The sequence below is a fragment of the Streptomyces sp. NPDC111628 genome (genome assembly GCF_055635195.1).
This window is the reverse complement of sequence record NZ_JBVKBZ010000001.1, coordinates 369164-481794: the sequence shown is the minus strand read 5'-3', so window position 1 is coordinate 481794 and position 112631 is coordinate 369164. Positions and strand designations below refer to the sequence as shown.

107 protein-coding genes, 1 pseudogene and 1 riboswitch (1 of these 109 cut by a window edge) are annotated in these 112631 nt (G+C 70.4%); of the genes and pseudogenes, 44 read left to right on the top strand and 64 right to left on the bottom strand.

The annotated features are described in order from the left end of the window. The 7 genes in view from nuoK (ACZ7MF_RS02345) to ACZ7MF_RS02315 are tightly spaced (each overlapping or abutting the next) and all read right to left on the bottom strand, a layout consistent with a single transcriptional unit that may run on beyond the window. Positions 1-30: the 5' end (the start) of an NADH-quinone oxidoreductase subunit NuoK gene (nuoK, locus tag ACZ7MF_RS02345; protein WP_011029757.1), read on the bottom strand. The gene continues 363 nt to the left of window position 1, outside the view; 30 of the gene's 393 nt are visible here — the first part of the coding sequence; the start codon lies at positions 28-30; its stop codon lies beyond the left edge, outside the window. Beyond that, positions 30-623 carry an NADH-quinone oxidoreductase subunit J family protein gene (locus tag ACZ7MF_RS02340; RefSeq protein ID WP_471474042.1) on the bottom strand — a complete coding sequence of 198 codons (594 nt, stop codon included), beginning with the start codon at positions 621-623 and terminating at the stop codon, positions 30-32. Before ACZ7MF_RS02340 ends, nuoK (ACZ7MF_RS02345) begins: the two co-directional genes overlap by 1 nt. Then, positions 620-1216, bottom strand: coding sequence for a NuoI/complex I 23 kDa subunit family protein (locus ACZ7MF_RS02335; protein ID WP_471474041.1), 597 nt, complete (start codon positions 1214-1216; stop codon positions 620-622). The genes ACZ7MF_RS02340 and ACZ7MF_RS02335 overlap by 4 nt, the downstream gene beginning before the upstream one ends. Beyond that, the gene (locus ACZ7MF_RS02330; protein WP_471474040.1) at positions 1216-2184 is read right to left on the bottom strand and encodes a complex I subunit 1/NuoH family protein; all 969 of its coding nucleotides are present in this window, start codon (positions 2182-2184) and stop codon (positions 1216-1218) included. Before ACZ7MF_RS02330 ends, ACZ7MF_RS02335 begins: the two co-directional genes overlap by 1 nt. After that, positions 2181-3491: an NADH-quinone oxidoreductase subunit C gene (locus ACZ7MF_RS02325; protein WP_471474038.1), complete on the bottom strand. Its 1311-nt coding sequence runs from the start codon at positions 3489-3491 to the stop codon at positions 2181-2183. The genes ACZ7MF_RS02330 and ACZ7MF_RS02325 overlap by 4 nt, the downstream gene beginning before the upstream one ends. After that, entirely contained in the window at positions 3488-4174 is a 687-nt protein-coding gene (locus ACZ7MF_RS02320) for an NADH-quinone oxidoreductase subunit B (protein WP_471474037.1), read from the bottom strand. Before ACZ7MF_RS02320 ends, ACZ7MF_RS02325 begins: the two co-directional genes overlap by 4 nt. Then, positions 4165-4605 carry an NADH-quinone oxidoreductase subunit A gene (locus tag ACZ7MF_RS02315; RefSeq protein ID WP_471474036.1) on the bottom strand — a complete coding sequence of 147 codons (441 nt, stop codon included), beginning with the start codon at positions 4603-4605 and terminating at the stop codon, positions 4165-4167. Before ACZ7MF_RS02315 ends, ACZ7MF_RS02320 begins: the two co-directional genes overlap by 10 nt. A 195-nt stretch (positions 4606-4800) precedes the next feature. Here ACZ7MF_RS02315 and ACZ7MF_RS02310 point away from each other — a divergent pair, with 195 nt between their 5' ends. From ACZ7MF_RS02310 to rarD, 7 genes are all read left to right on the top strand, one after another. Next, a complete protein-coding gene (locus tag ACZ7MF_RS02310; protein WP_471474034.1) occupies positions 4801-6027 on the top strand; it encodes a sensor histidine kinase in 1227 nt (408 codons plus the stop codon). A 113-nt stretch (positions 6028-6140) separates the two neighbouring features. Continuing rightward, positions 6141-7508, top strand: a complete 1368-nt coding sequence (locus tag ACZ7MF_RS02305; RefSeq protein WP_471474033.1) for a sensor histidine kinase — start codon at positions 6141-6143, stop codon at positions 7506-7508. Positions 7509-7783: 275 nt separating this feature from the next. Further along, positions 7784-8443: a response regulator transcription factor gene (locus ACZ7MF_RS02300; RefSeq protein WP_275898184.1), complete on the top strand. Its 660-nt coding sequence runs from the start codon at positions 7784-7786 to the stop codon at positions 8441-8443. Between the two features lie 389 nt (positions 8444-8832). After that, complete coding sequence (locus tag ACZ7MF_RS02295) at positions 8833-10770, top strand: 2-oxoacid:acceptor oxidoreductase subunit alpha (protein WP_471474031.1); 1938 nt, start codon at positions 8833-8835, stop codon at positions 10768-10770. Beyond that, entirely contained in the window at positions 10763-11821 is a 1059-nt protein-coding gene (locus tag ACZ7MF_RS02290; RefSeq protein ID WP_471474030.1) for a 2-oxoacid:ferredoxin oxidoreductase subunit beta, read from the top strand. Before ACZ7MF_RS02295 ends, ACZ7MF_RS02290 begins: the two co-directional genes overlap by 8 nt. Positions 11822-12013: 192 nt before the next feature. Then, entirely contained in the window at positions 12014-12868 is an 855-nt protein-coding gene (locus ACZ7MF_RS02285; protein ID WP_471474029.1) for an SDR family oxidoreductase, read from the top strand. 164 nt (positions 12869-13032) lie between these two features. After that, complete coding sequence (rarD, locus tag ACZ7MF_RS02280) at positions 13033-14085, top strand: EamA family transporter RarD (protein WP_471474027.1); 1053 nt, start codon at positions 13033-13035, stop codon at positions 14083-14085. A 21-nt stretch (positions 14086-14106) separates the two neighbouring features. Here rarD and ACZ7MF_RS02275 read toward each other — a convergent pair whose 3' ends face one another. Continuing rightward, entirely contained in the window at positions 14107-14760 is a 654-nt protein-coding gene (locus ACZ7MF_RS02275) for a CGNR zinc finger domain-containing protein (protein WP_471474026.1), read from the bottom strand. A 21-nt stretch (positions 14761-14781) separates the two neighbouring features. Here ACZ7MF_RS02275 and ACZ7MF_RS02270 point away from each other — a divergent pair, with 21 nt between their 5' ends. Beyond that, positions 14782-15252 carry a VOC family protein gene (locus tag ACZ7MF_RS02270; RefSeq protein WP_471474025.1) on the top strand — a complete coding sequence of 157 codons (471 nt, stop codon included), beginning with the start codon at positions 14782-14784 and terminating at the stop codon, positions 15250-15252. 174 nt (positions 15253-15426) lie between these two features. After that, positions 15427-16398, top strand: a complete 972-nt coding sequence (locus tag ACZ7MF_RS02265; protein ID WP_471474023.1) for a M28 family metallopeptidase — start codon at positions 15427-15429, stop codon at positions 16396-16398. A gap of 36 nt (positions 16399-16434) precedes the next feature. Here ACZ7MF_RS02265 and ACZ7MF_RS02260 read toward each other — a convergent pair whose 3' ends face one another. After that, positions 16435-17802 carry a tetratricopeptide repeat protein gene (locus ACZ7MF_RS02260; RefSeq protein WP_471474022.1) on the bottom strand — a complete coding sequence of 456 codons (1368 nt, stop codon included), beginning with the start codon at positions 17800-17802 and terminating at the stop codon, positions 16435-16437. A gap of 249 nt (positions 17803-18051) precedes the next feature. Here ACZ7MF_RS02260 and ACZ7MF_RS02255 point away from each other — a divergent pair, with 249 nt between their 5' ends. Next, positions 18052-18654, top strand: a complete 603-nt coding sequence (locus ACZ7MF_RS02255) for a flavodoxin family protein (RefSeq protein WP_471474021.1) — start codon at positions 18052-18054, stop codon at positions 18652-18654. Between the two features lie 11 nt (positions 18655-18665). Here ACZ7MF_RS02255 and ACZ7MF_RS02250 read toward each other — a convergent pair whose 3' ends face one another. From ACZ7MF_RS02250 to ACZ7MF_RS02235, 4 genes are all read right to left on the bottom strand, one after another. Further along, the gene (locus tag ACZ7MF_RS02250) at positions 18666-19571 is read right to left on the bottom strand and encodes an ABC transporter permease (protein WP_471474019.1); all 906 of its coding nucleotides are present in this window, start codon (positions 19569-19571) and stop codon (positions 18666-18668) included. Then, complete coding sequence (locus ACZ7MF_RS02245; RefSeq protein ID WP_471474018.1) at positions 19558-20541, bottom strand: ABC transporter ATP-binding protein; 984 nt, start codon at positions 20539-20541, stop codon at positions 19558-19560. The genes ACZ7MF_RS02250 and ACZ7MF_RS02245 overlap by 14 nt, the downstream gene beginning before the upstream one ends. Positions 20542-20594: 53 nt before the next feature. Further along, positions 20595-21827, bottom strand: a complete 1233-nt coding sequence (locus ACZ7MF_RS02240; RefSeq protein ID WP_471474016.1) for a LolA family protein — start codon at positions 21825-21827, stop codon at positions 20595-20597. Positions 21828-22085: 258 nt separating this feature from the next. After that, positions 22086-23096, bottom strand: a complete 1011-nt coding sequence (locus ACZ7MF_RS02235; protein ID WP_471474015.1) for a polyprenyl synthetase family protein — start codon at positions 23094-23096, stop codon at positions 22086-22088. A 707-nt stretch (positions 23097-23803) separates the two neighbouring features. Beyond that, positions 23804-23972: riboswitch (cyclic di-AMP (ydaO/yuaA leader) on the top strand. A gap of 4 nt (positions 23973-23976) precedes the next feature. Here ACZ7MF_RS02235 and ACZ7MF_RS02230 point away from each other — a divergent pair. Next, entirely contained in the window at positions 23977-24468 is a 492-nt protein-coding gene (locus ACZ7MF_RS02230) for a transglycosylase SLT domain-containing protein (RefSeq protein WP_127895025.1), read from the top strand. Between the two features lie 52 nt (positions 24469-24520). Here ACZ7MF_RS02230 and ACZ7MF_RS02225 read toward each other — a convergent pair whose 3' ends face one another. After that, a complete protein-coding gene (locus ACZ7MF_RS02225; RefSeq protein WP_471474013.1) occupies positions 24521-25330 on the bottom strand; it encodes an HAD family hydrolase in 810 nt (269 codons plus the stop codon). A 365-nt stretch (positions 25331-25695) separates the two neighbouring features. On the opposite strand from ACZ7MF_RS02225, the gene fahA reads away from it, so the two are divergent. The 8 genes from fahA (at position 25696) to ACZ7MF_RS02185 (ending at position 35226) form a co-directional block, all read left to right on the top strand. Next, entirely contained in the window at positions 25696-26955 is a 1260-nt protein-coding gene (gene fahA / locus ACZ7MF_RS02220) for a fumarylacetoacetase (RefSeq protein WP_471474012.1), read from the top strand. Positions 26956-27183: 228 nt separating this feature from the next. Further along, positions 27184-28122: a M56 family metallopeptidase gene (locus ACZ7MF_RS02215; protein ID WP_109035760.1), complete on the top strand. Its 939-nt coding sequence runs from the start codon at positions 27184-27186 to the stop codon at positions 28120-28122. Positions 28123-28325: 203 nt separating this feature from the next. Continuing rightward, positions 28326-29114 (top strand): GntR family transcriptional regulator, encoded by a 789-nt coding sequence (locus ACZ7MF_RS02210; RefSeq protein WP_471474010.1) that lies wholly within the window; start codon positions 28326-28328, stop codon positions 29112-29114. A gap of 42 nt (positions 29115-29156) precedes the next feature. Then, positions 29157-29384, top strand: a complete 228-nt coding sequence (locus ACZ7MF_RS02205; protein WP_030145386.1) for a 4Fe-4S dicluster domain-containing protein — start codon at positions 29157-29159, stop codon at positions 29382-29384. A gap of 14 nt (positions 29385-29398) precedes the next feature. Then, complete coding sequence (locus ACZ7MF_RS02200) at positions 29399-30784, top strand: ABC transporter substrate-binding protein (RefSeq protein ID WP_471474009.1); 1386 nt, start codon at positions 29399-29401, stop codon at positions 30782-30784. Further along, positions 30781-31680, top strand: coding sequence for an ABC transporter permease (locus ACZ7MF_RS02195; RefSeq protein ID WP_471474007.1), 900 nt, complete (start codon positions 30781-30783; stop codon positions 31678-31680). Before ACZ7MF_RS02200 ends, ACZ7MF_RS02195 begins: the two co-directional genes overlap by 4 nt. Beyond that, a complete protein-coding gene (locus tag ACZ7MF_RS02190) occupies positions 31658-32476 on the top strand; it encodes an ABC transporter ATP-binding protein (RefSeq protein ID WP_471474005.1) in 819 nt (272 codons plus the stop codon). The genes ACZ7MF_RS02195 and ACZ7MF_RS02190 overlap by 23 nt, the downstream gene beginning before the upstream one ends. Positions 32477-32487: 11 nt before the next feature. Then, entirely contained in the window at positions 32488-35226 is a 2739-nt protein-coding gene (locus ACZ7MF_RS02185; RefSeq protein WP_471474003.1) for a fumarate reductase/succinate dehydrogenase flavoprotein subunit, read from the top strand. 39 nt (positions 35227-35265) lie between these two features. Here the strand turns inward: ACZ7MF_RS02185 and recQ are convergent, their stop codons facing one another. After that, the gene (gene recQ, locus ACZ7MF_RS02180; RefSeq protein WP_471474002.1) at positions 35266-37287 is read right to left on the bottom strand and encodes a DNA helicase RecQ; all 2022 of its coding nucleotides are present in this window, start codon (positions 37285-37287) and stop codon (positions 35266-35268) included. 250 nt (positions 37288-37537) lie between these two features. On the opposite strand from recQ, the gene ACZ7MF_RS02175 reads away from it, so the two are divergent. After that, positions 37538-38137: a Uma2 family endonuclease gene (locus tag ACZ7MF_RS02175; protein WP_471474001.1), complete on the top strand. Its 600-nt coding sequence runs from the start codon at positions 37538-37540 to the stop codon at positions 38135-38137. 78 nt (positions 38138-38215) lie between these two features. Here ACZ7MF_RS02175 and nuoN read toward each other — a convergent pair whose 3' ends face one another. Genes nuoN through ACZ7MF_RS02105 form a run of 14 tightly spaced genes read right to left on the bottom strand, consistent with a single transcriptional unit; the run spans position 38216 to position 54366 of the window. Beyond that, positions 38216-39874 (bottom strand): NADH-quinone oxidoreductase subunit NuoN, encoded by a 1659-nt coding sequence (gene nuoN, locus ACZ7MF_RS02170; RefSeq protein WP_471474000.1) that lies wholly within the window; start codon positions 39872-39874, stop codon positions 38216-38218. Further along, on the bottom strand, positions 39871-41442 hold the full coding sequence (locus ACZ7MF_RS02165; protein WP_471473998.1) for an NADH-quinone oxidoreductase subunit M: 1572 nt from the start codon (positions 41440-41442) through the stop codon (positions 39871-39873). Before ACZ7MF_RS02165 ends, nuoN begins: the two co-directional genes overlap by 4 nt. Positions 41443-41447: 5 nt before the next feature. Further along, positions 41448-43412: an NADH-quinone oxidoreductase subunit L gene (gene nuoL / locus ACZ7MF_RS02160; RefSeq protein ID WP_471473997.1), complete on the bottom strand. Its 1965-nt coding sequence runs from the start codon at positions 43410-43412 to the stop codon at positions 41448-41450. Positions 43413-43426: 14 nt separating this feature from the next. Continuing rightward, positions 43427-43726 carry an NADH-quinone oxidoreductase subunit NuoK gene (gene nuoK / locus ACZ7MF_RS02155; RefSeq protein WP_003974374.1) on the bottom strand — a complete coding sequence of 100 codons (300 nt, stop codon included), beginning with the start codon at positions 43724-43726 and terminating at the stop codon, positions 43427-43429. After that, on the bottom strand, positions 43723-44580 hold the full coding sequence (locus ACZ7MF_RS02150) for an NADH-quinone oxidoreductase subunit J (protein ID WP_471473996.1): 858 nt from the start codon (positions 44578-44580) through the stop codon (positions 43723-43725). Before ACZ7MF_RS02150 ends, nuoK (ACZ7MF_RS02155) begins: the two co-directional genes overlap by 4 nt. Then, positions 44577-45254 (bottom strand): NADH-quinone oxidoreductase subunit NuoI, encoded by a 678-nt coding sequence (gene nuoI / locus ACZ7MF_RS02145; RefSeq protein ID WP_162833256.1) that lies wholly within the window; start codon positions 45252-45254, stop codon positions 44577-44579. Before nuoI ends, ACZ7MF_RS02150 begins: the two co-directional genes overlap by 4 nt. Next, a complete protein-coding gene (gene nuoH / locus ACZ7MF_RS02140) occupies positions 45247-46656 on the bottom strand; it encodes an NADH-quinone oxidoreductase subunit NuoH (RefSeq protein ID WP_471473994.1) in 1410 nt (469 codons plus the stop codon). The genes nuoI and nuoH overlap by 8 nt, the downstream gene beginning before the upstream one ends. Then, entirely contained in the window at positions 46653-49157 is a 2505-nt protein-coding gene (locus ACZ7MF_RS02135; RefSeq protein WP_471473993.1) for an NADH-quinone oxidoreductase subunit G, read from the bottom strand. The genes nuoH and ACZ7MF_RS02135 overlap by 4 nt, the downstream gene beginning before the upstream one ends. Beyond that, positions 49154-50503 (bottom strand): NADH-quinone oxidoreductase subunit NuoF, encoded by a 1350-nt coding sequence (gene nuoF / locus ACZ7MF_RS02130; protein WP_171987339.1) that lies wholly within the window; start codon positions 50501-50503, stop codon positions 49154-49156. Before nuoF ends, ACZ7MF_RS02135 begins: the two co-directional genes overlap by 4 nt. Continuing rightward, positions 50500-51372, bottom strand: a complete 873-nt coding sequence (gene nuoE, locus ACZ7MF_RS02125; RefSeq protein ID WP_471473992.1) for an NADH-quinone oxidoreductase subunit NuoE — start codon at positions 51370-51372, stop codon at positions 50500-50502. Before nuoE ends, nuoF begins: the two co-directional genes overlap by 4 nt. Then, positions 51369-52691: an NADH-quinone oxidoreductase subunit D gene (locus ACZ7MF_RS02120; protein WP_030145370.1), complete on the bottom strand. Its 1323-nt coding sequence runs from the start codon at positions 52689-52691 to the stop codon at positions 51369-51371. The genes nuoE and ACZ7MF_RS02120 overlap by 4 nt, the downstream gene beginning before the upstream one ends. Further along, positions 52688-53443: an NADH-quinone oxidoreductase subunit C gene (locus tag ACZ7MF_RS02115; RefSeq protein ID WP_471473990.1), complete on the bottom strand. Its 756-nt coding sequence runs from the start codon at positions 53441-53443 to the stop codon at positions 52688-52690. Before ACZ7MF_RS02115 ends, ACZ7MF_RS02120 begins: the two co-directional genes overlap by 4 nt. Continuing rightward, positions 53440-53994: a NuoB/complex I 20 kDa subunit family protein gene (locus ACZ7MF_RS02110; protein ID WP_006133126.1), complete on the bottom strand. Its 555-nt coding sequence runs from the start codon at positions 53992-53994 to the stop codon at positions 53440-53442. The genes ACZ7MF_RS02115 and ACZ7MF_RS02110 overlap by 4 nt, the downstream gene beginning before the upstream one ends. A 12-nt stretch (positions 53995-54006) precedes the next feature. Beyond that, on the bottom strand, positions 54007-54366 hold the full coding sequence (locus tag ACZ7MF_RS02105; protein ID WP_003974383.1) for an NADH-quinone oxidoreductase subunit A: 360 nt from the start codon (positions 54364-54366) through the stop codon (positions 54007-54009). Between the two features lie 824 nt (positions 54367-55190). Between ACZ7MF_RS02105 and ACZ7MF_RS02100 the strand changes: the two genes are divergently transcribed. Both ACZ7MF_RS02100 and def read left to right on the top strand, forming a co-directional pair. Next, a complete protein-coding gene (locus ACZ7MF_RS02100) occupies positions 55191-56021 on the top strand; it encodes a C40 family peptidase (RefSeq protein ID WP_471473989.1) in 831 nt (276 codons plus the stop codon). A gap of 129 nt (positions 56022-56150) precedes the next feature. Continuing rightward, positions 56151-56777, top strand: coding sequence for a peptide deformylase (gene def / locus ACZ7MF_RS02095; RefSeq protein ID WP_471473987.1), 627 nt, complete (start codon positions 56151-56153; stop codon positions 56775-56777). A 63-nt stretch (positions 56778-56840) separates the two neighbouring features. Here the strand turns inward: def and ACZ7MF_RS02090 are convergent, their stop codons facing one another. Continuing rightward, on the bottom strand, positions 56841-58133 hold the full coding sequence (locus ACZ7MF_RS02090; protein WP_471473986.1) for a geranylgeranyl reductase family protein: 1293 nt from the start codon (positions 58131-58133) through the stop codon (positions 56841-56843). Positions 58134-58230: 97 nt separating this feature from the next. On the opposite strand from ACZ7MF_RS02090, the gene ACZ7MF_RS02085 reads away from it, so the two are divergent. Both ACZ7MF_RS02085 and ACZ7MF_RS02080 read left to right on the top strand, forming a co-directional pair. Further along, positions 58231-58794, top strand: a complete 564-nt coding sequence (locus ACZ7MF_RS02085) for a GNAT family N-acetyltransferase (protein WP_471473985.1) — start codon at positions 58231-58233, stop codon at positions 58792-58794. Positions 58795-58887: 93 nt separating this feature from the next. Next, on the top strand, positions 58888-59235 hold the full coding sequence (locus ACZ7MF_RS02080) for a PASTA domain-containing protein (RefSeq protein WP_471473983.1): 348 nt from the start codon (positions 58888-58890) through the stop codon (positions 59233-59235). On the opposite strand, the gene ACZ7MF_RS02075 is transcribed toward ACZ7MF_RS02080, so the two are convergent. The 4 genes from ACZ7MF_RS02075 to ACZ7MF_RS02060 all read right to left on the bottom strand — a co-directional run bounded on the left by ACZ7MF_RS02075 (position 59222) and on the right by ACZ7MF_RS02060 (position 63839). Beyond that, on the bottom strand, positions 59222-59917 hold the full coding sequence (locus tag ACZ7MF_RS02075) for a demethylmenaquinone methyltransferase (protein WP_471473982.1): 696 nt from the start codon (positions 59915-59917) through the stop codon (positions 59222-59224). The two genes, ACZ7MF_RS02080 and ACZ7MF_RS02075, sit on opposite strands and share 14 nt — an antisense overlap. Positions 59918-60016: 99 nt before the next feature. Then, positions 60017-61117, bottom strand: coding sequence for an acyltransferase family protein (locus tag ACZ7MF_RS02070; RefSeq protein WP_471473981.1), 1101 nt, complete (start codon positions 61115-61117; stop codon positions 60017-60019). Continuing rightward, on the bottom strand, positions 61117-63393 hold the full coding sequence (locus tag ACZ7MF_RS02065; protein ID WP_471473979.1) for a bifunctional polysaccharide deacetylase/glycosyltransferase family 2 protein: 2277 nt from the start codon (positions 63391-63393) through the stop codon (positions 61117-61119). Before ACZ7MF_RS02065 ends, ACZ7MF_RS02070 begins: the two co-directional genes overlap by 1 nt. Before the next feature lie 17 nt (positions 63394-63410). Beyond that, positions 63411-63839 (bottom strand): hypothetical protein, encoded by a 429-nt coding sequence (locus tag ACZ7MF_RS02060; protein ID WP_471473977.1) that lies wholly within the window; start codon positions 63837-63839, stop codon positions 63411-63413. A 184-nt stretch (positions 63840-64023) separates the two neighbouring features. Between ACZ7MF_RS02060 and ACZ7MF_RS02055 the strand changes: the two genes are divergently transcribed. Continuing rightward, positions 64024-65037, top strand: a complete 1014-nt coding sequence (locus ACZ7MF_RS02055) for a chitinase (RefSeq protein ID WP_471473976.1) — start codon at positions 64024-64026, stop codon at positions 65035-65037. Between the two features lie 36 nt (positions 65038-65073). Here the strand turns inward: ACZ7MF_RS02055 and ACZ7MF_RS02050 are convergent, their stop codons facing one another. From ACZ7MF_RS02050 to ACZ7MF_RS02035, 4 genes are all read right to left on the bottom strand, one after another. After that, positions 65074-65673 carry an imidazolonepropionase-like domain-containing protein gene (locus ACZ7MF_RS02050; RefSeq protein WP_471473975.1) on the bottom strand — a complete coding sequence of 200 codons (600 nt, stop codon included), beginning with the start codon at positions 65671-65673 and terminating at the stop codon, positions 65074-65076. 7 nt (positions 65674-65680) lie between these two features. Beyond that, a complete protein-coding gene (mqnC, locus tag ACZ7MF_RS02045; protein WP_471473973.1) occupies positions 65681-66880 on the bottom strand; it encodes a cyclic dehypoxanthinyl futalosine synthase in 1200 nt (399 codons plus the stop codon). A 78-nt stretch (positions 66881-66958) separates the two neighbouring features. Then, on the bottom strand, positions 66959-67762 hold the full coding sequence (locus ACZ7MF_RS02040) for a prepilin peptidase (protein ID WP_471473972.1): 804 nt from the start codon (positions 67760-67762) through the stop codon (positions 66959-66961). Next, positions 67759-70782 (bottom strand): BTAD domain-containing putative transcriptional regulator, encoded by a 3024-nt coding sequence (locus ACZ7MF_RS02035; RefSeq protein ID WP_471473971.1) that lies wholly within the window; start codon positions 70780-70782, stop codon positions 67759-67761. Before ACZ7MF_RS02035 ends, ACZ7MF_RS02040 begins: the two co-directional genes overlap by 4 nt. Before the next feature lie 283 nt (positions 70783-71065). Here ACZ7MF_RS02035 and ACZ7MF_RS02030 point away from each other — a divergent pair, with 283 nt between their 5' ends. Together ACZ7MF_RS02030 and ACZ7MF_RS02025 are read left to right on the top strand one after the other, a co-directional pair. Continuing rightward, positions 71066-71719 (top strand): hypothetical protein, encoded by a 654-nt coding sequence (locus ACZ7MF_RS02030; protein WP_471473969.1) that lies wholly within the window; start codon positions 71066-71068, stop codon positions 71717-71719. Further along, positions 71716-72801: a hypothetical protein gene (locus ACZ7MF_RS02025; RefSeq protein ID WP_471473968.1), complete on the top strand. Its 1086-nt coding sequence runs from the start codon at positions 71716-71718 to the stop codon at positions 72799-72801. Before ACZ7MF_RS02030 ends, ACZ7MF_RS02025 begins: the two co-directional genes overlap by 4 nt. Here the strand turns inward: ACZ7MF_RS02025 and ACZ7MF_RS02020 are convergent. Then, positions 72791-73327, bottom strand: a pseudogene (locus tag ACZ7MF_RS02020) (hypothetical protein); the annotation flags it as partial. The gene ACZ7MF_RS02025 and the pseudogene ACZ7MF_RS02020 sit on opposite strands and share 11 nt — an antisense overlap. 169 nt (positions 73328-73496) lie before the next feature. Here ACZ7MF_RS02020 and ACZ7MF_RS02015 point away from each other — a divergent pair. Both ACZ7MF_RS02015 and ACZ7MF_RS02010 read left to right on the top strand, forming a co-directional pair. Further along, positions 73497-73838 (top strand): hypothetical protein, encoded by a 342-nt coding sequence (locus ACZ7MF_RS02015; protein ID WP_471473967.1) that lies wholly within the window; start codon positions 73497-73499, stop codon positions 73836-73838. A gap of 24 nt (positions 73839-73862) precedes the next feature. Beyond that, a complete protein-coding gene (locus ACZ7MF_RS02010) occupies positions 73863-74036 on the top strand; it encodes a hypothetical protein (RefSeq protein WP_471473966.1) in 174 nt (57 codons plus the stop codon). A gap of 50 nt (positions 74037-74086) precedes the next feature. Here the strand turns inward: ACZ7MF_RS02010 and ACZ7MF_RS02005 are convergent, their stop codons facing one another. The 9 genes from ACZ7MF_RS02005 to ACZ7MF_RS01965 form a co-directional block, all read right to left on the bottom strand. Beyond that, complete coding sequence (locus tag ACZ7MF_RS02005) at positions 74087-74548, bottom strand: TadE/TadG family type IV pilus assembly protein (RefSeq protein ID WP_471473964.1); 462 nt, start codon at positions 74546-74548, stop codon at positions 74087-74089. Beyond that, positions 74545-75027 carry a TadE/TadG family type IV pilus assembly protein gene (locus ACZ7MF_RS02000; protein WP_471473963.1) on the bottom strand — a complete coding sequence of 161 codons (483 nt, stop codon included), beginning with the start codon at positions 75025-75027 and terminating at the stop codon, positions 74545-74547. The genes ACZ7MF_RS02005 and ACZ7MF_RS02000 overlap by 4 nt, the downstream gene beginning before the upstream one ends. Next, entirely contained in the window at positions 75028-75513 is a 486-nt protein-coding gene (locus ACZ7MF_RS01995) for a TadE family protein (protein WP_471473962.1), read from the bottom strand. Positions 75514-75590: 77 nt separating this feature from the next. Beyond that, a complete protein-coding gene (locus ACZ7MF_RS01990; RefSeq protein ID WP_016326983.1) occupies positions 75591-75851 on the bottom strand; it encodes a hypothetical protein in 261 nt (86 codons plus the stop codon). A gap of 89 nt (positions 75852-75940) precedes the next feature. Further along, positions 75941-76861 (bottom strand): type II secretion system F family protein, encoded by a 921-nt coding sequence (locus ACZ7MF_RS01985; RefSeq protein WP_356855414.1) that lies wholly within the window; start codon positions 76859-76861, stop codon positions 75941-75943. Next, complete coding sequence (locus tag ACZ7MF_RS01980; RefSeq protein ID WP_471475170.1) at positions 76858-77850, bottom strand: type II secretion system F family protein; 993 nt, start codon at positions 77848-77850, stop codon at positions 76858-76860. Before ACZ7MF_RS01980 ends, ACZ7MF_RS01985 begins: the two co-directional genes overlap by 4 nt. 50 nt (positions 77851-77900) lie before the next feature. Beyond that, entirely contained in the window at positions 77901-79208 is a 1308-nt protein-coding gene (locus ACZ7MF_RS01975) for a CpaF family protein (protein WP_471473960.1), read from the bottom strand. Further along, entirely contained in the window at positions 79205-80110 is a 906-nt protein-coding gene (locus ACZ7MF_RS01970; protein WP_471473959.1) for a hypothetical protein, read from the bottom strand. The genes ACZ7MF_RS01975 and ACZ7MF_RS01970 overlap by 4 nt, the downstream gene beginning before the upstream one ends. Before the next feature lie 18 nt (positions 80111-80128). Continuing rightward, the gene (locus ACZ7MF_RS01965) at positions 80129-80848 is read right to left on the bottom strand and encodes a hypothetical protein (RefSeq protein WP_356855420.1); all 720 of its coding nucleotides are present in this window, start codon (positions 80846-80848) and stop codon (positions 80129-80131) included. Positions 80849-81375: 527 nt separating this feature from the next. On the opposite strand from ACZ7MF_RS01965, the gene ACZ7MF_RS01960 reads away from it, so the two are divergent. The 3 genes from ACZ7MF_RS01960 to ACZ7MF_RS01950 all read left to right on the top strand — a co-directional run bounded on the left by ACZ7MF_RS01960 (position 81376) and on the right by ACZ7MF_RS01950 (position 83652). Continuing rightward, positions 81376-82326 carry a hypothetical protein gene (locus tag ACZ7MF_RS01960; protein ID WP_471473957.1) on the top strand — a complete coding sequence of 317 codons (951 nt, stop codon included), beginning with the start codon at positions 81376-81378 and terminating at the stop codon, positions 82324-82326. Between the two features lie 39 nt (positions 82327-82365). After that, positions 82366-83115, top strand: coding sequence for a hypothetical protein (locus tag ACZ7MF_RS01955; RefSeq protein WP_471473956.1), 750 nt, complete (start codon positions 82366-82368; stop codon positions 83113-83115). A gap of 231 nt (positions 83116-83346) precedes the next feature. Then, positions 83347-83652, top strand: coding sequence for a hypothetical protein (locus tag ACZ7MF_RS01950; protein WP_385347903.1), 306 nt, complete (start codon positions 83347-83349; stop codon positions 83650-83652). A gap of 27 nt (positions 83653-83679) precedes the next feature. Here ACZ7MF_RS01950 and ACZ7MF_RS01945 read toward each other — a convergent pair whose 3' ends face one another. Both ACZ7MF_RS01945 and ACZ7MF_RS01940 read right to left on the bottom strand, forming a co-directional pair. Beyond that, positions 83680-84426 (bottom strand): hypothetical protein, encoded by a 747-nt coding sequence (locus ACZ7MF_RS01945; protein WP_471473955.1) that lies wholly within the window; start codon positions 84424-84426, stop codon positions 83680-83682. Beyond that, positions 84423-85787 carry a putative T7SS-secreted protein gene (locus ACZ7MF_RS01940; RefSeq protein ID WP_471473953.1) on the bottom strand — a complete coding sequence of 455 codons (1365 nt, stop codon included), beginning with the start codon at positions 85785-85787 and terminating at the stop codon, positions 84423-84425. Before ACZ7MF_RS01940 ends, ACZ7MF_RS01945 begins: the two co-directional genes overlap by 4 nt. A gap of 169 nt (positions 85788-85956) precedes the next feature. Between ACZ7MF_RS01940 and ACZ7MF_RS01935 the strand changes: the two genes are divergently transcribed. The 9 genes from ACZ7MF_RS01935 (at position 85957) to ACZ7MF_RS01895 (ending at position 92558) form a co-directional block, all read left to right on the top strand. After that, positions 85957-86562: a hypothetical protein gene (locus ACZ7MF_RS01935; RefSeq protein WP_471473952.1), complete on the top strand. Its 606-nt coding sequence runs from the start codon at positions 85957-85959 to the stop codon at positions 86560-86562. Positions 86563-86872: 310 nt separating this feature from the next. Beyond that, positions 86873-87544 carry a hypothetical protein gene (locus ACZ7MF_RS01930; RefSeq protein WP_471473951.1) on the top strand — a complete coding sequence of 224 codons (672 nt, stop codon included), beginning with the start codon at positions 86873-86875 and terminating at the stop codon, positions 87542-87544. A gap of 59 nt (positions 87545-87603) precedes the next feature. Further along, positions 87604-88626: a hypothetical protein gene (locus ACZ7MF_RS01925; protein ID WP_471475169.1), complete on the top strand. Its 1023-nt coding sequence runs from the start codon at positions 87604-87606 to the stop codon at positions 88624-88626. A gap of 126 nt (positions 88627-88752) precedes the next feature. Beyond that, positions 88753-89052 (top strand): WXG100 family type VII secretion target, encoded by a 300-nt coding sequence (locus ACZ7MF_RS01920; protein ID WP_471473949.1) that lies wholly within the window; start codon positions 88753-88755, stop codon positions 89050-89052. A 4-nt stretch (positions 89053-89056) separates the two neighbouring features. Then, positions 89057-90412, top strand: a complete 1356-nt coding sequence (locus tag ACZ7MF_RS01915; RefSeq protein WP_469918082.1) for a hypothetical protein — start codon at positions 89057-89059, stop codon at positions 90410-90412. 9 nt (positions 90413-90421) lie between these two features. Next, on the top strand, positions 90422-90835 hold the full coding sequence (locus tag ACZ7MF_RS01910; protein ID WP_469918081.1) for a hypothetical protein: 414 nt from the start codon (positions 90422-90424) through the stop codon (positions 90833-90835). Then, positions 90822-91454, top strand: a complete 633-nt coding sequence (locus tag ACZ7MF_RS01905; RefSeq protein ID WP_471473948.1) for a hypothetical protein — start codon at positions 90822-90824, stop codon at positions 91452-91454. The genes ACZ7MF_RS01910 and ACZ7MF_RS01905 overlap by 14 nt, the downstream gene beginning before the upstream one ends. A 37-nt stretch (positions 91455-91491) precedes the next feature. Continuing rightward, positions 91492-92130, top strand: coding sequence for a hypothetical protein (locus tag ACZ7MF_RS01900; RefSeq protein ID WP_471473946.1), 639 nt, complete (start codon positions 91492-91494; stop codon positions 92128-92130). Between the two features lie 227 nt (positions 92131-92357). Continuing rightward, positions 92358-92558 carry a hypothetical protein gene (locus ACZ7MF_RS01895; protein ID WP_471475210.1) on the top strand — a complete coding sequence of 67 codons (201 nt, stop codon included), beginning with the start codon at positions 92358-92360 and terminating at the stop codon, positions 92556-92558. Between the two features lie 41 nt (positions 92559-92599). Here ACZ7MF_RS01895 and ACZ7MF_RS01890 read toward each other — a convergent pair whose 3' ends face one another. From ACZ7MF_RS01890 to ACZ7MF_RS01845, 10 genes are all read right to left on the bottom strand, one after another. Beyond that, positions 92600-93184, bottom strand: a complete 585-nt coding sequence (locus ACZ7MF_RS01890) for a hypothetical protein (RefSeq protein ID WP_471473945.1) — start codon at positions 93182-93184, stop codon at positions 92600-92602. Beyond that, positions 93181-93879: a hypothetical protein gene (locus ACZ7MF_RS01885; RefSeq protein WP_471473944.1), complete on the bottom strand. Its 699-nt coding sequence runs from the start codon at positions 93877-93879 to the stop codon at positions 93181-93183. The genes ACZ7MF_RS01890 and ACZ7MF_RS01885 overlap by 4 nt, the downstream gene beginning before the upstream one ends. Further along, positions 93876-94448: a hypothetical protein gene (locus ACZ7MF_RS01880; protein ID WP_471473942.1), complete on the bottom strand. Its 573-nt coding sequence runs from the start codon at positions 94446-94448 to the stop codon at positions 93876-93878. Before ACZ7MF_RS01880 ends, ACZ7MF_RS01885 begins: the two co-directional genes overlap by 4 nt. 12 nt (positions 94449-94460) lie before the next feature. Beyond that, positions 94461-95714, bottom strand: a complete 1254-nt coding sequence (locus tag ACZ7MF_RS01875) for a putative T7SS-secreted protein (protein WP_471473941.1) — start codon at positions 95712-95714, stop codon at positions 94461-94463. A 2-nt stretch (positions 95715-95716) separates the two neighbouring features. Continuing rightward, positions 95717-96028: a hypothetical protein gene (locus tag ACZ7MF_RS01870; protein WP_159329373.1), complete on the bottom strand. Its 312-nt coding sequence runs from the start codon at positions 96026-96028 to the stop codon at positions 95717-95719. A 95-nt stretch (positions 96029-96123) separates the two neighbouring features. Then, the gene (locus ACZ7MF_RS01865; protein WP_087807860.1) at positions 96124-96423 is read right to left on the bottom strand and encodes a WXG100 family type VII secretion target; all 300 of its coding nucleotides are present in this window, start codon (positions 96421-96423) and stop codon (positions 96124-96126) included. 305 nt (positions 96424-96728) lie between these two features. Next, complete coding sequence (locus ACZ7MF_RS01860) at positions 96729-97355, bottom strand: hypothetical protein (protein ID WP_471473940.1); 627 nt, start codon at positions 97353-97355, stop codon at positions 96729-96731. Between the two features lie 188 nt (positions 97356-97543). Further along, positions 97544-98458, bottom strand: a complete 915-nt coding sequence (locus tag ACZ7MF_RS01855; RefSeq protein WP_471473939.1) for a hypothetical protein — start codon at positions 98456-98458, stop codon at positions 97544-97546. Continuing rightward, positions 98455-98673: a hypothetical protein gene (locus ACZ7MF_RS01850; RefSeq protein ID WP_471473938.1), complete on the bottom strand. Its 219-nt coding sequence runs from the start codon at positions 98671-98673 to the stop codon at positions 98455-98457. The genes ACZ7MF_RS01855 and ACZ7MF_RS01850 overlap by 4 nt, the downstream gene beginning before the upstream one ends. 35 nt (positions 98674-98708) lie before the next feature. Further along, complete coding sequence (locus tag ACZ7MF_RS01845) at positions 98709-99008, bottom strand: WXG100 family type VII secretion target (RefSeq protein WP_240330467.1); 300 nt, start codon at positions 99006-99008, stop codon at positions 98709-98711. A 273-nt stretch (positions 99009-99281) separates the two neighbouring features. Between ACZ7MF_RS01845 and ACZ7MF_RS01840 the strand changes: the two genes are divergently transcribed. Then, positions 99282-103880, top strand: coding sequence for an FtsK/SpoIIIE domain-containing protein (locus tag ACZ7MF_RS01840; protein ID WP_471473937.1), 4599 nt, complete (start codon positions 99282-99284; stop codon positions 103878-103880). A 69-nt stretch (positions 103881-103949) separates the two neighbouring features. On the opposite strand, the gene ACZ7MF_RS01835 is transcribed toward ACZ7MF_RS01840, so the two are convergent. The 3 genes from ACZ7MF_RS01835 to ACZ7MF_RS01825 form a co-directional block, all read right to left on the bottom strand. Beyond that, complete coding sequence (locus ACZ7MF_RS01835; RefSeq protein ID WP_471473935.1) at positions 103950-106256, bottom strand: serine/threonine-protein kinase; 2307 nt, start codon at positions 106254-106256, stop codon at positions 103950-103952. 159 nt (positions 106257-106415) lie between these two features. Further along, positions 106416-108251, bottom strand: coding sequence for a serine/threonine-protein kinase (locus tag ACZ7MF_RS01830; RefSeq protein WP_471473934.1), 1836 nt, complete (start codon positions 108249-108251; stop codon positions 106416-106418). 74 nt (positions 108252-108325) lie between these two features. Next, on the bottom strand, positions 108326-109174 hold the full coding sequence (locus tag ACZ7MF_RS01825; protein WP_356855457.1) for a menaquinone biosynthetic enzyme MqnA/MqnD family protein: 849 nt from the start codon (positions 109172-109174) through the stop codon (positions 108326-108328). A 293-nt stretch (positions 109175-109467) separates the two neighbouring features. Between ACZ7MF_RS01825 and ACZ7MF_RS01820 the strand changes: the two genes are divergently transcribed. Both ACZ7MF_RS01820 and ACZ7MF_RS01815 read left to right on the top strand, forming a co-directional pair. Continuing rightward, positions 109468-109671 carry a cold-shock protein gene (locus ACZ7MF_RS01820; protein WP_003992177.1) on the top strand — a complete coding sequence of 68 codons (204 nt, stop codon included), beginning with the start codon at positions 109468-109470 and terminating at the stop codon, positions 109669-109671. Positions 109672-109817: 146 nt separating this feature from the next. After that, positions 109818-110462, top strand: a complete 645-nt coding sequence (locus ACZ7MF_RS01815) for a class I SAM-dependent DNA methyltransferase (RefSeq protein ID WP_471473933.1) — start codon at positions 109818-109820, stop codon at positions 110460-110462. A 32-nt stretch (positions 110463-110494) separates the two neighbouring features. Here ACZ7MF_RS01815 and ACZ7MF_RS01810 read toward each other — a convergent pair whose 3' ends face one another. Further along, positions 110495-112423, bottom strand: a complete 1929-nt coding sequence (locus ACZ7MF_RS01810) for an AMP-dependent synthetase/ligase (protein ID WP_471473931.1) — start codon at positions 112421-112423, stop codon at positions 110495-110497. Positions 112424-112631 lie beyond the last annotated feature (208 nt).

Genomic DNA, 112631 nt, shown 5'->3' with positions numbered 1-112631 from the left:
GGAGAGGACGGCGGGATAGGCGAGGTGCATCAGCGGACACCGCCCGTCCGGGAGGTTCCGGGCCGGGACGCTTCGTCGGCGCGGGCCGCCTTGGCCTTGCGGGACAGGACGATGGCGCCGACCAGGGCGGCGAGGAGGAGGACGGAGAGGGCCTCGAAGGGGAGGACCCAGTTCTGGAACAGGCTGGCACCGGTGACGGCGGTGGAGCCCGCGGCCGGGCCGTCCAGGTCGATCCAGGTGGTGCGGAAGGCGTCGACGACGACCCACACCAGGGCCGCCGCGGAGGCCACCGCCACGGTGAGGGCGGCCCAGCGGTTGCCGGAGTCGGCGTCGGGCGACCGGCCGATGGGCGCCCTGGTGAGCATCAGCCCGAACAGGATGAGGACCACGACGGCACCGACGTAGATGAGGACCTGGACCCAGGCGATGAACTCCGCGGTGAGCAGGAGGTATTCGACGGCGAGGCCACCGAGGGCCACCACCAGCCACAGGGCCGCGTGGACGAGCTGACGGGTGGTCACGGTTGCGACGGCGGCTCCGAAGGTGACCACGCCAACGAGGAGGAAGGCGATCTCGACGCCGGTCGGGGAGAGGAAGCCGTGGGATGCGGCGGCGAGGGTCATGTCCGGTCCTCCTGCCCGGGCTGGCCCGGCTGCCCGGGCTGGTCCGGCTGCCCCGGGTGGTCCGGCTGCTGCTGCGCGGCCAGCTTGTCGGCGGCCTTGCGGGCGGCGGCGAGTTCCTTGGGCTCCTCCGCGCCGGGATCCAGGGCGGGCGGAGCCGGCACGGTCCACATCCACTCGCGGAGCTTGTCGCGCTCGTGGGTGAGGTCGCGGATGTCGGTCTCGGCGTACTCGAACTCCGGGGACCAGAACAGGGCGTCGAAAGGACAGACCTCGATGCAGATGCCGCAGTACATGCACAGGGCGAAGTCGATGGCGAAGCGGTCGAGGACGTTGCGGCTGCGGTCGCGCCCGCCGGGGGTGGCCGCCGGGACCGTCTCCTTGTGGGAGTCGATGTAGATGCACCAGTCGGGGCACTCACGGGCGCACAGCATGCAGACCGTGCAATTCTCCTCGAACAGGCCGATCACGCCGCGGGTACGGGGCGGCAGCTCCGGCTGGGCGTCCGGGTACTGCTCGGTGACGGTCTTCCGCGTCATCGTGCGCAGCGTGACGGCCAGGCCCTTGGCCAGGCCGCTGCCGGGGACGGGGGCCATTACGCGATCACCACCTTGACGATGCCGGTGAGGGCGATCTGGGCGAGGGAGAGGGGGACGAGGAGCGTCCAGGACAGTTTCTGGAGCTGGTCCTCGCGCAGGCGCGGGTAGGTCACGCGCAGCCAGATCACGACGAAGGCGAGGACGGCCGCCTTGAGCAGGGTCCACACCCAGCCGAGGCCGTCCTCGCCCCAGGGGCCGTGCCAGCCGCCCAGGAAGAGGACGGTGGTCAGACCGCACAGAACGACGATTCCGGCGTACTCGGCGAGGAGGAACAGGGCGAAGCGCAGGCCGGTGTACTCGGTGTAGGCACCGAAGATGATCTCCGAGTCGGCGACCGGCATGTCGAACGGGGGCCGCTGCAGTTCGGCGAGCCCGGCGACGAAGAAGACGATCGCGCCGACGATCTGCCAGGGCAGCCACCACCACTCGAAGGCGTCGAGGATGCCGACGAGAGAAACCGTGCCGGCCGCCATGGCGACGGAGGCCGCGGTCAGCAGCATCGGGAGTTCGTACGCGAGGAGCTGGGCGGCGGTGCGCAGGCCGCCGAGGAGGGAGAACTTGTTGGCCGAGGACCAGCCGGCCATCAGCGAGCCGAGGACGCCCACGCCCATGACGGCGAGGACGAAGAAGACGCCCGCGTCGACGACCTGACCGACCGCGCCCTCTCCGGGCCCGACCGGGATGGCCAGGAGAACCAGGAGGTACGGCAGCAGGGCCACCGCCGGAGCGAGCTGAAAGATACGGCGGTCCGCGTCCGCGGGGACCACGTCCTCCTTCTGCGCGAACTTCACGCCGTCCGCGACGAGCTGGGCCCAGCCGTGGAAACCACCCGCGTACATCGGGCCCAGGCGGCCCTGCATGTGGGCCATCACCTTGTGCTCGGTCTGGCCGACTATCAGGGGGAACGCGAGGAAGACGACGAAGACGACCAGAAGGCGCAGGGTGACGTCGAGCGCGTCGTTCACTGCCGGCCTCCTGGAGGGTTGGGTGGGTTCGGGGGGTTACGGGGAGCGTCGGTGTCGCCCGGGGCGTCCGACTCCGTTTTCGGTGACTCGGTGGACGCCTCCGGCTCCTCCGCCGCCTCTGCCGCCTCCGGCTCCCCTGCCGCGTCGGGGTCGTCGGGTTCGTCGGGCTCGTCGAACGCCGGGCGGGCGTGGTGCCAGGGGGCATCCGCGCTGCGCGGTGTCGAGGGCTCCGGCTTCGGGGCCGGTTCCTCCGCGGGCGGGGAGGTGGTGCCGTCGCCGCCCCGTGGGGCGCTGCCGGAACCCGCGTCGTCCGGCTCCCCGGCGGCGGAGACCCCCCGCCGGCTTGCCGAGCCCTGCGACGCACTCCGGCTGCGCCGGGCCCGGGTGTCGGTGACCTCCTCCTGCCCGGCAGTCGTGTCGGCGGTGGGCCCGTCCGTCGGACCGGCCGCCCGCTGGGAGGCCGACCCCTGGCTCGCACTGCGCGACCGCCGCGGCGCCGGTCCGGTCGTGGGTGCGGTCGACGGCTCGTCGGCCGGGGAGGTCTGGCCGACCGAGCCTTCGGCCGCAGTGCGGGAGCGGCGCGGCGCGGCCGTGGCCTCGGGGCCGGGAGCCGTCTGGCCGACGGAGCCCTCGGCCGCCGTACGGGTCCGGCGAGCCGGGCGTTCGCCTGCGCCGCGGACCGGGCGCTCCCCCGCCGCCCGCCCCGCACCGCGTGCCGGGCGGGCCGGAGCGGGCGGCAGCTGGCCCTTCAGCGGGCCCCACTCGTTGGGGTCGGGGACGCCCGGCGGCAGCATCTGGCGGCGACGGGGACCGCCGTGCTCGGACTCGCCGGGCTCCTTGGCCCCGGGCCAGGCCTTGGCGACGCGTGCGGCGAGGACGAAGTCCTTCCGCAGCGGGTGGCCCTCGAAGCCCTCCGGAAGGAGCAGGTGGTCCAGCGCGGGGTGGTCCTCGAAGGCGACACCGAACATCTCGTGGGTCTCGCGCTCGTGCCAGGCCGCGCCCGCGTACACCCCGACGGCGCTGGGCAGGGCCGGGGCGTCGTGCGGGACGGTCGTGCGCAGCAGCAGCCTGCGTACCGGTCCCAGCGCCGCGACATGTGCGGCGACTCGAAAGCCGGTGCCGGGTTCGTCGACCGCGCTCAGCCAGTCGAAGTACGTGCAGCCCAGCCGGTCACGCGCCGTCTCCAGGGCGGTGATCCAGGAGGCGGGCGGCACGTCGACGGTCAGGAGGTCGTACGACTCCTCCGCCGTGGCGTCCGTGCCGAAGAGCTCCTCGGCGCCGACGGGCAGCCAGCCGACCGCCGTCATCGGCCTCGCCCCGCATCCGAGTCCGAGCCCGAGGCCGAGTCCGAGCCCGAGCCCGAGGCCGAGTCCGAGCCCGCGGCCGGAGCCGAGTCCGAGCCCGGCGGTCGTACCAGGCCGCTCTGCAGCGCGGCCGTCGACGGCCGGGGCGAGACGCCGTACCGCTCCCCCAGGGACTCCCGCGCGATCTTCTCCTGGAGCTTGAGGATCCCCTGGAGCAGCGCCTCGGGACGCGGCGGGCAGCCGGGCACGTAGACGTCGACGGGGATGATCTGGTCGACGCCCTTCGTCACGGAGTAGGAGTCCCAGTAAGGGCCGCCGCAGTTGGAGCAGGCGCCGAAGGAGATGACGTACTTCGGCTCGGGCATCTGCTCGTACAGGCGCTTGACGGCCGGTGCCATCTTGTCGGTCACCGTGCCCGAGACGACCATCAGGTCGGCCTGGCGGGGGCCGGGCGCGAACGGGATGACACCGAGGCGGATGAAGTCGTGGCGGGCCATCGACGCGGCGATGAACTCGATCGCGCAGCAGGCGAGGCCGAAGTTGAACACCCAGAGCGAGTACCGGCGGCCCCAGTTCAGGACGACCTTCATCGGCTCCGGGGCGAGGCGGGCGAGCGTGCCCAGCCTCTTGGGCTCGGGGAGCGGCACGGGTGCGGGGTCGGCGGGTTCGCCGGGGTTCACGTCCACGACAGGACGCCCTTCTTGTATGCGTACAACAGACCCACGGCCAGGAAGCCGAGGAAGATGAACATCTCCACCAGGGTCGTGGCCCCGTAACCAGGGTCGGCGAAGACCGTGGCCCAGGGGAAGAGGAAGATCGAGTCGACCGCGAAGATGACGTAGAGGAACGCGTAGACGTAGTAGCGGACCTGGGTGTGCGCCCAGCCCTCCCCCACGGGGTCGACGCCGCATTCGTAGGTGAGCAGCTTCTCGGGCGTCGGGACCACCGGTCGCAGCAGTCGCCCGGCACCGAAGGCCACGGCGACGAAGAGCACCCCCACGACGGCGAGCAGGCCAACAACCGAGTAGGACTGGAAGTAGTCCGCGGCGAGCCCGACGGTCGCATCGGCGGTGGTCACGGCGTCGGCGGTCGCTTCACCGGCGGTCGGTTCCGGCACGTGCGCCCCTCGCTCCCTGTCGTGAACCTCGTGAACGCTGCTGTTCGACGATCCGTACGCACGGGAGTCTAGAGCCTGATAAAGGGACGGTAAGCAGCCCGTCGCACCTTGAGACGCGGGGGTGGGGTTTTCCTCAGTGCATCCCGGCGGTCCACCTCATGGCGCGGCGCCGCGCCGCACGGCACGCTGACGTGTATGACCGAACGCCTCTCGACATCCAGCCTCGCCGGGACCACCGGCGCAGCGGCCGGCGACCGCCTGCCGCCGGCCCGTTTCGCCTATGACCGGCACACCTGGAAGGAGATCGCCCACCTGCTGGCGAATTTCCCGGCGGCGCTGCTCGGCTTCATCTACGTGGTGACGATGCTGTCCGTCGGCATTGGATTGACGGTCACGGTGATCGGGCTCCCGCTGCTGGCGGCCGGCCTGCTGGGCGCACGGCAGCTGGGCAAGCTGGAGCGGGCGCGGACCAGGGCGCTGCTCGGGGTGCGGGTGGACGAGCCGAGCCCGCTGCCGTTGCGGAGCGGGCGCGGCTTCTTCGCGCAGTTGTGGATGTCGTTGAAGGACCCGGTGGGCTGGCGCACGGTCCTGTACGCGTTCATCCGGTTCCCCTGGGGCGTCGCCACGTTCCTCGTCACCCTGACGTCGTTGTTCGTGCTGTGGCCCGTGCTGCCGTTCATCGCGCGGGGCCTGGCCAACGCCGACCGGGCGATGGTGCGGGGGCTGCTGTCCCCGTCCGACGAGCTGGAGCGGCGGATCGCCGAGCTGGAGTCGGACCGGGGCGTCGTGGTCGACACGGCCGCCGCCGACCTGCGGCGCATCGAGCGCGACCTGCACGACGGCGCACAGGCCCGCCTGGTCAACCTCGCCATGGGTCTCGGCCTGGCGAAGGAGAAGCTCCTGGAGGACCCCGACGCGGCGGCGGCCATGGTCGACGAGGCGCACGGCGAGGTGAAGCTGGCCCTCCAGGAGCTGCGGGACCTGGCTCGCGGCATCCATCCGGCCGTCCTGACCGACCGCGGCCTGGACGCGGCGCTCTCCTCGGTCGCCTCTCGCTGCACCGTGCCGGTCAAGGTGACCGCCGACCTCGCGGAACGCCCCGCGGCCGCCATCGAGGGCATCGCCTACTTCACCGTCTCGGAGCTGCTCCAGAACGTGAGCAAGCACAGTGGGGCGAGTTCGGCCTCCGTGGAGGTGTGGCGGTCGTCCGACCGACTGCTCATACAGGTGGGGGACAACGGCCACGGCGGCGCGAGCCTCGACGGTGGTACGGGGATGAAGGGCCTCGCCGACCGGCTGTCCGCCGTCGACGGTCTCTTCGTCGTCGACTCGCCGGAGGGTGGCCCGACCACGATCACGGCCGAGCTGCCGTGGCGGGACCGCACGGAAGCCGGCTCGGCCGGCTCGCGCCCCAGGGGGTAGGGAAAACCCCACTCCGCAGACGCCGACGGGCTCCATGGGCCGCGGCGCCGCGGTCGAGGAGGGTGGAGTTACGACAGCACAGCCGTAGCGCGACGAGGAGAGGGACGGCACCGATGGCCACGGAATACGGACAGGGTTACGGACTCGGGAGCGGGTCCGGCTTCCCCGGGCACACCGGTGACCGGCGCCACCGGCTGCCTGCGGGGCTGCGGGCACCGTTCGAGGCGCGCAGCTGGCGGGAGTTCGGCTATGTCCTGGTGGGCCTGCCGGTCGGCATCCTGCTCTTCACGTACGCCGTGACGATGGTGTCGCTGGGGGCGGGCCTGCTGGTGACGTTCCTGGGGGTGCCGGTGCTGGCGGCCGCCCTCGCCGGGTGCAGGGGCTTCGGGGCGATGGAGCGGGCGCGGGCCCGTGCCCTGCTGGGACTGCGGGTCCCCGAGCCGGAGCCGCTGCGGCTGAAGAAGCAGGGCGCGATGGGCTGGATGGGGGCCGTGCTCAAGAGCGGCGCTTCCTGGCGGAGCCTGCTGTACGCGGTGCTGCAGTTCCCGTGGTCGGTGTTCTCGTTCGTCGTCGCCGTGAACGTCTGGGCGTTCGGGTGGGCGATGCTGACGTACCCGCTGTGGTTCTGGGTGTTCCCGATGTACGCGGGCCAGGACGGGCTCCAGCTGTACGGCGACGAGACGCACCGGGTCTACCTGGACAACCCCTTCGAGATCGCCGTGACCGCGCTGGTCGGTCTGTTGTTCACGCTGGCGACGCCGTGGCTGGTGCGGGCGCTGACGACGGTGGACCGGGTCATGGTGCACGGGCTGCTCGGACCGTCGCGGCTGGCGACGCGGGTCGTGGAGCTGGAGTCCGACCGGGGGGTCGTGGTCGACACGGCCGCGGCCGACCTGCGGCGCATCGAGCGTGACCTGCACGACGGGGCGCAGGCGCGCCTGGTCACCCTCGCCATGGACCTCGGTCTGGCCAAGGAGAAGCTGAAGGAGGACCCCCGGGCCGCGGCCGTCATGGTGGACGAGGCGCACGGTGAAGTGAAGACGGCGCTCCAGGAGCTGCGGGACCTGGCCCGGGGCATCCACCCCGCGGTCCTGACCGACCGCGGTCTGGACGCGGCGCTCTCCTCGGTCGCCTCGCGCTGCACCGTGCCGGTGCGGGTGGAGGTCGACCTGGCGGAGCGGCCGGCCTCGGCGATCGAGGGCATCGCCTACTTCACCGTCTCGGAGCTGCTCCAGAACGTCAGCAAGCACGCGCGGGCCACGTCGGCCGCCGTGGAGGTGTGGCGGGTGGAGAACCGGCTGATGCTCCAGATCGTGGACAACGGCGTGGGCGGCGCCGACGCGTCGGCCGGGTCCGGGCTGGCCGGTCTGGCGGAGCGGCTGGACGCGGTGGACGGGATCCTCGTGGTGGACTCGCCGGCCGGAGGTCCGACACGGATCACGGCGGAGCTGCCCTGGCGGAACGAGCCGCTCACCGGATGATCGGCACAGCGGCGGCGGGCCGGCGCCCCCAGGCGAAGCGGCCGTCGAGAACCGGCCATCGAGTGGCCGAACCCGGACCGATCCCGGGACCGGTACCGGCGCCGGTACCGGGATCGGTAGCCGGGACTTCCCGTTCTCTTCCCGTTGCCCCGGGCATCCGGCCTCCGATGCTGGGATGCTGGACCTGTCGCACGGACGGTTCGTGAACGCGGCGCGTGCCGCGCGGGCCGTGAGGTGCACGGGGCTGTGGGGGGCCGAGGATCGTGGAGGACAGGGTGCGGGTGGTCATCGCCGAGGATTCAGTGCTGCTCCGAGAGGGGCTGACCCGGTTGCTGACCGACCGCGGGCACGAGGTCGTGGCCGGTGTCGGCGACGGTGAGGCACTGGTCAAGACCATCACCGAGCTGGACGCGCAGGGCGAACTGCCGGACGTCGTGGTGGCGGACGTACGGATGCCGCCCACGCACACCGACGAGGGGGTGCGGGCCTCGGTGCGGCTGCGCAAGGCGCATCCCGGTCTCGGCGTGCTGGTGCTGTCCCAGTATGTGGAGGAGCGCTACGCGACGGAGTTGCTGGCCGGTTCCAGTCGGGGCGTGGGCTATCTGCTCAAGGACCGGGTGGCCGAGGTGCGGGAGTTCGTGGACGCGGTGGTGCGCGTGGCGCAGGGCGGCACGGCGCTGGACCCGGAGGTGGTCGCGCAGCTGCTCGGGCGCAGCCGCAAGCAGGACGTCCTCGCCGGGCTCACCCCGCGTGAGCGGGAGGTGCTGGGGCTCATGGCCGAGGGACGGACGAACTCGGCGATCGCCCGGCAGCTCGTGGTGAGCGACGGGGCCGTCGAGAAGCACGTCAGCAACATCTTCATGAAGCTGGGGCTGTCCCCGAGCGACGGTGATCACCGCAGGGTGCTCGCGGTGCTGACCTATCTCAATTCCTGACATCGGCGGCCCACGCCTCGGAAGCACCGGCCCGCTCCGGCTAGGGCCTGTCCGGCGGATCAGGTCGCAGGAAGGACGCGGAGCGTCGGCAACCGACGACAACGCCGCAGATGCGCGTGCCAGACCCCGCGTCTGCGGCATGATCCGCCGGACAGGCCCTAGGCGAACGCTCATCCGGACGAATGAGAAACCGGAGGACGGGCGGTGTGCGTCCTCACCGGTGCCGGGGGCGGGAAAACCTTGGGATTCCAGGGCTGTGGGCCATCTCGAAGTCGTGTCCATCATGCGAATGTCCACCGGAAGTCACGGCGTGCGGACGTAGGGTTGATCCTGGGACGGTCGGTGGGAGACCAGTCCCCGGACAGCCGTCCCGAGGGAGGTCCAGTTAAGTGACCAGCCAGGTCAGCAGCCCAGCGGAGCAGGCCGACGGAACCGACGAGACCGTCGTGGGAGCACAGCGCAAACCGGTGGGGACGAAGGACGTCCGCCGGCTGGACCGGGTGATCATCAGGTTCGCGGGGGACTCCGGCGACGGGATGCAGCTCACCGGCGACCGGTTCACCTCGGAAACGGCGTCGTTCGGCAATGATCTGTCGACGCTGCCGAACTTCCCGGCCGAGATCCGGGCCCCTGCCGGCACCCTGCCGGGCGTCTCGTCCTTCCAGCTGCACTTCGCCGACCACGACATCCTCACGCCGGGCGACGCCCCGAACGTGCTGGTGGCGATGAACCCGGCCGCGTTGAAGGCGAACGTGGGCGACCTGCCGCGCGGCGCGGAGATCATCGTCAACACGGACGAGTTCACCAGGCGCGCGATGCAGAAGGTCGGCTACGAGACGTCTCCGTTGGAGGACGGTTCGCTGGACGGCTACCACCTGCATCCGGTGCCGTTGACCACGCTGACCGTCGAGGCGCTCACGGAGTTCGACCTCAGCCGCAAGGAGGCCGAGCGCAGCAAGAACATGTTCGCGCTCGGGCTGCTGAGCTGGATGTACCACCGGCCCACCGAGGGCACGGAGAAGTTCCTGACGTCGAAGTTCGCGAAGAAGCCGGAGATCGCCGCCGCGAACATCGCGGCCTACCGCGCGGGCTGGAACTTCGGCGAGACCACGGAGGACTTCGCGGTCTCCTACGAGGTGGCACCGGCGGCGACGGCGTTCCCGCCCGGCACCTACCGCAACATCTCCGGGAACCTGGCGCTGGCCTACGGCCTGATCGCCGCGTCCCGCCAGGCGGACCTGCCGCTCTTCCTGGGCTCGTACCCGATCACCCCGGCATCGGACATCCTGCACGAACTCTCGAAGCACAAGAACTTCGGTGTGCGCACCTTCCAGGCGGAGGACGAGATCGCCGGGATCGGCGCGGCGCTGGGTGCGGCCTTCGGCGGGTCGCTGGCGGTGACGACGACGTCCGGTCCGGGCGTGGCGCTCAAGTCGGAGACGATCGGGCTCGCGGTGAGTCTGGAGCTGCCGCTGCTGGTGGTGGACATCCAGCGCGGCGGTCCTTCCACCGGTCTGCCGACCAAGACGGAGCAGGCCGATCTGTTGCAGGCGATGTACGGGCGCAACGGCGAGGCACCGGTCCCGGTCGTCGCCCCGCGCACGCCGGCCGACTGTTTCGACGCCGCTCTGGAGGCGGCGCGGATCGCGCTGACGTACCGGACGCCGGTCATCCTGCTCTCCGACGGCTACCTGGCCAACGGCTCGGAGCCGTGGCGGATCCCCGAGCCGGACGAGCTGCCGGACCTGACGGTGCAGTTCGCGCAGGGCCCCAACCACACCCTGGACGACGGCAGTGAGGTGTTCTGGCCGTACAAGCGCGACCCGCAGACCCTGGCCCGCCCCTGGGCGGTGCCGGGCACACCGGGCCTGGAGCACCGGATCGGCGGCATCGAGAAGCAGGACGGCACCGGGAACATCTCCTACGACCCGGCCAACCACGACTTCATGGTCCGCACCCGGCAGGCCAAGGTCGACGGCGTCGACGTCCCCGACCTGGAGGTCGACGACCCGGACGGCGCACGGACACTCGTGCTGGGCTGGGGCTCGACGTACGGGCCCATCACCGCCGCCGTGCGGCGGCTGCGCACCGCCGGCGAGGAGATCGCCCAGGCCCACCTGCGCCACCTCAACCCCTTCCCGCCCAACCTCGGCGCCGTCCTCGCCCGGTACGACAAGGTGGTGGTCCCCGAGATGAACCTCGGTCAGCTCGCCACCCTGATCCGGGCGACGTACCTGGTCGACGCCCAGTCCTACAACCAGGTCAACGGCATGCCGTTCAAGGCGGAACAGCTCGCCACGGTCCTGAAGGAGGCCATCGATGACTGACGCGGGCGCACTGCTCCAGCTCGTCCCCAAGGCCGAGGGCAAGCAGTCCATGAAGGACTTCAAGTCCGACCAGGAAGTGCGCTGGTGTCCCGGCTGCGGCGACTACGCGATCCTCGCCGCCGTGCAGGGCTTCATGCCCCAGCTCGGACTGGCGAAGGAGAACATCGTCTTCGTCTCCGGCATCGGCTGCTCCTCCCGCTTCCCGTACTACATGAACACCTACGGGATGCACTCCATCCACGGCCGCGCCCCCGCCATCGCCACCGGGCTCGCCTCCTCCCGGCGCGACCTGTCGGTCTGGGTCGTCACCGGGGACGGCGACGCGCTCTCCATCGGCGGCAACCACCTCATCCACGCCCTGCGCCGCAACGTCAACCTCAAGATCCTGCTGTTCAACAACCGGATCTACGGCCTGACCAAGGGCCAGTACTCCCCCACCTCCGAGGTCGGCAAGATCACCAAGTCGACCCCGATGGGTTCGCTGGACGCGCCCTTCAACCCGGTCTCCCTCGCCCTCGGCGCGGAGGCGTCCTTCGTCGCCCGGACCGTCGACTCGGACCGCAAGCACCTCACCGAGGTGCTGCGCCAGGCCGCCGAGCACCCGGGCACGGCCCTGATCGAGATCTACCAGAACTGCAACATCTTCAACGACGGCGCCTTCGACGCCCTCAAAGACAAGCAGCAGGCCGAGGAGGCCGTGATCCGCCTGGAGCACGGTCAGCCCATCCGCTTCGGCACCGACGGCGCCAAGGGCGTCGTACGGGATCCGCGGACCGGTGACCTGGAGGTGGTCGCCGTCACCGCGGACAACGAGGCGGACATCCTGGTCCACGACGCCCACGCCACGTCCCCGACCACCGCCTTCGCGCTCTCCCGCCTCGCCGACCCGGACACCCTGCACCACACCCCGATCGGCGTCCTGCGCTCGGTCCAGCGGCCTGTCTACGACACCCTCATGACCGAGCAGCTCGACACCGCCGTCGAGAGAGACGGCAAGGGCGACCTCGCCGCGCTGCTGGCCGGCAACGACACCTGGACGGTCGTCGGCTGACGAGGCGCCGTTCACCGCACACGTGGTCCCGCACACGTGGTCCCCGCACACGAGAGGGGCCCGGACGATTCCCGTCCGGGCCCCTCTCGCTTACCTACAAGTAAGTACCTTACTTCAAAGTTGGCACTTTCCTCTGGTTAGCGCAGCTCTTAAGGTTAGTAGCAACGAACCCCCACAAGGAGCACTGAAACCATGAGCATCGTCGTCACCGGAGCCACCGGACACCTCGGCCGCCACGTCGTGCGGCAGCTGCTGGAGAAGGTGTCGGCCGACCAGGTCACCGCGGTCGTCCGGGACCGCGACAAGGCCGCCGACCTCGCCGCCCAGGGCGTGCGGCTCGCGATCGCGGACTACAACTCCCCCGAGACCTTCGACGACCTGTTCGCGGCCGGCGACCGGGTCCTGTTGATCTCCGGCAACGAGTTCGACAAGGGCCGCGTGCGGCAGCACACGATCGTGATCGAAGCGGCGAAGAAGGCCGGCGTCGCCCTGCTCGCCTACACCAGCGCCCCCGAGAGCCTCAAGGCCGCGCTCGCCGACGACCACCGCGCCACCGAGGAGGTGCTGGTCGGCTCGGGCGTGCCGTACACGCTGCTGCGCAACGGCTGGTACCACGAGAACTACACCGAGCAGCTCGCCCCCGTCCTGGAGCACGACGCCGTCGTCCAGGCGGCCGGCGAGGGCCGGATCTCCTCCGCCTCCCGCGCGGACTACGCGGCCGCCGCCGTCGCCGTACTGACCGGCGAGGGCCACGAGAACACCGCGTACGAGCTGGGCGGCGACGAGGCCTGGAGCTTCGCCGAGTACGCCGCCGAGCTGAGCCGGCAGACGGGAAGGGAGATCGCCTACACCCCCGTCTCCATCGAGGCCTACACCGGCATCCTGACCGGCGCCGGGGTGCCCGGACCGCTCGCGGACGTCTTCGCGGGCGTGGACGCCGCCATCGCCAAGGGCGAGCTGGTCGTCTCCACCGGCGATCTGTCCCGGCTGGCCGGCCGCCCGACGACACCGCTCGCCGAGGCCGTCGCCGTCGCACTCAAGGACTGACCTCCACCCTCCGCGGACCCCGCCCCACCCCGGCCCACCCCGTCTCACCCCGCCTGTCATGACCGTATTCCGATACGGGCATGACAGGCGGCCGGGTGCGGCGCTACCTTCGTCCTGGCATGCCTCCCCGTCCCCGGCATGCCGTGTGCGAGAAGGAGGTGCCCGTGGCCGGGTCGTCCAGGAGTGATCAGCGAGTAGGCCTGCTGAACGGCTTCGCGGCGTACGGGATGTGGGGGCTCGTCCCGCTGTTCTGGCCGCTGCTCAAGCCCGCCGGGGCCGGGGAGATCCTCGCCCACCGGATGGTGTGGTCCCTCGCCTTCGTCGCCGTCGCCCTGCTCTTCGTACGGCGCTGGGCCTGGGCCGGCGAGCTGCTGCGGCAGCCGCGCAGGCTCGCCCTGGTCGCGGTGGCCGCCGCGGTCATCACGGTCAACTGGGGCGTCTACATCTGGTCCGTGAACAGCGGCCATGTCGTCGAGGCCTCGCTCGGCTACTTCATCAACCCGCTGGTCACCATCGCGATGGGCGTGCTGCTGCTCAAGGAGCGGCTGCGGCCCGCGCAGTGGGCGGCGGTCGGCACCGGCTTCGCGGCCGTGCTCGTGCTCGCCGTCGGCTACGGCCAGCCGCCGTGGATCTCGCTCTGCCTCGCCTTCTCCTTCGCCACGTACGGCCTGGTGAAGAAGAAGGTCAACCTCGGTGGCGTCGAGTCGCTGACCGCCGAGACGGCGATCCAGTTCCTGCCGGCGCTCGGCTACCTGCTGTGGCTGGGCGCGCAGGGCGAGTCGACCTTCACCACGGAGGGCGCCGGACACTCGGCCCTGCTCGCCGCGACCGGCGTCGTCACGGCGATCCCGCTGGTCTGCTTCGGCGCGGCGGCGATCCGCGTGCCGCTGTCCACACTGGGGCTGTTGCAGTACCTGGCACCGGTCTTCCAGTTCCTGCTCGGCGTCCTCTACTTCGGCGAGGCCATGCCGCCCGAGCGCTGGGCCGGCTTCGGGCTGGTCTGGCTGGCGCTGACGCTGCTCACCTGGGACGCGTTGCGCACGGCCCGCCGGACCGCACGGGCGCTGCGGGAGCAACTGGACCGGACGGGCGCGGGCGTGCCGCCGGTCAAGGGGGAAGCCGCTCCGCGAGAGCCGGGCGTCGTGGCCTCCGGCACTCCGGCGCCGGGTTCCGCCGACGCGCCCCAGCAGCACGGCGCCAGGGCGGGGAAGCCGTAACGGCACCTCGCGGGCGCCGGGTCAGGGCTCGTCCGGCGCCTGCCGGGCACGGTGGGCACGGACCTTCTCCCGGTTGCCGCAGTGTTCCATCGCGCACCAGCGGCGGCGCCCGGGGCGTGAGGTGTCGACGAACAGCAGGAAGCAGTTGTGCGCACCGCACTCGCGGATGCGGTCCGCGTACGGACCGGTGAACAGCTCGATCGCGTCGCGCGCCACCGTCGACAGCAGCCGGGGCCCGGTGGCGCCCGGGGCCCAGCCGCGCGTGCCGTCCGGTTCGAGGCGGGTGGCGAGCGGGGGCACGGCCGCGGCGGCGTTGACGACGTCCAGGTGGTCGGGGCGGAGCGGCCGTCCGTGGGCGCGGTCCGCGGCGAGGAGGAAGAGGGCGTCGCGCAGATCCCTGGCCCGTTCCACGTCCGTCCGGTCCGCCGACAGGTCCAGCCCGTCCGGCAGCCGGCTGCGCTCGGCCCAGGTCACCAGATCGGCGGGCTCGTGCAGCACCTCCCAGCGCGCGAAGTCGCCCGGCCCGCCCGTCGTCAGCAGTTCGAGGCAGAGCGCGCCCGGGTCGAAGCGGTACGACTTCCCCTGGGACGACACCAGTGTCAGTCCGGGAGGGCGGCCCGGGACCGACTTCGGCGTTTCCCGCGATTCCGGCGATTCCGCTGTCCGCTCGGTCATGCAACCAGTATAAGTGGTTACATGACAGCGACCTCAAGACCCGCACCCCTGCATTTCAAGATCGTCATCGACGCGGCCGCCCCGCACGCGCAGGCGGACTTCTGGGCCGCGGCCCTCCACTACGAGGTGGAGGACAACAGCGCGCTCATCGAGAAACTGCTGGGCTTCGGGGCGGTACCGGCGGAGTTGACCGTCGAGTCCCACGGCCGCCGCGCCTGGCGGGACCTGGCCGCCGTACGCCACCCCGACGACCCCTTCCAGGAGGAGAGCGGCACCGGGCTGGGGCGACGGCTGCTGTTCCAGCGCGTACCGGAGGCCAAGGCCGTCAAGAACCGGGTCCACCTGGACGTGCACGCCGCGGACGGCCGGAGGGAGGAGGAGGTCGCCCGGCTCGAGGCGCTGGGGGCGAGTGTGCAGCGGCGGGTGAAGGAGGCGGGCGGGGAGTGGGTGCTGATGACGGACCCCGAGGGGAACGAGTTCTGCGTCCACTAGGGCGGCACTATGGCCGGGTCCGCCCGGGGTGCGAGCAGAGGGCTTCCGCTATGTGTGACGCCGTGGCCGGATAGCGGTCTTGACGGGCGGTCAGTCCCACCCGCACCATCCAGGCACCCCATTGACTGCGGGGTCCCCTCCCCAGGGACCTCCTAGGAATTCGGAGCCCCCCACATGCAGCTCCTCCCTTCCGGGCGCGCACTGACGGCCGGAGCCGTCGCCGTCGCCACGCTGATGGCCGGCGGTTCCGCCGCCGGCGCGGCGACCGCGCCCGCACCCGCGCACCCCGCCACCGGCGCCACTGCCGCCACCGCGCCCGACATACCGATAGCCAACGTCAAGACCCATCTCTCGCAGCTCCAGTCGATCGCCACGGCGAACGGCGGCAACCGTGCCCACGGGCGCGCCGGCTACCAGGCCTCCCTCGACTACGTGAAGGCCAAGCTGGACGCCGCCGGGTTCACCACCCGCGTGCAGCAGTTCAGCGCCTCGGGCCGCACCGGGTACAACCTGATAGCGGACTGGCCCGGCGGCGACGCACATCAGGTTGTCATGGCCGGATCACACCTGGACAGCGTCGTCTCCGGGCCCGGTATCAACGACAACGGCTCCGGTTCCTCGGCCGTCCTGGAGACCGCGCTCGCCGTCGCCCGGTCCGGCTACCAGCCGACAAAGCACCTGCGCTTCGCCTGGTGGGGCGCGGAGGAACTGGGACTCGTCGGCTCCCGCCACTACGTCGACAGCCTCGGCTCCGCGGAACGCGCGGAGATCAGCGGCTACCTGAATTTCGACATGATCGGCTCGCCCAACCCCGGCTACTTCGTCTACGACGACGATCCCACGATCGAGAAGACGTTCAAGGACTACTTCGCCGGTATCGGCATCTCCACGGAGATCGAGACCGAGGGCGACGGACGCTCCGACCACGCGCCCTTCAAGAACGCGGGCGTCCCCGTGGGCGGTCTCTTCAGCGGCGCGGACTACCGCAAGACGTCCGCGCAGGCGGCCAAGTGGGGCGGCACCGTGGGCCAGCCCTTCGACCGCTGCTACCACTCGTCCTGCGACACCACCGCCAACATCGACGACACGGCCCTGGACCGCAACAGCGACGCCATCGCCTACGCGGTCTGGGAACTGTCGCAGTAGGGCGAGCGGCCCCGCGCACGCACCGACGGGTCGGCGTCAGCCGGCCTGGGCGCGGGCGCGTTCGGTGAGGCGGCCCATGCGGGTGCGGACGGAGTCCAGTTGCTCGGCGTCCTCGGCGGCCGGGCCGTCCTCGGCGGCGAGTTCGGACCAGAGGCCGACCAGGTCGTTCCCCAGTTCCAGGCCCCGTGCGGCATCGCGTACGGCACGCCAGGCGGTCGCGGCGCTCTGGACGTTGCCGTACGCGGCCTCGGCGTCGCCCGAGCGCCGGTGTATCCGGGCCAGGTCCAGGGAGAGCTGGAAGGCACGGTCCGGGTCGCCGGACAAGTAGGCGATGTACGCGGTGAGTTCACGGAGCCGGAGCACCTCGGCGTGCTCCGGCCCGAGCGTGCGCGAGGCCTCCGCCACCGTCTGCTCCGCCAGCCGCGCCGCGGCCTCCGTACGTCCCTCCTTGACGGCCTCGTTGATACGGGCCGTCGGCTCCGCGAGCAGGGCCGGGGCGGTGGCGTCACCAGGCGCGGTGAGCGGCGCGTCCCCGAGCACGGCCTCGGCCACGGCGTCGAAGCCGCGGGCCGGAGTGGGCTTGGGGTCGGGGTCGAAGTACGGGTCGGGGACCGACTTGGACGCGGGAGCGGGAGCGGGCGTGGGAGCGGGCGTGGGCGTGGCAGCAGGCGCGGCTTCCGGCTCAGGGATCGGCTCGGGGATCGGCTCAGGGATCGGCTCGGGCGCCGGGGTCGGCCCCGGTGCGGCGAAGGGGCCGAACGTCGGTCGCGGCGCCGTGTCCCGCGCGGCGCCGGTCGTGGACGCACCGTCCATGCGCGGGGGCGGCCCGAACGCACCCGTCGGCGGCGCCACCGTGCCGGGCGGCGTCCCCTGGGCCGGTTCCGGCAGGGCGCGCAGCGTGAAGGTCGGCGCGGCGGCGCTGCCGGACCGCTCCCGCTCCGTCCCGGACACCGCCGGCAGCGGGAACGTCGGCGTGCCGTCCCGGGCCGGTACCACCGAGCGCAGGAAGTGCGTGGGCCGGTCGTGCCGTACGGGTGCCTCGACGGGGGCGTCCACGGCAGCCTCCTCGTGCGCGTCCTCCGATGCCGTCGGCACCGGGTCCGCGGCGAGGTGGCTCGAGCCGTCCGGGTCGACCCGGAGCGGGACGGAGTAGCCGAGGCGCCGGTCGTGGATCGTGGCGAGGACGGGACGACCGGCGGCGAGGGCGAGGCGGTGGAGGCGGTTCAGGACGGCGTTCTGGATCTCCTCGCCCGGGGCCGCGACGACCGGTGAACCGTCGACCGAGGCACCGCGTGCGCCGGAGTCGCCGGCCGGCACGTGGACGTCGATCGGCGTCGCGGCGGGACCTGGCGAGCCCTCGGCGCGCTCGTGTTCCCGCTGCCTGTCGCGGCCGAGTCGAGACATCGTTCCCCCACTCATCTGCGGCTTCCGTCGGCGGTTTCCGTTCCCTGCCGTCCAGAGCCTGTCATGCCTGTCGTGCACCTGCTTCGAGTCTCTCCGCTCGCTCCCGATTCTCACGTCACCGGGGTGTCACAGGCTCGTTCCAGGAGGTCACGCCGCGCGATGGGCCGTGCCGATACAGGCATCTCAATGCGTGTGCATATAATGCATACGCAGGTTATCGTCTCTCGCCGATCAATCCTGGGGGTTCTCATGACGCGCCGCTTCCTCTTCCTGCCGGGCAGCACCCGCCCCGACGGCAACACCGAGTCGCTCGCCCGCCGTGCCGCCGAACAGTTGCCCGCGGACGTCGAGCAGCGCTGGATCGACCTGGCCCGGCACCCCCTGCCCGAGTTCGAGGACCTGCGGCACGACAGCGACCACACGCGCCCCACGGAGGGCAACGCGCGCCTGCTGCTCGACGCCACCCTCGCCGCCACGGACATCGTGATCGCCTCGCCGCTGTACTGGTACACGCTGTCCACACCGGTCAAGCGCTACCTCGACCACTGGTCCGGCTGGCTGCGCACCCCCGGCCTCGACTTCAAGGCGACCCTGGCCGGCCGCACCCTGTGGGGCGTCACCGCGCTCGCCCACGAGGAGCAGGAGGTCGCCGACCCGCTGATCGGCGCTCTGCGCAACTCGGCTGCGTACATGGGCATGCGGTTCGGCGGGGTGCTGCTGGGCAACGGCAGCAAGCCCGGTGACGTCCTGCGGGACACGGAGGCGCTGGCCCGCGCCAAGACCTTCTTCGCGCGGGAGGCGCCGTTCGCGCGGTTCCCGTACGAGCAGGCGGACGCCGTGACCGCGCCATGAGCAAGCCCTGACTACGCGGTGATGTCCTTCGTCGTGAACCGGGCCCAGGCCGCCGAGCCGAAGACCGCCGCGTAGAGGGCCTGGAGGCCGAGGTTCTTCACCAGGTCGTCCCAGTAGACCGGTTCGCGCATCACGTCGGCGAAGGAGAGCCAGTAGTGCGAGAAGAAGTACGGCTGGAGGGCGTCGAGCTGGGGGATCTGGTCGAGGATCTGGACGGTGATCAGCAGTCCGACCGTGGTGGCCATCGCCGCGATGCCGCTGCCGGTCAGGGTGGAGACGAACAGGCCCAGGGCCGCGATACCGACGAGTGAGGCGGCCACGACCAGGGCGATCAGCAGCGCCCGTCCCAGCCCTTCGGCGTAGCTGATCCGGGTGCCGGAGATGGTGATCAGGTCGCCGACCGGGAACAGCAGGGCGCCTACCGCCAGCGCCGAGACCGCGACCACCAGGGTGGCGGCGAGGCAGAACGCGATCACCGTCGCGTACTTGGTGAGCAGCAGCCGGGAGCGGCCCGCCGGGGCGACCAGGAGGTAGCGGAGCGTGCCCGCGCTCGACTCGCCCGCGATCGCGTCGCCCGCGACGACGCCGATGGCCATCGGCAGGAAGAACGGGAGGGTCGCGGCGAGCGCGGTGAAGACCAGGAACAGCCCGTTGTTGCTGACCTGCGAGATGAACGCCGGTCCCGCGCCGCCACCGCCACCACCACCGCCGCCGGGCGAGGACCCGTCACTCGTCTCGATCTTCACGGCGATGCCCACCAGGATCGGCACGGCGGCGAGCACGGCCAGCAGGGCGAGGGTGCGCCAGCGCCGGAAGGTGGTCAGCAGCTCGTTGCGGAACAGCCCGAGGGACCACAGCGGACTCGGGGTCCGCGGCGATTCCCTCACCGGCTCGCCCAGCACATCAGCCCGCGACATCGAAGCCCTCCCCGGTCAGCGCCACGAACGCGTCCTCCAGCGAGGCCCGTTCCACAACGAAGCCCCGGACCCGGACGCGGGCCACGACCAGCGCCGCGTTCACCTCGGCGAGGTCGCGCTCCGGTGGCTCCGCCGTCACCCGGTCGCCGTCGACGACCACGTCCGCGGCCCCCTGCTCCTTCAGCACCCGGGCGGCGTCGCCCGCGTCCGGTGTGGTCACCACCAGCAGGCCGCGTGCCCCGGCCGCCAGGTCGGCCACCGCGCCCTGGGTGATCAGCCGCCCCTGCGCCATCACGGCGGCGTGGGTGCACACCTGCTCGATCTCGTCCAGCAGGTGGGAGGAGAGGAAGACGGTGGTGCCGTCGGAGGCCAGTTCGCGCACGAGGGTGCGGATCTCGCGCATGCCCTGCGGGTCGAGTCCGTTGGTCGGCTCGTCCAGGACGAGCAGGCGGCGCGGCTGGAGCAGCGCCGCGGCGAGGCCCAGCCGCTGCTTCATACCGAGCGAGTACGCCTTCGCCTTCTTGCCGCCGGCGGCCGCGAGGCCCACCCGGTCCAGCGCCGCCGCGACGCGCTCGCGCCGGGTGCGCGGGTCGGCGGTCGGGTCGGCGGCGTCGTAGCGCAGCAGGTTGTCCCGGCCGGAGAGGAAGCCGTACAGGGCCGGGCCCTCGATGAGGGCGCCGACCCGGGGCAGTACGGAGCGGGACGCGCGCGGCATGGGCCGGCCGAGGACCCGGGCGCTGCCCGAGGTGGGTTCGATCAGCCCCATCAGCATGCGGATGGTGGTGGTCTTGCCGGAGCCGTTGGGCCCGAGGAAGCCGAAGACACTGCCCGCCGGGACGGTCAGGTCCAGACCGTCGACGGCGAGTTGTCCGCCGCGGTAGCGCTTGGTGAGCGCGCGGGTGGCGATGACGGCGTCATCCGCGCTCCCCTGGTCGGGGCGCTCCGGCTCCGTGGCGGACGCTTCGGCCATCGGCTCCCTCTTCTCGTCCTCTTCGCCGTACGGGTGGGGATGCTGCGCAGGTCCTACTTGGCGGCGTCGGCCGCCTTCACCAGCGCGTCCTTGGTGACCGCACCGGCGTAGACCTTGCCGTCGTCCGTGATCAGGGCGTTGACCAGGCGGGTCTTGAAGACCGTGCCCGAGCCGAAGTCACCCTTGACCTGGTCGCCGAAGGAGCCGAGGAAGCCGCCGAGGCCGCCGAGGTCGCCGCCCGCGGAGGCCGTGGGCAGGCCGCCCTGGGCGCCGGTGTCGAAGGTGGCGATCGAGTTCCAGCCCTCGCCGATGACCTCGAGGCCGTCCATCCCCTCGGCGAGGTCGCCCTCGGCCCCGCGCCCGTGCTCCGGGGCCTTGGCCCGCTCACCGGCCTCGTCGGCCTCGGTGACCTTGGCCCCCTCGGGCGGCGTGAAGTCGAACGTGGACGCGTCCGGCTTGGCGAAGCTGACCTTGGTGAAGCCCACGTCCACGACGGCGGCGCCGCCGCTCGCCGGGGTCAGGGTGAACTTCAGCGGCGTGCCGGTCTCGGCATCCACCGCCACGGTGATCGCACCGACCGTGGATCCTTCCTGCTTGGGCTCGACGACCAAGCGGTAGGCGTCCCGGCCGGCCACCTGCGCGGTGCCGCCGACGGTGACGGACGTGGTGTCGTCGACCGACTTGAGCGCCTCATCGGCGAAGTCCTTCGGAGTGGCCGGCACGTCCTTCTCCGGCCGCTCGGCGCCGTCGGGGGCGGTGGAGTGGTAGACCTCGTTGGACTCGCTGTCGTAGCCCCAGACGTCCTTGCCGTTGTGGATCAGGCTGTACTCGGCGGCGTTCTCCAGCAGGGACAGCTTCTGCCGGTCGGGGCCGTCGGCCGCGACGCGCAGCGTGTGGCTGCCGGACACCAGCTCGGTGAGCTTGGCCGAGGGGTCGGCGGCGGAGCCCTCGTCATCGCCGCCGGAACCCGGACCTCCGGACATCCCGGACATCAGGCCGCTCTCCAGCCCGCCGAGGTCCGGCAGACCCAGGTCGGTGTTGATGCGCACCGTGCCGGACAGCTGCTGGACGTCCGACTTGGCGATCTTCTCTATGAGCTGCTCCGCCGTGACCTTCGGCAGGTCGGGGTCGCCGGAGTCGGCGAGCGCGGGGACGAGCCCGATCGTCGCGGCCGCCACTCCCATCACCGCGACCGGGACGACGTACCGCGCGGCCTTGCGCCGTCCGGCCCGCAGCTCCTCGCCCTCCCCGGCGGTCGTGTTGTCGTCGGAATCGATCGGTGCCATGTGTGCCCTACCTCCGTCGTCGGCGGCGGCTGTCTCGCGACCTCGCACTCGTTCACCCGTGAGCCGCCATTCTCACCCGAATCGGTGAGGATTGGTGTTTTTCCGTGGTGTCCATCTGACCAAATCGCCGGAGCACAAGCGTCAGACCGCGGGCTCAACTCCGCCTACTCCTGCGGGATGACACGCAGGGGTGCCGACTCCCCCGGCCCGTAGGGGACCGCGACGGACCGCGGGGCGGCGACGGACCGCGGGGTGCGGTCAGCCGGCCCGGTGGACCACCGCGTCGCACAGCTCCACCAGCGCGGCCTTCGCGTCGCACTCCCGCAGCGGGGCCAGCGCGGCCCGGGCCTCCTCGGCGTACCGGACGGTGTCCCGGCGGGCCTGCTCCAGCGCGGGGTGGGCGCGCAGCAGGCGCAGCGCCTCGGCGTGCCGCGCGTCGTCGCTCAGGTCGGAGTCGAGCAGCTCGCACAGCGCGATGTCCTCGGCGAGCCCCAGCCGGGCCGCCCGCTCGCGCAGCCGCAGTACGGGCAGAGTGGGGATGCCCTCACGCAGGTCCGTGCCGGGCGTCTTGCCGGACTCGTCGGAGTCGGAGGCGATGTCCAGGACGTCGTCCGCGAGCTGGAAGGCGACGCCGAGCCGCTCGCCGTACTGGGTGAGGACGTCCACCACCGTCTCGTCGGCGCCGGACATCATCGCGCCGAACCGGCAGGAGACCGCCACCAGGGAGCCCGTCTTGCCGCCCAGCACGTCCAGGTAGTGGTCGACCGGATCGCGGCCGTCCTGCGGGCCGGCCGTCTCCAGGATCTGACCGGTGACCAGCCGCTCGAAGGCGAGGGCCTGGACGCGGACCGCCTCGGGGCCGAGGTCGGCGAGGATCTGGGAGGCGCGGGCGAACAGGAAGTCGCCGGTGAGGACCGCGACCGAGTTGTCCCAGCGGGTGTTCGCACTGGCTACGCCGCGCCGCACGGCGGCCTCGTCCATCACGTCGTCGTGGTACAGCGTGGCGAGGTGGGTCAGCTCCACGACCACGGCCGAGGGCACGATCCCGGGGGCGTAGCGGTCTCCGAACTGGGCCGAGAGCATCACCAGCAGCGGCCGGAACCGTTTCCCGCCGGCCCGCACCAGGTGCTGGGCGGCCTCCGTGATGAACGGCACCTCGCTTTTGGTTGCCTCAAGCAACCCTTCCTCGACAGCAACCAATCCGGCCTGGACATCGACTTCCAGAGCCTGGTCCCGCACGCTCAGCCCGAACGGCCCGACGACGGTCACGAGGGGTCTCCTGTCTGCTGGTGTCTACTGGCGATTACCTGGTTTGTCGATAGGTCGCTGCCACCACTCAAGTCAGCGTATCCGGTCACGTTTCGATCACCGCTAGCGCCCACCGTTACAGGCTGGTCGGTATCGGATCATGAACGGTATGTTTTTGATCAGGTGATATGAGCAGATTTTGATTGATATCGCCAGAGGGGACGAGCCGGAGCCGGAGGGCGAACGGGCCGGAGCCGCCACCGAAGATCCCACCACTCCTCCCAACGGCCCGCACTTCGAGAACGTCACCCGATCGACAAGCCCGCCTCCTCCCCGCTCCCCCCTCCGCACCCTCCCCCTCTGCACCCTCTCCCTTCGCACCCTCTCCCCTTCCCCGCTTCCCGCCCCTCCCGGCTCGACACCCGAAGCCGTCCCCACCCGCGGCCGGTTGACCCCTAGTTGGGGTTAATGCCCTATTTGCCGTACTTGTTGAAGCCAGTGAGTTGGCTCACTCCGGACGCCCCGCAGGCAACCCCGTCGGAACCTGTGCCCTCCCTTTGCCCCGCAAGCCAGTTGGGGATTGACAGCAGCAAAGGATCAAGAGCCTCAAAGGCCTCAGACCAAGGTCAACAGGCATGTTGGGTGATTCCTGCACTTGTTCCGGACATGTGCTCTCGCATACGTTCCCGGCCTGTCGGGTGGACGCCGAATCCTGCCACCGCCCGTCGCACAGTCATCCACCCAACAAACTCGCAGGCAGGAGCGGGGGACCCAGGTAAGTCGCCGCACCGGTCACCACCGGAGCGGCTCGGGGTGAAGCCGTACCCGTCAGGGCACGGCCGGGCACCTCCCCGCCCGAACCCGACAGCTCACCTCGTAGGCGTAAGGAGAGGGACATCGCATGTCTGCCAACGGTCAGAACCGTCACGCCCGCACCAGCCGCCTCGCCCGCAAGCTCGCCGTGGCCGGCACCGGTGCCGCGGTGCTCGCGCTGCCGCTCATCGGCGCCACCACCGCTTCCGCGGCCACCCCGGCCGCCGCCACGACCGCCACCACGGCGGCCACGACTTACCCGGACAACCTCGACGGCTGGATCCGCGAGTCGCTCGACATCATGGCCCAGCACGGCATCCCCGGGACCTACGAGGGCATTCACCGCAACATCATGCGTGAGTCCTCCGGCAACCCGCTCGCCATCAACAACTGGGACATCAACGCCATCAACGGCACCCCGTCCAAGGGTCTGCTCCAGGTGATCGACCCGACCTTCCAGGCGTACCACGTCGAGGGCACCTCCTGGGACCCGTACGACCCGGTCGCCAACATCACCGCCGCCTGCAACTACGCGGCCGACCGCTACGGCTCGATGGACAACGTCTTCAGCGCGTACTGAGCCGCCCCGCCGCGGTAGCGCGTCACGCGGCAGCGCACCGAGCGGCAGCGCATCAAGAAGTACCGAAGATCCGATCGAGGACGACGGCCACGCCGTCGTCCTCGTTCGTCGTGGTGACCTCGTCGGCCACCGCCTTGAGTTCGGGGTGGGCACCGGCCATGGCGACACCGTGGGCCGCCCACTGGAACATGGGGATGTCGTTGGGCATGTCCCCGAAGGCGATCGTCCGCCGCCGCTCCAGACCCAGGTGCTCGGCGGCCAGCGCCAGACCGGTGGCCTTGGTGATGCCGCAGGGCTGGAGCTCCACCGTGCCGGGCCCCGACATGGTGACCGTCGCGAGGGAACCGACCACCGCGCGAGCCGTCGCCGCCAGTTCGTCGTCGGTCAGCTCGGGGTGGCGCAGCAGCACCTTGCTGATCGGCGTGGACCACAGCTGCGCACGCCGCTCGACGCGCACCGCGGGCAGCGTCGGGTGGGGCATCAGGTAGCCCGGCTCGATGAGGGTCAGCCCGTCGACGCCGTCCTGGTCCACGGCGGCGTGCACCTGGCCCACCTCGGCCTCGATCTTGCCGAGCGCGGTCTCGGCCAGCTCCCGGTCCAGGGTGACCGACCACAGCATCCGGTGCGCGCCGGCGTCGTACACCTGCGCGCCCTGTCCGCACACCGCAAGCCCCGTGCAGCCGAGCCGGTCGAGCAGGGAGCGCACCCGGGGTGCCGGGCGCCCCGTCACCACCAGGTGCCGCGCACCGGCCCCGGCGACCCGCGCCAGCGCGGCCAGCGACCGGTCGGAGACGGTGTCGTCGCCTCGGAGCAGCGTGCCGTCCAGGTCGGTGGCGACGAGTGAATATGCGGTGCGGTCCATGATCAGAGAATACGGACACCGCACCCGTCCGACTCACCCGTGACCGCTTCCGAACGAGGGCGTAGCGAGTGCGCTCGAACCCGCACGGGGTTGCACGAAGAGGCCCGATGATGTCCGAATCCTGACACATCATCGGCTAAAGCCGGTTCAGGGCCTGTGTCCCGGTTGGCAGCGACATGGCACGCCGACCATCCGCAGGCGCCAAGATCGCGTCCCGGGCCCCGCCGCCTTCGGTCGCACTGCCCAACAGCGGCACGTCACCCGTAACGTGTGGCCCGACCACGTGTCACGCGACGCACACCGATCGCGTGGCGCACACGGCGCGCACGGCGCACATGGCGAGCACGAAAGCGAGGCAGCACCCGATGCCCCCCTTCGATGTCCCCGAGGGCGACCCCTTCGGCCCGCACAACCTTCCGTACGGCGTGTTCTCGATCCCCGGCTCGCTCGACCGCACGGACCGGACGGTCGGCGTCCGGCTGGGCGACCACGTCCTCGACGCGGGTGCGGCGGCCCACGCGCTCGGCTCGCCGTACGCGGCCCTCCTCGCGCAGCCCACCCTCAACCCGCTGCTGGCGGCCGGGCGCACGGCGTGGTCGGACGTGCGGCGCGCGCTGACGGCGTGGGTGACGGTCCCCTCCCACCGCGAGGCCCTGGAGCCGTTCTTCCACCCGCTGTCGTCGGTGACCCTGCACCTGCCCTTCGAGGTCGCCGACTACGTCGACTTCTACGCCTCCGAGAACCACGCCCGCAACGTCGGCCAGATCTTCCGCCCCGACGCCGCCGACTCCCTCACCCCGAACTGGAAGCACCTCCCGATCGGCTACCACGGCCGCTCCGGCACGGTCGTCGTCTCGGGCACGGACGTCGTACGCCCGTCGGGGCAGCGCAAGGCCCCGGCCGACGCCGCACCCGTCTTCGGCCCGTCCGTCCGGCTCGACATCGAGGCGGAGGTCGGCTTCGTGGTCGGTGTGCCGTCCGAACTGGGCAGTCCGGTCGCGCTCGGCGACTTCCGCGAGCACGTCTTCGGGCTCTGCCTGCTCAACGACTGGTCCGCGCGGGACGTCCAGGCCTGGGAGTACGTCCCCCTCGGTCCGTTCCTCGGCAAGTCCTTCACCACATCGGTGTCGGCGTGGATCACGCCGCTGGACGCGCTGGAGGAGGCCCGGGTGGCGCCGCCCGAGCGCACGCACGAGCTGCTGCCCTATCTGGACGACACGGACACCGACCAGGACGACCCCGGCGGCTACGACCTGCGGATCTCCGTCGCCGTCAACGGCCACGTCGTCTCCGAGCCGCCGTTCTCCACCATGTACTGGACGGCCGCCCAGCAGTTGGCCCACATGACGGTCAACGGAGCCTCGCTGCGCACCGGCGACCTCTACGGCTCGGGCACGGTGAGCGGGCCCACCGAGCGGGAGCGGGGGTCGCTGCTCGAACTGACCTGGAACGGCCGCGACCCGCTGGAACTCCCCGACGGCAAGCGGACGTTCCTGGAGGACGGCGACGTGGTGACCCTGTCGGCCTGGGCCCCGGGACCGGACGGTGTCCGGGTGGGACTGGGAGAGGTGACCGGGCGAGTGGTCGGCCGGGGGGTCGGGCAGGGCGTCGGGCAGGGCGCCTGACGGTACGCCCGACGCTGCGTCCGACGGAATGCGGGGCCTGTACGCCCAAGGTCCGTACGTCCAAGGTCCGTACGCCCAGGTTCCGGAAACGGTGTCCGCCGACACCTGACTCACACCGCCCGGCCCCGTCATACTGGCGTCGGGCGGTGTGCGCGCACGGCCCGGCCCAGCACCACCCCTGTACAGCCAGAGCCGCCCATCCTTCGACCAGGATCCGGAGCCAGTGGCATGACCGTCTGCCTGCTCCTGCTGTTCGTCGTCGCCGTGACCGCCGCGGTGCCGGTGCCCCGCGCGCTGACCCGTTCCGCGTGGCCCGAGCGGGATCCCGTGGTCGGGCTGTGGGTGTGGCAGTGCCTGGTCGCGACGGTGCTGCTGTGCTGCCTGACGGCACTCGCCCTCGGCGCCACCGCCGTCTTCGGGACCGTCCGCGCCCAGCTCTTCGCGCCGGCGCCGCCCGCGGTGACCGCGGCGTACAACCTCTCCGCCGGCCCGGTCTGGGCGGCCGCTCTCACCCTGCTGCTGGCGGCGGGTGCCGCCTGGACGACCGCGATGCTCGCGCGTGAACTCGTCGAGGCCCGCCGCCGGCGCGCCCGGTCCCGCGCCCACCTGCGCGAGCGCGCCCCCGACCTGCCCGCCGGGCTCCCGGCCGCCCGCGGTCCCCTGCTGGTTCTGGAGGACGAGTACCCGGACGCCTGGTGGATGCCCGGCAGCCCGCCCCAGCTGATCGTCACCACCGGCGCCCTGCACCGCCTCACCGACCATCAGCTGGACGCCGTCCTCACCCACGAGCGCGGCCACGCCCGGGCCCGCCACGACTGGCTGCTGCACCTGTCGACCGCCCTGGCCACCGGTTTTCCGAGCGTCCCGCTCTTCGCCCACTTCTGCGACCAGACCCACCGCCTGGTCGAGCTCTCGGCCGACGACACCGCCTCCCGCCGCTGCGGCCACCTGACCACCGCGCTGGCCCTGATCGAGCTGAACCAACACCGCGGCGTCCTCTCCTGCGCCTCCAGTCACCGCCTCCTCGGCGAACGCGTCGACCGCCTCCTGGAACCCCGCCCTCGCCTGCCCCGCCGTCACCGGGCCCTGACCACGGCGACAGCAGCCCTGGTCCCGCTCATCCCCCTCCTCATCACCTTCGCCCCGGGCCTGACGGCCCTGGCCTGACGGCGCCCGCCCCGGTACGGGCACCTCGCTACCCCCGGCAGGGAGCGACCCGCGCAGGAAGACCCCCGGCTGGAAGACCCCCGGTGGCAGAACTCCCCCACCCTCAAGAGAAACCGCAGCTCACCCGTGCGACCGGCGGAGCCCCCGGTGGCGCAACATTCCAGCAACACCACTAATCCGACCGGATAGGTATGGTTCCAGCCATGCCGCCCACCGACCGCATCCGAGACCACGCCGGCCAGGGCGCGACCACCGTCGCCGCCCACCGCACGCGGCGCCGGCTGCGCGCCGACCGGGCCCGTCAACTCGCCGATCTGCTGCGCCGCCAGCTCCTCGACGACGCCTTCCCCGACGGCACCCTCCCCCACGAGGACACCCTCGCCGCCGACTACGACACCACCCGCAACACTGTCCGCCAGGCGCTCGACCTGCTGCGCGCCGAAGGCCTCGTGGCCCGGCAGCCCGGCATCGGCACGGTGGTCGTGGGCCGCAAGTACGCCCACGGGCTGGACCGTCTGATGGGCCTCGCGGAGACCCTGCACGAACACGGCCGCGTCACCAACGAGGTCCGCACCACGGTCCCCGTCCCGGCCCCCGCCCCGGTCGCCGAGCGCCTCCGCGTCCCACCCGGCGCCGACGTCCTCTACATCGAGCGCCTGCGCCGCCTGAACGGCGTCCCCCTCTCCCTGGACCTCACCTACCTCCCCCTCGACATCGGCACCGACCTGCTCGGCGCCGACCTGGAGAACACCGACGTCTTCCGGCTCCTGGAATCCGTCACCGGCCGGCCACTCGGCCACGCCGAGATCACCCTGGAGGCCGTCACCGCCGACGCGCACTCCGCCGCCGTACTGGAGGCCCCGCGCGGCACGGCGGTCCTCATGCTGGAACGGCTCACCCATCTCGCCGACGGCCGCCCCGTCGACCTGGAGTTCGTCCGCTTCCGCGGTGACCGCATCGCGATGAGCGGCCTGCTGCACCGGTCCCTGTAGTCCCCCTCACCACCCTTTCGCGCACCCTCCCTGGAGACAGCCATGCCTTTGGCGCCCCAGCGGGCCGACGTGCCCGTGACCATCGACGAGTCGAAGTGCATCGAAGGCTGCACGCTCTGCGTGGACATGTGCCCGCTGGACTCCCTCGCCATCGACGAGCGCAACGGCAAGGCGTACATGCACGTCGACGAGTGCTGGTACTGCGGCCCGTGCGCCGCCCGCTGCCCCACCGGGGCGGTCACGGTCAACATGCCCTACCTGCTCCGGTGAGAGGCCGACTCCCCATGAAACCGAAACGCACCACGCTCCCCCTGCCCGCCTTGCCCGCCCTGCCCGCCACCGCTGCCTCCGTGGCCCTGCTCCTCTCCGTCACCGCCTGCGGCGGTGACGCCTCCGCCGACGGGGACGGCTCCACGGTCACCGTGACCGTCGGCTACCAGTCCAGGACGATCAACACGGTCACCGCCGGCACCCTGCTGCGCTCCCTCGGCCACTTCGAGAAGCAGCTCAACTCCCTCGGCGACGGCGTCACCTACAAGGTCGACTGGCAGGACTACGCGACCGGCGCGCCCATCACCGCCCAGATGACCGCCGGGAAGATCGACATCGGCTCGATGGGCGACTTCCCCCTGCTCATCAACGCGGCCCGCGGCAAGCAGCTCGGCAAGCCGACCCGACTGGTCTCCGTCACCGGCTACAACCTCCGCGGCGGCCTGAACACCATCGTCATCGCACCCGGTTCCTCCCTCACCTCCCTGAAGGACCTCAAGGGCAAGAAGGTCTCGACGAGCGTCGGCTCGGCCGCCGACGGCACCCTCGTCCGCGCCCTCCAACGCGCCGGCCTCGACCCCGCCGAGGACATCGAGAAGCTCAACCAGCAGCCCGCGGTGGGCGCCTCGGCCCTGGACTCGGGGAGCGCGGACGCCCTGTCGCAGTTCGTCGCCTGGCCCGGCCTGCTCGCCCAGCAGGGCAAGGCGAAAGCGCTGTACGACGGGGCACGGCTGAACCTGCCCACGTTCCACGGCGTCACCGCCGCCGAGGACTTCGCGAAGAAGCGCCCCGCCGTGCTGGAAGCCTTCCTGAAGGCTCAGACTCAGGCGACCGACTACCTGGCCGCGCACCCCGTGGCGGCCGCCGAGAAGGTCGCGAAGGCCACCGGTCTGCCCGCGGAGACCGTCTACCTCTACAACGGCGCCCAGGGCATCGCCACCTTCGACCCGGCGATCAAGCCGCAGCTCGTCGCGGCCCTCAAGAAGGACGTCTCGATCCTCAAGGACGCGAAGCTCACCGGCGACGTGGACGTGGACGCCTTCGTCGACGACCAGTACGTGAAGAAGGCGCTCGGCCCGGCCCAGTACGCCGAGCGGCTCGCCTCCGCGCCCCCGAAACCGGCCGGCGAGGTCTGGCCCAAGGGCGCGCAGAAGACCCTGGCCTTCTCCTCCCCCACGGCGCTGCTGCGGCACGTGGCCGGACATCGCGAGGAGGTCCGCGCCGCGTACGTCCCCGACACCACCACCGGCACCCTGTGGTTCGCCGACCGGGCGGTGTGGGTGGCCGACGGCGGCGGCCTGCTGCCCTTCGTCACACCGGAGACCGCGCAGGCGTACGTCGCCGGGCACGGCGGAGCGCGCGTCGTCCCGTATGCCGAGGCACTGGAGCGGGCGTCGTGAACCGCTCCGCCCGGTACGGGCTGCGGATCGCCTCGCTCGCGCTGGCCCTGGGCCTGTGGCAGCTGCTGACCAGCCAGGACATCGACCTGTGGCTGCGCTTCTCGCAGTTCCCGACCGTCACCGACGTGGCCCGCACCTTCGCCGACCGGCTGACGGGGCCCGACTACTGGACCGACCTCACCGACAGCCTGACCCGCATCCTCACCGGCTTCCTGCTCGCCGCCGTCCTGGGCGTGGCCACCGGTGTGCTCGTGGCCCGCTCGCGGCTGGCCGAGGACCTGCTCGGCCCGGTCCTGGAGGTGGTCCGGCCCATTCCCGCCATCGCCCTCGTCCCGGTGGCGATCCTCCTGTTCCCCTCCAACGAGCAGGGCATCGTCTTCATCACCTGCACCGCCGCCTTCTTTCCCGTGCTGGTCTCCACCCGGCACGCGGTACGCGCGCTGACGCCCGTGTGGGAGGAGGCGGTCCGCACCATGGGCGGCGGCCGGTGGCGGGTCCTCGGCTCGGTGGTCCTGCCGGGCGCGCTGCCCGGTGTCTTCGGCGGTCTGTCGGTCGGCATCGGCGTCTCGTGGATCTGTGTGATCTCCGCCGAGATGATCTCCGGTCAGTACGGCGTGGGGTACCGCACCTGGCAGGACTACACGGTCGTCGACTACCCGGGCGTCTTCGTCGGCATGGTCACCATCGGCGTACTCGGCTGGCTGACCTCCACGGCCGTGGAACTGCTGGGCCGCCGCCTGACCCGCTGGCTGCCCCGCACGGCACAGGGCCCCGCCGCCCGCCCGAAGACCTCGCGGTCCGGGGCGGCGCCCCCGCTGGTCGGCACCTCCGCCGTACGCAAGGACACCCGCGCCCGTCCCGAGGAGGCACGTGATGAGCACCTCGTCCGAGACTGAGACTGAGACCGAGACCTCGATCGCGACCGCGACCGCGACCGCGAGGGAAACCGGGGCGTCTCCCCGCGGCACCCGGCTCACCCTGCGCGACGCCACCCTCGGCCGCCCGGACGCCGCCGCGGTGCGCGGTGTGGACGTCGACGTCTCCCCCGGCGAGATCCTCACCGTGGTCGGGCCCTCGGGCTGCGGCAAGTCGACGCTGCTGCGCACGCTGGCCGGTCTGCTGCCGCCGCTGGCCGGGACGGCGGAACAGGACGGCCGCCCGATCGACGGCCCGGGGACGGACCGCGCGCTGGTCTTCCAGGAGGACGCCCTCCTGCCCTGGCGCACCCTGCGCGCCAACGTGGAACTCCCGCTCGCCGTCCAAGGCGTGCCCCGCACCGAACGCCGGGACCAGGCGACGGCCTGGCTGGAACGGGTCGGACTCGCCTCCCAGGCCCGGCAGTTGCCGCACCGCGTCTCCGGCGGACAGCGCCAGCGCGCACAGTTGGCCCGCGCGCTGGCCGGGCGTCCCCGTGCCGTCCTGATGGACGAGCCCTTCGGCGCCCTGGACGCCCAGACCCGTGCCGGCATGCAGGACCTGCTGGTGGAGGTGCTGCACGGCGCCGGAGCCACCGTCGTCTTCGTCACCCACGACGTGGACGAGGCCCTGTACCTCGGCGACCGGGTCGCCCTGCTCGGCACCGGCCGCCTGACCGACGTGCGCGACGTGCCCCGCCCCCGGGACCGCATCGCGCACGACGACCCGGCCCGCGTGGCGCTGCGGCGCGACGTCCTGACATCCCTCGGCACCTGAAAGGCCACCTGGTGGAGATCCCCGCCCTCACCGACGCCGAAGAACTCTCCTGCGACGTCCTCGTCGTCGGCGGCGGCACCGCCGGCACCATGGCCGCGCTGACCGCCGCCGAGCACGGTGCGAACGTACTGCTGCTGGAGAAGGCCCACGTCCGCCACTCCGGCGCCCTCGCCATGGGCATGGACGGCGTCAACAACGCCGTCGTCCCCGGCCGCGCCGAACCCGACGACTACGTCGCCGAGATCACCCGCGCCAACGACGGCATCGTCGACCAGTCCACCGTCCGCCAGACCGCCACCCGCGGCTTCGCCATGGTCCAGCGGCTGGAGTCGTACGGGGTGAAGTTCGAGAAGGACGAGCACGGCGACTACGCCGTCCGCCAGGTGCACCGGTCCGGCTCCTACGTACTGCCGATGCCGGAGGGCAAGGACGTCAAGAAGGTCCTGTACCGGCAGCTGCGGCGGCGCGAGATGCGCGAGCGCATCCGCATCGAGAACCGTGTGATGCCGGTGCGGGTCCTGACGACGGAGGGACGGGCGGTGGGCGCGGCGGGTTTCAACACCCGCACGGGGCGCTTCGTGACCGTCCGCGCCGGTGCCGTGATCCTCGCGACCGGTGCCGCCGGCCGGCTCGGTCTGCCCGCCTCCGGCTACCTCTACGGCACCTACGAGAACCCCACCAACGCCGGTGACGGCTACTCCATGGCCTACCACGCCGGTGCCGAACTGACCGGCATCGAGTGCTTCCAGATCAACCCGCTGATCAAGGACTACAACGGCCCGGCGTGCGCCTACGTCGCCAACCCCTTCGGCGGCTACCAGGTCAACCGGCACGGCGAACGCTTCGTCGACTCCGACTACTGGTCGGGCCAGATGATGGCCGAGTTCGCGGCGGAGGTCGCCAGCGACCGGGGGCCGGTCTACCTGAAGCTCAGTCATCTCCCGGAGGAGTCGGTCTCCGCCCTGGAGTCCATCCTGCACTCCACCGAGCGGCCGACCCGCGGCACCTTCCACGCGGGCCGCGGGCACGACTACCGCACCCACGACGTCGAGATGCACATCTCCGAGATCGGGCTGTGCGGCGGCCACTCCGCCTCGGGCGTCCGCGTCGACGACCACGCCCGCACCACCGTCCCCCGCCTCTACGCGGCCGGTGACCTGGCCTGCGTGCCGCACAACTACATGATCGGCGCGTTCGTCTTCGGCGACCTGGCGGGCGCGGACGCCGCCCGGTACTCGGCCTACGCGGGTGACCTTCCGTCGGAACAACTGCGCGAGGCGCACGAGCTGATCTACCGCCCGCTGCGCAACCCCGACGGCCCGCCGCAGCCCCAGGTCGAGTACAAGCTGAGGCGCTTCGTCAACGACTACGTGGCGCCGCCGAAGTCCGGTGCCAGGCTGTCGCTTGCCCTGGAGTCCTTCGAGCGGATGCGCACGGACATCTCGGCGATGGGCGCCCGCACCCCGCACGAGCTGATGCGCTGCGCCGAGGTCACCTTCATCCGCGACTGCGCGGAGATGGCTGCCCGGTCCTCCCTGGCCCGCACGGAGTCCCGCTGGGGTCTGTACCACGAGCGCGTCGACCTCCCCGAGCGCGACGACGCGTCCTGGTTCCACCACCTCGATCTGCACAAGTCCCCCTCCGGTGCGATGGAGTTCACGGCACGTCCCGTGGCTCCGTATCTGGTTCCCATCGACGACTTCACGCCGGTCGGCGGCCCCTCCCGACACCTCGGCGAGGTGCACCCGGAGCCGGTGGCGACGGCCGGGGACCGCGATGCCGCGCCCCTCGCCACCGGCGCCCGCCCCACGGCCACCACGGTCACCGCGGCCGCCACGGCCGCCACGGCCGCCGAGCCCGGGACAGCCGGATCCCCCAGGCTGCTGGAACTGCTCGCCCTGGCCGAGAACGAGCCCGACCTCTCCGCCCTCCGCCCGTACCTGTCCGATCCCGCACCGGGCGTCCGGCGCACGGCGGTCACCGTGCTCACCGAGACCGTCCCGGCGGGTACCGGCCCGGCGCTCGCCGCCGCCCTGTCCGATCCCGACGGCGAGGTACGCGCCGCCGCGGCCGCCTCCCTGCGTGAACTGGCCGAGACACTGACGCCCGAGCCCGCCCTGGGCGAGTCCCTCGCCGAAGCCCTGGCCCGGACCGACCCCGTCGTCCGCGCCACCGCGCTCGACCTGCTGCGCAACCTGCGGCTGGGTCACGCCGACACGTTCGCCGCCGCGCTGAGCGACCCCGACGCCCCGGTGCGCATCGAGGCGGTGCGCGGGCTGGTCTCGCTGGACGCCGCGGAGTCGCTCTCCCCGGCCGCCGAGGATCCGTCCCGCGAGGTGCGGGTCGCCGTCGCCAAGGCGCTGGGGACGCTGCGGGCGGTGCCTCGCACCGGCAGCCCCCTCGACCGCCTCACCGAGGACCCCGACGTCCTCGTCCGCGGCGCCGCCCTGGCCGCCCTGGCGGACACGGGCTGCCCCGCCCCCCTGGCGGCCCGTGCGGTCACCGCGCTGTCCGACCCCGCCTGGCAGGTACGGGCAGGCGCGGCCACCGCGCTGTCCGCGGCCGGTTCCGACCGCGCGATCCCCGTCCTCGCCAAGGCCCTCGCCGACCGGAACGCCGACGTCCGCAAGGCGGCCGTCCTCGCCCTGACCCGGCACACGGCCGCCACCGAGGACGCCCGGACGGCACTCGCGACGGTCACGGGCGACACGGACGCCGACGTCAGGGCGTACGCGGCCCGGGCGCTGTGACGCCGTCGACGGACGCGGAGGATTCCCCCCGGCGCGTTCCTATATCCAGTCGTCGGGCTCGGGTTCCGGCTCGTGGTCCGGCCAGTCGCCCGCGCCGGAGTGGGAGGCGGCACCGGTGCCCGGGGCTGCCGAGGGGGCCGGCCCGGGCTCCGGGGCTTCGGCGGCCGGTCCCTCCAGCCCCGCCAGCACCTCGACCACACCCTCCCCGTACGTCGCCAGCTTCTTCTCGCCGACCCCGGTGATGCCCCCGAGCTGCCCGACCGAGGTGGGCCACACGGTGACGATCTCCCTCAGGGTGGCGTCGTGGAAGATGACGTACGCCGGGACGCCCTGCTCGCGGGCCTGTTCCGCGCGCCAGGCGCGCAGTGCCTCGAAGGCGGGGGCCAGCTCCTGGGGCAGCTCGGCGGCGGCCGTCTTCGCCTTGCGCTCGCCGCGTCCGCCGCCCGCCGACTTGGCCGCGGCGGGCTTCTTGGGCTCCTTGCGCAGCGGCACCTCACGCTCCCGCCGCAGGACCTCACCGCTGGTCTCGGTCAGCACCAGCGTGCCGTACTCCCCCTCGACCGCGAGCAGGCCCTGGGCCAGCAACTGCCGGGCGACGCCCCGCCACTCGCCCTCCGTCAGCTCCTCGCCGATGCCGAACACGGAGAGCTGATCGTGATCGAACTGGATCACCTTGGCGGTGCGCTTGCCCAGCAGGATGTCGATGATCTGCCCGGCGCCGAACTTCTGCCCCCGCTCGCGCTTCAGCCGCACCACCGTCGACAGCACCTTCTGCGCCGCCACCGTGCCGTCCCAGGTCTCGGGCGGGGTCAGGCAGGTGTCGCAGTTGCCGCAGCCGGCCCGGTCCGGGTCCTGCCCGAAGTAGGCGAGGAGCTGGCCACGGCGGCACCGGGCGGTCTCGCACAGGGCGAGCATGGCGTCCAGGTGGGACTGGGCCCGGCGGCGGAACGCCTCGTCGCCCTCGCCCGACTGGATCAGCTTGCGCTGCTGTATGACGTCGTTGAGGCCGTATGCCATCCAGGCCGTGGAGGGCAGACCGTCCCGCCCCGCGCGGCCGGTCTCCTGGTAGTAGCCCTCGACCGACTTCGGCAGGTCCAGGTGGGCGACGAACCGCACGTCCGGCTTGTCGATGCCCATGCCGAAGGCGATCGTGGCAACGACCACCAGGCCCTCCTCGCGCAGGAACCGCGACTGGTGCGCCGCGCGGGTGCCCGCGTCCAGTCCCGCGTGGTACGGCACCGCCTCGACGCCGTTGCGCGACAGGAACTCGGCGGTCTTCTCGACGGAGTTGCGCGAGAGGCAGTAGACGATGCCCGCGTCGCCGGGGTGCTCCTCGCGCAGGAAGCCCAGGAGCTGCTTCTTGGGGTCGGACTTCGGCACGACCCGGTACTGGATGTTGGGCCGGTCGAAGCTGGCCACGAAGTGCCGCGCCGACGGCATGTGCAGCCGCTCGGTGATCTCGCGGTGGGTGGCGTCGGTGGCCGTCGCGGTGAGCGCGAGCCGGGGCACGTCCGGCCAGCGCTCGCCCAGCAGCGACAGGGCGAGGTAGTCGGGCCGGAAGTCGTGGCCCCACTGGGAGACGCAGTGCGCCTCGTCGATGGCGAAGAGGGAGATCTTGCCGCGGGAGAGCAGGTCGAGGGAGCTGTCCAGGCGCAGCCGCTCGGGCGCCAGGTACAGCAGGTCCAGCTCGCCGGCCAGGAACTCGGCCTCGGTCACGCGCCGCTCGTCGAAGTCCTGCGTGGAGTTCATGAACCCGGCCCGCACGCCGAGCGCCCGCAGCGCGTCGACCTGGTCCTGCATGAGCGCGATCAGCGGCGAGACCACGATGCCCGTGCCGGGCCTGACCAGGGACGGGATCTGGTAGCAGAGCGACTTCCCGCCGCCGGTCGGCATGAGCACCACGGCGTCCCCGCCGGCGATCACGTGCTCGACGACCGCCTCCTGCTCGCCGCGGAAGGCGTCGTACCCGAAGACCCGGTGCAGGGTGGCCAGCGCCTCGCTGTCCCCGTCCCTCACCTGCGCCGTCTCTGTCATCTCGCCGATCACGCCCGTCCCGCCCATCGTCTGGTCCCCCGTACGTACTGCCTCGCCCGTACGTACTGCCTCGCCCGTCCGGTCTGTCTGGTCCGTCCTGCCCCGACCACTGCCTCAACGATAGGGGTCCGCACCGACAGCCCCGAAGTTATCCACAGGCTGCCCGACGCGACCCTCGTCAAGGACACGACGATCGTTCACACGTTCGCGGGAGACCCGCCCGTTTCCGGCGGATAGTCTGATTGCACCCGCGAGACTCCGTCCCATGGGAGCACTGATGAGCGTCGAACCGAAGGCGTCCGCGCCCGACTGGCCGACCCCGCCGGAGGGCGGCTGGACCGCGGACGACCTGGACCGGCTTCCGAACCTGCCTCCGCACACGGAGCTGATCGACGGGAGCCTCGTCTTCGTGAGTCCGCAGACCATCTTCCACTCACGTGCTGTGAGCTTCTTCGAGCGGCAGCTCGACTCTCTCGCCCCGGCGGAGTTCGACGTCATCCGCGAGTTCACCATCGACATCGACCGGCAGAACCGACCCGAGCCGGACGTGATCGTCGTGCGGGAAGACGTAGTCCAGGATCCTGGGCAGACGCGCTTCCCCGCCGAGGCCGTCATCCTGGCCGTCGAGGTCGTCTCCCCCGAATCGGTCTCCCGCGACCGCGAGACCAAGCCCCTGAAGTACGCCCGGGCGGGCATCGCCCACTACTGGCGGGTGGAGAACGAGAAGGGGCTCGCCGTCGTCCACGCCTTCGAGCTGGAGCCGACCACCGGCGCCTACACCAGCGTCGGCATCTTCCGCGAACGCATGAAGGTGAGCGCGCCCTTCCCGATGGACCTGGATCTGACCGCCGTCAAAGCGCGTCGCGGCGGCGAGTAGCACCAGCACAGACGGCTGTGGTCCGGCACCTCCTCAAAGAAGGGCCGGACCACAGCCGCAAGTGACGCAAGCGCGGCGTCAGCGCACGAACACCCCCGCCTGACCGGCGAGGTCCAGGAAGTACTGCGGCGCCACGCCGAGCACCACCGTGACCGCCACGCCCACGCCGATCGCCGTCATCGTCAGCGGTGACGGCACCGCGACGGTCGGGCCCTCCGGGCGCGGCTCGCTGAAGAACATCAGCACGATCACGCGGATGTAGAAGAACGCCGCGATCGCCGACGAGATCACACCGACCACGACCAGCGGGGCCGCACCGCCCTCCGCCGCCGCCTTGAACACGGCGAACTTCCCCGAGAACCCGGAGGTCAGCGGGATACCGGCGAAGGCCAGCAGGAACACCGCGAAGACCGCCGCCACCAGCGGCGACCTGCGGCCGAGCCCGGCCCACTTCGACAGGTGCGTCGCCTCACCGCCCGCGTCGCGGACCAGCGTGACGACCGCGAAGGCGCCGATCGTGACGAAGGAGTACGCGGCCAGGTAGAAGAGGACGGACGAGATGCCCTCCGGCGTGGTCGCGATGACACCGGCGAGGATGAAGCCCGCGTGCGCGATCGACGAGTACGCCAGCAGCCGCTTGATGTCGGTCTGCGTGATCGCGACGATCGCGCCGGCCAGCATCGTGACGATCGCCACGCCCCACATCACCGGCCGCCAGTCCCAGCGCAGGCCGGGCAGGACGACGTACAGGATGCGGAGCAGGGCGCCGAAGGCGGCCACCTTGGTCGCCGCCGCCATGAAGCCGGTCACGGGCGTCGGCGCGCCCTGGTACACGTCCGGCGTCCACATGTGGAACGGCACGGCGCCCACCTTGAACAGCAGGCCCATGACGACCAGCGCGGAGCCGACGAGCAGCAGCGCGTCGTTGCCCATGGTGTCGGCGAGCGCCGGGGTGACGTTCTGGACGGTGCCGTCGACGACCTGGGCGATCGTGCCGTACGACATCGAGCCCGCGTAGCCGTAGAGCAGCGCGATGCCGAACAGGGTGAACGCCGAGGCGAAGGCGCCGAGCAGGAAGTACTTGACCGCCGCCTCCTGCGACATGAGCCGCTTGCGGCGGGCCAGCGCGCACAGCAGGTACAGCGGGAGGGAGAAGACCTCCAGTGCCACGAAGAGCGTCAGCAGGTCGTTGGCCGCCGGGAAGACCAGCATGCCGGCGACGGCGAAGAGGAGGAGCGGGAAGACCTCCGTCGTGGTGAAGCCGGCCTTGACCGCCTTCTGCTCGCTCTCGCTGCCGGGCACCGCGGCGGCCTGCGCGGCGAAGGAGTCGACGCGGTTGCCGTGCACCTCCGGGTCGAGGCGCCGCTCGGCGAAGGTGAACAGGCCGACCAGACTGGTCAGCAGGATGGTGCCCTGCAGGAACAGGGCCGGTCCGTCGACGGCGACGGCGCCCATCGCCGCGATTCCGGCCTTGGTCGTGCCGTACCCGCCCGCCGCGAGCGCGACGATCGCCGCGAACGCCGCGATCAGGGCGACGGCGGACACGAACATCTGCGCGTAGTAGCGGGACCTGCGCGGCACGAAGGCCTCGACCAGGATTCCGATGATCGCCGCGCCGAGGACGATGAGGACGGGCGACAACTGCCCGTACTCGATCTTCGGTGCGTCGATCTTGGCGATCGGGTCGGCCGCCGTCGCCGCCGTTGTCCACAGGCTGTGGACGGCTGATGCGCTCACTTGGCCGCCTCCACCTCAGGCTGGGGGTCCGTCTTGTGTACGTCGGACATGGTCTGCTCCACCGCCGGGTTGACGATGTCCGTCACGGGCTTCGGAAAGACGCCCAGGAAGATCAGCAGCGCCACCAGCGGTGCCACCACCACCAGCTCGCGCACCCGCAGGTCGGGCATCCCGTTCACCTCGGCCTTCACCGGGCCCGTCATCGTCCGCTGGTAGAGGACGAGGGTGTAGAGCGCGGCGAGGACGATGCCGAGGGTGGCGATGATGCCGATCACCGGATAACGGGTGAACGTGCCGACCAGGACCAGGAACTCACTGACGAAGGGCGCGAGGCCCGGCAGGGAGAGGGTCGCGAGGCCACCGATCAGGAAGGTGCCGGCCAGGATCGGGGCGACCTTCTGCACACCGCCGAAGTCGGCGATGAGCCGCGAGCCGCGCCGCGAGATCAGGAATCCGGCAATCAGCATCAGCACGGCGGTCGAGATGCCGTGGTTGACCATGTACAGCGTGGCGCCGGACTGGCCCTGGCTGGTCATCGCGAAGATGCCCATGATGATGAAACCGAAGTGCGAGATCGACGCGTAGGCGATCAGCCGCTTGATGTCGCGCTGGCCGACCGCGAGCAGCGCACCGTAGATGATGCTGATGACCGCCAGGACCAGGATGACCGGCGTCGCCCACTTGCTGGCCTCCGGGAAGAGCTGGAGGCAGAAGCGGAGCATCGCGAAGGTACCGACCTTGTCGACGACCGCCGTGATGAGCACGGCGACCGGCGCGGTCGACTCCCCCATGGCGTTGGGCAGCCAGGTGTGCAGCGGGAACAGCGGCGCCTTCACCGCGAAGGCGAAGAAGAAGCCGAGGAACAGCCAGCGCTCGGTGTTGGTCGCCATGCCCAGCGAGCCGTTGGCCCGGGCCTCGGCGATCTCCGTGAGCGAGAAGTTCCCGGCGACCACGTACAGCCCGATCACCGCGGCCAGCATGATCAGACCGCCGGCCAGGTTGTAGAGGAGGAACTTCACCGCGGCGTACGACCGCTGGGTCGCCGCCGTCTTCTCGCCGTGCTCGTGCGCCCGGTCCCCGAAGCCGCCGATCAGGAAGTACAGCGGGATCAGCATGGCTTCGAAGAAGATGTAGAAGAGGAAGACGTCGGTGGCCTCGAAAGAGATGATCACCATCGCCTCGACGGCCAGGATCAGGGCGAAGAAGCCCTGTGTCGGCCGCCACCGGCTGCTGCCGGTCTCCAGCGGGTCGGCGTCGTGCCAGCCCGCGAGGATGATGAACGGGATCAGCAGGGCGGTCAGCGCGATCAGCGCCACCGCGATGCCGTCCACGCCCAGTTCGTACCGGACGCCGAAGTCCGCGATCCAGGAATGGGACTCGGTGAGCTGGTAGCGGTCGCCGTCGGGATCGAAGCGGACCAGGACCGCGATCGCCAGCCCGAGCGTGGCCAGCGAGACCAGCAGCGCCAGCCATTTGGCCGCGGTGCGTTGCGCGGCCGGCACGGCTGCCGTGGCGATCGCCCCGACGGCCGGGAGGGCCGCCGTGACTGTCAGCAGGGGAAAGGACATCGGTATCAGACCGCCCTCATCAGCAGGGTCGCGGCGACGAGGAGTGCCGCACCGCCGAACATCGAGACCGCGTACGAGCGCGCGAAGCCGTTCTGCAGCTTGCGCATCCGCCCGGACAGGCCGCCGACCGAGGCCGCCGTCCCGTTGACGACTCCGTCGACCATCGTGTGGTCGACGTAGACCAGGGAGCGCGTCAGGTGCTCGCCGCCACGGACCAGGACGACGTGGTTGAAGTCGTCCTGAAGCAGGTCGCGGCGGGCGGCCCGGGTGAGCAGCGACCCGCGCGGGGCGACGGCCGGGACCGGACGGCGCCCGTACTGCGCCCAGGCGACGGCGACGCCGATGACCATGCAGGCCACCGTCGCCCCGGTGACCGCCCCGGCGCTGATCGGGGAGTCGCCGTGGCTGTGCCCGGTGATGGGCTCCAGCCAGTGCATGAAGCGGTCGCCGATGCTGAAGAAGGCACCGGCTCCGACCGATCCGACGGCCAGCACGATCATCGGGATCGTCATGAGACCCGGCGACTCGTGCGGGTGCGGCGGCTCGTACTCGCCGCGCGTCTCGGCGGCGGGCTCCACGTCCGGCTTCGCGGGCGACGGCGTCGGGGCGTTGCGCCAGCGCTCCTCGCCGAAGAACGTCATCAGCATCACGCGCGTCATGTAGTACGCGGTGATGGCCGCGCCCAGCAGGGCGCAGGCGCCGAGGATCCAGCCCTCGGTGCCGCCCTTGGCGAACGCCGCCTCGATGATCTTGTCCTTGGAGAAGAAGCCGGACAGGCCCGGGAAGCCGATGATGGCGAGGTAGCCGAGGCCGAAGGTGACGAAGGTGACCGGCATGTACTTGCGCAGTCCGCCGTAGCGGCGCATGTCGACCTCGTCGTTCATGCCGTGCATGACGGAACCGGCACCGAGGAACAGCCCGGCCTTGAAGAAGCCGTGCGTCACCAGGTGCATGATCGCGAAGACGTAACCGATGGGTCCGAGGCCCGCGGCGAGCACCATGTAGCCGATCTGCGACATGGTCGAACCGGCCAGGGCCTTCTTGATGTCGTCCTTGGCACAACCGACGATCGCACCGAAGAGCAGCGTGACCGCGCCCACGATGGTGACCACCAGTTGCGCGTCGGGCGCGCCGTTGAAGATCGCGCCGGAGCGGACGATCAGGTACACGCCCGCCGTCACCATGGTCGCGGCGTGGATGAGGGCCGAGACCGGGGTCGGGCCCTCCATCGCGTCACCGAGCCAGGACTGCAACGGCACCTGGGCGGACTTGCCGCAGGCGGCGAGCAGCAGCATCAGGGCGATCGCGGTGAGCTTGCCCTCGTCCGCACCGGCCGCGAGCCCGGCCTCCCCGTGGCCGCCGAGCACCGGCCCGAAGGCGAAGGTGCCGAACCACAGGAACATCAGCATGATGCCGATGGACAGGCCCATGTCGCCGACGCGGTTGACCAGGAAGGCCTTCTTCGCGGCGGTGGCGGCGCTGGGCTTGTGCTGCCAGAAGCCGATCAGCAGGTAGGAGGCGAGGCCGACGCCCTCCCAGCCGACGTACAGCAGCAGGTAGTTGTCGGCGAGGACGAGGATCAGCATCGCCGCGAGGAACAGGTTCAGGTAGCCGAAGAAGCGGCGGCGGCGCTCGTCGTGCTCCATGTACGCGACCGAGTACAGGTGGATGAGCGAGCCGACGCCGGTGATCAGCAGGACGAACGTCATCGACAGCTGGTCGAGCCGGAAGGCGACGTCGGCCTGGAATCCCTCCACCGGGATCCAGCTGAACAGGTGCTGCGTCAGGGTGCGGTCCTCGGCGCCGCTGCCGAGCAGGTCGGCGAAGAGGACGACGCCGAGCACGAAGGACACGGCGGCCAGCAGCGTGCCGATCCAGTGGCCGACGCGGTCCAGCCGTCGTCCGCCGCACAGCAGGACGACCGCTCCTAGCAGGGGCGCCGCCACCAGCAGCGCAATCAGGTTCTCCACGTTTCAGCAGCCCCTCACAGCTTCATCAGGCTGGCGTCGTCGACCGAGGCCGAGTGGCGGGAACGGAACAGGGACACGATGATCGCGAGCCCGACCACGACCTCCGCGGCGGCGACGACCATCGTGAAGAAGGCGATGATCTGGCCGTCGAGGTTGCCGTGCATGCGGGAGAAGGCGACGAACGCGAGGTTGCAGGCGTTGAGCATCAGCTCGATGCACATGAAGACCACGATCGCGTTGCGCCGGATCAGCACGCCGGTGGCACCGATCGTGAACAGCAGGGCTGCGAGATACAGGTAGTTGACGGGGTTCACTTCGACGCCTCCTCGGACTGCTTGGAGTTGTCGGGGCCGACCGCCTTGCGTTCCAGCCGGTCCTCGGCCCGCTGCTCCAGCGCCTTCAGGTCGCCCAGCGCCTCCATCGACACGTCGCGGATCTGGCCCCGCTCGCGCAGCGTCTTGCTGACGGTCAGCTCGGAGGGGGTGCCGTCGGGCAGCAGCCCCGCGATGTCGACCGCGTTGTGCCGGGCGTACACGCCCGGCGCCGGCAGCGGCGGCAGGTGCTTGCCGTCGCGGATGCGCTGCTCGGACAGCTCGCGCTGGGTCCTGGCGCGCTCGGTGCGCTCGCGGTGGGTGAGCACCATGGCACCGACGGCGGCCGTGATGAGCAGCGCGCCGGTGATCTCGAAGGCGAAGACGTACTTGGTGAAGATGAGGGACGCGATGCCCTCCACGTTGCCGTTCGCGTTGGCCTGGGCGAGGCCGGTGAACTCCGAGACGGAGGCGTTGCCGATGCCTGCGATCAGCAGGATGCCGAAGCCGAGCCCGGACAGCAGGGCCAGCCAGCGCTGGCCCTTGATGGTCTCCTTCAGGGAGTCCGCCGCGGTGACACCGACGAGCATCACCACGAACAGGAACAGCATCATGATGGCGCCGGTGTAGACGACGATCTGCACGATGCCGAGGAAATAGGCGCCGTTGGCGAGGTAGAACACCGCCAGGACGATCATCGTCCCGGCGAGGCACAGCGCGCTGTGCACGGCCTTCTTCATGAAGACGGTGCACAGGGCGCCGATCACCGCGACCGTGCCGAGGATCCAGAACTGGACGGCCTCTCCGGTGGAGGTGCCGGCGGAGAGAGTCGCCACCGCCGCGAGCTGCGCGCTCATCGGCGGATCACCTCCTCCGACGCCGGCTCGGTCGCGCCGAAGGTGGAGTCGCCCTCCTGGACGACCTCCCCCTTGGAGTGGGCGACCTGCTGGACCGTGCCGGGCGCGGCCTCGGTGACCAGGCCCCGGTAGTAGTCCTGCTCGTCGGTGCCCGGGTAGATCGCGTGGGGCGAGTCGACCATGCCCTCTTCGAGACCGGCGAGCAGCTGGTCCTTGGTGAAGATGAGGTTGGCCCGGCTGGAGTCGGCCAGCTCGAACTCGTTGGTCATCGTCAACGCGCGCGTGGGGCACGCCTCGATGCACAGTCCGCACAGGATGCAGCGGGCGTAGTTGATCTGGTAGACGCGACCGTACCGCTCGCCCGGCGAGTAGCGCTCCTCGTCGGTGTTGTCCGCGCCCTCCACGTAGATGGCGTCCGCGGGACAGGCCCAGGCGCACAGCTCGCAGCCGACGCACTTCTCCAGGCCGTCCGGATGGCGGTTGAGCTGGTGCCGTCCGTGGAAGCGTGGAGCGGTGGTCTTCTGCTGCTCCGGGTACTGCTCGGTCAGCCGCTTCTTGAACATGGCCTTGAAGGTCACGCCGAAGCCGGCCACGGGGTTCATGAAACCGGGGTCGGTGCCCTTGTGGTCCACGTGTTCCGTGTTGTCCCTGTGTTCTTCGCGTTCCTCAGCCATCGGACGCCTCCTTTCCATCCGTAGGTCCGCCCGCAGGTCCGTCACTGTGAGTATCGGGCCCACCACTGACAATCAGCTCCCGCTCCCGGCGGGGACGGCGCCTGGGCACCGGCGGCACCTGCTGTCCGGGCATCGGCGGGACGGGGAATCCGCCGGCCATCGGGTCGAAGGCGGCCCCGCCTCCAGCCGCGGTCTCGGCCTCGGCCTCGGCCTCGGCAGGCTGGTCGGCAGCCTTGCCGCCCTTGTCGCGGTACATGTCGACGAGGAAGGACAACAGCAGCAGGACCAGGACGCCGCCGCCGATGTAGAGGGCGATGTCGCTGAAGCCGTAGTTCTCGTTCCTGAGCGCCCGCACGGTCGCGACCAGCATCAGCCAGACCAGGGAGACCGGGATGAGGACCTTCCAGCCGAGCTTCATCAACTGGTCGTAGCGGACCCGGGGCAGGGTGCCGCGCAGCCAGATGAAGAAGAACAGCAGCAGCTGGACCTTGACCACGAACCAGAGCAGCGGCCACCAGCCGTGGTTGGCGCCCTCCCAGAAGGTGCTGATCGGCCAGGGGGCCCGCCAGCCGCCGAGGAACAGCGTGGTGGCGACCGCCGAGACCGTCACCATGTTCACGTACTCGGCGAGCATGAACATCGCGAACTTGATCGACGAGTACTCGGTGTTGAAGCCGCCCACCAGGTCGCCCTCGGACTCGGGCATGTCGAAGGGGGCGCGGTTGGTCTCGCCGACCATCGTGACGATGTAGAGAATGAAGGAGACCGGCAGCAGCACGATGTACCAGCGGTCGTCCTGCTGGGCGACGATCTCCGAGGTGGACATCGAGCCGGAGTAGAGGAACACCGAGGCGAACGCGGCGCCCATCGCGATCTCGTAGGAGATCATCTGCGCGCAGGAGCGCAGTCCGCCGAGCAGCGGGTACGTCGATCCGGAGCTCCAGCCGGCGAGCACGATGCCGTAGATGCCGACCGAGGCGACCGCCAGGATGAACAGCATCGCGATCGGCAGGTCGGTCAGCTGCATGGCGGTGCGGTGGCCGAAGATCGAGACCTCGTTGCCGGCCGGCCCGAAGGGGATCACCGCGATCGCCATGAAGGCCGGGATGGCCGCCACGATCGGCGCGAGGACGTAGACCGCCTTGTCGGCGCGCTTGACGACGAGGTCTTCCTTGAGCATCAGCTTGATGCCGTCGGCGAGCGACTGGAGCATGCCCCAGGGGCCGTGCCGGTTCGGGCCGACGCGCAGCTGCATCCAGGCGACGACCTTGCGCTCCCACACGATGGAGAACAGCACGGTCACCATCAGGAAGGCGAAGCAGAACACCGCCTTGATGACGACCAGCCACCATGGGTCGGTGCCGAACATCGAGAGGTCTTCAGCGGCGAGGTACGGGCTCATGCCTCCACCTCCTTGGGGGCGGCGCCCGCGGGCGTCGCCGGACCGATGCGGACGAGGGTTCCGGGCAGTACCCCGGCGTCGGAGGCGACGCCGGAGCCCGCCGAGTTCAGCGGAAGCCAGACCACCCGGTCGGGCATCTCGGTGACCTGCAACGGGAGTTCGACGACTCCGGCGGGACCGGTCACGGCGAGGACGTCGCCGTCCTTGACGCCCGCCTCGGCGGCCGTGGCGGCCGACAGCCGCGCGCGGGCGGCGTGCCGGGTGCCTGCGAGCGCCTCGTCGCCCTGCTGCAACAGCCCCTGGTCGAGCAGGAGCCGGTGCCCGGCCAGTACGGCCTCTCCGGCGGCCGGCCGCGGCAGCGCGCTCGCGGTCTGCAGCGGCTCACCGGCCCGCGGCCCGTCCCAGGCGCCGAGCCGGTCGATCTCCGCGCGCGTGGTGCGCAGATCGGGCAGACCGAGGTGTACGTCCATGGCGTCGGCCAGCATCTGCAGGACGCGGGCGTCGGCGGGGGCCAGGCGGCGGGTCATCTGGTCGGGCTTGAGCGCGGCCTCGAAGAAGCGCACCCTGCCCTCCCAGTTGAGGAAGGTGCCGGGCTTCTCGGCGACCGCGGCGACCGGCAGGACGACGTCGGCGCGTTCGGTGACCTCGCTGGGCCGCAGCTCCAGCGACACCACGAACCCGGCCTCGTCGAGTGCCGCACGCGCGCGCGTGGGGTCGGGCAGGTCGGCGACCTCCACGCCCGCCACGAGCAGCGCCTGGAGTTCGCCCCGGGCCGCGGCCTCGACGATCTCGCCGGTGTCGCGGCCGTAGCGGTGCGGAAGGTCGGCCAGGCCCCACAGGGCGGCGACCTCCTCACGCGCGCGCGGGTCGGTCGCCGGGCGCCCACCGGGCAGCAGCGACGGCAGCGCGCCCGCCTCGATCGCGCCGCGCTCCCCGGCCCGGCGCGGGATCCACACCAGCCGGGCGCCGGTCGCCGCCGAGGTCCGTACGGCGGAGGTGAGGCCGCCGGCCACGGACGCCAGCCGTTCGCCGACGACGATCACGGCGCCCTCGGCGCGCAGGGCCTCGGCCGCCTGGGTGCCGCCCTCCTCCAGGCCGACGCCGCTGGCGAGGGCGTCCAGCCACTCGGTCTCGGTGCCGGGAGCGGCGGGGAGCAGGGTGCCGCCCGCCTTCTCCAGGCCCCGCGTGGCGTGCGTGGCCAGCGAGTAGACCTTCTGCCCGTGCCCCCGCCAGGCCTTGCGCAGCCTCAGGAAGACGCCGGGCGCCTCCTCCTCGGCCTCGAAGCCGACCAGCAGGACCGCGGGCGCCTTCTCCAGCGACGTGTACGTGACGCCGGTGCCGTCGAGGTCCCGGCCGCGGCCGGCGATCCGGGCGGCCAGGAAGTCGGCCTCCTCGGCGCTGTGCACGCGCGCGCGGAAGTCGATGTCGTTGGTGTCGAGCGCCACGCGCGCGAACTTGCTGTACGCGTAGGCGTCCTCGACGGTGAGCCGCCCGCCGGTCAGGACGCCGGTGCGGCCCCTGGAGGCGAGCAGTCCCTGCGCGGCGATCTGCAGCGCCTCCGGCCAGGAGGCCGGCTCCAGTTCGCCCTCGGCGTTGCGCACCAGGGGCGTGGTGAGCCGGTCCCGCTGCTGCGCGTACCGGAAGCCGAAGCGTCCCTTGTCGCAGATCCACTCCTCGTTGACCTCGGGCTCGTTGGCCGCGAGGCGCCGCATGACCTTGCCGCGCCGGTGGTCGGTGCGGGTCGCGCAGCCGCCGGAGCAGTGCTCGCACACCGACGGCGAGGAGATCAGGTCGAAGGGGCGGGAGCGGAACCGGTAGGCCGCCGAGGTCAGGGCGCCGACCGGGCAGATCTGGATGGTGTTGCCGGAGAAGTACGACTCGAAGGGGTCGCCCTCGCCGGTGCCGACCTGCTGGAGCGCGCCCCGCTCGATCAGCTCGATCATCGGGTCGCCCGCGATCTGGTTGGAGAAGCGGGTGCAGCGGGCGCACAGCACGCAGCGCTCGCGGTCGAGCAGGACCTGCGTGGAGATCGGCACGGGCTTCTCGTAGGTCCGCTTCTTGCCCTCGAAGCGGGAGTCGGCCTGACCGTGCGACATCGCCTGGTTCTGCAGGGGGCACTCGCCGCCCTTGTCGCAGACCGGGCAGTCCAGCGGGTGGTTGATGAGCAGCAGCTCCATCACACCGTGCTGGGCCTTCTCGGCGACGGGCGAGGTGAGCTGCGTCTTCACCACCATGCCGTCGGTGCAGGTGATGGTGCAGGACGCCATGGGCTTGCGCTGGCCCTCGACCTCGACGATGCACTGGCGGCAGGCGCCGGCCGGGTCGAGGAGGGGGTGGTCGCAGAACCGGGGGATCTCGATGCCGAGCTGCTCGGCGGCCCGGATGACCAGGGTGCCCTTGGGCACGCTGATCTCGGCGCCGTCGATCGTCAGCGTGACGAGATCCTCCGGCGGGACCGCCGCCGCTCCCCCTCCCGAGGGAGTATTGGTGGTCACGGTCATGCCTTCACCTCCGTGCGGTCGGCCCAGGCCGTCGACTTGGCCGGGTCGAAGGGGCAGCCGCGGCCCGTGATGTGCTCCTCGTACTCCTCGCGGAAGTACTTGAGCGAGGAGAAGATCGGCGAGGCGGCACCGTCGCCGAGGGCGCAGAAGGACTTGCCGTTGATGTTGTCGGCGATGTCGTTCAGCTTGTCGAGGTCGGACATCTGTCCCTTGCCGGCCTCGATGTCGCGCAGCAACTGGACGAGCCAGTACGTGCCTTCGCGGCAGGGTGTGCACTTGCCGCAGGACTCGTGCGCGTAGAACTCGGTCCAGCGGGTGACGGCACGCACGACGCAGGTCGTCTCGTCGAAGCACTGGAGCGCCTTCGTGCCCAGCATGGAACCGGCGGCGCCCACTCCTTCGTAGTCGAGGGGGACGTCGAGGTGCTCGTCGGTGAACATCGGGGTCGAGGAGCCGCCGGGCGTCCAGAACTTGAGCCGGTGGCCGGGGCGCATGCCGCCGCTCATGTCGAGGAGCTGGCGCAGCGTGATGCCGAGCGGGGCCTCGTACTGGCCGGGGCCCGCGACGTGGCCGCTGAGCGAGTAGAGCGTGAAGCCCGGGGACTTCTCGCTGCCCATCGACCTGAACCAGTCCTTGCCCTTGTTCAGGATCGCGGGAACTGACGCGATGGATTCGACGTTATTCACCACAGTCGGGCACGCATAGAGGCCCGCGACGGCAGGAAAGGGGGGACGGAGCCGCGGTTGACCCCGGCGGCCTTCGAGCGAGTCGAGCAGTGCGGTCTCCTCACCGCAGATGTACGCGCCCGCGCCCGCGTGCACGGTGAGGGTGAGGTCGAGTCCGCTGCCCAGGATGTTCTCGCCGAGGAAGCCGGCCGCGTAGGCCTCGCGCACGGCCTCGTGCAACCGCCGCAGCACTGGGACGACTTCACCACGCAGATAGATGAAGGCATGCGAAGACCTGATGGCGTAGCACGCGATGACGATGCCCTCGATGAGGCTGTGCGGGTTCGCGAAGAGGAGCGGGATGTCCTTGCAGGTCCCCGGCTCCGACTCGTCGGCGTTGACAACTAGATAGTGAGGCTTGCCGTCCCCCTGGGGAATGAACTGCCACTTCATCCCCGTCGGGAACCCGGCACCGCCGCGTCCACGCAGACCGGACTCCTTGACGTACGCGATCAGGTCGTCCGGCGCCATCGCCAGCGCCTTGCGGAGCCCCTCGTACCCCTCGTGCCTCCGGTAGACGTCGAGAGTCCACGACTCGTCCTCGTCCCAGAAGGCCGACAGCACGGGTGCGAGCAGCTTCTCCGGGCTGCTGCCCCTGATTTCGGCTGCCACGGTCATCACTCCCCCTCCTCGGCGGTAGGCCCTGCCGGGTTGGAAGGGTCGGATGCCGATGTGTCCTGCGGCGCGTCGTGCGAGCTGAGGTGTTCCGTCGGGGACGGGTCGTGCACGGCCCGGTCCTGCGGCGCGTCGTGCGGTCCGCCGTCCCGCGGGTGCACCACGCGCGCGGCGGACGCCTCGCCCTTCGCCAGCTTCAGGCCGGCCAGGGAGGCGGGACCCGCGCTGCCGCCGGCCGCGACGGCGCCGTCCCGCTCGTCGGGGAAGCCCGCCAGGATCCGGGCGGTCTCCTTGAAGGTGCACATCGGCGCGCCGCGCGTGGGTGTCACCGGCCGTCCCGCGCGCAGGTCGTCGACGAGGGCCTTGACGGTCGCCGGGGTCTGGTTGTCGAAGAACTCCCAGTTGACCATCACGACCGGTGCGAAGTCGCAGGCCGCGTTGCACTCGATGTGCTCCAGGGTGACCTTGCCGTCCTCGGTGGTCTCGCCGTTGCCGACGCCGAGGTGGTCCTGGAGGGACTCGAAGATGGCGTCGCCGCCCATCACCGCGCACAGCGTGTTGGTGCAGACCCCGACCTGGTAGTCACCGCTCGGCCGGCGCCTGTACATGGTGTAGAAGGTGGCGACCGCGGTGACCTCGGCGGTGGTGAGGCCCAGCATGTCCGCGCAGAACTGCATCCCGGTGCGCGTGACATGTCCCTCCTCCGACTGCACGAGGTGCAGCAGCGGCAGGAGGGCGGACCGGGAGTCCGGGTAGCGGGCGATGACCTCGCGCGCGTCGGTCTCCAGCCGGGCCCGGACGTCGTCCGGGTAGGCGGGCGCGGGCAGTTCCGGCATGCCCAGGCTGACGCCCCGCTCCGAAGAAGAGGTGGTCACCGGTCGACGCCTCCCATCACGGGGTCGATGGACGCCACTGCGACGATGACGTCGGCGACCTGGCCGCCCTCGCACATCGCCGCCATGGCCTGCAGGTTGGTGAAGGACGGGTCACGGAAGTGGACCCGGAAGGGGCGGGTGCCGCCGTCGGAGACGACGTGCACCCCCAGCTCGCCCTTGGGGGACTCGACCGCCGTGTACGCCTGCCCCGGCGGTACCCGGAAGCCCTCGGTGACGAGCTTGAAGTGGTGGATCAGGGCCTCCATGGAGGTGCCCATGATCTTCTTGATGTGGTCGAGGGAGTTGCCCAGGCCGTCCGGCCCCAGGGCGAGCTGCGCGGGCCAGGCGATCTTCTTGTCGGCGACCATGACCGGGCCGGGCTGGAGCCGGTCCAGGCACTGCTCGACGATCCTGAGCGACTGGCGCATCTCCTCCAGCCGGATCAGGAAGCGGCCGTAGGAGTCGCAGGTGTCGGCGGTCGGGACGTCGAAGTCGTACGTCTCGTAGCCGCAGTACGGCTGGGTCTTGCGCAGGTCGTGCGGGAGGCCGGTGGACCTGAGGACGGGGCCGGTGGCGCCGAGCGCCATGCAGCCGGCCAGGTCGAGGTAGCCGACGTCCTGCATGCGGGCCTTGAAGATGGGGTTCCCGGTGGCGAGCTTGTCGTACTCCGGGAGGTTCTTGTTCATCTTCTTCACGAACTCGCGGATCTGGTCCACCGCGCCCGGCGGCAGGTCCTGGGCGAGTCCGCCCGGGCGGATGTACGCGTGGTTCATCCTGAGGCCGGTGATCAGCTCGTAGATGTCGAGAATCAGTTCACGATCGCGGAAGCCGTAGATCATGATCGTGGTGGCGCCCAGCTCCATGCCGCCGGTGGCGATGGCCACCAGGTGCGAGGAGAGCCGGTTCAGCTCCATCAGCAGGACCCGGATGATCGTGGCCCGGTCCGGGATCTGGTCCTCGATGCCGAGGAGCTTCTCGACGCCCAGGCAGTACGCCGCCTCGTTGAAGAACGGCGTCAGGTAGTCCATGCGCGTCACGAACGTGGTGCCCTGCGTCCAGGTCCGGTACTCGAGGTTCTTCTCGATGCCGGTGTGCAGGTAGCCGATGCCGCAGCGGGCCTCGGTGACCGTCTCGCCGTCGATCTCCAGGATGAGACGGAGCACGCCGTGCGTGGACGGGTGCTGCGGGCCCATGTTGACGACGATGCGCTCGTCGTCGGCGCGGGCCGCGGACTGGACGACCTCGTCCCAGTCACCGCCGGTGACCGTGTAGACGGTGCCTTCGGTCGTCTCCCTGGGGGAGGCGTGGGAAGTGCTCACGAGTACGACCTCCGCTGGTCCGGAGCCGGGATCTGGGCGCCCTTGTACTCGACGGGGATGCCGCCGAGGGGGTAGTCCTTGCGCTGCGGAAAGCCCTGCCAGTCGTCCGGCATCATGATCCGCGTCAGGGCCGGGTGATCGTCGAAGACGATGCCGAAGAAGTCGTACGTCTCGCGCTCGTGCCAGTCGTTCGTCGGGTAGACGGAGACCAGCGACGGGATGTGCGGGTCGCCGTCGGGGGCGCTGACTTCGAGGCGGATCAGCCGGTTGTGGGTGATCGAGCGCAGGTGGTAGACGGCGTGCAGCTCGCGGCCCTTGTCGTGCGGGTAGTGGACGCCGCTGACGCCGGTGCACAGTTCGAAGCGCAGGGCCGGGTCGTCGCGCAGGGTGCGGGCGACGCGGACCAGGTGCTCCCGCTCGATGTGGAAGGTCAGCTCGTCGCGGTCGACGACCGTCTTCTCGATGGCGTTGTCGGGCAGGAGCCCCTGCTCCTCCAGCGCACCCTCGAGTTCGTCGGCGACCTCGTCGAACCAGCCGCCGTAGGGCCGGCTGGCCGGTCCGGGGAGCCGGACGGAGCGGACCAGGCCGCCGTAGCCGGAGGTGTCGCCGCCGTTGTTGGCGCCGAACATGCCGCGCTGGACGCGGATCTCCTCGCCGCCCTGGCCCCGCTGGCCGGGGAGGTTCTCCGCGGACAGGTCCTTCTCGGGGTTGACCTCGTTCGCGTCACCCGCGGTGTTGTTCGCGTCGCTCACCGCAGCAGCCCCTTCATCTCGATCGTGGGCAGGGCCTTGAGCGCCGCTTCCTCCGCCTCGCGGGCCGCCTCCTCGGCGTTGACCCCGAGCTTGGAGCTCTGGATCTTCTGGTGGAGCTTGAGGATGGCGTCCATCAGCATCTCGGGCCGCGGCGGGCAGCCGGGGAGGTAGATGTCGACGGGGACGACGTGGTCCACGCCCTGGACGATGGCGTAGTTGTTGAACATGCCGCCCGAGGAGGCGCAGACCCCCATGGAGATGACCCACTTCGGGTTCGGCATCTGGTCGTAGACCTGCCGCAGCACCGGCGCCATCTTCTGGCTGACCCGGCCCGCGACGATCATCAGGTCCGCCTGCCGCGGCGAGCCGCGGAAGACCTCCATGCCGAAGCGCGCCAGGTCGTAGCGGCCGGCGCCGGTGGTCATCATCTCGATGGCACAGCAGGCGAGGCCGAACGTGGCCGGGAAGACGGACGACTTGCGCACCCAGCCCGCGGCCTGCTCGACGGTGGTCAGCAGGAAGCCGCTCGGCAGTTTTTCTTCGAGTCCCATGTCAAAGGCCCCTCAGTCCCATTCCAGGCCGCCGCGCCGCCATACGTACGCGTACGCGACGAAGACGGTGAGCACGAAGAGCAGCATCTCCACGAGCCCGAAAATCCCCAGGGCGTCGAAGGTGACGGCCCAGGGGTAGAGGAAGACGATCTCGATATCGAAGATGATGAAGAGCATCGCCGTCAGGTAGTACTTGATGGGGAAGCGCCCGCCGCCGGCCGGCGTGGGGGTCGGCTCGATGCCGCACTCGTAGGCCTCGAGCTTCGCCCGGTTGTACCGCTTCGGACCGATCAGCGTGGCCATCACCACGGAGAAGATCGCAAAGCCTGCCCCGAGGGCTCCCAGTACGAGGATGGGCGCATACGCGTTCACCGCTCCTCGCTCCTCTCAGTCGGCACTGACTGCTGGCGGTTGCACTGGACTCACAGCCGCCCCAACAGCCCCACGAGCCCCGCCCGTCCCGACGAAGATCGCGAACATGTGAAGCAGGTCACAAGCCCAACTGCCTCGCATCCTATGCCCGACGCTCTGTGATCTGCGACACGGGGTATTGCACAAGCTTTGTGATCTCCACCACCTGACGAACGATCATGAAGTCGGATGAGCAGTGATCTTCACACAAGAAGCGTTCACCTGATCACCAGAGGTGACATTTTCGCTCGTCGTTGCTGGCCAGAGGGCCCGAGCGAGGGGCGTCTCCATATCAAGATGGTTCCCTTGCATGCAAATTGGCGCTGGACGCATGCCCTTGATAGAGGAGGCGTTCACACCTGAGAGGGAGGACCGGGGGCGGTGTGGACACGTGCACGCATTCACGAGCGGCGACACACACCGGCGGCCGCCGCCGCGACGACCCCAACGACCGCGCCCGCCGCGCCGGCCGCGACAACTCGAGCGGCGCACCCCGCACGCGACGGACGCGTGCGCCGGGGTAACCGTTCCGTGACCTGCGCCACATTCATGAGAGGTGTCTGAGAACCGGGCTTGGCCAAGTGTCCCAACAAGTGGTAAGCGCGGGGCAATTCGGGCGTAACGATCAAAGACCGTGATCACAGGCCGGTTACGGCCCGTCCACTATGTCCGTTACGGCGTCAATAAAGAGCGACACGCCCGGGATTCGGCAGCCCGATTGAACAACTGTGGCGCAGCACACGTTTCTTGAAGGTATGGAGGAGCTACTGATACCGGTTGTCCCTATGTCCCACACCGCTCACATACGCAGCCACCGGAAGCCCCGCCGCAGCGCGTCGACGATCGCGATGCGGACCGGAGTTGCCGGTGGCGTCCTCAGCACCCTGGCAGTGGCCGGTGCGTCGGGGGCGGCCCACGCGGCCGAACCCGTGACGCAGACCCTCGAACTGCCCACCCTGACGGCCGACCTGGCCGCTCAGGTCGCCCAGTCCGCGGACGTCACGCAGCAGGCGGCCGCGAGCTACCAGCTGCAGGCCGAGCGTGACGCTGCGGCCGCCAAGGCCGCCAAGCAGGCCAAGACGGACCTCGCCGAGGCCAAGAAGAAGGCCGCGGAAGCCAAGAAGAAGGCCGAGGAGGCCGCGCGCAAGGAGGCCGCCGAGCGCGCCTCGCGCACCGCCGAGCGCACCACCCTGAGCGCCTCCGCGGACACGGGCTCCTCCACCGGCACGGGTGGCAGCAGCACCGGCAGCTCCACGGCCACCGGTTCGGCCGCCGCCGTCGTCTCCTTCGTGCAGGCCCAGGTCGGCAAGGCGTACGTCTCCGGCGCCACCGGTCCGTCCGCCTACGACTGCTCCGGTCTCGTGCAGGCCGCCTTCAAGCAGGTCGGCATCAGCCTGCCCCGCGTCTCCCAGGCGCAGTCGACGGCCGGCACCCAGGTCGGCCTGGACAACCTCCAGCCGGGCGACATCCTCTACTGGGGCGGCGCGGGCAGCGCGTACCACGTGGGTGTCTACGTCGGCGGCGGCATGTTCGTCGGCGCGCAGAACTCCTCCACCGGCGTCGTCGAGAAGCCGCTCTCCTACGACCCGCCGAGCGGCGCGGTGCGCGTGCTGTAAGCCGCACCCACCCGTACACGCGCGAAAGGGCCGCAGCCGCTCGGGGGCTGCGGCCCTCCGTCCTGTCCTGGCATGCTCGGCGCGGGCCGGTTCCCACCGGCCCGTCCACGAGCCGAGGGAGAGAACGTCATGCCGAGTGTCTTCGTCCAGGGGCGGCCCACCGCCTCCTACCCCCCGTTCGCGCCCGAGGCCCGGCGCGGAGCCGTGCGGCGCGTCACCGAGGTCGGCGAGGAGGTGCTGCACCGGCCGTGCCGGGACGTCACCGAGTTCGGGCCCGACCTCGCCGCGCTGATCGACGACATGTTCCGCACGATGTACGTCGCGGAGGGGGCCGGACTGGCGGCCAATCAGGTCGGTCTCGACCTGCGCCTGTTCGTCTACGACTGCCCGGACGACGACGGTGTCCGACATGTCGGGCACATCGTCAATCCTGTCCTCGACGCCCTCGACCCGGCCGCGCGCCGACTGCTCGACGAGGGCGAGGGGTGCCTGTCGGTGCCGGGCGCCGTCATGGCCGTACCGCGGCCCGACCGGGCCGTCGTGCGCGGCCTGGACAAGGACGGCGCGCCGCTCCTCGTCGAGGGCACCGGCTACTTCGCGCGCTGCCTCGCCCACGAGACCGACCACGTGAACGGGCACGTCTACCTGGACCGGCTCTCCGGCCGGGAGCGGAAGGCGGCGCTGCGGCAGTCTGCGGACCGGCGCGAGGAGGTCTTCGCGCGCCGGGCCGCCAACGCCGCGGCCTTCGCCGCCTGACCGGCCCCCGGGCCCCGTCTCAGGGCCCGGTTCCAGGGCCCGGTCTCAGGCCGGGCCCTGGATTCACGCCTTCGGCGCGACCTTGCTCAGTCCGTTGATGATGCGGTCCATCGCGTCGCCACCCGTCGGGTCCGTCAGGTTGGCGAGCATCTTCAGGGTGAACTTCATCAGGATCGGGTGGGTGAGGCCGCGCTGGGTCGCGATCTGCATGACCTTCGGGTTGCCGATGAGCTTCACGAAGGCGCGGCCCAGGTTGTAGTAGCCGCCGTAGGTGTCCTTCAGGACGCGCGGGTAGCGCAGCAGGGCGATCTCGCGCTGGGCCGGCGTCGCCCGCGCGTGGGCCTGGACGACGACGTCGGCGGCGATCTGGCCGGACTCCATGGCGTAGGCGATGCCCTCGCCGTTGAAGGGGTTCACCAGGCCGCCGGCGTCGCCGACGAGGAGCAGTCCCTTGGTGTAGTGGGGCTGGCGGTTGAAGGCCATGGGCAGCGCGGCGCCGCGGATCGGGCCGGTCATGTTGTCCGGGGTGTAGCCCCAGTCCTCGGGCATGGACGCGCACCAGGCCTTGAGGATCTCGCGCCAGTCCAGTTCCTTGAAGGCGGCGGAGGTGTTCAGGACGCCCAGGCCGACGTTGGAGGTGCCGTCGCCCATGCCGAAGACCCAGCCGTAGCCCGGCAGCAGGCGGTCCTGCGCACCGCGCCGGTCCCACAGCTCCAGCCAGGACTCCAGGTAGTCGTCGTCGTGGCGGGGCGAAGTGAAGTAGGTGCGGACGGCGACCCCCATGGGGCGGTCCTCGCGGCGGTGCAGGCCCATCGCCAGGGACAGCCGGGTGGAGTTGCCGTCGGCGGCCACGACCAGCGGCGCGTGGAAGGTGACCTCGCGCTTGTCCTCGCCCAGCTTGGCGTGGACGCCGGTGATGCGGCCGGTGCGGTCGTCGACGATCGGCGCACCGACGTTGCAGCGCTCGTACAGGCGCGCGCCGGCCTTCTGGGCCTGCCGGGCGAGCTGCTCGTCGAAGTCGTCGCGCTTGCGGACGAGTCCGTAGTCGGGGAAGGAGGCCAGATCCGGCCAGTCCAGCTGCAGGCGCGAGCCGCCGCCGATGATGCGCAGGCCCTTGTTGCGCAGCCAGCCGGCCTCCTCGGAGATGTCGATGCCCATGGCGACGAGCTGCTTGACCGCGCGCGGGGTGAGGCCGTCGCCGCAGACCTTCTCCCTGGGGAACGCGGTCTTCTCGAGGAGCAGGACGTCGAGTCCCGACCTGGCCAGGTGGTAGGCGGTCGTGGAGCCGGCCGGCCCCGCGCCCACGACGATCACGTCGGCGGTGTTCTCGGAGAGCGGCTCAGTCTCGACGGTCACGGCGGGATCTCCCCAAGTTCGGAATCTGCGTGCCGACCGGCACTGGTCATGGGCAGTCTATTCAGCGTCACCGACCACCCGGCTGAAGGGCTGCCCAGTGAAGCGACCTCTCCCCGTTGTACGGTTGCGCGTCCCCACCGACGAGGACGCCGTCGCCTGGCACCGGATCTTCGACGACCCGGACGTCATGGAGTTCCACGGCGGGAGGGCGGCGGAGCTGTCCGTCTACGAGGAGCTGACCGCCCGCCAGCGCCGGCACGACGCCGAGCACGGCTTCTGCCTGTGGACCATGGTGGACCAGTCCGGGCAGGTCATAGGGTTCACCGGCGCCCAGCCGTGGCCGGGCGACTGGGGCCCCAAGGGCGAGATCGAGATCGGCTGGCGGCTCGGCCGGGCACACTGGGGCAAGGGGTACGTCACGGCGGCCGCGCGGCAGACGCTGGAGCGGGTCCGCGGTACGGGTGTGGCGGAAGTGGTCGCGATGGTCAACGCGCGCAACGCCCGGTCCATCGCGGTCACGGAGCGGCTGGGCATGCGGCTCGCCGAGGTCTTCACGATCCCGCCCTCGAGCTCGTCCTCGGACTCGCCCTCGGGCCCGTCCTCGGAGCAGCGGGGGCACTGCTACCGCCTCGACCTGTACCAGGAGCGAGACCCGGAATGACGCAGAGTAACCAACTGTCACAGTCAGCCACTTGACGCTTCCAGGCGGTGCCCGGCGGCGCTAGTCTGCCGGGTACCGCTGGGGGTGACGTCCGTGCGCCTGGTATCCGAGAAACCCGATGTCCTCGTACCGCGCCTGGTCGGACTGATGGCCGTGGACGCGTACGAGACCGCGCACGGACAGGGCCTGTCCCTGTACGCGCCGGACCGGCCCGATCTCCGGGCCGCCGTTGTCGACCACGTCGTACGCCAGTATCCGCGGCCCGGGGCGCAGGTGCTCCGGGAGTCGACGGTGTACGTGTGGTTCGACTTCGGGGAGGGTGAGGGCGGCGGGGGCGTCCGCGAGCCGCGTGTGCCGCCTCCTCCGCCGGGCGGGCTCCGCCGGGAGCTGGCGGAGCCGGGGGGACCGCCCTCCTACTGCGCCGCCGTCAGCCCGCCTTGAACCCGCGGTGCAGCGTCACCACGCCGCCCGTCAGGTTGCGCCACGCGACCCTGGACCAGCCGGCCTTGCCCAGCCGCCCGGCGAGCGCCGCCTGGTCGGGCCAGGCCCGGATGGACTCGGCGAGGTAGACGTACGCGTCGGGGTTGGACGACACCGCGCGGGCCACCGGCGGCAGGGCGCGCATCAGGTACTCGGTGTAGACGGTGCGGAACGGCGCCCAGGTCGGGTGCGAGAACTCGCAGATGACGACCCGGCCGCCGGGCCGCGTCACCCGGTACATCTCGCGCAGCGCGGCGTCCGTGTCCTGGACGTTGCGCAGCCCGAAGGAGATGGTGACGGCGTCGAAGACGTCGTCCTTGAACGGCAGGCGCGTCGCGTCGCCCGCGGTGAACGGCAGCCAGGAGTGCCGTTCCTTGCCGACCTGGAGCATGCCCTGGGAGAAGTCGCAGGGGACGACGTAGGCGCCGGTGCGGGCGAAGGGGAGGGACGAGGTCGCCGTGCCGGCCGCCAGGTCCAGGACCTTCTGTGCCGGGCGGGCGTCGACGGCTCTGGCGACCGCCTTGCGCCACGCCCGGTCCTGGCCGAGCGAGAGCACGGCGTTGGTCAGGTCGTACCGTTCCGCGACGTGGTCGAACATCGAGGCGACTTCGTGCGGCTGCTTGTTCAGGGAAGCGCGGGTCACGGGCCCATTGTTGCAGCCCCGCCCCGCGCCCCGGAGCCGCAGCCCCCGGCTCACGGCACACGGCACACGGCACACGGCACACGGCACACGGCACACAGCTCACGGCAGCAGGCGCGGCCTCTTCCGCGCGGCGACGTCCTCCACCCACCCGAACAGCAGCACGAACCCCGCGATCAGGATCCAGCCCACCCCGAGCAGGAACCACTGGCTCTCCAGCGGCAGGTACGCCTCGAAGGCGGGCACGTCCCAGAACCGGTCGATCAGCGGCACGGCCAGGACGAGAGCCAGCTCGTGCCAGAGGTAGATGGTCACCGCGCGGGCGTTGAACACCGTGACCAGCCGGTCCAGCCGCCGCAGCCGGACCGGTCCCGGGAGGGTGCCCCCGAGCCGCGCCTTGCAGTACATCAGCAGCGTCACGAACCCGGCCGACCAGAAGGCCTGCGCGAGCGGGATGTCGTCGAGGTCGTAGGTGCCGTACTCGCCCCGGTGCGCGAAGGCGTACCAGGCGCCGCAGGCGAGGGCCGCGAGCGACAGGACGACGACCGCGGCCGGCTTCAGCCGTCCCAGCACGCCGTCGCGGTGCGCGAAGCCGAGGAGCCAGCAGAAGAGGTACGTGGCGAGGTCGAGCAGCCCGGTGCCGAAGCGGTTCTCCGGCGGCCGCCAGAGAAACTGGAACGCCACGACCGGCGCGAGGGACAGCAGCAGCACCGGCACGGGCGCGAGCCGGAAGACCCGCAGCAGCAGCGGAGAGAGCAGGACGAACCACAGATACGTCCTGAGGTACCAGAGGATCTCCCAGGCCTGCTCGCCCCACGCGCTGCCCGGCGGGTCGCCGAGCAGCACGACCCAGTAGACGATCTGCCACCCCGGCATCCAGCCGCGCGTCAGCATCGCGCCCACCACGAACAGGCCCCAGCACCAGAACGGCGGCAGCAGGCGGCGCAGCCGGCTCCTCAGCACCGCCGCCGCGGGCCGCTGGAGCGAGCGCGCCATCAGGGTGCCGGCCAGCCCGAACATGACACCCATGGAAGGAAAGACCAGCCCTGCCCAGGGCCAGCCGAAGGCGTGGTACGCGACGACCCGGACGAGGGCGAGGGCGCGCAGGACGTCGAAGTACCGGTCCCGGCCCGGCGCCGGGGCACCCCCTTCGGCGCGCACGGCCCGCACCGTACGTCCGGCGCCTTTGCTGTGCGCCCCCATCAGCCGGTCCCCGAAGTCCCCGCCGGCGTCCCGACCTCGCCGGTCCGTTTCAGTTTCTGCCAGCGCAGCCGCCCGCCGGTCAGGGCGGTGACGCAGGAGTGGATGAGGACGAGGTACATCATCTGCCGGTACGCCAGCTGCTGGAGCGGCATCATCAGCAGGTACCGGTACTTCTCCCGGTCGAGCCGGAAGGCGTACGCCGCGCACACCAGCTGCACGCCCAGCACCGCGAGCCACGCGAGGAGCGCCGCGCGGAAGTCGACGAACAGCATCGAGTAGAGGGTGAACACGTCGATGAGCGGGGCGAAGACCGGCGTGACCACCTGGAAGAGCACCACCAGCGGCATCCCGACCCGCCCGAAGCGGCCCGAGGGCCCCTTGTCCGTCAGCGACCGGCGGTGCTTCCACAGCGCCTGCATCGTGCCGTACGACCAGCGGTAGCGCTGCGACCAGAGCTGGCCGAGCGACCCCGGCGCCTCCGTCCAGGCGCGGGCGTGCTCCTCGTAGACCACCCGCCATCCCGCGCGGTGCAGGGCGATGGTGATGTCGGTGTCCTCGGCGAGGGTGTCGTCGCTCATGCCGCCGACCTGGAGGACCGCCTCGCGCCGGAACGCGCCGATCGCGCCCGGGATGGTCGGCATGCAGCGCAGCAGGTCGTACATGCGCCGGTCGAGGTTGAAGCCCATCACGTACTCGATGTGCTGCCAGGCGCCGATGAGGGTGCGCCGGTTGCCGACCTTGGCGTTGCCCGCGACCGCGCCGACACCGGGGTCGGCGAAGGGCTGCACCAGGTGCCGTACGGTGTCGGGCTCGAAGACGGTGTCGCCGTCCATCATCACGACGATGTCGTACCGGGCGTGCCGGACACCGTTGTTGAGGGCGGCGGGCTTGCCCGCGTTGGCCTGCCGCACGACCCGGACGCCCGGCAGCCCCAGGGACTCGGCGATCTCGGCCGTGCCGTCCGTCGACCCGTCGTCCACGACGATGATCTCGACGGGGTGCGTGCTGCGCGCGAGGGACCGCAACGTCGCCTCGATGCACTCCTTCTCGTTGTACGCCGGGACGATCACGCTCACCGGCCCGGTGACGGGCGGGCCCCAGCCGAACCGGCGTCTGTTGCGCTGCCGGTAGTGACGGCGGGCGAGGAGCAGCATCATCGCGAACCGGCCCATGACGGCCACGCCCACAACCACCAGCCCGACCGACAGCGCGGGGACCGTCCACTCGGCCACGGCGACGGCCGCGATCAGCGCCCTGCCCTCGTAGAGCGTGGCGCCGGTGGCCTTGTGATGGGCGGCCTGAAGACCGCCTCCGGCCTGCTGTGGCTGCTGTGACTGTGACTGCTGTGACTGCTGTGACTGCTGTCGCTGCTGTCGCTGCTGCTCGGCCATGACACCGCTGACGGTGGTGAAGGTGTAGCCCTTCGCCTTCATCTTCTCGATGTACTTCGGCAGCGCCTCGATCGTCTGCGACCGCTCGCCCCCTGCGTCGTGGAAGAGGACGGAGGCCCCCTCGTCGTCCTCCGGCGTGGCCCAATCGACGATCTTCGAGACGCCGGGCCGTTTCCAGTCGTCGCTGTCGGTGTCGATGAAGACGCTGGTGTAGCCGTCCTCACCGAGGCTCTCGTAGACGGGCCAGCTGTAGTTGTCGATGGCGTCCGTCTGGGAGGAGTACGGCGCCCGGAACAGCGTGGTGGTGATGCCGGCCGCACCCGCCAGGGCGAGCTGGGTCTGCTCGATCTCGCGGGTGACGCGGGCCTGGCTCTGGTAGGAGAGGTCGACGTGGGTGAAGGTGTGGACGCCCACCTCGTTGCCCTGCTCGACCATGTCCCGCACGATCCCCGGGTGGCGCGCGACCATCGAGCCGACCAGGAAGAACGTGCCGGGCACGTCGTACTTCTCCAGGATCTCCAGCACCTGCGGCGTCCAGGTGGGGTCGGGGCCGTCGTCGAAGGTCAGCACGATCGTCTTGTCCGGGACGGAGACGGTGGTGGCCTGTCCGCCGGGGAAGGACAGGATCGGCCCGCCGTCGAGCACGTCTTCGGGGACGTCGCTCGCCGAGGCCCCGGTGCGTACGCGCTGGTCGCCGCCGACCTCCGCGCGCAGATAGCCGTCGAGGAGCATCACGCAGGTCAGCGCGAGCAGGAGGAGCAGGGCGAGGAGGACGCGCGGGCGTTGCAGCGCGGCGGCCCGGCCGGCGGCCCGTTCCATCCGGGAGGGGGCACGGCGGCGGCCCCGCACGGGCGGGGTGGGGGGAGGCGTGGTGGGCGTGGTCATGAGGTGGGGGCGTCCGGTCAGTCGGTGAGGGCGGAGGTGGATGCGGTGCTGGGAGCGGTACCGGGAGCGGTACTGAGCACCGCGCTGGGGGAAACGGAGGGCGCGGGGCTCGGCGGGACACCCGTGGGAGCGACGCCGCCCTGAGGACGCGTGCCGCCACCGGGGCCCGGCCCGCCCTCCGGCCCACCGCCGCCACCTCCACCTCCACCGCCGAAGGGCAGCAGCGAGGACGGGTTGACCGAGATGCCGACGCCCATGAAGGCCAGGCCGAGGACGGCCGTGTAACCGACGCACACGGCCCCGATCAGGAGCCCGAGCCGGCGCAGCAGCCGGGCCCGTCGTCCGGTGCTGTCGACGAACACGGGCCCCTCGGCGGACCCTTTGCCGCGTTTACGACGGCGACCGCGCGGGGCGGCGCGGGAGGCGGAGGCAGGCTCGGAGTGCATGCCCCCGGACGTTAGGGAGCCTTTCCTGTCGCCAACTGGCAATTTCTTGAGAGATCCCGGTGAAAAGCGACCCGTCCTGTCCGTTTCCTGAGAGATGGCGTCGAAGCGTTCCGTTTCCTCAGCGAAGCCCCAGGAACGCGTGCCACCTTCACTTGTCCGACGACGAGAACGGGAGAGTGCGCTCATGAGGGCTCACCGGAACGCGGCAGCCGGGTGCGCCCTGTTGTTCGCCCTGACCACCGCGGGCTGCACGGGACAGGACGGCGGAACCGGCACCACCGACGCGGCCCCTGCCGCACCGTCCGCCCCCTCCACCACAACCACCGCCTACGCCCCCTACGTCAGCGCCACCACCGCCTCCGCCACCGACACGGCGGGCTCCCCGGCGACGTACAACCTGGCGTTCGTCATCTCGCCCTCGGACGGCGACTGCACCCCCCGCTGGAACGGCGTCCAGGACATCGACGACACCTCCGTCGCCTCCCGCGTCGCGGAGCTCAAGTCGTCCGGCGCCACCGTCCGCGTCTCCTTCGGCGGCGCCTCCGGCACGGAGCTGGCGGCGGCCTGCGACAGCGCCTCGGCACTGGCGGCGGCGTACGGCACCGCCCTGGACGCGGCCGGTTCGACGCGGGCGGACTTCGACATCGAGGGCGACGCGCTGACCGACGCCGGCTCCGTCGCCCTGCGCTCGGAGGCGATCGCGCTGCTCCAGGAGCAACGGGACGGCCTGGAGGTCTCCTTCACCCTCCCGGTGATGCCCTCGGGCCTGGACACCGACGGCCTCGCGCTGCTGGCGTCGGCCAACGACCACGGCGTACAGGTCTCCGCGGTCAACCTCATGACCATGAACTACGGCGAGTCGTACACCGACGACATGGGTGACTACGCCCTCACCTCGGCGAAGGCCGCCCACACCCAGCTGAGGAAGGTCTTCGGCACGTCCGACGCGGACGCCTGGCGGGGCATGGCGCTCACCTCGATGCTCGGCGTCAACGACGTCGCCGGGGAGACCTTCACGCTCGCGGACGCCGCCGAAGTCCGTGCCTTCGCCGAGGAGAAGGGCATCGCCTGGGTGTCGATGTGGGCGGCGTTCCGGGACAAGCAGTGCGCCGAGGACGCGCCGGCCACCGACGCGCTCACCACGTGCAGCGGCGTGGCACAGGAGGACGGGGCGTTCGGGACGGCGTTCGGCGCGTAGACCTGTCGGACGGGACGAGCCCCGCGGACCGCGCGCTCAGCGCCCCCGGTACACCAGACGGCCGCCCACGACGGTGGCCACGCACGTGGACGCGCCGTCCCGCACGAGCGCGGCCCGGTCGGGTACGTCGAACACCGCGAACCGGGCGGGCTTCCCGGGAGCGAGCCCGGGGAGCAGCACCAGCGGCACCGGCGAGAAGGACGCGGGCCCGGGCAGGGAGGCCGGACGCCCCGCCAGGGCGAGCCCCGCTCCGCGCACCGCATCCAGGGCCGCACGGCCCCGCAGCTCTCCGGCGACGGCGACGGTGCCGTGCGCCAGCATGCGTTGTACCCCTCGGCGCGCACTGGCGCCCCGCGCGGACGGGTCCGCGCCGAGGAGGGCGAGCCCGCGCTGCCCGAAGATCGGCTCGGTGCCCAGCCGGTCCGCTTCGCGCGGATCGGGGTGGTACGCCTGCTCCAGCAGTTCCGGGCCGTACGGGTTGAGCAGCCCGGGCGTCAGGATGCCGGGCCACCGGCGCACCCGCGCCCGCGGGTGATCGGCGGCCAGAGCCTCGTACGGGCCGACGGCCGCGATGTGCGCGCCGTCGACCACGACGGCCGTCCCGGGCGAGGCTTCGCAGGCGTGGATCGTCAGCACGGCGGCCTCAGTTGGGGGCGAGCAGCTTCAGCTCGGGGTGGGCCGTGCCGCCCTCGATCGCCGTGGAGGAGATGTGGGAGACGACGCGCTCGTCGACGGGGTCGTTCGCCGGGTCGTCGTGCACGACGAGGTGCTCGTACGTCGTCGCCCGCTGCGCCGGGACCCGCCCCGCCTTGCGGATCAGGTCGATGATCTCCAGCCGGTTGGACCGGTGCCTGGCGCCCGCGGAGGAGACGACGTTCTCCTCGAGCATGATCGAGCCGAGGTCGTCCGCGCCGTAATGCAGGGAGAGCTGGCCGACCTCCTTGCCGGTGGTCAGCCAGGAGCCCTGGATGTGGGCGACGTTGTCGAGGAACACGCGGGCGATGGCGATCATCCGCAGGTACTCGAAGAGCGTGGCCTGCGTACGGCCCTTCAGGTGGTTGTTCTCGGGCTGGTAGGTGTACGGGATGAAGGCGCGGAAGCCGCCGGTGCGGTCCTGCACGTCCCGGATCATCCGCAGGTGCTCGATGCGCTCGGCGTTGGTCTCGCCGGTGCCCATCAGCATGGTGGACGTCGACTCGACGCCCAGCCCGTGCGCGATCTCCATGATCTCCAGCCAGCGCTCGCCGGACTCCTTCAGCGGTGCGATGGCCTTGCGCGGCCGCTCGGGCAGCAGCTCCGCACCGGCCCCGGCGAAGGAGTCGAGCCCGGCGGCGTGGATGCGGGTGACGGCCTCCTCGACCGAGACACCCGAGATCCGCGCCATGTGCTCGACCTCGCTCGCCCCCAGGCTGTGGATGACGAGCTGGGGGAACTCCTTCTTGATGGCGGCGAAGTGCTTCTCGTAGTACTCGACGCCGTAGTCCGGGTGGTGGCCGCCCTGGAACATGATCTGCGTGCCGCCCAGCTCGACCGTCTCCGCGCAGCGGCGCAGGATGTCGTCGAGGTCGCGGGTCCAGCCCTTCTTGGTGTCCTTGGGGGCCGCGTAGAAGGCGCAGAACTTGCACGCCGTGACGCACACGTTCGTGTAGTTGATGTTCCGCTCGATGATGTACGTGGCGATGTGCTCCGTACCGGCGTACCGGCGCCTGCGTACGGCGTCGGCGGCGGCGCCCAGCGCGTGCAGCGGGGCGTCGCGATAGAGGTCGAGCGCCTCTTCGGGGGTGATCCGCCCACCGGCGGCGGCGCGGTCGAGGATGGGCTGAAGGTCGGCCTTCTCGGTCACCGGCGTCCCTTTCGCAAGGTTCGTAAGGGTTGTGGACGGACGCGACCAGCGTACGCCAGGCGTTTCGCCCGCTCGTGGTCAGGCCGCGTACGCCCCGGCCAGGACGCCGAGGAAGGCGCCCGCGATGAGGAAGGGCCCGAAGGGGATGGCCGTCTTGCGGTGCGCGCGCCGGGCGACGAGGAGGGCGCCGCCGTACAACGCCCCGAGCAGGAACCCGGCGAAGGTGCCCAGCATCAGGGTGGGCCAGCCGTACCAGCCGAGGACGGCGCCGGCCGTGAGGGCGAGCTTGACGTCGCCGAAGCCCATGCCGGCCGGGTTGATGAGGAACAGCACGAGGTAGCCGGCGCCGAGGGCGAGGGCGCCCAGCAGGGCGGTCGTCCACTCCCCCGCGTGCTCGGGCAGGAGCGCGATGAGCCCGAGCAGGACGAGCGCGGCGCCGGCGAGCGGCAGAGTGAGCGGGTCGGGCAGCCGCCGTACCTTCAGGTCGACGACGGCCAGCAGCACGCCGGCCGGGGCGAGCAGCAGCCAGACGGCCACCTCCGGCCGGGTCCCGGTGGCGGCGGCGAGGGCGGCGCAGACCAGGGCGGTGGCGACGGCGAGGGACGCGGTACGGGGTCCGTAGGACGCCTGACCGGCCGGGCACTGCCCGCACCGGGCCCGGCCGAGCCAGCCCTTGACGGGATGCCCCTGCGGGCACCGCTCGCGCCACGCCTCCCCGGACGGGGCGGCGAACCGGTAGGCCGCGCGGGGCAGCAACGCGCCCGTCGCCGCGCCCCACAGCGCGGCGACGAGGACGATGACGAGGCCGATGTCGATCGGGGAGTCGAGGGCGATGTCGATGGCGGTGTCGACGGCGGAGTCGACGGCGGTGTCGATGCTCATCCGGCGGCGGAGACGCCCTCGCGCCAGGTCGGCAGCAGCTCGTCGAGCAGTGCCTCGGTGCGCGGCGGCACCCCGCGGGCCCCACTGCGGGTGACGAGGTCGGCGGCGAGGGCGCGCAGCCGGCCGGGATCCCCGGTGGTGTGCGTGGCGCGCAGCAGCTCGTGCCACAGGCGTTCGTCGGCGGGGGCGGTGCGCAGCGCCGCGTTCAGCGCCTCGATGGCCTTCTCCGCGCGGTCCTTCTCCAGGTGGAACTCGGAGAGCGCCAGGCCGGTGTCGGCGACGAGCAGCGGGAGCTGGGCGTCGACGATCTCGTGGGTGAGCCAGCGGTAGCGGCCCTCGGGCCGGTCGGCGAGCAGCGGCCCGCGCACCAGCACCAGCGCGTCGGTGAGCAGCCGCCCGCGCACCTGTCGGCTGCCTGCGCCCCGGCCCTGCGTGGCCTCGTAGTAGAGGGAGCGCAGGACGTCGAGGTCGGAGACGACGGACTTGGCGAGGGTGAGCCGGCCGGTGGTGTCGGTGCCGAGCCGGGGGGTGCCGTCGGGGTCGGAGCCGAGCCAGGCCCGCAGCCGCTCCAGCAGCGCGTCGCGCACGTCCGCCGTCACGCCGCGCGGCCACAGCGCGGAGGACAGCACCCGCGGGTGGACCCCCTCGCGGTGCAGCAGAAGCAGCGCCAGCGCCTCGTGCAGAAGGGCGCTGCGCTCACCGTCGGGCGCGTCCAGGCCGATGATCTCGTACGACCCGACGAGGCGGGCGTACACCGCGGGCCGCCCCTGCTCGCTGATGTCGACGAGGAACGGCGGGGCGTTGGCCGGCCGGCCGGACCCGCCCACGGAGCCGGGGCCGGAGCCGGGGTCGGAGCCGGGGTCGGCGTCGGTGAACAGCTCGACGACGGCACGCCGCTGGGCGGCCGGCAGCATCTGGGCGTCCAGTTCGAGCCCGAGCAGCGGCGCGAGCAGGCGGCCCTCGCCGGTGATCTCCATCTCCCAGGCGGCGCCGGGCAGGTCGGTGCCCTCGGTGCCGACGAGGTAGCCGATGCCGAGCCGACCGGCGTCGGCGGCGAGTTCGGCCAGTCGCATCGCGTCGTCGTCGGAAGGCTGGGCGGCCAGCAGGACGAGGTGCGGGGCCCAGCGCGTGTGCTGGGCGGGCCCGGTACGGCCGGTGAGCACCGAGTCGTGCCCGGCGGTGCCGAGCGCGCCGCGCCGCTGCCGGGTCTCGGCGGACATGGTCTCGAAGAGGTCCTCGAACCCGTCGAGATGGCGGATCCGGTTGGGTGCGAGGGGCGTGAGATCGTCCCCGAACCCGACCAGGGTGATGGTCATACGGTCCGACCAGCCGTTGGTGGCCAGTTCGGCGGCGACCGACGCGAACACGGCGGCCCGGTCGGCCTCGGTACCGCCGAGCGACACGATGCCGGGCACGGCCTCCAGGTTGAGCAGCAGCCGGGAGTCGTCCATGGTGCCGAGACTGACGAGCCCGGGGTACGGCGCGGCCGTCTCGGCCTCCTCGTACCCCTCGGCGTCGGCGCGGGCCAGCATCCAGAAGGTCTGGTCCTGCCCCTGCCGCCAGGGCGCGGGCGGCTTCCCGGCGGGCTGGGCGAGCTGGAGGTGCAGGTCGCCGTTGCCGCTCATCCAGGCCGCGTAGACCACGGGCAGCGGGCGGGACTCGGCGGTGAGGGAGGCGGCCAGCCCGCGCAGCGACCGGTCGAGCAGGCGTACGCCCTCGGGGTCGGCGCCGACGAGCAGCGCGTCCTGGACGTCCTGGGCGTCGCCGGTCGGCGTGGGCGGCTCCATGCCGCGCCGTCCGCCGACCGCGCCGAGCGCCGACTGCCACATCGCCTGCCGGCGCCGCCGCCCGAGGGCGCCGAGGAGACCGGCGGCGAGCAGGGGCGCGGCAAGCAGCGCCTCGGGCAGCCCGAAGGAGTCCCCGGCCTGTCCGGCGGCGGGGGTGGCGTGCTCCTGCCCGGTGCCGGGGACGGGAGTGGCCGGCGTGACGGGGTTCGCGGGGTTGGCGGGCGTGGGCGCGGGCCGCTGCTCGGGCAGGGAGACCTGGACGTCACCGCCGCCGCTTCCCTGGGCGTGGTCCCCGGTCTGGGCGTAGTCGCTGATCTGCTGCTGCACCTGCTCGGAGACGTTCGGCGCCTCGTCGGGCATCTCGACCAGTTCGCCGCCGCGGGCGTCGCCGGGCATCTCCATGATCCAGCCGGGCCGGATGAGCGAGGCCTCCGACAGCCGGGACCCGTCGGGCTGCACCCGGTCCTTGTTGAGCTCGAAGATCTCCTTGTACCGCCGCCCGTCACCGAGGTGCCGTTCGGCCACCTCCCAGAGGGAGTCGTGGTGACGCCCTTCGGGCGGCTGGATCCGGTAGTACTTCGTGTCGCCGTGGGCCGCGGAGGCGCCGCCGTCGGCACGGGCGGCGGCCTGGCCCGCCTGTCCCGCCTGCTCGGCGAGGGCGCCCGCGGTGGCGGCCGCCTGCTCCTGCTGCTGGGCGAAGATCCCCGGCGTCTGCTGGGCGGCGGCGACGGACGGCTTCTGGTTCCCCTCCAGGCTCTGCCCCAGCTGCGACAGCCCCGGCGTGAGGCTCGCCGCGGTGGCGCCGACGAGGAGCAGAGCGGCGACCAGCTGCCGGGCGAGCAACTGACTGGGCCCCGACCCCGGCACCCGCCCCGGTACCCCGACGCCGGACAGCGCGGCCTTGACCTCGACGAGCACACAGGCGGTGAACTGCGCCCAGGCGAGCCAGACGATGACGGTCAGGATGTGCAGGAAGGTGGTGACGGTGATCTCACGCTGCAGCCAGTCGAGGCTCGGCGCACCCCCTGGGAACGGCCATCCCGCGGTCACGGCCAGCGCGAACGGCACCCCGACGACCAGCCCCGCCAGCACGACAAGCGCGAGGAACGCCTTGACGAAGTCCCCGAACGTCCGCCGCCGCACCCGCACGGGCTGGGGCGTGCGGTTTCTCGGAGCCGAGGGTGCCGATGGTGCCGTCGAGCTTGACGAGCTGGTGGTGCGGCGTCGCGGCATGGGCGGAGTCCTGGGTCGTGGTCGTGGGCGGCGAAGGCCGCGGGGGCGTCCGGTAGGAGGGGTGTGCTGAGCCTACCGAGATCTTATGGACTCCCACCGGCGGCGGCGAAGGGGCGAGGGAGGCCCACATCACAACGTCCGCCCCCTTCACGCCGTTTGCCCCCTTCTGCGGGCACCCTCTTCACACTCCGCACACAATCACCGAAAACCGGTCAGAGGCCATGCACGCCTCGCTGGTAGCTTCGTTCCCTGTCGCACACGCCGTATCCCGGGGGGAACACCAGTGGCCCGCAGCGCCTTCACCATGACCGCCGCCACCTTCGCCGCGACGGCGGCCCTGCTCCTGACCGCCTGCGGCGGGGAGGATTCCTCGCCGGACGACATCAAGGGGGCGGAGACGGGGGCGAGCAGCCCCTCGGCTTCGAAGTCGGCCCCGGGGGCGGGCGACCAACCGGACCTGAGCCTGCCGACCGACCTGAAGGTCGAGTTCGACGACGCCCAGCCCTCCGACGACCGCCACGCGTCGGCCCTGGACAACGCGGAGAACTACATCCTGGCCCTGAACCACGGCATCACCGCCCAGGATCCGGCGGACCCGGCCTACGAGTTCTACTCACTCGGCAATGCCACCAAATACGCCAGAGGTCAGATCCAGGCCTGGGTGGACGACGAGTGGACCGCCACCGGCACGGACAGCTACTACAAATCGCGGACCGCTGATGTCAGCGACTCTGGCGGCGTGCTCGTCACGATGTGCCGGGACCAGAGCAGGTTCTTTGGCAAGAACGTCAAGACCAACAAGGTCAAGCACACCGAGCCCAGCCTCAACGACTACCAGGAGTTCCGCCTCCTGATGAAGCCTCCGCAGGCTTCTCAGAAGATCTGGAAGGTCCTGCAGATCGAAGTACAGGGGCGCGTGAAGGAGTGCCGGCGATGATGGCGGGGCCCCTGGCTCTGCGTTGGGCGTCCGCCCTTGCTCTCGCGGGCGTCCTGTGGTCCGCCGGCACGGCGCACGCCGCGGGGCCGGAGGACAACACGACAGTGCCGCCCGCCGACGAGCCGAGCGGTAACACCACCGGTAACGGAACGCTGTCGGCCTCGGTGTCCCACATCAAGGTCACCTATCTGAGCGGCGGCGACGGGAAAGGCAAGCAGGGCAACCTCGGCACGGTCGATCCCAACTGGAAGCCACCCGCCTGCTGGTACGAGCCTGCCTTCACTCCCGCGCAGCTCAAGAAGTTCGTGGAGACGGATGGTGGCGGCGACGTCGGCATCCACGAGTCCTGGTGGGGTGAGGAGCTGTGGACCGACCACTACCGGGACGAGAAGCCGGCCGACAACTTCGACCTGGACTCGCCCACCAACAGCTCTGCCGACGGATACAAGGACTACAACCTCGGCAAGAACGGCTACTTCTGGCGCGGAGTCGCCCCCGACGGCTCGGACCCCGACTCCTGGGACTGTGGCCGCATCATGTTCTGGGTCGACGCGGGCCAGCTCCCGAACGACCCGAACACCCCCACCCCGAAGATGCTCGCCGAATACGCCTACAACAAGGTCAAGGTCCCCGAGACTGAGGTAGAGCTGAAGCCGGAGGCGCGTTCCACCGTCAATCTGCCGACTTGGGTCTGGTTGGACAAGGGCACCTTCAAGGAGGTCAAGGTCCGCGCCGAGCTGCCCAACACGGGGCTGTGGGCGGAGACGACCGCGAAGCCGGTCGCCCTCCACCTTGAGCCCGGCACCGCCGACGCCGAGACCTTCCCCGCCTCCGGCGACTGCGAGATCAACGCCGACGGCTCCATCGGTACGCCGTACACGAAGGGCAAGGCCGACCAGACGCCGCCCTGCGGCATCCGCTACCTGCGCGCGTCGAACGGCGAGCCGTACCAGCTGAAGGCCTCGATCACCTGGGAGATCTCCTGGGAGGGCACCGGCGGCGCCCAGGGCGACCTGCCGGACGGCACCTTCGAGACGACCCAGGACATGGAAGTCCAGGAGATCCAGTCCATCAACCGCTGAACAGATCCTCGGCCCGCTCGGCGGTCACCGCACGGTGGGCCCAGACTTCGAGCTGATCCAGGTCCGAACAGGCAAGCACCCGCTCCCGCACGGCCTCGGACACCGGGATGGCCCGCCACTCCAGGATCCGGAGGGTCATCCCGGCCCGGTCCTCGAGCCGGCCCTCTTCCCGGCCCTCTTCCCGCCCCTCCACGCGGCCTTCCTCACGGACCTTCTCGGCCACCGGGTTGTTGAAGAAGTAGCGGATCTCCGACATCAGGTCCCTCCAGATCTCCTTGGCCCGGGAATCGGCCAGGCACGACTCGATGAGCTGTCCGAACACCGCGGCGCTGTCGCCGTCGACGGTCCGCAGGGCGAAAGCCAGTGGCTCCAGTATGGCGGCGGCTTTGGCGCCCCGCCCGTGCGTCATGGCCGACAGAACGGCAAGCGGGACGTCTCTCTCGGCCTCCCGCTCACTCGCGATCACCGGCACGTTGTCCGGGCCGATCACCAACGGTCGCACCGTCAGCGAATCCCAACCGGGCAACGCCCCTTCGTCCGTCTCCACCCGCATCAGCATGTCCACACGACTTGCCCGGGTTCGCTGAGGCCCGTGGCGCAGGGCGACAGCCGTACTCTTCGTATGGTGCTGAGGCAGACGTACATCTCCGTCCCCACGTTCTGTTCCGTCTGAACCGCAGAGAGGACTTCGGGCCATGGGCAAGAGCGACCTCGCGATCCCGTTGAGCGACTTGGAGGACTACGGTCGCCAGCTGCGGTCGCTCAAGACGCGGCTGAATCATACGAAGAAGCTCTTCGAGTCCTACAAGGACGACATCGGTGCCAGCGGTGTCAACGACGCGCTCGGCGACTTCGAGTCCAACTGGGAGGACGGCCGCGAGGACATCACCCAGCAGCTCGACGCCCTCGCCGGCATGTCGGACGCCGTGGTCCGCGAGTTCAAGAAGCTCGACGACGATCTCACCAAGAAGGTCAACGACGCCGTGAAGACGGAGGACAAGCGGAAAGGAGGCAAAGGTGGCGGTGGGAACAAGTAGCGCCGTCGGAAGCCGGTCCTGGCGATGGCCTTCTCCCTGCGACTGACCCTCGTGCGGGGTGTCTCCTCCTCCGCGTTCCTGTTCCGGGGAGAGGTCGACGACGAGTCGCGTTGCATCTCCTGCTGGACCGAGAAGCGGGTTCGGTCCGTCCGGCCGACGAGGACGGCCGCCCCGTCGGGGCGCAAGTACTTCGGCTGACGACCGGCTGGGACACGAGTGTGCAGGCGCCTGCCGGGGCCGGCGTCCGCTCACCCCACCTCGTTCTCCGCCACCGCCTGGCCGTGGACCACCACGTCGCCGCCGTAGAACATGCCGGTGAAGACCGGGGAGTACGTGAGCTGGACCTCGACCTGCACCTGGGCCGCGTCGGCCGTGACGCAGTGGGTCGCGGCGATGTCCGCGCCGGTCATGTCCATCTCGGCGGCGAAGGCCTTGACGCGGGCGTTGCAGTTCTCGTAGTTGATGGGGGCGGGGCCGCCCACGTCGTCGTAGAGGGCCTCGCGGTCGATGTCCTGGGCGGCGTAGCGGGCGGCCTGTTCGGCGATGTCCGCGGCGCGTTCCCGCTTGGAGATGGACATGCCGCCGTCGATGACGAAGGCCGAAAGGGAGAGGAAGACCAGGGCGAAGATGATGACCGCGCCGGCGCCCGAGCCGCGGTCGTCCAGCCGGGTGCGCCGGTCCGCGAGCCAGTCGCGTACCTGGGTTCTCACGCCGTCCTCCGGTAGGGGTCCAGCGGGGAGCTGAAGGTCGCCGACAAGGTCGTGGGGATGTTCAGGCCGATCGAGTCCAGGCCACGCACCTCGCAGCTCACCTCGACCGTGAAGAGGGTGTCCGGTTCGAACCCCGCGCTCTTCTGGACGACCGAGACCGGGCCGGAGCACACGTCCGCGAGGTTGGCCTCGGCGGCCTTCTTCGCCTCCGCCATCGCCGTACCGTGGTCCTTCTGGATCGAGCCCGCACGGGCCGCGTCCCTGGCGGCGCCGTCGAGTGCGCCGCGGCCGTCGACGAGTTGACCGAAGGCCACCAGGACGAGGATGAAGAGGATCATCACGGGGGCCAGGATGACCACCTCGATGGTGGACAGGCCCCGGTCGTCCCCGTTCTTGTTCCCGTTCCCGTTCTTGTTCCCGTTCCCATTCCCGTTCTTGTTGCCGTGCGGCCGACTGCCCCTGAGGCGGAAGGGGTTCATCTAGTTGCCCCCCTCCTGCACGAAGCGCTCGACCGGGCCCATCGACTGTGCGTGCACCGTCAGGTCCAGGCCCGGGAAGACCGTGGGGATGCGTGCCGTGATCTCCACTCCGACCGTGTTCTGCTCCGGCTGGACCATCTTCACGTCGGGAGACAGGACCAGTTGCGGGCCGAGTTGGCGGATGTAGCTGTCGACCACGTCCTGTGCCTCACCCCGCCACGCGCCGGGCTGGGCGTCGGCCGTCGCGCGGGCCTTGCGCGCGCCCGCCTGGGCCGCGGCCTGCGCCACGTGGTCGGCGAAGAAGTAGAGGCCGAACTGGACCGTCGCGAAGATCATGAAGAACAGGACCGGAGTGAGCAGCACGAACTCGATCGCGGTCATGCCGGAGTCGTCGCCGCGGGTGGTCGCGGCCTCCCGCGCGGCATCCACCCGGCGGCGCACCCGTCTGTGTACGCCCCTGAGTACGCCGCGCACAGCGCCCGGCATCCTCGTCCCCGTCCGTCCCGTCACGTCGTCCCCGTCAGCGCCTATAGCCGTAGAGCCGCACAGCCGCGTACGGCCGGTCAGCAGGTCTTGCCCGCGTCCGCGCCCTTGATGCAGTCGCCGACCTTGTTGGCACCGTCGCTGAGGGCGGCGTTGATGATGGCGGCCACCACGCCGACGATCGCGACGACGACCGCGGAGATGATGACCCACTCGACCGCGGAGGCGCCGCGGTCGAGCTCGCCGGAGCGGGCGCGCTCCACACGGGCCCGCAGGAAGGTGATCAGGAAGTCGACGGGCACGATGCCCGTGGTGCCGGTGCGGAGGTTCCGTCCGTTCATGGTGGGTTCTGTCCTCTCGTGTCAGTTCTGGGAGCGAAGCGGCTCGGAGTTGCTGGATCGGGGCTGCGGCGGGCGCGCCGGAGACTGCGTCACACCTGGAACACCCGCATCGCCGCCGGATAGATCAGGAACACCAGGAACCCGGCGCACAGCAGGAGCTGGGCCACGAGCATCGACTGGGACTTCTCGCCCGCGCTGCCCTCGATCTCCGACAGTTCGCGGTGCCGCATGGTCTCGGCGCGGGAGGCGAGGGACTCGCGGACCTTGGCGCCGTCGTCCGCCACCAGGGCGAGGGAGGCGGAGAGGTCCTTGAGTTCCTCGACGCCCAGGTCCTCGCCGAGCTGCCCCAGCGCCTGCCACTGGCTGATGCCCGTGATGCGCGCGTCGGCCAGCGCGTTGCGGATGCGGTGGGTCGCCCAGCCGTCCGAGACCTCCGCCGCCGCCATCAGCGCCTCCGGCAGGCCGCGGCCGCCGGCCAGGCTCATGGAGACCAGGTCCAGGTACGCCCCGATCACACGCCGCAGGTCACGGCGTTTGTCGGCGGCGTCCCGGCGTACCTCCAGGTCGGGGAGGAAGAAGAAGAGCGCCGCGCAGAGCAGGGCCAGCCAGACCGGGATGATCGGGCTGTCCCCGAAGCCCAGCTGCCAGACGATCGCGAAGAGGAAGGGGCCGAAGAACAGGCCGCCCACCGCCAGCAGCGCCTTCGTCGCCAGGAACTTCTCCCAGCTGCGGTCCAGCACCGCCAGGTCCGCGCGCAGCGAGCGCTGCTCCCAGCCCTGCTGGAGGTACAGCTCGGCGACCCGGGCGCCGACCTGGGCCCGCAGCGAACCGAGACGGCTGGTGTCCTTCGCCGCACGGGACGACTCGTACGCCGCTCCACGCGCCCGCAGCGCGTCGATGCGGGCGACCTGCTGGATCGGGCTGCGTCTGCTCGGCATCAGAGCACGGACCAGGGCGTAGATGCCCAGGCCGGTGACGGCGCCGACCAGGACCGGCATGGTCAGGTTCATCGTCGTACCCCCTCGTCCCCAGACGCCGGCGACGGCTGGGACGGTTGCGGCAGGCGCTGTACGGGCTGACCGGGGTGACCCGGCTGACCCGGCGTGCGGGGGCGCACGAACTGGACGTCGGCGCCGTCCCGGACCAGGAAGCGCTCCGGCGTCTCGATGGTCGACAGCTTGCGCAGCCACCAGAAACCCAGCGCGAACAGGCCGCACACGCAGACCAGGACCAGTTGGCCGACGGGCGAGCCGTACGGCTCGACGAAGTCCCGGTTGAAGATGGACAGGCCGAGGACGAACAACACCGACACCGCCACCACGATCTGCACCGACCGGCGGGTCGAAGCGCGCTGCGCCATCACGCGCTGGCGCATGTCGACCTCCTCGCGCGCGGACTTGGCGAGCGCGCCCAGGACCTGCCGCAGCCCCGGGCCGCGCAGGCGTGCGTTGAGAATCAGCGCCGCGACGATGATGTCGGCGGACGCGTCGTCGATCTCGTCGGCGAGATGCTGGAGCGCGTCGGGCAGCGGAGTGCGCGAGCGCAGCCGGTCGACCAGGGCGTCCAGGTGGGGACGGAGTACGGGCGCTGCGGCTCGGGCGGAGGCGGGGATGGCCTGCTCCAGGCCGACCGCGCCCGCGATGGTGTCGCGCAGTGACTCGGTCCAGGAGGCGAGGGCCTCCACCCGCTTCATGGCGGCGCGTTCCTCGGCGGCGCCGCCGAAGAGGCGGTCCCAGAAGAAGACCAGGACGCCGGCCGCGATGCCGAGCACCGCCCAGCGGGTCAGGAGCAGGACGACGAGTCCGGCCAGGGCCGCGGCGGAACCGCGCCGGCCCGCCCAGCGGATCAGCTCGTTGACGCGCTCGCTGGCCTGCCGCTTCTCGTGCTCGGGCTTGGCGGGCAGTCCGCGTACGGCGACGAGGAAGAGGGCCAGGCCGCCGCCGACGGCGACACCGCAGCCGAGCGCGTACAGGACCGTGGTGGAGAACAGTCCGCCCATGGAGCCGAGCGAGTCCAGTGCCGCGAGTGTGGTCATCCGCATCTTCCCCGTCACCCCCACGTTCCGTTGGGCCGGTAGCCGTAGGCGATGAGTTCCTCCAGGCAGGCGATGGGGGCGTGCGGTACGACCTGGCCGTCGGGTGTCTCGGCGAACACCTCGCTGGACAGGACCCGGCCGTCGACGCCGTTGACCTCACGGACCGAGGTGACCATGCGCTGGAGACGGCCGCCGCTCTGGAAGTCGTTGCGTCGCTGGACGAAGACGACGAAGTTGACGGCGCCGGCCACCAGCATCTGGCTGGCCTCGATCGGCAGCCGCTCGGTCGCCTGGAGGGCGTACGTGGAGATGCGGTTGAACACCTCGTGCGAGCTGTTGGCGTGGATCGTGGAGAGCGAGCCGTCGTTGCCCTGCGACATCGCGTTCAGCATGGTGACGATCTCGTCGCCGAGCACCTCACCGACGATGACGCGGGAGGGGTTCATGCGGAGCGAACGGCGGACCAGTTCCGCCATGGTGATGGCGCCCTGGCCCTCGGAGTTGGGCAGCCGCTCCTCGAACGCCACGACGTTGGGGTGGAGTTCGACGAAGGTGTCGAGGCCCAGCTCCAGCGCACGTTCCACCGTGATCAGGCGCTCGTGCGGCGGGATCTCGTTGGCGAGGGCGCGCAGCAGCGTCGTCTTTCCGGCGTTGGTGGCGCCCGCGATCATGATGTTCTTGCGGGCCCGGACCGCGCAGGCCAGGAAGTGGCCCAGCTCGGGGGTGAGGGTGCCGTTGCCGACCAGGTCGGAGATGAAGACCTTGCCCAGGCGGGCGCGGCGGATGGAGAGCGCCGGGCGCCGGGCGACGTCCATGACCGCCGACAGTCGCGAACCGTCCGGCAGCCTGAGGTCCAGCTGCGGGTTGGCGGAGTCGAAGGGGCGGGAGGACAGGCCGGAGTAGGCGCCGAGGATCTGGATCAGCTCGATGAGTTCCTCGTCGGTCTCGGCGACGGCCTCGCCGCGCGTCTCGCGCCCGTCGGAGTAGCCGACGAAGACGTGGTCGCAGCCGTTGATGTCGATGTTCTCGACCTCGGGGTCGTCGAGGAGCGGCTGGAGCCGCCCGACGCCGAAGAGCGCGGCGTGCACGGCGGCCGCGTACGCCTCCTCCGTCTCCGCGTCCAGCGGCGTACGCCCGCCGTTGATCTCGGCGCGGGCGTACTCCTCCAGTATCTGCGCGATGACGGCGCGCGCGTAGTGCCGTTCGTCCTCGGTGGACATCGGCGTGACGCCGCTGACCTGGTCCTGGCGGCGCTGCTCGGAGATGCGGTCGCCGGCGTCCTGCCGGAACCGCTTGACCAACGAGTGGTCGACAGCGGTCATCGGCCGGCCCCCGCGTGGCCGGACATGCCGGTGCCTGCGGGACCTGCGGGACCTGCGGGACCTGCGGGACCTGTGGTACCGGGACCGGGACCGGTGGGCATGGACCAGGCGGCACCGAACTGCTGGTACAGGTCCGAGGTGACCTTGCGGGCCGAGCGGATGAGCAGCGACTTCTCCAGCCGCCCGCGCCTGCGCCCGGCCAACTGGTCGGCGCCGGCCGGGTCGTCGGCGATCGTGCCGACCACGCGGGCGCCGGTCTGGGCGTGCACCAGCATGTCGTTGACCTGGCCGGAGAGCTTGGCGGCGTTGTTGGTGTCGGCGACGAGGACGACGCCGACCAACGGCAGGCCGAGGCCGGCGGCGCCGCGCGATCCGCCGTGCAGCTTGTTGGACAGCGCGGTGGCACGGTCCCGGACCCGGGCGATGGCCTCCGGCTCGGTGCGGGAGAGGAGGAGGACGAGGGAGGCGTGCGGGAACAGCTCGGTCGCCGGGGAGTCCCCGCTGATACGGCCGCAGTCGGCGATGACGTCGGCGGGGGCGTTCGGGGAGTCGGCGAGGGAGGCGAAGGCCCGGCCGAGGGTGGGCCACAGGCCCGCGAGCCCGGCGGCCTGCTCGGAGATGCCGAGGCCGACCAGCACCTCCAGGCCGCCGCTGAGCGGCTGTACGTGGTCCCAGAGCTGGTCGGGCACCAGGCCGCGGCGGGCGGTCGCGGCGATCGACAGCATGCCGGTGTTCGGGTTCAGCGGGCCGCCGTGCGCGGCGGCCGACCGGTACACCAGGTCGCCGCCCGCCGGGTCGGTCTCGGCGAGCAGGACACGGCGCGGCCAGACCGCCGCGAGGGCGACGGCCGCGGTGGTGACGCCGGGGGAACCCTTGTCGGCGGCGAGGGCGATGAGGGCCATGGCTTCTTCGGTCGCCTTCTAGTTGCCGGGAATCAGAACGACGGCGACCTCGCCCGCGGACGCGGCCAGCGCCAGCGCCGGGGCGTCGGCGGCGTCGACGGTCAGCGTGACGGGCAGGTTGGTGCTGGTGATGCTGTCGCCCGAGGCGGCGGAGGCGTCCTCGACCACCGCGCGCTCGACCAGCAGCGAGCTGTCGGCACCGGCCGACCCGGAGGCGCCTTCCTGGTCCCCGCCGCCGGTGGACTTGTTGCCGACGCGGTAGACGGCGACGTTGTCGCCCGCTTCCAGGCCCTTCGGGTACTGGCCCTCCTTGAGGGCGACACCGACCGTGGCCTTGCCCTGCTCCATGCCGGACTTCTTGGCGAACATCTGGCCCACGACGACGGTGCCGTCGTAGATCGTGGACTTGGCCTGGAGCTTCATCAGGCCCTCACGCTGGTCCCAGGGCACGAAGTCGGCGCCGGAGTCGTCGTTCACCATGACGACCTTGATGTTGTCGTCGGTGATGGACTCACCGGGCTTGATGTCCGCCGTCACCTGGATCGCCTCGACCCGGTCACCGACCTGCAGCACCAGCATCGTCGCGCCGAGGGCGCCCAGCAGGATCAGCAGCACCGCCAGCGCGGCCAGCGCCGGTTTGCGCTCGCGAGGAGGGCTGGGAAGCCGGTCGCCGACCGACGGCTGAGCCGGAGCCGCGGAACGTCCCGCGCCCGCCCCCGTACGCTCCTGGATCTTCACGCAACCGCTCCCCGTACAACCAAGAAAATTGCCTGCCACGTACTCACTCGGGCGTCGAACGCCCAAGTACACAGAATCGTCTGCAATTTCGGACACTTCACCCGTGACCGCCCGACCGATGGCGTCCCGGGGCATCCCCATACGCACCCGCCCGACCTGGGCAAATAGCCAGCAGTAAGGCGAGTGTCAAGCCATCGCACCGTATCAGCCGCACATAAGCCCCTCAAGGCATGCCCTCCCCTGCCCGGCACCCCTGCACGCCGTTACTCATCTGCAACTTCGCACCCGTGGAACCCCTTTGAGTACGGCCCGCCAAGCAGCCGCTCTCACTGTGCTCGCGCGAATCCAGAACGACCAGCCCCGGACACCGTCCGCGTGCTGTTCGTCACGCAGCACCCATCGGTCCTGCACGATTCACTCACGAGGGGCCCCAGCGGTCCGTGCCATGATCTTCGCTCGGATCAGTGACGGGGTGCGTACGCAGAGAGAGTTACACAGGAAGAGGGGGGAGAGCAGTGGGGGAATCGATGGAACTACTCCCGGTGAACGAGGCCGCGCTGTCGGCCGACCCGAGAGCGGCAGAGGCCATACGCGCCGTCGGGACACGCCACGGCATCGACTACGCCGATGACATGGCGGTGACGGCCATGCTGGCGGAGCGGCGACAGGCGTTGCAGGCGACCCAGCGCGGCCCACTCGTCTGGCTGGGCGGATCGACACTGATACTGGGAGTCGTCTGGCCGTTCCTCGGCCCGATGGTCCCGGCGCTCGCCGGCGATCCGATTCTGGCGGCCGCCCCGGCGGGGCCTCTCCTGATCGTCGCGATCGCGGCCCTCACACTCGTACGTGTCCGGTGGAAGCGCGAGTTGCTCCACCCGATGCTCGTCGGGTACCGCGAGACGCTGGGCATCGCCCGAGCCCACGGAATACCCGTGACACACATACCGGCGTGGTTGGAGGGCCGGTCGTCGACCGGAGGAGGCAAGGGCGCGGCGCCCGTTCCGACGTATCCGCCGGTACGACCGGCCGCCGCGCAGGCAACACCCGCTCCGACAACGCCGGACCGGGACGGCGGCGCAGCCGACGGGGGAGGCCCGGCACCGCAAACCACTGCCGAGCCATCGGCACCCGCCTCCGTCGTGCCCGTACCATCGAAGCCCTCGAAGGTCGAGGACTACGAGCGCATGGCGGACGTGGGCGGCTGGCACAACGAGACAGGCTGCCTCCTCATCGTCACCGGCGCGATCGGCAGCGCCTGGGCCTACACCGACGGCTCCCCGATCGGATACGGCACCGCCTTCCTCGTCCCCTTGGCCTTCTGGGTCTGGCTGGTGGGCAGCCGCCAGGGCGACGAGAAGAACGAGCTGCGCGAGGAAGCCCTGAAGTACGTCAAGGAGCTGGAGGCCGCGCAGGCAGCGGGCGCACGCGTACCGGAGCTCTCCCCGCAGCTGCGCGCACTGCTCGACGGCCACCACTGACGCCTCTCTTCCCCCCACCTACGGAGCAACGGAGCACCCGTGAACCGCCCCACGTCCACAGTCCTCGCCGCCCTGTCCCTGCTGTCCGTCACCGCGCTCACCGCGTGCGGAGGCAGCTCGGACCCGGCGACCGGCGAACCGAAGGCAGGCTCCTCGACGTCCGCCTCCACGGCCAAGGCGCCCACCCCGGCCGAACACCTGGCCGCGACGATCGTCACGAAGGCCGACACCGACGGCTTCGAGGTGGAGGAGCCGGACGACGAGTACGCCTTCGCCAAGTCGACGGACGAGATGACGGTCGACAAGCCCGTCTGCGCACCCCTCGCGTACGCCATGAACCAACTGCCCCTCGGCACCCCCGAGGCCGATCTCACCCGGCTGACCTCGGGCCCGACAGACGCGCCGACACAGCTGACGAAGGGTGTCACCTTCACCTACGTCACTCTGGCGTCCTACGCCCCGGGGAAGGCGCAGTCCACCTTCGCCGACGCGCGGAAGGCCGTGGACGCGTGCGGGGACGGCTTCACGGCCAAGGCGAACGGCAACGAGAGCCCGTACGACTCCGTCACGGCGGAGAAGGTCGCCCCGGCCGGTGACGAGTCGCTCGGATTCACGTCCACGATGACCTTCCGCGGTGTCCCGCACGTCCTGCACGGCGAGGTCGTCCGCAGCGGCGACGTCCTCGCCGTCTACTTCTCGGTCGACGGCATGGCGATCGCCAACGGCAGGCCCAGCGACGCGAAGCTGTCGCCGACGGTGGTGAAGGCGCAGAACGGAAAGCTCGGCTGAAATAGGGCGGTTCCGCAGCAGCGAAGCCGTCAGCAGAGCGCCGCGAGCGAAAGATCCCGGCGGGCACCCGGGTGCCGTACGACGAGCCGGAGGGCAGTCCGCTGTCGGTGCTCGGCGACGGCACCTTCGGCAACGACCGGGCCTTCACCGTCCAGGAGGTCCAGTCCTTCCATCGCTGCGCCAAGGTACGCTCGGGCAACCGCGCGCATCGGGAGGGAAGGGGAGAGACAGTTGTCCTTTCTGCGTTTCGCGAGTGACGAAGTCCTCGGGATGGCCGGCACGCTGGAGACCAGCGGCGGCCAGATGAAGTCCGCGTCCAAGGACATGAAGCACGCCGACTCCAAACAGATCGGGCACGGCGGCCTCGAGTCCGCGTGCGACGACTTCGCGGACTCATGGGACTACGGCTTCGGTCAGCTCTCGAAGCTGACCAAGGGCGTCTCCAAGTTCGCCAAGAAGTCCTCGGAAGAGTTCACCAAGCTCGATCAGAAGCTGAACGACGAGCTGAAGAAAAAGCAGAACGAGGGCAAGAAGTAGCTCGTACGCCCGCCACCACCTCGGGGCTCAGTGAGCGCCCTTCTCCACATCGAAGGTGAAAGTCCGACCGATCTGGGCGAGCCGCCCGCAGTACGAGTCGAGCAGGAACACCGACGGCGTGGAGATCGTCACGTAGACGCAGTAGTCGCGCGGCGCCGGGACGATCAGCTGCAGCGAAGCAATCGGCAGGGTCGGTCGTACGGTCTCGTCGTCGCCGACGGCGTCCGCGAGACCGCTCTCGGCGACGAAGCTCGCGGGCAGGGTGAGCAGACGCAACGACGCGGACATCACGGCCGGCCCGGAGGGCAGTTTGACCGCCAGGAGCATGTCCTGACGCCCTTGCACGCCCTTGCCCAGGTCGAAGTCCAGTTCCTGCAGCTCGTGCTCGTCGGCGAAGAACCCGTGGCGCTTCGCCCGGTAGATACCTTCAGCCGTCAACAGCCGGTCATGATGCCCGCTCGGCTTCACGGTGACGGCGAGCAGGCCCATGGAGAGTCGCTCCTCGCCCGCGACGTCCTCCGTGCCCAGACACATCGCCGCCAGATCGACCGTGTCCTCCCCGCCCGCGGAGAGCCCGGGGAGCACGGCCCTCATCTGTTCCGTGGCCGAGGCCAACTGCTCGTCGTCGGCATCCGGGACGAGTCGTTTGAGCGCCTTCTCCCAGCCTTCGACGGCTGCGGGGTCGGGCAACCGCACGAATTCGTCGGGCACGGTGTACCGGAACGCGTACGGGACCTGGCGGGCAGCGGCTGCTTCGATCGGTGTGCGGGTCATGCGGCGGTCCCGAAGTTGCCGGGCTGGAGCCCCTTGGTGAAGCTCTCGCCGGCGGAGGTGAGCGTGGTGGTGCTGTCGAACCGGGGGCCCAGGGGACCGGGCGCCATCGTCTTCGGCTCGTTGTCCGGCGCCTCGTAGTCGACGAAGCCGGCTCCGGGACCCACCACGGGTATGTCGGAGATGTTCCAGTCGCCGTCCAGCCACCGGCCTTCGTTGGTGTTGGAGCCGAACGCGAAACCGGCACCGGTCACCGTGCCGACGACGTCGAGGGTCTTGCCCGTGGCGACGTGCACCCAGCCCTTGCCCGCCGTGGCGAACCCGCGCATCGAGTTCGCCATACCGCTGGGAATCTTCGCGAGGTTGCCCCAGCCTCCGGGGCCGATCCTGCCGAGCGTCGCCATGAGCCCCTGCGAGGCACGCAGGGAGCGTCCGGACTGCACCAGCGCCCGTCCCGCCTGAGCGAGCTTCGCCCCACCGAGGGAGGCACCGCCCGCGACCACCCCGAGGGCGTCCCAGGCCAGGGTCTGCCACGTGACGCCCTCCGCACCGCCGGCCATGGCGGCACCGTGAGCGGCCAGGGCGCCGACTCCGACGATGAATCCGATGAGCCCCAGCGCGCCCACGCCGGTGCCCAGCATCAGGGCGACCAGGCACACCACGCCGATGACCATGGCGATGTCGGCGAGGATGTCGCCGACGAGCTTCCAGAAGTTGGGGTCGCTGAGGACGTTCCAGGCATCGGACAGGAAATCGGTGAAACCGTCCACGAGGTCATCGAACCAACCCGGCTCCGGCGGGGCGTCGTCCGCGGCCTCCTTGACCGTACGTGCCGTCATGTCCGCCGCCGTGACGTACTCCGCGTGCAGGGTGTGCGCCCGTCCTCGCACGGCCTCCAACTCACCGTTCGCCGAGTCGTAGGCCGCCTTCTTGCCCTTCCTGTCCTTCTCGTACTCTTCCTTCTCCTTGTCCGTCATCTCGGACGTGTCATCGGGCAGGCCGTCCAGGCTCCCCTTGGCCGTACCGACTTTCCGGGCCGCGGCTGCCGCCTCTTCCTCCAGGGCACGGGCCCTCGACTGGAACCCGTCCAGGCTGGACTCCCAGTTGGACAGGGCCCGGTGGGCGGAGCCGACCGAGTCGAGGGCCTTCTTGAGGTAGGGCGGGATCTTCTCGACCGACTTTGCGAACGTGTCCGCAGCCTTGCCCGTCCAGATGCCGTCGGAGGCGCCGATCTTGCCGAGCTGCGTGTGCGCCGTACCGCTCTCGCGGCTGACCCTGCCGATCGCGCCCACCATCAGACGCACCGTCTCCAGATCTCCCGGAGCCGGGTCGAATCCCAGATTCGGGTACTTGGACGAACCCACTGCTGTCCCCCTGTGTATCCCTGTGTGTCGAACGCCTCCCGCCGCGGGGAGCTTGCCTGGCCCAGTGATAGGAAGCTATCCGTGGGGCGAGTGGTTGCGCCATCTCGCCGATCACACGGTAATGGCGTCCCGACGTCGTGCTACGACCCGGTCCCAGGAGGTTGGTCCGATGTTCCTGCAGCCCCAGCTCAGAGCACTGCTGCGGGACGGCGCGCAGGGTGTCGAACGGCATGACGCCCGCAACCTGCAGCGGTCGTGGCGGAAGTTCGCCGCCTTCGCCTACGTCGCCGAGCAGTACGGATACCGGTACGACGGGCTGTCCACGCTGTCGCCCAAGGGGAGCCCGAACCCGTACTTCGCCTTTCGCCGACTTCCGGACGCGCCAGAGCGGGCGGCGTGGAGCGCACAGCACTACCCCGCTGCGCCGGAAGCCGGGCCGCTGCCCGGCATGCGCCCCGGGAGCAGCCGCCTGCGGCCACTGCCCGAGGTGCAGCACGAGGTCGATCTCCTGCACGCCCGCATCATGGTCGACTACAGCCGCACCCACCGACGGCGGGGACTGATCGCCCTCCTAGCCCTCATGGTGGCCATGCTCATTCCCCTGTCTCAGACCGGTTTCAGCGCCCAGTCGCTGCTCGTGTGCGGCGCCGTCTGGCTGTTCTTCGCCGCCCTGTGGCTGACGGGCCTCGCCATCGCACGGCACCGGTACAGGAAATACAGTCGCGTGCTCCGGGACTCCGGGGTCGACTGGCCCTCGAATCCGTCACTCGCCTAGCACTGCGCAGGGCTCCGCCTGCCCTCCCGACCTCACGCAGTTCCACTCAGCACCGCGTAAGGGAGGCGCTCCATCCGGTTCTCCGGAAACGAGGCGCGCCCGAGGGCCGCCCCACCGTGCGCATGTGCGCCCGCTGCCCACGCATCACGGACGAACCGTTCAGGCGCGATCCGGACACATGACACGACCGCATGCACTCATATTCGACGAATTGCCCCGATTCCCGGCGTAATTCACTCTGGCGAAATCGGGAAGCACGCAGATACGGTCAGTAGCCTCGACTGCACTTCTGTCTCACGGGGAGTCCACTGTGAAGCGCCGCTCTTTGCCCGTTGCTGCCGCGCTCGCCGCCTCAGCAGCCCTGCTGCTGACGGCCTGCGGAGGCGGGGGCGACAAGTCCAGCGACAACGACAAGATCGCGGGGGCGGACCAAGGGTCTGCGGCCCCGAGCGAGACAGCCGAGTCTTCGGCGGCACCGGCGGAGGACAAGCCGGACGGCGTGGACCTGTCCCTCCCCAAGGACATGAACCTCGTCTTCGACTGGGACAAGCCGAAGGACAAGAACGAAGCGGCCGCGATGGACGACGCCGCAAACTACCTGCGCGCCATCTACCGGGGCGTCGACAAGCGCACGACCAAGGACGCCGCCCTGGCTGCCTACGCCACGGCGGACGGAATCCACTACGCCGAGACGCAGATCAACGAGTGGATCAAGGGCGGCTGGACCGGCACCGGCACCCGCCGCCACTACGGCGCCACCACACGATCTGCCCCGAACGGCAACTCGGTTGAGGTCGCGTTCTGTGCGGACACCGGGAAGTTCTACGGAAAAGAAGTCAAATCGGGGAAGGTGCTGAAGTCCGAGCCCAGCCTCAAGGACTTCAACTACTACAAGATCATCATGACCAAGTATCCCACTGGTGACGGCCTGTGGCAGGCATCCAAGGTGTTCGTCGAGACGGAGGCCAAGAAGTGCCAGTGAGCAGACCACGGCGAGGCTTCTTCGGCAGCAGCGTCGCTGCCCTGACCGCCGCGACCGGCATGATCTTGCTCGGCGCCCCGAACGCCACCGCGGAACCAGTGGACACCGGCAAAGGTGGCAGCGCCGAGCAGGAAGGCGGCGGCGACAAAACGGGCATCTACGCCGCCGCACGCATTACATACTCCGGATCCGTCGCCCCGAACGGTGGCATCGGAAACGTGACGTCCGCCGACGTCAATTGGACTCCCCCACCCTGCTGGTACGCCCCCTACCTCGGTGCCAAGGACTTTAAGAAGAAGATGTCCGCCGAGATAGAGGAGGCCGCGAGCGCGCCCGGGATGACGGGGACGCCCGCCGCAGCGATCGGCGAGACGAAGCGTCATTACGAGGACGAGTACGGCTGGACGGACACCCCCGGTTACAAGGACTACAACGTCGCCAAGGACGGCGAGGGGATGTTCTGGGCCGGTGTCGAGAATCCCAACGAGCCCGACTTCCTCAAGCGGAACTCCTGCACCGACCTCCCGTTCTGGGTCGACGACGGCGAGGCCCCGCCGCCCCAGTACGAGGAGGCCATCACCCCGGAGATTCTCGCCGCCCTCGCGTACCAGCACATGGAGCTGCCCGGCACCGAGGTCACCCTCGCCCCCGCCGAAACCACGAAGGTGAACCTGCCGACCTGGGCCTGGCTCGACAAGGCCGACTTCCACGAGGTCCAGGCCACGGCGGCCATCAACGCCCCCGGCTTCACCCTCACGGCCACGACCACCGCGAAGCCGGTCTCGCTCAAGCTGGAGCCGGGCACCCCGGACGCCGAGACGTACCCGGCGTCCGGCGAGTGCACGATCAACGACGACGGCTCGATCGGCGAGCCCTACGCCAAGGGCAAGGCCGACCGGACCCCGCCCTGCGGCATCAAGTACCTCCGCTCCTCCGGAGACGGCACCTTCGACCTCCAGGCCACCATCACCTGGGAGATCGCCTGGACCGGCACCGGCGGCGCGGGCGGCGACCTGCCCGACGGCACCTTCGAGAACGCCCAGGCCGTCACGGTCCAGGAAATCCAGGCGGTCAATCGCTGATGAGATCCACAGGCCACTCAGAGGCCGTGAGGACACAACTTGGTCTCGGGCCGAATGTGCCGCCTGGTGCGAGACGGTCCCACAACGTATGCCCCAGCACGATCAAGCACGCGAGAAGGAAAACGCGTGGGTGAGCCGGACCTGACGGTCGACTTTGACTTCCTCAGAGACTGCGAGCGCAAGCTCGGCCAGCTCAAGAAGACCTTCGAGGACATTGAGAACCGCCGGGACGACATGAAGGAGCATTGGGGCTCCGGTTCCGTCGCCGATGCCATGGAGGACTTCGTCGACAATTGGGACGACTACCGCACCAGGCTCATCGAGTCAATTGAATCGGTCGGCAAGCTCGTGGCAGGCAGCAAGAAGGCGTTCCAAGATCTGGACGACGAACTGGCCAAGGCACACAAGAAGAAGCAGAAGAAGTAACGCCATGACACCGACTTCCACGCGCCGTCCGGTGGACTGGCAGCCGCTGTGCGAATCCGATCCCGTTCCCGGGGACCCTCAGGAGATCCGCGCCGAGGTCAAGCACATGATCTCGGTGGCCAAGAAACTTAGGGACCAGGCCAAGAATCTGAAGGCGATCAGCGACGACGAGACCCTGAAGGGCAAGTACGTAAAGACCCTGCGCGACGAGTCGTCCACGCTGGAGAAGCACATGCGGGAGGTGGCCGGACGGTACGAGCGGGTGCACGGCCACCTGACCAAATGGTCGAACGAACTGGAGGACTTCCAGAGCGACGCCGACAAACTCCTGCGCCAGGCCAAGGAGAAGCAGGAGGAGGTCGAGGCCGACAAGGCAAAGAAGGCCGCTTCGGAGGACAAGGACGTCCCGCACGCGCCTCGCAGCGGCGCCAACCCTGCCGACGACCCCATCCAACCGTTCCGAATCACTCTGGACACCCTCACCGGCAACAGGAGCACTCGCGCCAACCACTACGCCGGGAAGATCCGCGACGAGATCGACGATGTGATCGAGGATTCGTGGTGGGACGACGTCAAGGGCTGGGTTCATGACCATGCGGACGGGCTCAAGGCCTTCATCGATGCCCTCGGCTGGGTCGCGACAGTTGCCGGCTTCCTGGCACTCGCCTGTCCTCTGTTGAACTTTGTCGTCCTTGGCATCGCGGTGCTGACAATCGGGCTCAGACTCCTGCTAGTGGCATCCGGCGACGCCTCCTGGACGGACGTCATCTTCGATGTCGTGGGTGGGCTGCTCGTCGTGGGTGGCCTAGGGGCTGCCGCGAAGCTCGCCAGCGGCGCCAAGGCCACCGTGGGCGCTGCTCAGGGCGCCCGGACCGCCGGCCTGCGGCAAGGACTCAGGGGCGTCAAGAGTGTCCTGGATGACACAGGACGGTTGATGACCAAATTGCCGCAAGGGGCAGGGCGGCAGGCCCTCGGGGCGGCCCGTAACGCGATGCGCAAGTCCATCTCTCAGAACGTCGGCCTGGTCGCCAAAGGGCCCCTGAGGGTTAGCCCGTTGTCGACGCTCGTGCACCTCGGCGACAAGGAGATGGCTGGCATGGCGAAGATGCTGCAGGCGAACAAGGCCACCTTCCCAGCGGCCGCAGGGGCCGCGGCAGACAAGGCGTACAAGTCCTACCAGGCAGGGCTCGGCATCGCCTGGACCGGCATGGGGATGGACGTCGTGGACAAGGCACTGGGCAAGAGCGACCTGACAAGCTGGACCAAGGAGGAGTTCGGAACCGGAGAGAAGCCCTACAACGCGGCGTACTCAGACTGGAAGGACAACACGCTGAAGCCCGCCCCCGACACTCACTGGTGAGGAATGAGCATGGACCTGAACTCGGCGCAGCGCATTGCCGAGGCCGAAGCCGCACGCACCGGGCTTGGCACCGGCCCCAACCGGAGACTCCGGCTGACGCTGTTCATCGGAATGCCACTGTTCCTGCCGGTATTGGGGATCATGATCCTGCTGCCGAAGCCACTGATGAACGACGTGCTCTACGTGTACGAGGCCGGGATCATCGGCTGCCTGCTGCACTACGTCTGGGTCTTCGCGAAGTACCCCCGGTACGCGGACCGGCCTCCTTACCTCACCCGGGACCTCGCCATGGGCGGCGGCTTCTTCCTGCCATCGCTCTTTTTCGGATTCTGGCCGGGCATGATCGCCGCCCCGGCGTGGGCGATTTTCGTAGGCGCTACCTATGCCGTGGAAGTGACGCGGGGGCGCAATGACCACCGCTGAGCGCAGTCGGCCCCCGAACGGTTTCAACCTGGTGCCGCCACCCGGCTGGGACGTGATCCCGCTGCGCACGGGCACCAAGGAAGCGATGGACCACATCGTTCGCAAGGCCGTCACACAGCTGCCTGCGGGCTTCCCCAAGGACGACATTCCGAAGGCCCGACTGAAGCTCAACCATGAGATGAAGAAGGTCGTCCGCCAGGCCAGGGCCAAAGGGGGAATGACCCTCTACCTCCCCACCGAACGCCTTCACGGCGTCGCGCTGCCCGTTTCGATCGTGGCCTCCGAGCCGATCGACATTCCACGGGTCAGGCCCTCCAGCGGCCCGGAGGCGATCCTGGCCGCGCTCGCCTCCGTGGCTCCGGGCGCGGAGACGCGCACGCTCGATGACACAGCGGCCCTGCGCTCGGAGCGAGAGGTACCTGCCGACGCGACCCAGGGCGTCGACGTCGCTCACCGCCGGGTCGAGTACTTCGTTCCGGTCCCGGACAGCGCCCCCGACCAGTACCTGGCCTTCTCTTTCAGCGCCCTGATCGCGCCCGGCTCGGATCCCGCCTTCTATGACATCCTCGTGGAGTTGTTCGATGCTGTGATGGGCACCTTCCGCTGGAGCTACGCCTGAAGGCCCTCTCTGCCGGCCCCGAAGAAAGAGACCGCTCATGTCCGACGGCACTCTGTGGAGCACCGATCTCGGCGCCCCGCTCCACATCGACACGGATGCCAACCCAGACGTCTGGGGCTATCTTCATCTTCAGATCGACAAGAAGAGCTTCAAGGAATGGCTGGACCTGCACCTGACGGGCCTGGCCGCCATCCACGGCATCGAATTCACCCGCAAACTCCGCCGATTCCACAAGGACTTCTACGGGCAGACAATCCTCACGCTCCGGGACAAGCTCGAGGCGGACGAAGCGTTTATCTACCACCCCGTTCCGCTTACCTACATGCCGCTGGTGATACACGCCACCCGCATCCACTGCGAGGCCCCTGACCTGTCATCCTGCGAGGGACACACCGCGTTCACGGTGCCGCACCCGGAGATCCCCGAGTGGCAGCAGCGAACCGGCAGCACTCCGTTCGCCTCCCCGCACCTGGGCACGGACGGGATCCGGGTCACCCGCTCCTACCCTGCGGACAGCAACATCATGATGACCTCGGTGACGTACCACTGGCACACCCGGCCCGGCCTCCCCGACGTCGTACTCCGCGGGCACCACGACGACCCGGAAGTGATCGCCGCGGCAATGGAGGCACTGGACGACTTCGCGCGGACTCTCCGGCTTCCTGGGACGGACTGACCAACGCCGCCGAAAACGAACTCAACGGGGGGACCGTCGCCGACCCACCCGACTTGAACAGCGCAGTCGACCGACGGAAACAACAAGCTCGGGCAAGGCCGAAAACAGGCTACTCGGTGAGGGCCTCGGCCGGATCCGTGAAGGAAACCGTCTGAAGGGTGCCCCCCATCATGTCGACGAACTGGGACCAGTGATCGCTCAGCTGTAGCCGTGGCCTCGGGGCCGAGTTGGTACTCCCGCCATGTGACGCAGGAGACCGCCGGTCCACAGAGGAGGTCCAGCCACTGCACGTCGTCGACCTCCAGGCCACCATCACCTGGGAGATCGCCTGGACCGGCACCGGCGGCGCGGGCGGTGACCTGCCCGACGGCACCTTCGAGAACGCCCAGGCCGTCACGGTCCAGGAAATCCAGGCGGTCAACCGCTGATGGGATGGGTCGCCGTGTAGGAGAAGAAAGGGTTCCTGCGGTTACAGTGACCGCGTCGGAACCCAGCGCAGGGATTGGACCATGGCGTCACAAAGGTCGCCCATGGATCCCTCGGTACCGCTCAGCGGCATCGAAAAAGCTAGGTGCAGATAGCCCGCATCACCCGGCATCCGGACATGGTGATCCAGCGTCGTCGCCGTGCGGACCCACACCGTAGGCCCGGCGGGCATGTCGACGACACCCACGTCGGCCTCGGCGTCGCGATCTGAGCTTCTGCGCTGGCTCAACGTCTCGGCGAATGCTTCGGCCGTCGGCGCAACTCCGCGAGGCATCGGTGGCCAGGAGATCAGAAGGGAGGCCGGAGCGATCGCCGTGCCCTCGGACGATTCCGTGCGGAGGAAGAATTCCAGCGCACCACGGGCCAGGCCGTTCTCGGCCGTGTTGCGGAGGATGGTCCAGACGCTGCGGGGGACGTCCCCGGAAGTCCCGCTCCCGGCGAACTCCTTGTCCACGTAAGTCTTCAACTGACCGCGCCAGCGCTCCTGCGTGAGGTCGACACGAAACCAGTCGCGGGGTACGAGGATGCGGTAGTCCGAGGGCGGGGCGTCAGGTACGGGCTCGCTCACGTTGCCGCCGCGGAGGTGATGAGCGGCGTTCCGTCGGCGCGGAACAAGCGGATGCTGCTGACGGTGTTGCCGAACATGGTCGAAAACACGTCCCACCCTGCCATGGTGGGCGTCGACATCTCCATCATGAGAGAGGTGCCGTTCGGAAGCGGCACGTAGACCCGTATGTACCAGTTCGGGAAGGTGAGCTCCTCGCCCGAGGCCGTAAGTTCAGCGACCACCTTGTCCTCGCGGCTGCCGATGTACGACACGGCTGATCCACACGGCAGCTCGATCTCGGAGACCTCCGCGTCGCCGAACTTGCGAAGGTCCGCGGCGATCGCCTTCACCGCATCGCCCACGTCCGAGCCTTCCGGACTGTCCACCAGGGCGGCGTACACCGTCGCGGTGCAGGGGGTGTCGTCAACCGCCGTGACGCAGAGACCGGCGTACTGGGCGCCGGCCGCCAGCAGGTCGTCGACGCCCAGCGCACACGTGACTGCGAGTGCCGTCTGAGCCTCTTGCCCGGCCCCCGGAAGGGCCTTCTCCACGAGTTCGCCCAGCAGGCGGACCGCCTCGTCGTCGTCCGTCTCCTGGATCGGGATGTCGTGGAAGATCTCCGGCATCACCCACCGCACCTGGATATCGTCTGCGCGGAGCACGGGCGGGGCAGGGTGGGTGGGTATCAACTCGGCGAGTTCGGGCTGGCTCGTCACGGGGACTCTTCCCTCTCAGGTATGGGGCGTTCCGGCGCTTCGGGGAAGAACTTCCGCGAGGTGACGTACATACCGTAATAGGGGTACATGCTCGGAATTTCGGCCCCACCTTTGCGGGCCATGCCGACGATCTTTCGGTACAGACGAGCGCGGCACCGTACATTGCGCACGACCGGGTCGAGGAGGCTGCGCCGCCGGACTAGGACGATGGCAACAATTGCGGCGCAGACGATGACGGCGTCCACGGCGATGAAGGCGATCTGGAACTGGCGCGGCTTCTGGGATGCGACGAGATCCCAGAAAGGCCAGGCCCCCACACCGAAGACAAGCAGTGGCAGGGCGAGCAGACATCCAAGAAGGCTCCCCTTCTCCGTGTCCTCACGCCGCTGGAAGAGCATCCAGTGCACGGCCCTGTCGTCAAGGAAGTCGAAGTGCACCTCTTGCCCGAAACGCTCGGCGGCGGCCTTGGCTTCCGGAACGGCGGCCACGACCGACGACGGCACCATGGTGTGGACGGCACCCTGGTCATCGACGAACGTTCCGGGCTCCATGGCGTGGTAGTCGCTCACAGGGTCATCTCCTTACCCAGTGGGGGCGAGTGCGGAATGGAATGCCGTCGACCGCGGTCTCGGGCTTGGCTGCGGCGATGGCGACGGTGTGGGCCGGGGCCCTTGGTTCGGTGTCCTGCCCTCGTTGGACGAGTCACCGAGTTCTTCGAACCGGTTCTTCAACTTCACCACGCTGTGTACGCCCAAGTTGACCAACGATCCACCCTTGATGTAGCGGGTAAGGACTTCTGGGTTGAATCCACCCGGCGGCAGCTTGATCTTGGTGATGTCCTTACTCTTCAAGAACTTCGAGGCCCAGACGACTCCCTTGTTGAAGTTCTTCACCGCGAACCCGTTGGTGAATCCGGACCAGATGGCGTTCCTCGCAGCGAGCAGGCGTGCCCCCTTTGCCGCCGCCGTGAGGCCCTTGATCGCCCCAAGTCCGGGAATGATCCCCAGGACGTCGAGGCCCATCTTGAGCAGGTCGAGCTTTCCACCTCGAGCGAAGTAGTCATAAAGGCGCCCTGACAGCGCGGTGGCACTCATCACTCCGGCTGCAACGACGAGGAACACCGCGAGGGTACCGCCGGAAAGAACAACCGCAGCTACCAAAGCCGCCACGGCCAAAAACGTCCCCACGGCGGAAAACAAGTCAGCGTGATCCGCGATCCAGTTCATGAAGCCCCCGGGGTCCTTGACCCCGTCATGGTGGATCACGTTCTTGATCTTCCGGGCGGCATGGCGCGCCGCATCGTCCCGGATGGCCTTCGCCCTCATGATCTTTTTTTCGCCTTCGAGCATGAGCTGCGCGGCGTCGTCGCTCTTCTTCTGCTGCTTGCTGTGCTGCACCGCGTCGTCGCCCGTCAGCACTTTCCCATTGAGCGGGTCCAGGATCTTGTTGGCGGCCTTGTAGTCGACCTCGGCGTCCCGATACTCCTGAAGTCCCTTGTCCGCCAACTGCTGGGCCCGGTGCAGCTCGCTGGCGTACTCGGACGACTCTCCACCTCCCTCCCGGACCTTGGTGCCCATGGCGATCGCGGCTTCGTCGTAGCGGTCGTAGGCGTCCTTGAGGCGACTCGATGTGTCGCCTGCGATCTCGTGGAACGCCCGGCCGGCGTCGCTGTCCCAGCCGTCGACCGACGCCAGCGCCTTGATGTTCCGCGCCTGCTTGTCGATCTCGTCTGCCATGCCGCGCAGCTCCTTGCCGAGCCGCGCCACCTCATACGGGTCGCCGGGCACCGGATCGGAGTCGTACATCGGTGACCAGTCCTGCGGACGGGCTGTCACTGCTACTTCTCCTTCTTCCCGCTCTTCTTGGCGTCCCTGAGCGCGTTCGCCAGCTCGTGGTCGACGTCCTCATACGCCTTGGCCGCGTTACCGGTGTACTTGGCGAGGTTCTCGATGTCTTCCATGAGCTTCTTGCGGTTCTTCTTCCAGGTGTCGGAGAAGTCGCTGAAGATGTCCCGCAGTTTGTCGCTGCCCAGCGCGTCGCCGTACTCGTCGGCGGGGTTGCCGTTGTCCTTGAACTCCCGGTGCATGCGGTACAGGGACTTCGAGCATTCCTTGATCACGTCAAGGTCGAGCCGAGTTCTGTCTGCCACCCGTTCAGACTTTCTTCCTCAGGCACCGCCTCGTCCGGGCACGGCTGGACACGGTATGTGCCGCCTCACGCCCGGACAAGGGAGTGACGTCGACATCAGCCCTTGGCGCCCTTGGCCAGCTGCTCGTCCAGGTCCTCGTACGCCTTCTTGGCGTTGGTGAGGAACTTGGACAGGCCCTCCAGGCCCTTGACGGTCTTGGCCGCGCCCTTGGTGAAGTCCTTGATGGACTCGTCGTACGCGCCGGAGGCCTTCTGCGTGGTGAAGCCGTTGGCGACCAGCTCCTCCACACCCTTCTCGATGGCCTTCAACATGTCTTCCATGTCGCCCATCGCCTTGATCAGGTCGGTGGCCTTCTTCTCCATCTCGGCGTAAGTAAGGTCTGTGTCCTTCGCCATGACAGCTCTCCCTCCCATCGCCTCAGGGCCTTCCCCCGTGGCGTGACTGAAGCGGTCCACCCGGCCGTTCGTCCACCGGCCGTCCGCATGAGCAAAGATCCTACGGGTGGAGCTGTTGGGGCGACAGGGATGCCTGACGGCGGAAACGTGAACCGGCGTACATATCCGGCCAGTTAAGGCGGCCTCAGCCCGGCGAGGAGTCCCGGTGGCCCGAGCCGTGGCCTCCCTATCACCCGCCAGGGACCGCCGCAGTTCACCCCCAGTACAGCGTCCCCGCCACCTCCGTCCGTTCAGGCCGAGGCGCCTTACGCTGTGAGCGGAGTGATGCGCATGGTCCGAACCGCTTCGTCGGCCAGCTCGGTGATCTGCTCCGTGAGGGCGATCTTCTCCCAGGTCACCGTTACGACGACGAGACTCTCCATGCCGGGCGGAAGGACGGCGTACTTGACGAACTCGGTCAGCTTGCGACCGAAGCCGAGCATCCGCTTGACCTTGAGCATCGCCTGGATGCGCACGGCAGGCCCCGCCGCCAGCTCGAGGTGGGTGATCTGGGGCGTGCCCGTGACCTCCGCGTTTCCCCACTGCAGCAGCAGCGGGACGACCTCGTCCGGGCCGGGGCGGGCGACGCCCTCGTCTCCGTACGAGTCGACCGTGAGGTTGGCCATGGCCTCCCCCGCCTCGGAGTAGTACGCCGCCGCGAGGGTGGGCACGTCGTCGTTGAGGTCCACGGCCCGCTCGACCATGTCGTCGAAGACCGCGCTCTTCTCGATCTCCAGGCCCAGTGGATTGAGCCGGTTCACGACCTCCGTGGCCAGCGCCTTGGCCTCGGACTTGGTCCCGTCGTGCAGGGTGAGATCGATCCAGCCGGGCTGGAACTCGAAGGTGCACTCGAAGGTCTCATCCAGCGGAGCGGGATCGTCCGGTGCGGTCATGCTCGGTCCTTTTGTGTGGGTACGGACGAGGCTCAGCCGATTCCGAAGGCGCCGGTGACGCGTGCACCGGTGCCGCGGGCGGCGACCTGATCAGCCGACGATGCAGGCGGGATGTTGAGGGCGGAGGAACCAGCAGTGGGAGGCATATGAACCGTTGCATCGACCAGGGAAGGGAGTAGTAGCAACTCTCAGAGATCTTCGGGGTGATAGTCCGAAACATCGATGTCGCGTCCTTCTCCATCCAGGACCAGGCTTGCCTCGGAGGCCCCGAAGACAGAGGTGAGTCGACGGGGAAGAAGAATGTCGACATTATAGTGGCCGCATGGATTTTGCGTGATGACGGGAGACACGGAACCCGGCATTTCGATTTCTTCCGCGTAATCCAGAACGGCCTTCCGCTGCCGCTGATTCAGATCAGCCAAAGTGAGCAACACCGGCGCCCGCATCAGATATCGAGTCAAACGCCTCCGAGAACGACAGCTCAACCTACACCAAGAACCGTCCAAAAAAGTGATCGTGAAATCATTGCCGTCTTTGAAGTTCTTCAGCTCGACCCCACGGATGTCAGCGCGTGAGGTTTGCCAAATGACCTCGTCGTCAATCGCTTCCATGTTCTTCCCGTCATAGGGAAGTTCGACGACGAGGATCCTGCGGTCGGTGACGATGAGATGTGTCCGCCAGTACTTCTGATTCACTCGCCCCGGATCCAGCTGCCAGGGAAGCGTCCTACCGATGGTTCCTTGCGCGGCCCACATCACGGGAAAGTCATCGACCTCGTTGGCAGGGTCATCGGGTGTGTCCGATCCGGAATCAGCGGACGAGGGGGTGGCGATGTTGCCACCCGCGGCGCTCAGGGCCGCCATGACAGTCACTCCGGTGACCCTTGCGGTGCCTTTCAACAACCGGCGTGCCATGGTGTTGCCAGTCGACCGAGGGATGAAGGACGGGCCTTCCGGCCACCCCTGAAGCTCGTGCTGGACGTCGTTGCGCTCCGTGTCGCGAAACCAGCGCATCCCTCTCACAAGCGGCGCCGCACCCGTCGCAAAGGTCACGGGCGCGCGTGCGAGCAGCTTCTCTCCGGGTTCGGGCTGCCAGACGTTCACAGCAACTCGGCCAGATCCAGATCCAACTTGCCGATTGAGTCGCCGATCATGTTGATCATCTTGACCGCCCCTTGTGTGTGCTCACCGAGCTGCTTGATGCCGTACGCCCGTTCGTCGGCGACGTCCTGTACGTCCTCGACGAGCTGGCTCCCCCGACGAGACCAAACGCACCAAACACCGACGACGAGGGTGCGATGGAACGTGATGCTTCCCATCGCACCCCCTCCGCTCAGCCTGCGGGCACCGGTGATCAGCCCTTGGCGCTCTTCGCCAGCTGCTCGTCCAGGTCCTCGTACGCCTTCTTGGCGTTGGTGAGGAACTTGGACAGGCCCTCCAGGCCCTTCACGGTCTTGGCCGCGCCCTTGGTGAAGTCCTTGATGGACTCGTCGTACGCGCCGGAGGCCTTCTGCGTGGTGAAGCCGTTGGCGACCAGCTCCTCCACACCCTTCTCGATGGCCTTCAACATGTCTTCCATGTCGCCCATCGCTTTGATGAGGTCGGTGGCCTTCTTCTCCATCTCGGCGTAAGTAAGGTCTGTGTCCTTCGCCATGACAGCTCTCCCTCCCATCGCCTCAGGGCCTTCCCCCGTGGCGTGACTGAAGCGGTCCGCCCCCACGTCCAGGGCCGTCCGCATGAGCAAAGATCCTACGGGTGGAGCTGTTGGGGCGACAGGGATGCCCGGCAGCACAGGCGTGAACCGGTGCACATCCCGGCCCGTGCGGCCCCGCGCATCCCGTTGCGCGGGGGCGAGGTACGGCGGCTAAGGTCGCTTCACTGTGTTCAGCGTTCCGGGGGCGGCCTCAGCCCAGCGAGGAGGACGAACGTGCGCCTGAGTCTGACCGTCGTCGACCCGGTCGGCGGAGCCAGCACCGATGTGGTGCTCGACGCCGATCCGGAGTCGTCGGTCGGCGACATCACTCGGGAGCTGGCGCGGCATGTCGGTGTCACCGGTGGTGCGGAGATCATCCCCATCGGCGGGCGCCCCGGCCCGGGCGGTACACCGCAGGCCTTCGTCGACGGCTACGCCCTCGACCCCGACGCCAACATCGTCGGCTCACCGCTGCGCGAGGGCGCTGTCGTCAGCCTGCACGATCCTGCGGGCTGCGTGTCCGGCGAGCCGACGGGTGTCGTGGAGTTCCGCGTGGCCGGCGGTCCCGCCGCCGGTGCCGTGCACCGGCTGGGTGTCGGCCGGTACGACATCGGCAGCGGCCCCGCCGCGCACCTGCGCATCGACGACCCCGAACTCGCCGCGCGTGCCGCCACTGTGTCCATCGCCATGGACGGCACCTGCGACGTCACCCTTCACGGCATCGAGCCGAAGAACGCCGCGGACGAGAAGAAGGAGAAGGAGAAGGGTGGTGACAGCACACACCCCCGGCTCGACGGCGAGGACTTCGAGGGCGGCAGCTGGCCCCTCGGGTCGCAACTCGCCCTCGGCAACACGCTCCTGGAGATAGCCGGCTACTCCCCTCCCGACGCCGCCCTGAAGTGGTCGGAAGACGGAGCCGGGCTCGACTACAACCGGCCTCCGCGACTGCGCCCGGCGGAGCGCAAGACACAGTTCCGGCTGCCTTCTCCGCCCAGGGAGTACGAAGTCCGGCCGCTGCCCTGGCTGATGGCTCTGTTCCCGCTGGTCGGCGCGGTCGTGTCCGTCATGATCTTCGGGCGCTGGTACTACTTGATCATGGCTCTGCTGAGCCCGGTCATGCTGTTCGGCAACTACTTCAACGACAAGAAGCACGGGCGCAAGTCCCATGCGAAGCAGGTCAAGGAGTACAAGGAGACCAAGGAGCGGATCGAGAAGGACGCCCAGGACGCGCTGCGACTGGAGCGGCTCGACCGACGAGGCGCCAGTCCCGACCCCGCCTCCGTGCTGGCCTTCGGCACCGGCCCTCGTACCCGGTTGTGGGAGCGGCGGCGCACGGACGCCGACCATCTGCTCCTCCGGGTCGGCACCGGCCAGGTGCCGTCCGAGGTCGTTCTCGACGACCCTGAGCAGGACGAGCACAAGCGTCAGGTCACCTGGGAGATCGAGGACTCTCCCGTCGCACTGCCGCTGAGGGACCTGGGCGTCATCGGTGTCGCGGGGCCCGGCGACTCGGCGCAGGCACTCGCGAGATGGGTCGTGGCGCAGACCGCGGTGCTGCACAGCCCGATGGATGTCCAGTTCTACGTGCTCACCGAGAACCACGCGCAGCCGCGCTGGGACTGGGTCCGCTGGCTCCCGCACGCCCGCCCCACGAGCGGCCAGGACGTCAACGTGGTGATCGGGACGGACTCCGAGACCGTGAGCGCCCGGGTCGGCGAGCTGACGCAGCTGCTCGACGCCAGGCAGAAGGCCCTGAAGGAGAACAACAGCGGTGGTGTCGGCCCCGCCTTCTCCGACCCGGACATCGTCGTCGTGTGGGACGGATCGCGTCGGCTGAGGTCGCTGCCGGGCGTGGTACGGCTCCTGCGGGAAGGGCCGGCGGTCGCCATGTACGCGATCTGCCTGGACGAGGAGGAGCGCTTCCTGCCCGGCGAATGCCAGGCCTTCGTCGTCGCCGAGCCGCTGGCCCACGACGCCGCCGTCGCCGCACGGCCCGGCAACCCCCCGCAGGCCGCCGCCGGTGGCTTCCCCTCCTTCCAGGGCTGGTACCAAGGTGCCCAACAGCACCAGCAGGCCGCCGAGCAGGCCCCCGAACTGCGACTGCGCGTCGAGCAGACCGGTGCCCGGCGCAGGTCCGGTGTACGGCCCGACCTCGTCTCCCCGGCCTGGTGCGCGCGGCTGTCCCGGGCGCTGGCGCCCCTGCGCGACATCAGTGGCGAGACCGAGGACTCCGCACTCCCGTCCTCGAGCCGGCTCCTCGACGTGCTCCAGCTGGAGCCCCCGACCCGCGACGACGTCGCCGCGCGCTGGCGCATGGGCGGACAGTCCACCATGGCCGTCATCGGTGAGTCGTACGACGGCCCCTTCGGCATCGACATCCGGCGCGACGGCCCGCACGGCCTCATCGCCGGTACGACCGGTTCGGGCAAGTCGGAGCTGCTCCAGACCATCGTGGCCGCACTCGCCGTCGCCAACACGCCCGAGAACATGACGTTCGTCCTCGTCGACTACAAGGGCGGGTCCGCCTTCAAGGACTGCGTCAAACTCCCGCACACCGTCGGCATGGTCACCGACCTCGACGCGCACCTCGTCGAACGCGCTCTGGAATCGCTGGGCGCGGAGCTGAAGCGGCGCGAGCACATTCTCGCCGCCGCCGACGCCAAGGACATCGAGGACTATCAGGACCTGTCGCGCCGGGACCCGTCCCACCCGCCCGTGCCCCGACTGCTCATCGTCATCGACGAGTTCGCGTCGATGGTGCGCGACCTGCCGGACTTCGTGACGGGGCTCGTCAACATCGCGCAGCGAGGCCGCTCCCTCGGCATTCACCTCCTGCTGGCCACCCAGCGGCCGAGTGGTGTCGTGTCGCCCGAGATCCGCGCCAACACCAACCTGCGGATCGCCCTGCGCGTGACCGACGCCGGTGAGTCGACCGACGTCATCGACGCTCCGGAAGCCGGTCACATCGCCAAGAGCACCCCGGGCCGCGCGTACGTCCGACTCGGCCACGCCTCCCTCATCCCCTTCCAGTCCGGCCGCGTCGGTGGCCGCCGCCCCGGTGCCGCCGATCCGGCGGCGCTCGCCCCGTGGGCCGGGCAGCTCTCCTGGCAGGAACTGGGGCGGGCCGCGCTGACGAAGCCCAAGACCGAGGCACGGGAGGACGACGAGATCACCGACCTCAAGGTCCTGGTCGACGCCATCCGGGAAGCCAACCAGACCCTCGGCATTCCGGCCCAGCACTCTCCGTGGCTGCCCGCTCTTGACGAGTCCCTGCTGTTGGACGACATTCCGGAGGTGGGCAGCCAGGGGGCGCTGTCGGCGGCCCCGTACGGCATCGCGGACCTGCCGTCCGACCAGGCCCGCCGCCCGGTGGTCGTCGACTTCGCCACCTTCGGGCACCTGCTCGTCGCCGGTGGCCCACGCAGTGGCCGCTCGCAGGTGCTGCGTACCATCGCGGGCTCCCTGGCCCGCACCCTGTCGAGCGCCGACGTCCATCTGTACGGCATCGACTGCGGCAACGGCGCCCTGAACGCACTGACCCGGCTGCCGCACTGCGGCGCGGTCGTCAGCCGCAATCAGCAGGAACGGGTCATCCGGTTCTTCAACCGGCTCACCGGTGAACTCACCCGGCGACAGGACCTGCTGGCGGAGAAGGGCTACGCCGACATCGGGGAGCAGCGGACCGCCGCGGCCGAGGACGAGCGACTGCCCCACATCGTGGTCCTCCTCGACCGTTGGGAGGGCTGGCTGCCCACGCTCGGCGAGTACAACCACGGCGACCTCACCGACCAGGTGATGGCGATGATGCGCGAGGGCGCGAGCGTCGGCCTGCACCTGGTGATCACCGGCGACCGTCAGCTGCTGACGGGGCGGATCTCCTCCCTCACCGAGGACAAGTACGGTCTGCGCCTCGCGGACCGCGGCGACTTCTCGTTGCTGGACATCAACGCGCGCAAGATCCCCGAGGAGATTCCGCCCGGCCGCGGCTTCGCGAGCGGGACGGCGATCGAGACCCACTTCGCCCTGCTCGCCGAGGACACCACCGGTCAGGGTCAGGCTGCGGCGCTCGCCGCGATCGGTGAGGCGGCGACCGCCCGGGACGCCGGCCTGCCGCGCTCCCGCCGCCCGTTCCGCGTCGACGTCCTGCCCAGCCGGATCTCCTTCGCCGACGCCTGGGCCATGCGCGACCCGGTGGCGAGCGCTTCCCCGCTGTGGGCGCTGGTCGGTGTCGGCGGTGACGAGCTCACCGCCTTCGGCCCGGACCTCGCCCAGGGCGTCCCGGCGTTCGTGATCGGCGGGCCCGCGAAGTCCGGGCGCAGCACGGTGCTGCTGAACGTCGCGCGCTCCTGCCTCGCCCAGGGCGTACGGCTGATCCTGGCGGCACCCCGGCCGTCCCCGCTGCGTGAACTGGAGGGGACGGAGGGCGTCCTGAAGGTCTTCACCGGCCGGGACATCGACGAGGACGAGATGGAGGAGCTCGTCGGGACGGCCAGTCCCGAGCAGCCGATCGTCGTCCTGGTCGATGACGCCGAGGTGCACGACGACTGCGACGCGGAGGACATCTTCAAGCGCATCGTCGAACGCGGGGTGGAGGAAGGCCTGGCCGTCGTCATCGCAGGTGACGAGGAGGAGATCTGCGACGGCTTCTCCGGTTGGCAGGTCGACATGAAGAAGGCCCGCCGTGGCATCCTGCTGTCCCCGCAGGACAGCTCCGCGGGAGAGCTGATCGGCATCCGCACGAACCGCAGCATGGTCGGCGGCCAGATCACTCCCGGCAAGGGCATGCTGCACCTCGGCAGCGGGGAGCACCTGACGGTCACGACGCCGATGTGACGGGCACCGGCCCCCCGGAAAGGACGACGGGCCGCGGGACCGAGAGGTCTCCGCGGCCCGTCGTCCTCGCTACACCGCGGGCAGCGCGTAGATCTCGTGGCCGTGCGTCGCCAGCAGTCGGTTGCCCGCGAGGGCGACCTGCCACGGCTCGCCGACGGCCTTGCTGTCGGTGTACGTCCAGCGGAGCTTGCCCGTCCGCGTCTCCAGGGCGACGATGCCGCCGTCGACGGAGCCGGTGGCCCCGTACAGGGTCGAGCCCACGCGGCGGAACGACTCCGGTCCGTCGACGTCCAGTTCGTCGCAGAGCCAGTTGCGCTTGCCGGTCTTGACGTTCACCGCCCATACGCCGTCGTCGTGGTCGCTGACGTAGAGCACGCCGTCGACGACCGTCGGGTTGTCGAAGCCGCGTCGGCCGGCCGGGTCGAGTGTCCAGGCCGTACTGCCCTTCTCCACGTCGACGGCCTTGAGTTCGTCGCCCGGGAGGAAGACGAGGCCGTTCGCGACCGTGGGCTGCCAGGACCACTCGTCACCGATCTTCCTGGTCCACACCTGGCCGCCGGTGGCGGTGTCCCGGACGGTGAGGTTGAGGTTCGAGTCGGCGTAGACCAGGTACTTGCCCGAGGCGGTGCCCTGGACGTCGTAGTCCTTCGTGCCCCAGTCCCGGTGCTGAATCCACGTCTTCTTTCCCGTGGTGTGGCTGACGGCCGCGACGGCCGTGCGGTACTCGGTGGCGCTCTTCGACTGGCCGTAGTCGGTCGCCGTGACGTAGACGTTCTTGTCGTCGATCGCGATCGTGTCCTCGACGGACAGCTGCTTGCCGAGGCGGCTGCGCCAGGCCTCTTCGCCGGTCTTGACGTCGTAGGCGACCAGGGCGCCCTCGTAGTCGCCGTCGGCGAGGAACACCTTGCCGTCGTGGAAGAGGAGTTGGGCCCCGGGCCGGCAGATGCCCGCCTTGGTCCAGCGGGCCTTGCCGGTCCGGACGTCGTAGGCCACGAGCGGGTCGCCGCTGACCAGGAGCAGTCCGTCGTGGGTGAGGAGCGGTACGCGCGGGCTGGTGCTGTCCTTCCCGGCCGACTTGTGCCACAGCGGCTGGGGGGCCACCCCGGCGGGCGGGGTCGTGAAGTCGCCGTCCGCCGGATCGGCCGAAGTCCCGGTGCCGGGTGTCCCTTTCGCGTCGTCGGAGGCGTCGTCCGACGTGAGCGCCCACGCGATACCGCCCCCGGCCACCGCGACGGCTGCCGCGCCGCCCAGGGCCATGCCGAGGACGCGACGACGGGAGTGGGCGGGAGCGGGCTCTGCGGCCTGTCCGACTTGGACGGTGCCGGGCAGGGAAGTCCCGTACGCGGGTACCGAGGCGCCGCCGGGCATCGTGCCATGAGCGGCCGTTCCGGTCGACGAGGCGCCGTCGAGCATGGTCGGTGCCGGACCGAAACCTGCCGCCGGGTGGTTCTCCGGCTGCGGAGCAGTCTGCGGCGTTCCGGGTGCCTCCAGGTCCAGGATCCCCGCGGCGTGGGTCGCGATGGTCGATGCGACGGCCGACGGCAGCCAGTCGTGGAGGGCGGCGTCGATGCCCTGCCCGGCGAGCGCGGCGACGATCTCACCCGGCGCCGGACGCTGTGTCGGGTCCTTCGTCAGGCAGGCGCGGACGAGTCCCAGCAACGAGGGGGGCACGTCCGTCAGGTCGGGTTCTCCGTGCACGACCTGGTAGAGCATCCCCGCGTGCGAGGTCGTGCCGTCGCCGAAGGCGCCCCGCCCGGTGGCCGCGAACGCGAGCACGGAACCGAGGGAGAAGACGTCGCCCGCGACGCCGACGTCCTTGCCCATCGCCTGCTCCGGCGACATGTAGCCGGGCGAGCCGACCACCACTCCGGTCTGCGTCATGCGGCTGCCGTCCACTGCCCGTGCGATGCCGAAGTCGATGAGCCGGGGTCCGTCGGCGGCGAGCAGAACGTTGGAAGGCTTGAGGTCGCGGTGCATCAGGCCCGCCGCGTGGATGTCCTGCAGAGCCGCGGCGAGACCGGCGGCCAGTGCGCGAACCGTGCGTTCGGGCAGCGCCCCATGGGCCGCGACCACGTCGGTCAGATCGGGGCCGAGGACGTACGACGTGGCGAGCCAGGGCAGCGGCGCGTCCGGGTCGGCGTCCGCGACGGGGGCGGTGAACCGGCCGGAGACCGCCTTCGCGATCTCGACCTCGTGCCGGAAACGCTCGCGGAAGTCGTGGTCGGCAGCGAGGTCGGGGCGGACCACCTTGACCGCGACGGTACGGCCGCCGGGCGAGCGGGCGAGGTAGACGCGGCCCATTCCACCGGCGCCAAGCCTTCGCAGGAGGCGATAACTGCCCAGCTCCCGCGGATCGTCCGACTGCAGTGTCTCCATGGCGGGCCTTCCCCGTAGCGAAACCTTGACGAACGCCTTGACGAACGGTCATCTCGTCGCCGGTGTCCGTATCGCAGACACAGTAGTAACCACGGGGGCAGGACCATGACCGGGGCATGGCGCGGCGGAGGCGGTGGGCGGGGTGGCGAACCGGCCCGGCTACTCGATCTTCGACAGTCGTGCCTCAGGCCGGCCCGACTCCTCGCTCTTCGACGCGTAGTCGAGGTCGTCGCCGACCGGGGTGAAGGTGACGGTCGTGGGGGCGGGGTTGCAGCCGTCGTGGTTGCCCTCGGCGCCGACGGACCCGGCGACGAGCTGCTTCTCCGTCACCTTCTTGAGGGTGATCACGTCGACGCAGACGCCGCCCAGCGCGTCGGTCTGGCGGAGCCTGCCCAGTTCCTGGCCGACCTTCGCCTGCTTGATGGTGATCCGGAAGGTACCCAGCGGCAGCTTGCCCTTCAGGGCGGCGCCCTGGCCCTCCCAGGTGCCGACGTAGCGCGCGGGCAGCCCGCCGGGGGTGGCGGCCGGGGGATCGTGGGAGGCCTCGTTGCCCCCTGCGTTGTTCGCGTCGTTGCCCGAGCCCGGCAGCAGGTCCAGGACGAACACCGACCCCACCGTCACCGCCGCCAGCGCTCCCGCCACCGCCAATGCCACGGTGCAGCTGATCCGCCGGCCGCGTCCCTGGGCGCCCTGCGTCGAGGTCGCCGCGACGGAGAGGGCGAGCCTGCCGGGCGGGTGGCCCGCCCCCGACCCTGTGCCCGGACCCGCGCCCGACCCCGTGCCCGGCCCGGTGTCCGGACCGGCGCCCGCGTCGCCGCCCGGCCGCTCCGGGCCCCTCGGGCCGGGGACGGGCGAGGAGGAGGACGGCGACGGGGACGGAGACGGAGACGGGAGCGACATCGAGGGCGCGGTGGGTGTCGGCATCACCGGCGGCGGGCCGAAGACACCGGAGGCCGCGGGCGCCGCCCCGCCCTCCGGTCCCGGCGAAGCACCCTCCGGTCCCGGCGAAGCACCCTCCGCGACCTCCGCGCCCGCCGTGACCGACGGCCGGCTGAACCCCACGGGTCCCGACGCCTCCCCCGCGGGCGCCCCCGACGCCGCCTCCAGGTTCAGCAGCCGTACGGCGCTCCGGCTGACCCGCTCCACCAGCGCCCCCGGCAGCCAGCCGCCGGTCACCAGGCGGGCGGCGCCCTCGGGGGCCAGGCGCCGGGCCACCTCGGCGGGCGCCGGACGGGCGGACGGGTCCTTCGCCAGGCAGGACGCGACCAGCTCGCGCAGTTCCCCGTCGTCCAGGCCGTCGAGGCTCGGCTCCTCGTGGACGACCTTGTAGAGGAGGGCGGCCGAGGAGTCACCCGGGAAGGGCGGCTGTCCCGTCGTCGCGTACGCCAGCACGGCACCCAGCGAGAAGACGTCCGCCGCCCCGGTCACGCCCTTGCCGAGGATCTGCTCGGGGGACATGTAGCCGGGGGAGCCGATGGACACGCCCGTCGAGGTCAGGGAGGCGGTGCCGTCCGTGGCGCGGGCGATGCCGAAGTCGATCAGGAGGGGGCCGTCGAGAGTGAGGAGGATGTTGGACGGCTTCACGTCACGGTGGACCAGGCCCAGCTCGTGCACCGCGGCCAGCGCCTCGCCGAGGCCCGCGCCGAGCGCCCGTACCGAGTGGGCGGGCAGCGGGCCGCCGTCCGCGACGGCCGCCGTCAGCGACGGACCGGCCGCGTACGCCGTGGCGACCCACGGCACGCGCGCCTCGGGGTCGGCGTCCAGTACGGGCGCGGTCCAGGCGCCGCCGACCCGGCGGGCGGCGGCCACCTCGCGCCGGAACCGGGCCCGGAACTCCTCGTCCAGCGCGAAGTGCGGGTGCACGATCTTCACCGCGACCGTGCGGCCGCCCGCGCTGCGGCCCAGGTAGACCCGGCCCATGCCGCCGGAGCCCAGCCGGCCGAGCAGCCGGTAGGGCCCCACGACGGTGGGTTCGTCGACTTCGAGCGGCCGCATGGCGTCCACCCCTCCCCCGTACGCCGGTACCTGCCAGCAGGGTAGTGGGCCGCCCACCGCGACGCCCCGGGCGTTCAGGGCTGGAGCAGCTCCACCTTCACGTCCGCCGGGAAGCCCGTGGTGGGGCCGACGCGGCGGGCGAACTCCGTGACCGCCTCCAGCTGCGGGGCGCCGAAGCGGAAGTCGAGGGTGGTGAAGTACTTCGCCAGGGTCTCCTCGTCGAAGGCCTCCCAGCGGGCGGCCTGCTCCGCGACCTTCTCGACCTCCTCCAGGGAGAGGTTGCGGGAGGCGAGGAAGGCTTCGTGCACCTTGCGGGTGATGACCGGCTCGCGCTCCGCGTAGTCGCGCCGGGCCGCCCAGACCGCGAAGACGAACGGCAGGCCCGTCCACTCCTTCCACAGGGCGCCCAGGTCGTGCACGTCGAGGCCGTAGCGCGGGCCGTCGATCATGTTGGCGCGCAGGGCGGCGTCCCCGATGAGGACGGCCGCGTCGGCCTCCTGCATCATCAGGCTCAGGTCCGGCGGGCAGGTGTAGTAGTCCGGCTGGACGCCGAAGCGCTCCGACAGGAGGAGCTGGGCCAGGCGTACGGAGGTGCGCGAGGTCGACCCGAGGGCGACCCGGGCGCCGTCCAGGCGGTCCAGCGGGACCTGGGAGACGATCACGCACGACATCACGGGGCCGTCGCAGCCGACGGCGATGTCGGGGAAGGCGACGAGGTCGTCGGCGTTCTTGAGGAATTCGACCAGGGTGACGGGACCGATGTCGAGATCACCGCGCACCAGCTGCTCGCTGAGCTTCTCCGGGGTGTCCTTCGTCAGCTCGAAGTCGAGGAGCGTGCCTGTTCTCGCGAGCCCCCAGTACAGGGGCAGGCAGTTCAGGAACTGGATGTGGCCGACACGCGGCCGGGTGCGAGAATTGTCCACATCGCGAGGCTAGACCTCCCCCGTGATCCGCCCGCCGCCGACCCCCGGCGTCAGCCGAACGGCGCAGGTGTTCAAACGTCCGGGTGAAGTGATCTTGACCTCTGTTGCGCTCGGGGGCCTGCGTGCTAGGCTCACAGCAAGTTGCAGTTTGGTTTCCCTTGCAGTACAGAGCCTGCGGAGCATGTGACCGCGGGCTCTCGTCGTTCTCAGACGTATGCAGTTGTGCGACATTCAAAGTCTTCACACTTGCTGGGTTCTGGAGCAGGGCAACCCTTTGGGCCCAAGGAGGGCTTATGGCTACCGGAACCGTGAAGTGGTTCAACGCCGAAAAGGGCTTTGGATTCATCGCCCAGGAAGGCGGCGGCCCCGACGTCTTCGTCCACTACTCCGCGATCAACGCGAGCGGCTTCCGCTCCCTCGAGGAGAACCAGCAGGTGTCCTTCGACGTCACGCAGGGCCCCAAGGGTCCGCAGGCTGAGAATGTCACTCCTGTCTGATTGACAGCAGTACCCAAGGAGCCCCGCGCCGGTTTCGGCGACGGGGCTCCTGTCTTTGTGAACCCTTCGTGAATCCTCACCGACTCCGGCTGGCAGTGGCTGTCAGTGGGTCAGTGGCTGTCAGTGGCTGCCACTAGGGTCCGCCCATGACCGCCGATCCCGCCTTCGTGGCCACCACCAGGACCTTCTACGACGCCATCGCCGAGGACTACCACGTCCGCTTCCGCACCGTGCTCGACGACGCCCCGCTGGACCGGGCGCTGATGGGCGCCTTCGCCGAGCTGGTCGGGCCCACGGGGCAGGTGGCCGACCTCGGCTGCGGGCCAGGCCTGGTCACCGCGCACCTCGCCTCGCTGGGCCTGCGCGTCTTCGGCCTCGACCTGTCCTCCTCGATGCTCGCGATCGCGCGCCGCGAGAACCCGGGGCTGCGGTTCGAGCAGGGGTCCATGCTGGACCTCGACCTGCCGGACGGCGCCCTGGCGGGGGCGGTCTCCTGGTACTCGTCGATTCACACGCCGTGGGAGCGGCTGCCCGACCTCTTCGGCGAGGTGCGGCGTGTGCTGGCCCCGGGCGGGCACCTGCTGCTCGGCTTCCAGGTCGGTGACGAGCCGGGCCATCACGACCGGCCGTGGGGCCACCCGGTCGCCCTGGACTTCGAACGGCGGCGCCCGGAGCCGATGGCGGAGCTGCTGGAGCAGGCCGGGTTCACCGTGCTGTCCCGGACGGTGCGGGTCACCGAGGAGACCACTGTCGCCCAGGTCCCGCAGGCGTTCCTCATCGCCCGCCGCTGACCCCGGCCGCCGTCCTGCCCCTCGTACCGCGCCTACCCCTCGTACAGTCCCTCCACCGCCTCCGCGAAGTCCCGCATGATCACCTCGCGCCGGAGCTTCATGGAGGGGGTCAGGTGGCCCTCCCACTCGGTGAAGTCCCTGGGCAGGACGGCGAAGCGGCGGATGGACTCCGGGCGGGAGACCAGTTTGTTGGCCTCGTCGACGGCGCGCTGGAGCACCGCGTGGACCTCCTCGTCGTCCACCAGCAGCTCCGGCGGCACCGGGTGCTTGCCGTTCATCCGGCGCCAGTGGGTGACACCGTCCGGGTCGAGGGTGAACAGGGCGGAGACGTAGGGCCGGCGGTCGCCCAGGACGATGCACTGGGAGATCAGGGGGTGGGAGCGCAGCCAGTTCTCCAGCGGCGCCGGGGCGACGCTCTTGCCGCCCGCGGTGATCAGCAGCTCCTTCTTGCGGCCGGTGATCGTCAGATAGCCCTCGTCGTCCAGGCTGCCGATGTCACCGGTGGCGAACCAGCCGTCGGGTGCGGCCTGGACGACGCCCCCGGCCTGCGGGTCCCAGTAGCCGTGCAGGACCTGCTCCCCCGCGACCAGGATCTCGCCGTCGGCGGCGATGCGGATGCGGGTGCCGGGCAGCGGCCAGCCGACCGTGCCGAGGCGCGGCTTGAGCGGGGGCGTGACGGTGGCCGCGGCGGTGGTCTCGGTGAGGCCGTAGCCCTCGAAGATCTCGATGCCGGCGCCGGCGTAGAAGGCTGCCAGGCGGCGGCCGAGCGGGGAGCCGCCGCAGATGGCGTACTTGACCCGGCCGCCCATGGCGCTCCGGATCTTGCGGTAGACGAGCGGGTCGTAGAAGGAGCGAGCGGTCTTCAGGCCGCGGCCGGGGCCGCCGCCGGTGCCCGTCTGGCGGGCCTCCTTGGCCTCGCCGTAGCGCACCGCCACCGAGACCGCGCGGTCGAAGGCCGAGGCCCGGCCGCCGGACTCGGCCTTGGCACGGGCGCTGTTGAAGACCTTCTCCAGCATGTACGGGATGGTCAGCAGGCAGGTCGGCCGGAAGGCCGCCAGGTCGGGGAGCAGGTCCTCCGGCTTCAGGCTGGGCGCGTGGCCGAGGCGGACCCGGGCGCGGACGCAGGCCACGGCGACCATGCGGCCGAAGACGTGGGACATCGGCAGGAAGAGCAGGATCGAGGGCTCCTCGCCGGTCTCCGCCTTGAAGACGGGGTAGAGCAGCTCGATGGCGTTGTCGACCTCGGCGAAGAAGTTGCCGTGGGTGAGCACGCAGCCCTTGGGGCGGCCGGTGGTGCCGGAGGTGTAGATCAGGGTGGCCAGGGTGGACGGGCCGAGCATGCCGCGGCGCACCTCCACCTCCGCGTCCGGCACCCGCGCGCCCAGCTCCGCCAGCCGCTCCACGTGTCCCTTCTCCATGACCCACAGGTGCCCCAGGTCCGGGATGCGGTCCAGCTCGGGGCCGAGCGCCGCGGCCTGCGCGGTGGTCTCGGTGACGAGGGTGACGGCGCCGGAGTCCTGGAGGATCCAGCGGGTCTGGAAGAGCGAGGAGGTGGGGTAGATCGGAACGGTGACCAGTCCCGCCGCCCACGCGGCGAAGTCCAGCAGCGTCCACTCGTACGTCGTCCGCGCCATGATCGCGATACGGTCGCCCGGCAGCAGGCCCTCGGCGATCATGCCCTTGGCGACCGCCAGCACCTGACCGGCGAACTCGGCCGCCGTGACGTCGGACCAGTCGCCGTCCGGCGACCTGCGGCTGAGGACGACCTGGCCCGGGACCGCCGCCGCGTTGTCGAAGGGCAGGTCGGCGAGGGACCCGCGGCGCACCGGCGGCGCGAACGGCGGTACGTACGCCTCCCGTACGGCCCCGTCCAGCATCCGCGTCTCGGGCGCCACCAGGGTGGGGCCGGGCGAGTCGGCGTAGGCGGCGGATGCGGCGAAGGACGGAAGCGGGGTGGACACGGGCGGCTCCTGGGACGTGCAGCAAAGACACTGCTTCTGCTGTCGCTGCTCTGCTGCATCACGTACGTGCCTCGCGCGCCGAGGCGTTCATCGCCGGTTCCGCGGACATGGGTTACCGACGGTCAGTTCCGGGATCGTACGGCGCCCAGGTGGGGACTTGGTGCGCGTTCCACGATCTTCCCGCGCCGGAGGTGTGCAGTCTTGAGGG

Coding starts and splice junctions, on each gene's coding strand:
- ACZ7MF_RS02340 (WP_471474042.1), bottom strand. CDS start 623: ATGACCCTCGCCGCCGCATCCCACGGCTTCCTCTCCCCGACCGGCGTC.
- ACZ7MF_RS02335 (WP_471474041.1), bottom strand. CDS start 1,216: ATGGCCCCCGTCCCCGGCAGCGGCCTGGCCAAGGGCCTGGCCGTCACG.
- ACZ7MF_RS02325 (WP_471474038.1), bottom strand. CDS start 3,491: ATGACGGCGGTCGGCTGGCTGCCCGTCGGCGCCGAGGAGCTCTTCGGC.
- ACZ7MF_RS02310 (WP_471474034.1), top strand. CDS start 4,801: ATGACCGAACGCCTCTCGACATCCAGCCTCGCCGGGACCACCGGCGCA.
- ACZ7MF_RS02305 (WP_471474033.1), top strand. CDS start 6,141: ATGGCCACGGAATACGGACAGGGTTACGGACTCGGGAGCGGGTCCGGC.
- ACZ7MF_RS02290 (WP_471474030.1), top strand. CDS start 10,763: ATGACTGACGCGGGCGCACTGCTCCAGCTCGTCCCCAAGGCCGAGGGC.
- ACZ7MF_RS02285 (WP_471474029.1), top strand. CDS start 12,014: ATGAGCATCGTCGTCACCGGAGCCACCGGACACCTCGGCCGCCACGTC.
- ACZ7MF_RS02275 (WP_471474026.1), bottom strand. CDS start 14,760: ATGACCGAGCGGACAGCGGAATCGCCGGAATCGCGGGAAACGCCGAAG.
- ACZ7MF_RS02270 (WP_471474025.1), top strand. CDS start 14,782: ATGACAGCGACCTCAAGACCCGCACCCCTGCATTTCAAGATCGTCATC.
- ACZ7MF_RS02265 (WP_471474023.1), top strand. CDS start 15,427: ATGCAGCTCCTCCCTTCCGGGCGCGCACTGACGGCCGGAGCCGTCGCC.
- ACZ7MF_RS02260 (WP_471474022.1), bottom strand. CDS start 17,802: ATGTCTCGACTCGGCCGCGACAGGCAGCGGGAACACGAGCGCGCCGAG.
- ACZ7MF_RS02255 (WP_471474021.1), top strand. CDS start 18,052: ATGACGCGCCGCTTCCTCTTCCTGCCGGGCAGCACCCGCCCCGACGGC.
- ACZ7MF_RS02250 (WP_471474019.1), bottom strand. CDS start 19,571: ATGTCGCGGGCTGATGTGCTGGGCGAGCCGGTGAGGGAATCGCCGCGG.
- ACZ7MF_RS02245 (WP_471474018.1), bottom strand. CDS start 20,541: ATGGCCGAAGCGTCCGCCACGGAGCCGGAGCGCCCCGACCAGGGGAGC.
- ACZ7MF_RS02240 (WP_471474016.1), bottom strand. CDS start 21,827: ATGGCACCGATCGATTCCGACGACAACACGACCGCCGGGGAGGGCGAG.
- ACZ7MF_RS02230 (WP_127895025.1), top strand. CDS start 23,977: ATGTCTGCCAACGGTCAGAACCGTCACGCCCGCACCAGCCGCCTCGCC.
- ACZ7MF_RS02225 (WP_471474013.1), bottom strand. CDS start 25,330: ATGGACCGCACCGCATATTCACTCGTCGCCACCGACCTGGACGGCACG.
- fahA (WP_471474012.1), top strand. CDS start 25,696: ATGCCCCCCTTCGATGTCCCCGAGGGCGACCCCTTCGGCCCGCACAAC.
- ACZ7MF_RS02215 (WP_109035760.1), top strand. CDS start 27,184: ATGACCGTCTGCCTGCTCCTGCTGTTCGTCGTCGCCGTGACCGCCGCG.
- ACZ7MF_RS02210 (WP_471474010.1), top strand. CDS start 28,326: ATGCCGCCCACCGACCGCATCCGAGACCACGCCGGCCAGGGCGCGACC.
- ACZ7MF_RS02205 (WP_030145386.1), top strand. CDS start 29,157: ATGCCTTTGGCGCCCCAGCGGGCCGACGTGCCCGTGACCATCGACGAG.
- ACZ7MF_RS02200 (WP_471474009.1), top strand. CDS start 29,399: ATGAAACCGAAACGCACCACGCTCCCCCTGCCCGCCTTGCCCGCCCTG.
- ACZ7MF_RS02190 (WP_471474005.1), top strand. CDS start 31,658: ATGAGCACCTCGTCCGAGACTGAGACTGAGACCGAGACCTCGATCGCG.
- recQ (WP_471474002.1), bottom strand. CDS start 37,287: ATGGGCGGGACGGGCGTGATCGGCGAGATGACAGAGACGGCGCAGGTG.
- ACZ7MF_RS02175 (WP_471474001.1), top strand. CDS start 37,538: ATGAGCGTCGAACCGAAGGCGTCCGCGCCCGACTGGCCGACCCCGCCG.
- ACZ7MF_RS02165 (WP_471473998.1), bottom strand. CDS start 41,442: ATGTCCTTTCCCCTGCTGACAGTCACGGCGGCCCTCCCGGCCGTCGGG.
- ACZ7MF_RS02150 (WP_471473996.1), bottom strand. CDS start 44,580: ATGAGCGCGCAGCTCGCGGCGGTGGCGACTCTCTCCGCCGGCACCTCC.
- nuoI (WP_162833256.1), bottom strand. CDS start 45,254: ATGGCTGAGGAACGCGAAGAACACAGGGACAACACGGAACACGTGGAC.
- nuoH (WP_471473994.1), bottom strand. CDS start 46,656: ATGAGCCCGTACCTCGCCGCTGAAGACCTCTCGATGTTCGGCACCGAC.
- ACZ7MF_RS02135 (WP_471473993.1), bottom strand. CDS start 49,157: ATGACCGTGACCACCAATACTCCCTCGGGAGGGGGAGCGGCGGCGGTC.
- ACZ7MF_RS02110 (WP_006133126.1), bottom strand. CDS start 53,994: ATGGGACTCGAAGAAAAACTGCCGAGCGGCTTCCTGCTGACCACCGTC.
- ACZ7MF_RS02100 (WP_471473989.1), top strand. CDS start 55,191: ATGTCCCACACCGCTCACATACGCAGCCACCGGAAGCCCCGCCGCAGC.
- def (WP_471473987.1), top strand. CDS start 56,151: ATGCCGAGTGTCTTCGTCCAGGGGCGGCCCACCGCCTCCTACCCCCCG.
- ACZ7MF_RS02070 (WP_471473981.1), bottom strand. CDS start 61,117: ATGGGGGCGCACAGCAAAGGCGCCGGACGTACGGTGCGGGCCGTGCGC.
- ACZ7MF_RS02065 (WP_471473979.1), bottom strand. CDS start 63,393: ATGACCACGCCCACCACGCCTCCCCCCACCCCGCCCGTGCGGGGCCGC.
- ACZ7MF_RS02060 (WP_471473977.1), bottom strand. CDS start 63,839: ATGCACTCCGAGCCTGCCTCCGCCTCCCGCGCCGCCCCGCGCGGTCGC.
- ACZ7MF_RS02055 (WP_471473976.1), top strand. CDS start 64,024: ATGAGGGCTCACCGGAACGCGGCAGCCGGGTGCGCCCTGTTGTTCGCC.
- ACZ7MF_RS02040 (WP_471473972.1), bottom strand. CDS start 67,762: ATGAGCATCGACACCGCCGTCGACTCCGCCGTCGACACCGCCATCGAC.
- ACZ7MF_RS02035 (WP_471473971.1), bottom strand. CDS start 70,782: ATGCCGCGACGCCGCACCACCAGCTCGTCAAGCTCGACGGCACCATCG.
- ACZ7MF_RS02025 (WP_471473968.1), top strand. CDS start 71,716: ATGATGGCGGGGCCCCTGGCTCTGCGTTGGGCGTCCGCCCTTGCTCTC.
- ACZ7MF_RS02015 (WP_471473967.1), top strand. CDS start 73,497: ATGGGCAAGAGCGACCTCGCGATCCCGTTGAGCGACTTGGAGGACTAC.
- ACZ7MF_RS02010 (WP_471473966.1), top strand. CDS start 73,863: ATGGCCTTCTCCCTGCGACTGACCCTCGTGCGGGGTGTCTCCTCCTCC.
- ACZ7MF_RS02000 (WP_471473963.1), bottom strand. CDS start 75,027: ATGAACCCCTTCCGCCTCAGGGGCAGTCGGCCGCACGGCAACAAGAAC.
- ACZ7MF_RS01995 (WP_471473962.1), bottom strand. CDS start 75,513: ATGCCGGGCGCTGTGCGCGGCGTACTCAGGGGCGTACACAGACGGGTG.
- ACZ7MF_RS01990 (WP_016326983.1), bottom strand. CDS start 75,851: ATGAACGGACGGAACCTCCGCACCGGCACCACGGGCATCGTGCCCGTC.
- ACZ7MF_RS01985 (WP_356855414.1), bottom strand. CDS start 76,861: ATGAACCTGACCATGCCGGTCCTGGTCGGCGCCGTCACCGGCCTGGGC.
- ACZ7MF_RS01980 (WP_471475170.1), bottom strand. CDS start 77,850: ATGGGCGGACTGTTCTCCACCACGGTCCTGTACGCGCTCGGCTGCGGT.
- ACZ7MF_RS01975 (WP_471473960.1), bottom strand. CDS start 79,208: ATGACCGCTGTCGACCACTCGTTGGTCAAGCGGTTCCGGCAGGACGCC.
- ACZ7MF_RS01970 (WP_471473959.1), bottom strand. CDS start 80,110: ATGGCCCTCATCGCCCTCGCCGCCGACAAGGGTTCCCCCGGCGTCACC.
- ACZ7MF_RS01960 (WP_471473957.1), top strand. CDS start 81,376: ATGGAACTACTCCCGGTGAACGAGGCCGCGCTGTCGGCCGACCCGAGA.
- ACZ7MF_RS01945 (WP_471473955.1), bottom strand. CDS start 84,426: ATGACCCGCACACCGATCGAAGCAGCCGCTGCCCGCCAGGTCCCGTAC.
- ACZ7MF_RS01935 (WP_471473952.1), top strand. CDS start 85,957: ATGTTCCTGCAGCCCCAGCTCAGAGCACTGCTGCGGGACGGCGCGCAG.
- ACZ7MF_RS01925 (WP_471475169.1), top strand. CDS start 87,604: ATGATCTTGCTCGGCGCCCCGAACGCCACCGCGGAACCAGTGGACACC.
- ACZ7MF_RS01915 (WP_469918082.1), top strand. CDS start 89,057: ATGACACCGACTTCCACGCGCCGTCCGGTGGACTGGCAGCCGCTGTGC.
- ACZ7MF_RS01910 (WP_469918081.1), top strand. CDS start 90,422: ATGGACCTGAACTCGGCGCAGCGCATTGCCGAGGCCGAAGCCGCACGC.
- ACZ7MF_RS01905 (WP_471473948.1), top strand. CDS start 90,822: ATGACCACCGCTGAGCGCAGTCGGCCCCCGAACGGTTTCAACCTGGTG.
- ACZ7MF_RS01900 (WP_471473946.1), top strand. CDS start 91,492: ATGTCCGACGGCACTCTGTGGAGCACCGATCTCGGCGCCCCGCTCCAC.
- ACZ7MF_RS01865 (WP_087807860.1), bottom strand. CDS start 96,423: ATGGCGAAGGACACAGACCTTACTTACGCCGAGATGGAGAAGAAGGCC.
- ACZ7MF_RS01860 (WP_471473940.1), bottom strand. CDS start 97,355: ATGACCGCACCGGACGATCCCGCTCCGCTGGATGAGACCTTCGAGTGC.
- ACZ7MF_RS01850 (WP_471473938.1), bottom strand. CDS start 98,673: ATGGGAAGCATCACGTTCCATCGCACCCTCGTCGTCGGTGTTTGGTGC.
- ACZ7MF_RS01845 (WP_240330467.1), bottom strand. CDS start 99,008: ATGGCGAAGGACACAGACCTTACTTACGCCGAGATGGAGAAGAAGGCC.
- ACZ7MF_RS01835 (WP_471473935.1), bottom strand. CDS start 106,256: ATGGAGACACTGCAGTCGGACGATCCGCGGGAGCTGGGCAGTTATCGC.
- ACZ7MF_RS01830 (WP_471473934.1), bottom strand. CDS start 108,251: ATGCGGCCGCTCGAAGTCGACGAACCCACCGTCGTGGGGCCCTACCGG.
- ACZ7MF_RS01820 (WP_003992177.1), top strand. CDS start 109,468: ATGGCTACCGGAACCGTGAAGTGGTTCAACGCCGAAAAGGGCTTTGGA.
- ACZ7MF_RS01815 (WP_471473933.1), top strand. CDS start 109,818: ATGACCGCCGATCCCGCCTTCGTGGCCACCACCAGGACCTTCTACGAC.